Annotated in this window: 82 protein-coding genes; 58 read left to right on the top strand and 24 right to left on the bottom strand. The window is 53.3% G+C overall.

The genetic code is table 11. The features are described 5' to 3' along the window. The first annotated feature begins 86 nt into the window (after window positions 1-86). From VB780_RS28835 to VB780_RS28825, 3 genes are all read left to right on the top strand, one after another. The gene (locus VB780_RS28835; protein WP_323354641.1) at window positions 87-875 is read left to right on the top strand and encodes a permease; all 789 of its coding nucleotides are present in this window, start codon (window positions 87-89) and stop codon (window positions 873-875) included. A gap of 218 nt (window positions 876-1,093) precedes the next feature. Then, complete coding sequence (locus tag VB780_RS28830) at window positions 1,094-1,477, top strand: DUF302 domain-containing protein (protein WP_323354640.1); 384 nt, start codon at window positions 1,094-1,096, stop codon at window positions 1,475-1,477. Between the two features lie 132 nt (window positions 1,478-1,609). Further along, entirely contained in the window at window positions 1,610-4,579 is a 2,970-nt protein-coding gene (locus VB780_RS28825; protein ID WP_323354639.1) for a cation-transporting P-type ATPase, read from the top strand. Window positions 4,580-4,623: 44 nt separating this feature from the next. On the opposite strand, the gene VB780_RS28820 is transcribed toward VB780_RS28825, so the two are convergent. Next, the gene (locus VB780_RS28820) at window positions 4,624-6,600 is read right to left on the bottom strand and encodes a heavy metal translocating P-type ATPase (RefSeq protein ID WP_323354638.1); all 1,977 of its coding nucleotides are present in this window, start codon (window positions 6,598-6,600) and stop codon (window positions 4,624-4,626) included. A 220-nt stretch (window positions 6,601-6,820) separates the two neighbouring features. Here VB780_RS28820 and VB780_RS28815 point away from each other — a divergent pair, with 220 nt between their 5' ends. Continuing rightward, complete coding sequence (locus VB780_RS28815) at window positions 6,821-7,660, top strand: CPBP family intramembrane glutamic endopeptidase (protein ID WP_323354637.1); 840 nt, start codon at window positions 6,821-6,823, stop codon at window positions 7,658-7,660. A gap of 159 nt (window positions 7,661-7,819) precedes the next feature. Continuing rightward, window positions 7,820-8,719, top strand: a complete 900-nt coding sequence (locus VB780_RS28810) for a cation diffusion facilitator family transporter (protein WP_323354636.1) — start codon at window positions 7,820-7,822, stop codon at window positions 8,717-8,719. Between the two features lie 94 nt (window positions 8,720-8,813). On the opposite strand, the gene VB780_RS28805 is transcribed toward VB780_RS28810, so the two are convergent. The 7 genes from VB780_RS28805 to VB780_RS28775 all read right to left on the bottom strand — a co-directional run bounded on the left by VB780_RS28805 (window position 8,814) and on the right by VB780_RS28775 (window position 12,839). Continuing rightward, complete coding sequence (locus tag VB780_RS28805) at window positions 8,814-9,197, bottom strand: DUF302 domain-containing protein (protein WP_323354635.1); 384 nt, start codon at window positions 9,195-9,197, stop codon at window positions 8,814-8,816. A 91-nt stretch (window positions 9,198-9,288) separates the two neighbouring features. Further along, a complete protein-coding gene (locus tag VB780_RS28800) occupies window positions 9,289-9,681 on the bottom strand; it encodes a metalloregulator ArsR/SmtB family transcription factor (protein ID WP_323354634.1) in 393 nt (130 codons plus the stop codon). A gap of 83 nt (window positions 9,682-9,764) precedes the next feature. Continuing rightward, window positions 9,765-10,517 carry a tetratricopeptide repeat protein gene (locus VB780_RS28795; protein ID WP_416349275.1) on the bottom strand — a complete coding sequence of 251 codons (753 nt, stop codon included), beginning with the start codon at window positions 10,515-10,517 and terminating at the stop codon, window positions 9,765-9,767. 167 nt (window positions 10,518-10,684) lie between these two features. After that, entirely contained in the window at window positions 10,685-11,446 is a 762-nt protein-coding gene (locus VB780_RS28790) for a DUF305 domain-containing protein (RefSeq protein ID WP_323354632.1), read from the bottom strand. A gap of 451 nt (window positions 11,447-11,897) precedes the next feature. Further along, window positions 11,898-12,212, bottom strand: coding sequence for a hypothetical protein (locus VB780_RS28785; protein ID WP_323354631.1), 315 nt, complete (start codon window positions 12,210-12,212; stop codon window positions 11,898-11,900). Next, complete coding sequence (locus VB780_RS28780) at window positions 12,193-12,534, bottom strand: hypothetical protein (protein ID WP_323354630.1); 342 nt, start codon at window positions 12,532-12,534, stop codon at window positions 12,193-12,195. The genes VB780_RS28785 and VB780_RS28780 overlap by 20 nt, the downstream gene beginning before the upstream one ends. Before the next feature lie 5 nt (window positions 12,535-12,539). Continuing rightward, entirely contained in the window at window positions 12,540-12,839 is a 300-nt protein-coding gene (locus VB780_RS28775) for a hypothetical protein (protein WP_323354629.1), read from the bottom strand. A gap of 1,075 nt (window positions 12,840-13,914) precedes the next feature. Between VB780_RS28775 and VB780_RS28770 the strand changes: the two genes are divergently transcribed. From VB780_RS28770 to VB780_RS28730, 9 genes are all read left to right on the top strand, one after another. Next, window positions 13,915-14,499 (top strand): hypothetical protein, encoded by a 585-nt coding sequence (locus tag VB780_RS28770; RefSeq protein ID WP_323354628.1) that lies wholly within the window; start codon window positions 13,915-13,917, stop codon window positions 14,497-14,499. Between the two features lie 4 nt (window positions 14,500-14,503). Next, the gene (locus VB780_RS28765; protein WP_323354627.1) at window positions 14,504-16,906 is read left to right on the top strand and encodes a phosphoketolase family protein; all 2,403 of its coding nucleotides are present in this window, start codon (window positions 14,504-14,506) and stop codon (window positions 16,904-16,906) included. A gap of 251 nt (window positions 16,907-17,157) precedes the next feature. Then, window positions 17,158-17,640 (top strand): hypothetical protein, encoded by a 483-nt coding sequence (locus VB780_RS28760; protein ID WP_323354626.1) that lies wholly within the window; start codon window positions 17,158-17,160, stop codon window positions 17,638-17,640. Between the two features lie 71 nt (window positions 17,641-17,711). Further along, window positions 17,712-18,062 (top strand): cupin domain-containing protein, encoded by a 351-nt coding sequence (locus VB780_RS28755; RefSeq protein ID WP_323354625.1) that lies wholly within the window; start codon window positions 17,712-17,714, stop codon window positions 18,060-18,062. 34 nt (window positions 18,063-18,096) lie between these two features. Continuing rightward, the gene (locus VB780_RS28750) at window positions 18,097-18,843 is read left to right on the top strand and encodes an alternative oxidase (RefSeq protein ID WP_323354624.1); all 747 of its coding nucleotides are present in this window, start codon (window positions 18,097-18,099) and stop codon (window positions 18,841-18,843) included. Between the two features lie 18 nt (window positions 18,844-18,861). Continuing rightward, window positions 18,862-19,308 (top strand): pyridoxamine 5'-phosphate oxidase family protein, encoded by a 447-nt coding sequence (locus VB780_RS28745; protein WP_323354623.1) that lies wholly within the window; start codon window positions 18,862-18,864, stop codon window positions 19,306-19,308. 66 nt (window positions 19,309-19,374) lie between these two features. Beyond that, window positions 19,375-19,692, top strand: a complete 318-nt coding sequence (locus VB780_RS28740) for an HPF/RaiA family ribosome-associated protein (protein ID WP_323354622.1) — start codon at window positions 19,375-19,377, stop codon at window positions 19,690-19,692. A gap of 70 nt (window positions 19,693-19,762) precedes the next feature. Further along, on the top strand, window positions 19,763-21,850 hold the full coding sequence (locus tag VB780_RS28735) for a heavy metal translocating P-type ATPase (RefSeq protein ID WP_323354621.1): 2,088 nt from the start codon (window positions 19,763-19,765) through the stop codon (window positions 21,848-21,850). Between the two features lie 587 nt (window positions 21,851-22,437). Beyond that, the gene (locus VB780_RS28730) at window positions 22,438-22,635 is read left to right on the top strand and encodes a hypothetical protein (RefSeq protein ID WP_323354620.1); all 198 of its coding nucleotides are present in this window, start codon (window positions 22,438-22,440) and stop codon (window positions 22,633-22,635) included. A 40-nt stretch (window positions 22,636-22,675) separates the two neighbouring features. Here VB780_RS28730 and VB780_RS28725 read toward each other — a convergent pair whose 3' ends face one another. From VB780_RS28725 to VB780_RS28715, 3 genes are read right to left on the bottom strand one after another with little or no spacing between them, the layout of a single operon-like run. Further along, window positions 22,676-23,053, bottom strand: a complete 378-nt coding sequence (locus tag VB780_RS28725) for a hypothetical protein (protein ID WP_323354619.1) — start codon at window positions 23,051-23,053, stop codon at window positions 22,676-22,678. Then, entirely contained in the window at window positions 23,050-23,538 is a 489-nt protein-coding gene (locus VB780_RS28720; RefSeq protein ID WP_323354618.1) for a hypothetical protein, read from the bottom strand. The genes VB780_RS28725 and VB780_RS28720 overlap by 4 nt, the downstream gene beginning before the upstream one ends. A gap of 44 nt (window positions 23,539-23,582) precedes the next feature. Next, a complete protein-coding gene (locus VB780_RS28715) occupies window positions 23,583-24,716 on the bottom strand; it encodes a ParM/StbA family protein (protein ID WP_323354617.1) in 1,134 nt (377 codons plus the stop codon). Between the two features lie 605 nt (window positions 24,717-25,321). Here VB780_RS28715 and VB780_RS28710 point away from each other — a divergent pair. Beyond that, complete coding sequence (locus tag VB780_RS28710) at window positions 25,322-25,639, top strand: hypothetical protein (RefSeq protein ID WP_323354616.1); 318 nt, start codon at window positions 25,322-25,324, stop codon at window positions 25,637-25,639. Window positions 25,640-25,649: 10 nt separating this feature from the next. Next, window positions 25,650-28,343: a MobF family relaxase gene (mobF, locus tag VB780_RS28705; protein WP_323354615.1), complete on the top strand. Its 2,694-nt coding sequence runs from the start codon at window positions 25,650-25,652 to the stop codon at window positions 28,341-28,343. A gap of 670 nt (window positions 28,344-29,013) precedes the next feature. On the opposite strand, the gene VB780_RS28700 is transcribed toward mobF, so the two are convergent. After that, window positions 29,014-29,211, bottom strand: a complete 198-nt coding sequence (locus VB780_RS28700) for a ribbon-helix-helix domain-containing protein (protein ID WP_323354614.1) — start codon at window positions 29,209-29,211, stop codon at window positions 29,014-29,016. A 103-nt stretch (window positions 29,212-29,314) separates the two neighbouring features. Here VB780_RS28700 and map point away from each other — a divergent pair, with 103 nt between their 5' ends. The 35 genes from map (at window position 29,315) to blaOXA (ending at window position 59,035) form a co-directional block, all read left to right on the top strand. Then, on the top strand, window positions 29,315-30,139 hold the full coding sequence (gene map, locus VB780_RS28695; protein ID WP_323354613.1) for a type I methionyl aminopeptidase: 825 nt from the start codon (window positions 29,315-29,317) through the stop codon (window positions 30,137-30,139). Between the two features lie 669 nt (window positions 30,140-30,808). Beyond that, window positions 30,809-31,543 (top strand): SDR family oxidoreductase, encoded by a 735-nt coding sequence (locus tag VB780_RS28690; RefSeq protein ID WP_323354612.1) that lies wholly within the window; start codon window positions 30,809-30,811, stop codon window positions 31,541-31,543. A 55-nt stretch (window positions 31,544-31,598) separates the two neighbouring features. Further along, window positions 31,599-32,087, top strand: coding sequence for a ketosteroid isomerase (locus VB780_RS28685; protein WP_323354611.1), 489 nt, complete (start codon window positions 31,599-31,601; stop codon window positions 32,085-32,087). A gap of 492 nt (window positions 32,088-32,579) precedes the next feature. Then, window positions 32,580-33,458 carry an NmrA family NAD(P)-binding protein gene (locus tag VB780_RS28680; RefSeq protein ID WP_323354610.1) on the top strand — a complete coding sequence of 293 codons (879 nt, stop codon included), beginning with the start codon at window positions 32,580-32,582 and terminating at the stop codon, window positions 33,456-33,458. A gap of 31 nt (window positions 33,459-33,489) precedes the next feature. Beyond that, window positions 33,490-33,813 (top strand): SDR family oxidoreductase, encoded by a 324-nt coding sequence (locus tag VB780_RS28675; protein WP_323354609.1) that lies wholly within the window; start codon window positions 33,490-33,492, stop codon window positions 33,811-33,813. 47 nt (window positions 33,814-33,860) lie between these two features. Next, the gene (locus tag VB780_RS28670; RefSeq protein ID WP_323354608.1) at window positions 33,861-34,064 is read left to right on the top strand and encodes a hypothetical protein; all 204 of its coding nucleotides are present in this window, start codon (window positions 33,861-33,863) and stop codon (window positions 34,062-34,064) included. A 178-nt stretch (window positions 34,065-34,242) separates the two neighbouring features. Then, window positions 34,243-35,130, top strand: coding sequence for an AraC family transcriptional regulator (locus VB780_RS28665; RefSeq protein WP_323354607.1), 888 nt, complete (start codon window positions 34,243-34,245; stop codon window positions 35,128-35,130). Between the two features lie 181 nt (window positions 35,131-35,311). Then, window positions 35,312-36,073 (top strand): SDR family NAD(P)-dependent oxidoreductase, encoded by a 762-nt coding sequence (locus VB780_RS28660; protein ID WP_323354606.1) that lies wholly within the window; start codon window positions 35,312-35,314, stop codon window positions 36,071-36,073. A 126-nt stretch (window positions 36,074-36,199) separates the two neighbouring features. Beyond that, complete coding sequence (locus tag VB780_RS31535; RefSeq protein WP_416349274.1) at window positions 36,200-36,424, top strand: helix-turn-helix transcriptional regulator; 225 nt, start codon at window positions 36,200-36,202, stop codon at window positions 36,422-36,424. 199 nt (window positions 36,425-36,623) lie between these two features. Next, the gene (locus VB780_RS28655; protein ID WP_323354605.1) at window positions 36,624-37,076 is read left to right on the top strand and encodes a hypothetical protein; all 453 of its coding nucleotides are present in this window, start codon (window positions 36,624-36,626) and stop codon (window positions 37,074-37,076) included. Window positions 37,077-37,091: 15 nt separating this feature from the next. Continuing rightward, window positions 37,092-37,217 (top strand): SDR family NAD(P)-dependent oxidoreductase, encoded by a 126-nt coding sequence (locus tag VB780_RS28650; protein WP_416349273.1) that lies wholly within the window; start codon window positions 37,092-37,094, stop codon window positions 37,215-37,217. A 353-nt stretch (window positions 37,218-37,570) separates the two neighbouring features. Further along, the gene (locus VB780_RS28645) at window positions 37,571-38,188 is read left to right on the top strand and encodes a helix-turn-helix domain-containing protein (protein WP_323354604.1); all 618 of its coding nucleotides are present in this window, start codon (window positions 37,571-37,573) and stop codon (window positions 38,186-38,188) included. A gap of 134 nt (window positions 38,189-38,322) precedes the next feature. Further along, window positions 38,323-38,760 (top strand): RDD family protein, encoded by a 438-nt coding sequence (locus tag VB780_RS28640; protein WP_323354603.1) that lies wholly within the window; start codon window positions 38,323-38,325, stop codon window positions 38,758-38,760. 334 nt (window positions 38,761-39,094) lie between these two features. Further along, complete coding sequence (locus VB780_RS28635; protein ID WP_323354602.1) at window positions 39,095-40,000, top strand: CPBP family intramembrane glutamic endopeptidase; 906 nt, start codon at window positions 39,095-39,097, stop codon at window positions 39,998-40,000. Between the two features lie 77 nt (window positions 40,001-40,077). Then, window positions 40,078-40,965, top strand: coding sequence for an AraC family transcriptional regulator (locus VB780_RS28630; RefSeq protein WP_323354601.1), 888 nt, complete (start codon window positions 40,078-40,080; stop codon window positions 40,963-40,965). Window positions 40,966-41,270: 305 nt separating this feature from the next. Beyond that, window positions 41,271-42,269, top strand: a complete 999-nt coding sequence (locus VB780_RS28625; RefSeq protein WP_323354600.1) for a CPBP family intramembrane glutamic endopeptidase — start codon at window positions 41,271-41,273, stop codon at window positions 42,267-42,269. A gap of 183 nt (window positions 42,270-42,452) precedes the next feature. Then, entirely contained in the window at window positions 42,453-43,967 is a 1,515-nt protein-coding gene (locus tag VB780_RS28620) for an alpha/beta hydrolase (protein WP_323354599.1), read from the top strand. Window positions 43,968-44,022: 55 nt separating this feature from the next. Then, window positions 44,023-44,763, top strand: coding sequence for a CPBP family intramembrane glutamic endopeptidase (locus VB780_RS28615; protein ID WP_323354598.1), 741 nt, complete (start codon window positions 44,023-44,025; stop codon window positions 44,761-44,763). Between the two features lie 181 nt (window positions 44,764-44,944). Beyond that, window positions 44,945-46,687: a CocE/NonD family hydrolase gene (locus VB780_RS28610; protein ID WP_323354597.1), complete on the top strand. Its 1,743-nt coding sequence runs from the start codon at window positions 44,945-44,947 to the stop codon at window positions 46,685-46,687. A gap of 261 nt (window positions 46,688-46,948) precedes the next feature. Further along, window positions 46,949-47,620, top strand: coding sequence for a stage II sporulation protein M (locus VB780_RS28605; protein ID WP_323354596.1), 672 nt, complete (start codon window positions 46,949-46,951; stop codon window positions 47,618-47,620). Between the two features lie 72 nt (window positions 47,621-47,692). Beyond that, window positions 47,693-47,980 carry a hypothetical protein gene (locus VB780_RS28600; protein ID WP_323354595.1) on the top strand — a complete coding sequence of 96 codons (288 nt, stop codon included), beginning with the start codon at window positions 47,693-47,695 and terminating at the stop codon, window positions 47,978-47,980. 20 nt (window positions 47,981-48,000) lie between these two features. Continuing rightward, complete coding sequence (locus VB780_RS28595) at window positions 48,001-48,375, top strand: hypothetical protein (RefSeq protein ID WP_323354594.1); 375 nt, start codon at window positions 48,001-48,003, stop codon at window positions 48,373-48,375. 378 nt (window positions 48,376-48,753) lie between these two features. Further along, window positions 48,754-49,101 (top strand): hypothetical protein, encoded by a 348-nt coding sequence (locus tag VB780_RS28590; protein WP_323354593.1) that lies wholly within the window; start codon window positions 48,754-48,756, stop codon window positions 49,099-49,101. Between the two features lie 135 nt (window positions 49,102-49,236). After that, the gene (locus VB780_RS28585; RefSeq protein ID WP_323354592.1) at window positions 49,237-50,094 is read left to right on the top strand and encodes an SDR family oxidoreductase; all 858 of its coding nucleotides are present in this window, start codon (window positions 49,237-49,239) and stop codon (window positions 50,092-50,094) included. A 69-nt stretch (window positions 50,095-50,163) separates the two neighbouring features. Continuing rightward, window positions 50,164-50,763, top strand: coding sequence for a hypothetical protein (locus VB780_RS28580; protein ID WP_323354591.1), 600 nt, complete (start codon window positions 50,164-50,166; stop codon window positions 50,761-50,763). Window positions 50,764-51,148: 385 nt separating this feature from the next. Beyond that, a complete protein-coding gene (locus VB780_RS28575) occupies window positions 51,149-52,042 on the top strand; it encodes an AraC family transcriptional regulator (protein ID WP_323354590.1) in 894 nt (297 codons plus the stop codon). Window positions 52,043-52,158: 116 nt separating this feature from the next. Beyond that, a complete protein-coding gene (locus VB780_RS28570; RefSeq protein WP_323354589.1) occupies window positions 52,159-52,995 on the top strand; it encodes an alpha/beta hydrolase in 837 nt (278 codons plus the stop codon). A 128-nt stretch (window positions 52,996-53,123) separates the two neighbouring features. Next, window positions 53,124-54,020: an alpha/beta hydrolase gene (locus VB780_RS28565; protein ID WP_323354588.1), complete on the top strand. Its 897-nt coding sequence runs from the start codon at window positions 53,124-53,126 to the stop codon at window positions 54,018-54,020. Window positions 54,021-54,244: 224 nt separating this feature from the next. Beyond that, window positions 54,245-54,400, top strand: a complete 156-nt coding sequence (locus tag VB780_RS28560) for a nuclear transport factor 2 family protein (protein ID WP_323354587.1) — start codon at window positions 54,245-54,247, stop codon at window positions 54,398-54,400. Between the two features lie 19 nt (window positions 54,401-54,419). Continuing rightward, window positions 54,420-54,878, top strand: coding sequence for a nuclear transport factor 2 family protein (locus VB780_RS28555; RefSeq protein ID WP_323354586.1), 459 nt, complete (start codon window positions 54,420-54,422; stop codon window positions 54,876-54,878). Between the two features lie 4 nt (window positions 54,879-54,882). After that, the gene (locus VB780_RS28550; RefSeq protein WP_323354585.1) at window positions 54,883-55,779 is read left to right on the top strand and encodes an NmrA family NAD(P)-binding protein; all 897 of its coding nucleotides are present in this window, start codon (window positions 54,883-54,885) and stop codon (window positions 55,777-55,779) included. A 291-nt stretch (window positions 55,780-56,070) separates the two neighbouring features. Continuing rightward, complete coding sequence (locus tag VB780_RS28545) at window positions 56,071-56,664, top strand: ester cyclase (RefSeq protein WP_323354584.1); 594 nt, start codon at window positions 56,071-56,073, stop codon at window positions 56,662-56,664. A gap of 422 nt (window positions 56,665-57,086) precedes the next feature. Next, window positions 57,087-57,290: a hypothetical protein gene (locus VB780_RS28540; RefSeq protein WP_073608936.1), complete on the top strand. Its 204-nt coding sequence runs from the start codon at window positions 57,087-57,089 to the stop codon at window positions 57,288-57,290. Window positions 57,291-57,637: 347 nt separating this feature from the next. Further along, window positions 57,638-58,039 carry a RidA family protein gene (locus VB780_RS28535; protein WP_323354583.1) on the top strand — a complete coding sequence of 134 codons (402 nt, stop codon included), beginning with the start codon at window positions 57,638-57,640 and terminating at the stop codon, window positions 58,037-58,039. A gap of 81 nt (window positions 58,040-58,120) precedes the next feature. Further along, window positions 58,121-59,035: a class D beta-lactamase gene (gene blaOXA, locus VB780_RS28530; RefSeq protein ID WP_323354582.1), complete on the top strand. Its 915-nt coding sequence runs from the start codon at window positions 58,121-58,123 to the stop codon at window positions 59,033-59,035. An 88-nt stretch (window positions 59,036-59,123) separates the two neighbouring features. Here blaOXA and VB780_RS28525 read toward each other — a convergent pair whose 3' ends face one another. Then, the gene (locus tag VB780_RS28525) at window positions 59,124-60,200 is read right to left on the bottom strand and encodes an NAD(P)/FAD-dependent oxidoreductase (protein WP_323354581.1); all 1,077 of its coding nucleotides are present in this window, start codon (window positions 60,198-60,200) and stop codon (window positions 59,124-59,126) included. An 87-nt stretch (window positions 60,201-60,287) separates the two neighbouring features. Here VB780_RS28525 and VB780_RS28520 point away from each other — a divergent pair, with 87 nt between their 5' ends. Further along, the gene (locus VB780_RS28520) at window positions 60,288-61,175 is read left to right on the top strand and encodes a LysR family transcriptional regulator (RefSeq protein WP_323354580.1); all 888 of its coding nucleotides are present in this window, start codon (window positions 60,288-60,290) and stop codon (window positions 61,173-61,175) included. A gap of 493 nt (window positions 61,176-61,668) precedes the next feature. Here the strand turns inward: VB780_RS28520 and VB780_RS28515 are convergent, their stop codons facing one another. From VB780_RS28515 to VB780_RS28480, 8 genes are read right to left on the bottom strand one after another with little or no spacing between them, the layout of a single operon-like run. Beyond that, window positions 61,669-63,195: a bifunctional DNA primase/polymerase gene (locus VB780_RS28515; RefSeq protein ID WP_323354579.1), complete on the bottom strand. Its 1,527-nt coding sequence runs from the start codon at window positions 63,193-63,195 to the stop codon at window positions 61,669-61,671. After that, window positions 63,167-63,469 carry a hypothetical protein gene (locus VB780_RS28510; protein ID WP_323354578.1) on the bottom strand — a complete coding sequence of 101 codons (303 nt, stop codon included), beginning with the start codon at window positions 63,467-63,469 and terminating at the stop codon, window positions 63,167-63,169. The genes VB780_RS28515 and VB780_RS28510 overlap by 29 nt, the downstream gene beginning before the upstream one ends. Further along, on the bottom strand, window positions 63,466-70,149 hold the full coding sequence (locus VB780_RS28505; protein WP_323354577.1) for a strawberry notch C-terminal domain-containing protein: 6,684 nt from the start codon (window positions 70,147-70,149) through the stop codon (window positions 63,466-63,468). Before VB780_RS28505 ends, VB780_RS28510 begins: the two co-directional genes overlap by 4 nt. 2 nt (window positions 70,150-70,151) lie before the next feature. Then, window positions 70,152-71,714: a hypothetical protein gene (locus tag VB780_RS28500; RefSeq protein ID WP_323354576.1), complete on the bottom strand. Its 1,563-nt coding sequence runs from the start codon at window positions 71,712-71,714 to the stop codon at window positions 70,152-70,154. Then, window positions 71,702-72,109, bottom strand: coding sequence for a hypothetical protein (locus tag VB780_RS28495; protein ID WP_323354575.1), 408 nt, complete (start codon window positions 72,107-72,109; stop codon window positions 71,702-71,704). The genes VB780_RS28500 and VB780_RS28495 overlap by 13 nt, the downstream gene beginning before the upstream one ends. A 10-nt stretch (window positions 72,110-72,119) precedes the next feature. Further along, the gene (locus VB780_RS28490; protein WP_323354574.1) at window positions 72,120-73,850 is read right to left on the bottom strand and encodes a type IV secretory system conjugative DNA transfer family protein; all 1,731 of its coding nucleotides are present in this window, start codon (window positions 73,848-73,850) and stop codon (window positions 72,120-72,122) included. After that, on the bottom strand, window positions 73,850-74,368 hold the full coding sequence (locus VB780_RS28485; protein ID WP_323354573.1) for a hypothetical protein: 519 nt from the start codon (window positions 74,366-74,368) through the stop codon (window positions 73,850-73,852). Before VB780_RS28485 ends, VB780_RS28490 begins: the two co-directional genes overlap by 1 nt. A gap of 11 nt (window positions 74,369-74,379) precedes the next feature. Beyond that, window positions 74,380-75,021: a M23 family metallopeptidase gene (locus tag VB780_RS28480; protein ID WP_323354572.1), complete on the bottom strand. Its 642-nt coding sequence runs from the start codon at window positions 75,019-75,021 to the stop codon at window positions 74,380-74,382. Between the two features lie 418 nt (window positions 75,022-75,439). Between VB780_RS28480 and VB780_RS28475 the strand changes: the two genes are divergently transcribed. From VB780_RS28475 to VB780_RS28450, 6 genes are all read left to right on the top strand, one after another. Then, complete coding sequence (locus tag VB780_RS28475) at window positions 75,440-75,730, top strand: hypothetical protein (RefSeq protein ID WP_323354571.1); 291 nt, start codon at window positions 75,440-75,442, stop codon at window positions 75,728-75,730. A gap of 233 nt (window positions 75,731-75,963) precedes the next feature. Continuing rightward, window positions 75,964-77,013, top strand: a complete 1,050-nt coding sequence (locus VB780_RS28470) for an effector-associated domain EAD1-containing protein (protein WP_323354570.1) — start codon at window positions 75,964-75,966, stop codon at window positions 77,011-77,013. Window positions 77,014-77,110: 97 nt separating this feature from the next. After that, window positions 77,111-77,962, top strand: a complete 852-nt coding sequence (locus VB780_RS28465; protein WP_323354569.1) for a MoxR family ATPase — start codon at window positions 77,111-77,113, stop codon at window positions 77,960-77,962. A gap of 100 nt (window positions 77,963-78,062) precedes the next feature. Further along, a complete protein-coding gene (locus VB780_RS28460; RefSeq protein ID WP_323354568.1) occupies window positions 78,063-79,586 on the top strand; it encodes a VWA domain-containing protein in 1,524 nt (507 codons plus the stop codon). Then, a complete protein-coding gene (locus VB780_RS28455) occupies window positions 79,583-81,391 on the top strand; it encodes a TIR domain-containing protein (protein ID WP_323354567.1) in 1,809 nt (602 codons plus the stop codon). The genes VB780_RS28460 and VB780_RS28455 overlap by 4 nt, the downstream gene beginning before the upstream one ends. A gap of 176 nt (window positions 81,392-81,567) precedes the next feature. After that, the gene (locus VB780_RS28450) at window positions 81,568-82,128 is read left to right on the top strand and encodes an effector-associated domain EAD1-containing protein (protein WP_323354566.1); all 561 of its coding nucleotides are present in this window, start codon (window positions 81,568-81,570) and stop codon (window positions 82,126-82,128) included. Window positions 82,129-82,319: 191 nt separating this feature from the next. On the opposite strand, the gene VB780_RS28445 is transcribed toward VB780_RS28450, so the two are convergent. The 3 genes from VB780_RS28445 to VB780_RS28435 form a co-directional block, all read right to left on the bottom strand. Further along, on the bottom strand, window positions 82,320-83,753 hold the full coding sequence (locus tag VB780_RS28445) for a hypothetical protein (protein WP_323354565.1): 1,434 nt from the start codon (window positions 83,751-83,753) through the stop codon (window positions 82,320-82,322). Then, window positions 83,683-84,036 (bottom strand): hypothetical protein, encoded by a 354-nt coding sequence (locus tag VB780_RS28440; RefSeq protein WP_323354564.1) that lies wholly within the window; start codon window positions 84,034-84,036, stop codon window positions 83,683-83,685. The genes VB780_RS28445 and VB780_RS28440 overlap by 71 nt, the downstream gene beginning before the upstream one ends. Window positions 84,037-84,186: 150 nt before the next feature. Next, a partial coding sequence (locus VB780_RS28435) for a group II intron reverse transcriptase (RefSeq protein ID WP_323354563.1) occupies window positions 84,187-85,448 on the bottom strand: 1,262 nt, incomplete at its 5' end.

Below are 85,448 nucleotides of genomic sequence, written 5' to 3'. Positions count from 1 at the left end.
TGGAGATGTCGTGAGACCCACAGGTTGGACAGGTCATCTCGATTGTCATGGGACCTACTCCCTCAGAATCTAGCAATGCGACGACGATGCCTTGGTTTTTCTCTACCCTTTACGTTAGTCCACTACCCGGAATCGTAACTCCTTTCTGTTCTTGCTCTGCGGTTCCCCTATTCATCGGCTTTTTAGAAGCGGGTGTGCCCTTAGGTGTGACCTTTTCTTATCTTATGGCAGCACCTATGGTCAATGAGGTAGCGGTCATTCTCTTGTGGGGATTGTTTGGACTAAAGGTGACGCTGATCTATATCGGCTTTGGCGTAGGGTTAGCGATCGCCTCTGGATATATCATTGGGCTCCTCAAATTAGAGAAATGGGTGGAGCCATTTGTTTGGGAGCTACAACGCTCTGGTCGAGCAGGTGCCCTAGATGATAGCGGCATGTTAGAACCTCAAGCCCTGACCTGGAGTCAAAGGCTTGAGCAGGGCCGATTTCAGGCGGCTGAAATAGTGCGATCAGTATGGCTTTATGTGGTAATTGGGATTGCGATCGGTGCGGGGATCCATGGCTATGTGCCAACAGAATTCATCACCCGCTTCGCAGGCAAAGATAATCCTTTAGCCGTGCCGATTGCAGTGCTCTTGGGCGTACCTCTCTACGCAAACATTGCGGGTGTTATGCCCATTACTGAAGCACTAGTCAATAAAGGAATGGCGATGGGTACAGTTTTAGCCTTCACGATGGCTGTCACAGCACTATCGCTTCCTGAAATGGTGATTCTCAAGAAAGTTCTGCGACCTCAGCTACTGACAGTATTTATTAGTCTGATGACGGTTGGCATCATCAGTATCGGCTACATGTTCAATGCAATACTTAGTTGAATTGAATTTTTTGGTGTAAAAATTTACCGTAATCAAGAAAATAATCCAGTCCACACAGGAAGCCAGCGATGAATTAACTCCCAAAGATCTCCTTCTCTAAAAAATTTTGACGGTCTATTGGTTATTTCTTAGAGTGATTTAGTTGAGTTGGGTGACTTTGATGTCATACGTAAAAAGTTGCAAAACCGTATCAGATATTTCTCTGGTGAGGCCATTACATGTACTACATTGTCGAAACCCCCAAAACTTTTGACCAGGCAGTAAAAGACCTGGCGGCAGCGGTGACAAGCCATGGCTTCGGGCTGCTCCACATCCACGATTTAGGGGCTACTCTGCGCGGCAAAGGGATTGACTTCGCCGAAAGCTGTCAGGTGTTTGAAGTCTGCAATCCAGGACAGGCTGCCCAGGTATTAGCGGCTGATCTGCTTCTAAACATGGCGTTGCCCTGTCGTATCTCAGTGTTTACAGAGAAGGGCACCACCAAGATTGGCCTAATTAGACCAGGGCCAATGCTTGCCGCCCTGTCAAAAAATTCAGAACTGGCGCAGGTTGCCCAGGCGGTTGAGGAAAAGACCATTCAGATGGTTGATGCTGCAATCTGAGCGATCGCAAATCGTGCCCAGCCCTGTAGTGAAGAAAACGCGGCTGGGGTATTCGAAAAAGCTGGGCATTAACGCCATTCAAATTACGCCCATTTCTCATCAACATTCTGTTAGGGAAAAGGTATAGAGACCATGGCATCGCTGCACCAGCCGGTTTGGACGTTACCCGTTGAGGCGGTCTATGAATCGCTGGCCACTACGCCCCAAGGCATCTCTAGCCGGGAGGCGGCCCAGCGCCTAGAGCAATTTGGGGCCAATGAACTGCCCACCCCCACCCACCGACCCCTGTGGCTGAAGTTTACCGATCAGCTTACCCACTTCATGGCGCTGCTGTTGTGGGTAGCGGGCAGCTTGGCCTTTGTGGCCCGCACCCCTGCCCTAGGCTGGGCCGTTTGGGCCGTGATTTTAATCAACGCCATTTTTAGCTTTTGGCAAGAGTTTCAGGCTGAGCGGGCACTGGCGGCGCTGAAGCAGGTACTGCCCATGCAGGTCAAAGTCTACCGCGATCGCACTCTCCAGCAGCTGCCGGCACGGGAGCTGGTGCGGGGCGACGTGATCGAGCTGGAGGAGGGCGATCGCATTTCTGCCGATGCCCGCCTCGTGTCAGCAGAAAACTTTTCTGCCGATGTCTCGGTGCTCACCGGCGAATCGCTGCCCGTGGCCCGCAACGCTCACCCCGTGCGGCTGCGGCAGGTGGTAGCGGTGCGGGCGGGCAAACCCCTGGCCGGCCCTGGCGAGCACCCCCTGCAAGAGGCGGTTAACCCCGCCGAAATTGCCAACCTGGTGCTGGCAGGGGGCACCGTGGCGGCGGGGCGGGCGGTAGCCGTGGTCTACGCCACCGGAGCCCAGACCGAATTTGGCCAGGTGGCCCACCTCACCGCCGTGGTCAAACGAGAGCCCAGCACCCTTGAAATTCAGGTGGCGCGGATCGTGCGGATCATCACCGCGATCGCCATCACCATGGGCATTTTCGTGTTTTTGCTCAGCTACGTGCTAATCGGCATGGAGGTGACGGAGAGCTTTATCTTTGCGATCGGCATTATTGTCGCCAACGTGCCTGAGGGGCTGTTGCCCACCGTCACCCTGGCCCTGGCCCTGGGGGTGCAGCGCATGGCCAAGCAAAACGCCCTGGTGCGGCGGCTGTCTGCGGTCGAAACCCTGAGCGCCACCTCGGTGATCTGCACCGACAAAACCGGCACCCTGACCAAAAACGAAATGACGGTGCGCTACCTCTGGGTGCCTTGGCAACCCGAGACCGCTGGGGCCGAGGGCCATCCTCCGGTCGCTACCCCAGAGGTTTCGCCTTCCCTGATCGAGGTGACGGGGGTAGGCTACGACCCCACCAGTGGCACCGTGCACCTGCCCGCCGATCTCACCGCCGCCTGGCAGGTGCGCCTGCTGCTGATAGGGGCCTGCCTATGCTCCAATGCCCGGCTGGTGCACCCGTCACCGAGCCGCTGGCAAGAGATTGGCGACCCCACCGAAGCCGCCCTGCTAGTGGCCGCCGCCAAGGGCGAGCTCGACTTGGCCACGCTGCAACACCAGCTTCCCCGCCTCCGAGAAATGCCCTTCGACTCTCGCCGCCGGATGATGACCGTGGTGCTCGACTGGCGATCGGCCGACCTGTGGACCGATGCCCTGCCCCAGGTGGCGATCACCAAGGGTGCCCCCCTGGAGGTGCTGCGCCATTGCCAGTGGATTTTGCGCGACGGCAGAGTTCAGACCCTGACCAAGGCCGAGAGCGATGCGGTGATCGCCGCCAATGATGGTCTGGCCAGCCAGGGTTTTCGGGTGCTGGGGCTGGCGGCCCGGCGGGGCGATCAGGCATTTTTGACCCTGCCCACTCAAGATCTAGAGCAAGAGCTGATTTTCATCGGGCTGGTGGCCATGTTTGACCCGCCCCGAGATGGCATCGCTGAGGCAATCGCCCAATGCCACAGCGCTGGCATCAAAGTCACCATGGTGACCGGTGACTATGGGCTGACCGCCGAGGCGATCGCTCGCAAAATCGGCCTCGTGGGCAACGGCACCAGCGCTCCCCACGATCAGGTGCGGGTGGTGACGGGCGACGGCATGGGGCACCTGTCTGACGCCCAACTGCGCCAGGTGCTGACCTATCGCTCATCGCTGGTGTTTGCCCGCATGTCGCCCGAGCACAAGCTACGCCTGGTGCAGACCTATAAAGCCATGGGCGAAATCGTCGCTGTGACGGGGGATGGCGTCAACGATGCCCCGGCCCTGCGCGCCGCCCACGTGGGCATTGCCATGGGCCAAAACGGCACCGATGTGGCCCGAGAAGCCGCCGACATTGTGCTCACCGACGACAACTTTGCCACTATCGTCAGCGCCATTGAGCAGGGGCGCGCTATCTACCAAAATATCCGCAAGTTCATGACTTACATTCTGGCGTCTAACACTCCAGAGATCACGCCGTTTTTGGCCATGGCGGTGTTCAAAATTCCACCAGCGCTGACCATTTTGCAAATTTTGGCGGTGGACTTGGGCACGGACATGGTGCCTGCCCTGGCCCTCGGGGCAGAACCACCAGAAACCGGCCTGATGAGCCGCCCGCCCCGGCCTAAAAATGCGTTTCTGCTCGACCGATCACTGCTGTTCAGAGCCTACGGGTTTCTCGGAGTCATAGAAGCCGTGCTGTCAATGTTGGGGTTTGCCCTGGTTTGGTGGAGCCATGGCTATAATCTGGCCGACCTACAGGCGGTAACACCCATGATTTTGGCCCGCACTGCTGACCCTGCTATAACAGCGATCTATTGGCAGGCCACGACGATGGCCCTGGCGGCGATCGTGGCCTGCCAAATTGGCAACCTGTTTGCCTGCCGATCTGAATGGGTTTCGGCCTTTCGACTCCAATGGTTCAATAACCGCCTGCTGTGGATTGGCATCGGGGTCGAAGGCATTACGCTACTGGTTTTGATCTACGTCCCTTTTTTGAGGGATGTGTTTACCACCGCCCCCCTCACCCGCGGGCATTGGCTGCTGTTGCTCAGTTGCCCACCGCTCGTGCTGGGGGCCGAAGAGCTGCGAAAAGCTGTGTTTCGCAGATGGCCCTCGGCACTCCCGTTAAAACAGCTTAATCACTAGCCGCCTGACGGCTACAATAGCAGCTCAGTTTGTGCAACGATCCTTTAGGGGTTCCGAATAATTTGACCCGCATTTAAGATGGCGAGCAGAGCCACGCCCACATCGGCAAATACAGCTTCCCAAAGCGTCGCGATGCCTAACGTGCCAAGAACAATAAAAGCAGCCTTTGCCACCATGGCAAAAATGATGTTTTGCCAGACTACCCGCCGGGTTTTATGGGCGATTTGAATCGCTTCGGCCACCTTTGAGGGCGCATCGGTCATAATCACCACGTCAGCGGTTTCGATCGCCGCATCGGAGCCCAGTCCGCCCATGGCGATGCCCACATCGGCCCGAGCAATGACTGGGGCGTCGTTAATGCCGTCGCCGACAAAAGCGACTTTGCCTTTGATTTGCTTGGCTTGATGGAGGAACCCCTCCAATGCCTCTACTTTGTCTTCGGGCAGCAGTTCAGCTCGATACTGGTCGAGCCCGAGTTGCTTAGCAATACTGTCGGCCACCGACTGGCTATCGCCAGTTAGCATAGCGGTGGTAATGCCTTGGGCATGGAGCGCCCGGATGGCTTCGACCGCATCCTCTTTCAGCTCATCGGCAATGATGATGCGGCCACTATATTCGCCATCCACGGCCAGGTGAGCCACCGTACCGTCTACTACACAGACATCGTGGGGAATGGCTTCGCGGTGTAGCAGCCGATCATTGCCCGCCAAGACAGCGCGACCGTTCACCGTGGCGCGAATGCCATGACCGGCAATTTCTTCGTAGTCTTGCACGCCGGAGGTATCGACGGTCTGCCCGTAGGCTTGACGAATCGACTGCGCTACCGGATGGTTGGACTGCGACTCGACCTGAGCGGCTAACTTCAGTAGTTGGTGCTTCTTCAGGCCGTTGTGAGTCACCACATCCGTCACGCGAAAGTTGCCCTGGGTGAGGGTGCCGGTTTTGTCGAACACAACCGTTTTTACCTGGGCCAGGGTGTCTAAATAAGTTGAGCCTTTGACCAAAATGCCGCGTTTGGCGGCACCACCCACGCCGCCAAAGTAGCCTAGGGGAATGCTAATCACTAACCCGCAGGGGCAGGAAATCACCAGCAGCACCAGGGCGCGATAGGTCCACTGGGCCTGGGTTGCTCCCTCAATGAGCAAGGGCGGCAAAATCGCCACCGCTAGGGACAGAAACACCACCACTGGGGTGTAATACCGCGCAAAGCGGGTAATGAATTTTTCAGTGTCGGCTTTTTTGCTGCTAGCGTTTTCGACCAGTTCTAAAATTCTGGCAATCGACGACTCGCCAAAGGGCTTGGTGACCTGCACTGTGAGCAGCCCAGATTGGTTGATCATCCCGGCCAGCACGGTTTCGCCAGGGGCAACGGTGCGGGGCACCGATTCGCCCGTCAAGGCGGAGGTATCGACCAGGGATTTGCCCTCCAGAATGTTGCCATCCAGGGGCACCTTTTCGCCGGGGCGCACCACAATGACATCCCCAACCCCCACGGTCTGGGGGGCAACTGCGCAAATGTTGCCGTCGATGCTGAGGTTAGCGGTGTCGGGCCGTATCTCTAGCAGGGCTTTGATCGAGCGGCGCGATCGCCCCACCGAGTAACCCTGAAACAGTTCTCCCACCTGGAAGAACAGCATTACCGCCACGGCTTCGGGAATTTCGTGGATGGCGATTGCTCCCAGGGTTGCGATCGTCATCAGAAAGTTTTCGTCAAAGATGCGCCCCCGCAAGATGTTGCGCCCCGCCGTGGTCAACACGCTCCAGCCGCTGATTAGGTAAGCCGGAATCAACACCGCATATTCGGCGATGGCGTAGGGGGTGTTGTGCAGCCGCTGATTGAAAATTAGCCCGGTGAGGAAGAGAACGGCAGCGATCGCAATCGGCGTCAACTCTTGCCGTAGGTTGAAGTCATTTGAATCATGGCTGCGGTCAGACCCACAGCAGTCGTCATGGGCGGCCACCTCAGCCTTGGGGATTGGGGCGGGGCTGTCGCAACAAGTATGAGAGTGAGAGTCTGCCACAGGGATACCTGGCAAGTGCCTACTGAACATCTGAATTATTATTCAGATAATACACGATGTGCTCTGTTAAATTACGCTTGTTGTTTGCAGCAATCGAAGGGTCTAAGACACTGTCTCTCACCTCCGCTGGATGCTGAAACGACGGCAACTGGGTTGACCCTGGGTTGGTCTAAAAGCCATGTATGACGCCCAGCGCGCGGGTTAAACTGGCACCTTTGGCATGATTCAACTGCATAAGCTGGTTCGCTATCCTGCTCCAGTAAGAATTTTCTGCTTTCTGCTATTGCTAGCGCTGATTTGGGTGCCCATCGCCCTGCCGCTCTACGCATGGCTGGGCACCGATGGCTCTCTTAGCGTTATTCCCTTAGTTTTGCTCTACGTCTTGTTCATGGTTTGGCTGGTGCCATGGGGTCGCCGCGTGCATAGACAAGCTCAACCGCTGCGCACCCACGGGCTGGGGGCATCGGCCCGCCATGGGCGAGAGCTGGTAATTGGGGTAGTCGTGGGTTTGGTGAGCTTGGCGCTGCTGTTTACCCTGGAGGGCGGGTTGGTTTGGCTCACCTGGCAACCGGCACCGCCAAACCTAGGGCGAATTGTCCTGGAAGGGTTGCTGTTAGGCCTAGGTGTTGGTCTGGCTGAAGAACTGCTCTTTCGCGGCTGGCTACTGGATGAACTGCGCTACGACTGGGGCTTTACCCCGGCCCTGTGGGCCAGCGGCACGATCTATGGGGCGCTGCACTTTATCAAACCCTGGGAGGCCATTGTAAAAGAGCTGCCTAGCTTTCCGGGCCTGTTGCTGCTGGGGCTAACTCTGGGTTGGGCACGTCAGCGCACTGCCGGACGCCTAGGACTGGCTATTGGGCTGCATGGGGGGCTGGTGGCGGGCTATTACCTGATCGATGTAGGCGATTTGGCGATCTACACCGAGCGAGTGCCGGAATGGGTGACGGGTCTGAACCAAAACCCTCTAGCCGGAGCTATGGGAGTCCTGTTTCTTGCCCTGATTAGTGCAGGTATTAGGTACGTCCCAGGCACTTCCCCATGGCGAGATGTTAGTTAACTATTGTTAGAAGCCGTTTGAGAAGTCCTACGGTTGGTAGCGAATGGCTGAGTCCCCGCACTAGCCTATTGCGAGTCAAACACGGCCAACTTTACTAGCGTTTAACTGCTGTAGGCTACTCGGTAGGGTTTGGCATTTCTGCTGCATTAAAGACTCACCATGGAAAACCGCTCGGCTCGATTTTACACGCTGCTTTCTATTGGGGCAGCTGTTTTAACGATTTTGCTGAAAACCACAGCCTATCGGTTGACGGGCTCGGTGGGATTACTGTCTGATGCTGCTGAATCGGTGGTGAACCTGGTGGCTGCGATCGTCGCGACCTGGGCCGTGACGTTTGCGGCTAAACCGCCCGATGACGAGCATGCCTTTGGGCATTTCAAGGCGGAATATTTTTCTAGCGGTGTCGAGGCGGTGTTGATTTTGGTGGCGGCGGGCAGCATTGCCTTTGCGGCCTGGGGTCGTCTGTTTGACCCCCAACCCCTAGAACAGGTGGGCATTGGCTTAGCCTTATCGCTGGTGGCAACGGCGATCAATGGGGCACTGGCTTTCGTTATGCTGCGGGCCAGTCGGCGGCTGCGCTCTATTACCCTGCGGGCAGATGCACACCACTTACTGACCGATGTCTGGACATCGGTGGGGGTAGGCGTGGGGGTCATTCTAATTCCCATTACTGGTTGGCTAATTCTTGACCCGATTATTGCCTTGGTTGTCGCGGCCAATATTATTTGGGCGGGGCTGAGATTACTGCGCGAAACGGGGATGGGCCTGTTAGATACCGCCTTACCGGCTGAGGAGCGCCAAATTGTTGCCGATGCGTTGGAGCCTTTTGAGGCTGAGGGAATTCAATTTCACGCGTTAAGAACTCGGGTGGCCGGTGCCCGGCGGTTTGTCTCGCTACATGTGTTGGTACCAGGTAATTGGACAGTTAAGCAGGGGCATGACCTCTGTGAAGCAATTGAGCTGGCGATCGCCCAATCGCTACCCGGCACGTTTGTGTTTACCCATTTGGAGCCTTTAGAAGACCCTGTGTCGTGGGCAGACCAAGCCCTGGAACGTTAGCCTGCTTGAGTTTTGACTGGCCTCGCTAGTCTGCCTAAAACTGTTTTCATCACCTCTCTTCCGCATTCAAACAACTGTGGAAGAGTGCTTTCATTTATTTTGCTTCATCAACCATCTGAATAGTTTTTTCTTCAACCTCTTCAGCAATTCGAGCTAACTCCGGATCCTGGGCCAGGGCTGCAAGCATCTGAGCAGGCTTAATCAAGCCAATCTTCGTTGTACCTTTTTCGGTAAAGACCGAGATCCGACAGGGTAATGCCATGTTCAGCCGCATATCCGTTGCCATGACGGCTGCTGCCTGCTGCGGATTACAAACCTCAAACACCTTGCACTGCTCTTCAAACTCAAGGCCTTTGCTACGCAGTGTTGCCCCAAGGTCATGAATATGGAGAACGCCAAAGCCATAATGCTTAACGGCCAATTCAAGGTCGGTGGCGGCCTGCTCAAAGGGCTTTGCCGTTTTGACTATGTAGTACATAAATATTTACCTGAGAGCGAGGGTGAGCCTTTTTATCTGTAGATCATAGTGAAGTCACCGTGACTCGATAACCTTCAAAAGAGAGATTACGTCACTCATCCAGATGTTCGGCCACTTCCCGGTAAAGGGACATGATGTGATCGTCGGCCAGGCCATAGTAGACATTGCGGCCTTGGCGACGGTAGGTGACTAGACGCTGCGATCGCAACACCCGAAGCTGATGGGACACCGCCGATTCACCCATCTTCACCGCAGCGGCCAGATCGCACACACAAAGTTCTTGCTGGGCTAGGGCCGACAGTAGCTTGAGCCGATGGGGATCGGAAAGCGCGCTAAAAAACTCTGCCATCCTCTGAGCTTGTGCAGTGCTTAGCACCTCGGGTTGCACCTGGCGCACATTGTCTAAATGCACCAGCGATGCGTCACAGCTAAGAGCGTCAGCCACTTCAATGGTGGAGGTCTCTGTAGAACGAGAATTAGCCATCGATTGGGTTCCCTGGCTTTTTCTCTATGATACTGAGAATCGTTACCACTGAACATCTGCTCAGAGGATTGAAGGCATTGGTCTTATGGGGCTTGCTCGCTTCCCTGCTGCACCTGCTGTATGAAGTACAGGGTTTGCTGATAGCCTTGGCTGTCGCCCTCGGCCTGAAACAGCGCCGCCGCCTGGCGCAAATCGGCCATGGCGGCTTGAGAGTCGCCGAGCTGGTACTGCAAAATACCGCGATTGCCATAGGCTTCAGCCAGCTCAGGATTGAGGCGGAGCGCAGTATTGAAGTCTGAGAGGGCAGCTTCGCCATTGCCCAGTTCGGTATAGATTTTGCCCCGGTTGTAGTGGGCATCGGCGTTGTCTGAAGCCAGGGCAATCGCGGAGTCTAGGTCGCTCAGGGCCTGGGGTAAATTGCCGGTGGCGGCCAAGACAAGGCCGCGATCTAGGTAAGGCTGGACAACATCAGGGGCTAGCTCAATGGCTTGGGTCAGATCGGCGATCGCCGCCTCGGCATTGGTCATGTGAGCGTGGGCCTCTCCCCGGTTGTACAAGGTTTCTGGGTGGTCGGGGCGAAGCTGAAGCGCTCTGGAAAAGTCAGCGATGGCAAGTTGATAATCGCCCAGGTCGTGGTAGGCAATGCCGCGATGGAAATAGGCCTCAGCACTTGTGGTATCGGCTTGAATCGCCTGGCTGTAGGTTGCGATCGCTGCCTCTAGCTCCCCTTGCTCCGCCTGCTGTCGGCCTTGATTTAGGAGGTTGACGGCAGCTTGCTCCACCGCATAGGCAGACCGCATCCCCACGGCACTTCCATGAGCGACCACAAGGGCCATTCCTAGAGCTACCGCTAACATTCTCTGGATCTGCATGGCTTCTCTCCTAACCGCACTACTGAGCTATGGGTCTTAACCGTGAGTCTGTACCGTAAGGCCTATGCACGGCTCCAAACCGGAGCCTTATGAAGCTTTACAAGCTGAGCTAGCCCCATGAATCCGAGCATTTAGTGGGGCATTCCACAAGGCATCATGCCGTTACCCATTGGCATCCCTGCGACTCCATACCAGTCCTGCAACCAAGCTTGCATCTGCCAGATCTCTTGCCGCTGGGTATCGGCAATATTTTGAGCAAAAGGCTGGACTGCCTGGTGCTCGACCAGACCGAGGTCTACCAGGCGTTGCGACATCATCACAGCCCCCATGTGGTGCATGATCATGTCTTCTAAAAACGCCTGATCGAGGGCATCTCCTTCGAGCTGGCTAAGGTCACGCATCATGGGAGCGTAGGTACGATTGGTGTCCTGACCAGGATACCAATCGCCTAGCCAGGCTTCCATCTGCTCGATTTCGGCTGTTTGCACGTCGATGATATTTTGAGCAAACTCTCGCATCTCAGGGCGATCGCTGTACTCCAGCACCCGTTGAGCGGTGGCAATGACTTCCTCATGGTGAGGAATCATCAGGCCTAAGAATTCAAACTCGTTATTGGCCTGCATCATGTGCATCATTTGCCCGTGATGCCCCTGCACCCCGTTCTGGTTCATAGGCATTTGCCCCCGACCGCCTGGGTGCCCCGGCCCATGTCCTGGTTCGCCTCGGTGCATGGTCATTTGGCCCAAATTCATCGGCATTTGCCAACTGGAATGTCCAGGCTGCTGTAGTGGGTTGGCACTGGAAGGTAAGGAAATAAAAGGAATCGCCGCAACACCTGCGATCGCAGCGCTGAGACCTGCGATCGCAGCAAAAGATTTAGTGGACTGTCGCATAGTAGGATTACCTCCTTGAAGCGCGTACTTTCAGTGTAGGCCTTTTAGTTAGGTGGCTTCTCTGCTTAAAGTGATAAAAAAGGGGCATATAGCAGTTTTCATAAATATAGAGTACGCCAAAAGCCCTAAAACCTTTATCCAGCAAGGGTTAGATGTGATAATTATGAATTCTGCCATACATCTCTTCTTAAACCAAATGCCCGCTATAACCTCCAAAAATTCAACCGATTAGGATGTCCCAATAAAGCCCCCTTTCCTCAAGGGGGCAGCTTAAAAAAAGGGGAATTAAATGCCCTTTTTTTAAGGGGGGTTAGGGGATTGAACGAGAGCAATTCAGTCGAGACAGATTTGTGTATACACAAGAAAGTTAGATTGAGAGGACAAGGGGCCAGTACCCAGAAAAGCATAATTGTAAGTTTGTTTAAAAAACGCGAGAAGTTTGAGGGCGGAGTCACAAGAGTATCTGCGTCACCAGTGCCATAATCGGCAGATCTAGCAGCGGGCCGATGACCAGGGTTAGGGCAATCAGGGGGCGATCGTTAAAGACCGCTGCTGCCACCGCCAGCGCCAGCGCCACCAGAGAGTTTCGCGCCAGGGTCGTGCAAGTCAGGCAGACTACCTCGGGATATGCCAGCCGCAACCGCTGCCCCAGCCACTGAGCCAGCACAAAATTAATCACAAAAAACGAACCAATGGTCAACAGCAACCACAGCAGCAGATCTAGACGCTGAAGTAACGCCTTGCCCTCAGCAGCAAAGATAGCCACAATCGCCCAGGTTCAAACAGAGGAGTTGGGCGATCGCCACCTGCGGCAGCTTTTGATGGAGCCAGGTTAGCTCCTTGAGCCAGCCCATGCCGTATCGAGACAGCAGCACCAACGCCAGCGGAATAAGCAGAACGGTAGCTATTTTGCCTACCAACACTCCCAGATCGAGGGAGACCAGCGCCTGGGCAAACAGGGCCAGATAGACGGGCAGTAGCACCATCTGCAAGACAAAATTCAGCGGTAGTAGCGCCGTTGCAAGGCTGACATTGCCCTTGGCAATGCCGGTAAACACCAGATACCAGTCAGTACAGGGGGTCACCATCAGCATCAGCAGGCCCACCCGCAAATCGGGCGCATCTCGCAGAAACAGCGCCCAACCCCCCAGGCCAGCAGGGGCATCCAGACAAAGTTCACCGCCAGACTCGCCAGGGCGACGCGGTAGTTGCCAAAGGCTTTGCCCAGGTGCCGCAGCGGAATCGGTAAAAACGCCGTGTACAGCATCCCCATCAACAGCGATGTAATGAGCTGGCTTGCTAGGGCACCAACATCGCCAATCAGCGCCAGACCTAGCCCCAGCAGCACCGAAAGCAGAATTAGCAGCGGCTGCGATCGTTCAAACCAGGTCATGGTTAGGATATCTGTCTACAGAAGGGCTGCACTATACATTCAGCCTAGGGCCTCGCCCAACTCTTGAATGAGATTGCACACTTTAACGCCGGATAGATTGTCTAAGGGGCAGGCGGCCCAACTCGTGCGGTAGGTTTCTAGCATGGTTTACGGGCAGTAGCCTGCCGAATTTCTTGCTCCAGGGTTGCCCCTTTGCAGTCGATCAGCGGTTATGCCGCAGTAACTCTTGCATTTCTCCCGTGGAGTCATCGCATTTGACGCCTGGCAAACCAAATGGTAAGCGGAGGCACTAGAATCCACATCAATAATGGTACTAACCCAGTGCCTAAAATCGGAATTGTTGGCATGGACTCAGTATAGGACCACCGATTGAGGGGGCCAGTGGCCAAGGCTTCGATGACAACGGTGATGACCACTCCCACAAGGATAAAAACACTCATTTGGCTACGGCTTGGGTAACGTAACCATTGACGAGACTTTGATAGAGTTGCGACGACCCAAAATGCAATCAACATAATTACGACATCTCCGACTGTAGCGAGGGTGCAATTTCGGACTATATCAAAGTGGGAGTATCCTGCCGGAATTTGATAAAACCACATTTGCTGAATTTCCCAAAAGAAAGACAGAAAAAACGAAAATATAAGTATATTAAACTCAGGCGATTTTAGCCAATTCAATGGTCTATGGCGGTTCACGGTTTTAGCCTTATTTAGAATAAGTCAGACTTGATCGGATAGTTCTTCGAATAGCATCTATAGCGGTTCCTGAACACATGAGGTACACCTGCCAGTTCAATGCGAATCCACTGAGAAAATGATTAGAGGCCATCGTTAGATTACAGCTTCTCTCATTATCAACCAATTCACTCAGTAAATAAAACAGCCGTGGCTCAGATTTAAAATAGCTAAATTGACCTCTATCGCTAGCAGAAATGTAAAGATTATTTCGCGGCACTAATGAATCTTCCTCTTGACGGATACGCCCGACACTAGCAATAAATTAAGTTGAAAGTATAATTTTGTTCCTAACTCCTCTCCCCCATGGCGTAGTTAGCTTCTCGCAGAATGGAGGGATGAACTTTGCAGTCTTTTTCGGCTCTCCATCCTGCGAGAAGCACAACCGCCATAGTAGAAGAATTTTGGGTGAGCAAAACCTCAGGCTTCTAAGCCAGGTGGGATTTGGGCATGATCAAAACCTAGATAGTTCAGCCATATCCAAGAAGGAGCCGATCATGAGCGCTGCAATTGATAACTTTACCAACCAGCTGCACGACCGTTTAGAGGCGATTGAAGAGCGAGCAAAAGCTCTGCGAAAAAGCATTCAATCTATTCCTAAGGAAACGCAGGCTGAAATTCAATCAAAACTGGACGGAGTAAAGAGTAATTTAGACGCCAAGAAGCAGGAGTTCGAGGAGTATCGGGCCAAGCTCAAAACTCAGTTTGACGCGAAAGAAGCCGAGGTGAAATCGCAGGTTGAAGACTGGAAGACCCGCCGCGAGGTCACAAAACTTGAGCAGCGGGCCGACCAAGCGGAAAGCTATGCCAATACCGCCATTTTCTTAGCCATGGCGACGATGGAAGAAGCTGAAAAGGCCACTCTAGAGGCGATCGCAGCCAGACAAGATGCCAAAACGGCTGCGGACACCCCAGAGCTATAACCCTATGGTTTCTCCAGACCTTCTCCAAAAAATAGATGCCTACTGGCGCGCCGCTAACTACCTGTCGGTGGGGCAAATCTATCTGTTCGATAACCCGTTGCTCAAGCGCCCGCTCACGCTGGCCGACATAAAACCCATGCTGCTGGGGCACTGGGGCACCACCCCTGGGCAGAACTTCATCTACGCTCATCTCAACCGGGTGATTAAACAATACGATCTCGACATGATCTACGTCTCCGGCCCCGGCCACGGTGGTCCGGCGGTCGTGGCCAATACCTACCTAGAGGGCACCTACAGCGAGGTCTATCCCGACATTAGTCAGGATGAGGCCGGGCTACAAAAGCTTTTTCTGCAGTTTTCGTTTCCCGGCGGCATCCCCAGCCATGCCTCACCGGAGTGCCCCGGTTCGATCCACGAAGGCGGCGAGTTGGGCTATTCTCTCAGCCATGCCTTTGGGGCAGTGTTCGACAACCCCGATCTGATCGTGGCCTGTGTCGTAGGCGATGGTGAAGCAGAAACCGGCCCGCTGGCGACGGCGTGGCACTCTAACAAGTTTCTCAACCCCGCCACCGATGGCACAGTGCTGCCCATTCTTCACCTCAACGGCTATAAGATTGCCAACCCCACCATCCTGGCTCGCATTGAGCCGGAAGAGTTAGATCAATTGCTGCGGGGCAACGGCTGGACACCGTATTACGTCGAAGGCCATGAGCCAGCATTGATGCATGAAGCCATGGCAGCGACCCTTGATCGGGCAGTGGAAGACATTCAGCGCATTCAGTATGAAGCCCGCGCTCTAGGTCACACGACCCGCCCCCGCTGGCCAATGATCGTGCTTCGATCCCCCAAAGGCTGGACGGGGCCAAAATGGGTCGATGGTTTGCAGATCGAAGGCACATTTCGTGCCCACCAGGTACCGCTCTCCGACCCAGCCACCTATCCCGAACACCTGAGGCTGATAGAAGACTGGCTCAGAAGCTATCGCCCCGACGAACTCTTCGACGAGTCAGGCCGACTGAACCCGGAGCTGGCGGAATTAGCGCCCAAAGGCGATCGCCGTATGGGGGCCAATCCCCACGCTAATGGCGGGCTGCTGCTGCGCGATTTGGTTATGCCTAACTTTCGCGACTATGCAGTGACGGTACCTTCTCCCGGAGCGGTGCAGGCTGCCGATGCCCACGAACTCGGTGTGTTTTTGCGGGATGTAGTCAGCCTCAATCAGGAGCAGCGCAATTTCAGAATTTTTGGCCCCGATGAAACCCTCTCTAACCGTTTGAATGCCGTGTTTAAGGTGACCGATCGCCAGTGGGATGCCCAAACCCAGGCCAATGATGAATTTCTCGCCGCCGATGGTCGGGTGATGGAGATGTTGAGCGAGCACCAGTGTGAGGGCTGGCTAGAAGGCTATCTGCTCACCGGGCGGCACGGCCTCTTTAACTGCTACGAGGCCTTCATCCATATCATCGACTCGATGTTTAACCAGCACGCCAAGTGGCTAAAGGTGACGGCAGAGCTACCGTGGCGGCGACCGATTGCATCTTTAAACTACCTGCTGGCTTCCCACGTCTGGCAGCAAATGCACAACGGCTTTACCCATCAAGACCCAGGGTTTATCGATCACGTTGTCAACAAAAAAGCCTCCGTCGTGCGCGTCTACCTGCCGCCCGATGCCAACTGCCTGCTGTCGGTTTGGGATCACTGTTTGCGCAGCCGCCACTACGTCAATGTGGTAATTGCGGGCAAATATCAAGCCCCGCAATGGCTCACGATGGACGAAGCCGTCAGCCATTGCGCCGCAGGCATTGGTATTTGGGACTGGGCCAGCAGCGACGGTGGCACCGAACCTGACGTGGTCATGGCCTGCTGTGGCGATGTGCCTACCCTAGAGACCCTAGCCGCTGTCTCTATCCTGTGGGAGCATCTGCCTGACTTAAACATCCGCGTGGTCAACGTCGTTGACCTGATGCGCCTGCAACCGGAAAGCGAGCATCCTCACGGACTCAGCGATGAGGCGTTTGATGACCTCTTTACCCAAGACAAGCCGGTGATTTTCGCCTTCCACGCCTACCCGTGGTTGATCCATCGGCTCACCTACCGCCGCACCAATCACCCCAACATCCACGTGCGGGGCTACAAAGAAGCGGGCACAATCACCACGCCCTTTGACATGACCGTACTGAACGACCTCGATCGCTTTCATTTGGTCATGGATGCGATTGATCGTCTGCCCTCTCTGGGCGCTCAGGGGGCCGACCTAAATCAAGCGATGCAGGCCAAGCTAATTGAGCACAAACAATACATCCACCAGCACGGTCAAGACTTGCCAGAAATCCGCCACTGGACATGGAGTTCGGGGTTGACGCGGCAAGCAACACTAGCGGCGGAAAAAATGCCTGTACCGACCTGAAACAAGGGAAGGGAAGCCCAAATCCCCATTCACCTGAAGGAAGAAAACGGCGGTGAGATTCTGATCTTTCAGGTTAAGTAGGGGAACGTAATTAAGCAATTTCATTCCGGCTAAAGAGACGAATCTCAGACTCTGCCAACGACCAAGTTGAGCTAAATCTAATCCACTTACAATCAGAAACCACTATACAAGTCCTAATCCAGGCCGATCGCAATATCGAAGATAAGAAGGCTCTAGAGGAAATAGATAATATGCCCCCTATTCAAGAAGTGACAACGATTTCTAAGGTCGAAACATTGGCCAAATTATACCTAGAAAGCGACCCTGCCGAAATTTCTGATGAAACACTCGCAGAATTGTGTGATTGGCTCTGGGGGGAGTTTCAGAATACCCCACTCAACCTAGAGTTTTCATGGTACGAGCGCTATGACAATGCCGCAGAGATGTTTGCTGATATCAAGCAAAGTCATCTCTGGGTATCTGCCGAAAATTACGACACAACCATGGGACTTAACCCCATCTATGGTTTTATCTTTCAGGGACTGCATGACAATGACCACTACCAAACCCAAAGCGATTTCAGCCTAAAAGGGGAAATCGCTACCTACAACGCCACCGCCAAACGTGCGCCCAGTCTAGCCATTCAAAAGATTGTCTATTCTGAAAGCGTACTCAGACCGGCTGCCTATATTTTCTTGGGCCATGCGCCGATTTCAAAAATTGTTTTTCCATAGCTAATAGAAAAGCTCGTCCATGAGCATTTTCACCGTTTACGTCCATCTCCCTACCATAAAAGGCCAACGCTATGAGCACAGCTATACTGTCATTAAAAACAACCAAAACTAATTGGTCTGATGTAATTGAGTATCCTCAATCTGGAGCCAAGAGCAAGATTCTGCTAGAAGATAAAAACTGTCGCTATACGCTGATGTCTCTGGCGGCAGAATCGACCATTGCAGAACATACTAATCCTCGCAATGCGACGGTGAATGTAATTGAGGGACAAGGCGTGCTGATGCTGGAAGATGAAGAGATTGTTCTGGAATCTGGAGTCTTTGCTTTTATACCCGCCAACGCACGCCACGCGCTCAAAGCAGCAATTAACCTCGCCTTTTTATTGACGCTCTCTGAACCGGTTACTGGCTCCAATCATTGACCTTAACGTTCCAAAAAATCAGGAAACTATCATCATGATTCGACTCCTCGTTAATTTTTTGGAAGCCTTGTTGAATACCTTTTACCAGGGTCGCGATCGCGTCTTCGCCCGATTTTTTGTATTGGAAACTGTTGCCCGCGTACCCTATTTTGCTTTCACCTCCGTTTTACACCTCTATGAAACAATGGGGTGGTGGCGCAAATCTGACTGGCTAAAAGTTCATTTTGCAGAGTCCTGGAATGAACTACACCATCTGCTGATTGCCGAATCCCTCGGTGGCAATGATCGCTGGTATGATCGCTACCTTGCCCGGTTCGGAGGATTGATTTACTACTGGATCATTGTTTTAGTCTATATGCTAAACGCCTCTGCTGCCTACAACTTCATGCAGCAGGTTGAAGAGCACGCCTATCACACCTATGATCTATTTCTAAAAGAACACGGTGAAGAACTCAAACAGATGCCTGCACCAAAAGTAGCAATTAACTACTATCTAGATGGCGACTTGTATATGTTCGATGAATTTCAAACAACGCATCCAGAAGCCTTTCGCCGTCCTCAGATTGAGAATCTCTACGATGTCTTTGTTGCCGTTCGCGAAGATGAATTAGAGCACGTCAAGACGATGATTGCGTGCCAACAGCCTGAAGCCAAAGAGACATTCCAAAGCCCCCACGCAGAAAATCGTCCTGCACTTCCAGAATCGGTAAGAGCCGCGATTGAGTTGCAAACCGCGCAAATCATACGGGAAGCAGAAAAAGAACCTGTCCAAATAGCGTAATTTCCAAGGAGATAGGCCATGTTAGATATCGATGAGATGAGCACAATAGAGATCCATAAACTGCTGCGAAAAGTAGGGCATGGACATCTGGGCTGCGCCCTTGACGGGCATCCTTACGTTGTGCCAATGCACTATTATTTTGACGATCCAGCAATTTATATCTTCACCACAGTGGGGATGAAAACTAAGTATATGGATGTCAATCCAGAGGTCTGCCTACAGGTTGAAGATGTCAACACTCTCAATCACTGGCGCAGCGTTACGGTGATGGGGCGAGCCGAGCACATCACTAAACAGGCCGATATTGATCGCGTGATGGAATTTGTCAAAACACACAACCCAGCCCTGTCGCCTGCCATTAACCGCACCTGGATTGACGCTTGGGGGCGGGCAGAAGAAATGGCGCTTTACCAGATTCACCATAGCGAAATGGCTGGACGAACGACTGAGGGCGTCAGCAGCTAGCAGCTATCGAATTGAGTACTACGGCTCCATTAGTGAGGACTATCAATATTACCAAAGGATAAAGACATGCAGGTTCAAATCAACACCGATAGTAATATCGAAGGTAACCAGGTGATCGCGGAACAGGTTGGATATGCCATCAGAGACACCCTAGACCGCTTCAGTCAGCATATTACCCGAGTGGAAGTTCACCTCAGCGATGAGAACAGTGATGAGAAGTTTGGTGCCCATGATAAACGCTGTTTAATCGAAGCTCGTCTTGCCAACCATCAGCCGATTTCGGTGAGCGATCAGGCGGCGACCGTAGAGCAGTCTCTCAGTGGTGCGGCGGAGAAAATGAAACATTTGCTGGATACTACCCTGGGACGATTGAGCGATCGCTAACAGCCAACCCCAAAACTCAAATCATTAAGGAATTTTCCTGAGCCATTCCATTCATTCACAGGATCTAGAGATGGACCACAAGCGCCAGCAGACTGGGCAAACATACCCTGCCTCAGAGGCTCAAGATAGCCACCAATCCCACCATGAGCCGAACCAAGCTCAGGTGAAGGGGCACGGCAAGGGGCACGATAAACATGCTGGCCACAGCCCCGCCATGTTTAAGCGGCGCTTCTTAATTTGCCTGGGGCTCACCCTGCCCGTGCTCTATTTTTCACCCTCGTTTCAGCAGTGGTTTAGCTATCAGGCTATTCAGTTTCCTGGTTCAAATTGGGTGACGCCTATTCTCTCCACCGTGATTTATTTTTACGGCGGCTGGGTATTTCTCAAGGGCGCTTGGCATGAGCTGCAAAACAAAATTGGCATGATGACTCTGGTGGCACTGGCCATCACCGTAGCCTTTGTCTACAGCGTAGCAGTGTCCCTGGGCTTAGAAGGCAATTCGTTCTACTGGGAGCTGGCCACCCTGGTGGTGATTATGCTGCTCGGCCACTGGATAGAAATGGCCTCTGTACAGGGGGCCAGCCGCGCCCTAGAACACTTGGCCAACCTGGTGCCGTCCGTCGCTCACCAGCAGGTCAATGGGCAGATCGAAGATGTGTCGGTGAGTGCCCTGGCGGAGGACGATCTGATTCTGATTCGCCCCGGTGAACAGGTGCCCATCGATGGCACAGTGCTCGACGGCAACTCCAGCGTCAACGAAGCCTTTTTAACCGGAGAGTCGCGCCCAGTGGTGAAACAGGTCGGCGATGAAATCGTCGCTGGAGCTGTGAATGGAGAGGGGGCGTTGACCATCCAGGTGACACGCACTGGCGACCAAACCACTCTGAGCCAGATTATGCGCCTGGTTAAGGAAGCGCAGGCCTCTAAAAGTCAGTATCAAACTCTGGCCGATCAGCTGGCTGGGTGGCTGACCTATGGGGCAATCTCAGTGGCCACCCTGACCTTTATCCTGTGGGTGTCGCTGGGCAACAGCGGGCTGACCTTTGCGATCAATCGAGCGGTGACGGTGTTGGTCATTACCTGCCCCCATGCCCTGGGGCTAGCCATTCCCCTCGTGATTATCAACGCCACCTCTATGGCGGCCAAAAACGGCATTTTGGTGCGCAACCGCGATGCCTTTGAGCGGGCGCGGGGCATTAAAACCATTGCCTTTGACAAGACCGGCACTCTGACCCAGGGTAAGTTTGGCGTGCAGCGCATTTACGCCGACGGCATTGATGAGCTAAAAGCCCTGGTAATCGCCGCCTCGCTAGAATCTCTCTCGGAGCATCCCCTCGGAGCTGCCATTGTGGCAGAGGCCGAGAGCCGCGATCGCCAGTTATCCCTAGCCAGCGACTTCAAGGCCACACCCGGACAGGGGGTAGAAGGCGTGGTCAACCAACAGCGATACCGCGTGGGTCGGCCTGAGTGGGCCGAATTGTTGCAGTTGCAGTTCTCGTCATCTCTGCAAGCGGGGCTGCACGAAGCTGAAGCCCGAGGTGAAAGCGCGATCGCCCTGATGGACGACCAGCAGGTGCTGGCGGTTTTTGGGCTAGCCGATCAGGTGCGCGCCTCAGCCCGAGAAGCGGTGAAAAATCTACAGACCATGGGCGTGCAAGTGGTGATGATTACCGGCGATGCCGAAGCCGTCGCTAAAACCGTGGCTGAGGAGTTGCACATTGATCGCTACTACGCCCGCGTGCTACCCCAAGACAAAGCTGCTTTGATTCGTAAACTCAAGGCCGAGCAGCCCACCGCCTTTGTGGGTGATGGCATCAACGACGCCCCAGCCTTAGCTGAGGCAGATTTAGGATTGGCGATCGGTGCAGGCACTAATGTGGCGATCGAGTCAGCGGATTTAGTCTTGGTCAAAAGTGACCCGCTCGATGCCACCTACGCCCTCAAACTCGCCAAAGCCACCTACAACAAAATGATTCAAAATTTGTTTTGGGCCACTGGGTACAACGTCATTGGCATTCCCTTAGCCGCCGGAGTGGCCGCCCCCTTTGGCTTCCTCCTATCGCCAGCGGTGGGGGCCGGGTTGATGAGCGTTTCGACTGTGGTGGTGTCAATCAATGCCATGCTGCTCCGCCGCGTTCGTTTACACGATGCATCATGACCTGTCGTACGAATGACCGGTTAACGCGGCTTTGTTGCCTGAATAGTTTAAGCGTCAGCAATTCCCTCACAAGGCCATTGAACTAAGGCTCAACCGCATAGCTATCGGGCTTTGCCAGTTAGACCATACGATTGAGCGCTGCACACTGTAAGAAGATCTCGACGGCCTGATTATCGAAGGTTCGAAATCGAACTCGACCGAGCGGCCTCATACTCAGCCAGTTCACCATCAATCATGACTGGAACTTGCCCAAAACCATTCCAGCTAAGCCTTTTTTGGCGGACTCGACTGATCAGCGTCTTCTCCTCGGGAAGGGTCATTTTTGCTGAGGATAACCAATGCTCTGTCGATATCTCGGACTTTTATGCCCCTCAGAGCTGTCAAAATCGCTCTAATTAGGACAACTTCGTCGGTGGTTAGGGTAATCATGATGTTCTCCGCTAGCAGCACGCCTCCCCTGGGTTCGCCAGAGCGTGCATGACAATCATGGCTTCATCATAAGGCAATTGCCTTTACAAGGCAATATCCCTAGATTTGTGTTGAGTAAACTATCAACATAGGGAAGCAGCCTTAAAGACAGAGCACCAGTGCCTAAGCCAGCTAAGCCACAGATCAGGGTCTATATCACCGAGGATAAGGATCGTCTGCTGAAGGCGATCGCAGGTATTAAAGACTCCTCAGTGAATGCGATCGCCAATGAAGCCATAGATCATTGGCTGGCTGAGACAGAGCAACAAGAGATCATCCAAAAGTTCAACCTCGATCAGTTGGAGGAGTTGAGTTAATCGCCTCAAGGCTGAAGCAGGTACAGATGGGCCAGATAGCTCATACTTCATTTAGCTCCTTGCCCTTACTCAGGTTGAAGTGTTGCTGGTCTTGCTGTAGCTCCTGTCGAATCAGGGCAAACCGCTGCACATCTGCCTGAGTCAACCAAGACTCAATTTCGTAAAACGTCTGCCTACCCTGCCGGTGTGTCCGCAACGTGAGAATTGTCTCCGGCAGGTGGTAGGCATCGCCCCTAAACTCGATATTCAGATCGCGCCCCCGCTCCACAATCGTGTAGAACTGCTTGCCCTCAAACACCCGCTGCCCCCGATGCTGCCCCTGGCAAAACCGCTCCAGCAGCAGCACCGCTGTCCCCGCGATCTGCTCCTGGGTCTGGCGGTCAACAGGGATCGGTGTTCTGGGGCGCGGCGGAGTCACGTCAGGTCATTGATGAAGGGATTGAGCCCCGCCATGATGGCGGCATCGTCGCCCAAGAACTCCCGCAGCGGCTGATCCACCAGCCCTTGGTCGGGCAGGGTTTTGATGGGTTCTGCTGAGATGGATGCCGTGGAGCTATCGGCTGATGGTAGATGTCGTGAGGATGGCTTAACCAGTGGGAGAGCGGTCTTGGGTGGCCTTATCGAATCATCTAAGGCTTCCAGTTCTGGGAGAAACCGCTCCTTGATTTCTAGAATCTGAGTCGTCAATTGCTGAATTGATCGCACGGCCTGCCGCCGGATCTCATCTTTGGGGGCTTGAACCGCTGCCATCGCAAACGGGCCATAGCAGCCATTCAGGGCCGATCGCATACGGGCATGGAGGTCATGGCGCGATCGCCCCCGGCAGTATCCGATCACTGCAATATCCAGCTCATCTCGGCTGGAGTACTGAATTCGAGCCTTTGTTTCTGAGGTTTGGGTCATGCTTCTGAGTCCTTATCTTTGCTGCGATTAAAGAGAGTGTGGCGCTAGCGAGTTTGGGTTGGATTGGCGCTGTACATAAACGTTTTGAACAACCCATAGACATCGGCCCAGCGGACGCTGGTGATCAAGTCGGGTTCAGCCGTACCCTCCTGGCCTCGCAGCACGTCGGTCATCTCCTGTCGTAGGGCTTCAGCCCAGGTGATCTGCTGGGTAAGCCCGCGCTGGTCAAAAAACTGTTCCAGTTCTGGCCGAATAAAGTAGGCGGCACCCCCGCCGACAATCACCTCCACCTCAGCGGAGGGCAGCCACTCCACCAGAAACTGATTCACCCGATCCAGATAGAACTCACGGGCATAGCTACAAGCCTTAGCCAGGTCGAGGGCTTCCTTGCGGCCTGGGACGTGAAAGGTGGGATGCCCCTGCAAAACCGCTTCCAGCAGAGCCGGATCATCGGGGGCAACTCCCGGCAGCTCGGTGGCACACTGCTTTAGGTATTCCACGAACCCTGGGCCCTGGGAGGTGCTGTTAGTTTCCTGGGGCGTGCTGCCCTTCTCAAAGGTGAGGATAGAGAGATTGCGGTGGCCAAACATGAGGACAACGACGGTAGAATCGCGAATCCCTACCCCCGCGCGAGCCAGCTGCAAACCCTTGGCCAGGTAAAGCCCGGCCCCCTCCGGCTGCATCTCGATGCGCTCTAGCTGCCCAAACAAAGCTCGGCCTCGAAAGCTGAAGTCTGAAATGGCCCCCAGAATCTGAGCCTTCAGTTCCTTGCGGTCTTGCCAATATTCTTCCAGCGGAAGCAGCAGACCCAGTTGAGCGGTGAACTTACACCCTGTGCTGTCGGAGTCCTGAGCTGCCAGAGTTTTCTCAGCGATGACGCCAAGAGTGGCGAGAATTTTGTAGACGGCGCGATCGCGCTTGGGCAGAGCGAGACCCGAGTCACCTTTTTGGGCGATCGCTAACGCCCCAATGGCATAGGCACTATTGCCCACCATCACATAGGCACTGTCCTCGGGTTCTTGGCTGGTCAGCCCACCCAGCATCAGCCGGTCGAGGCGAGCGGGGTTTAACCGAGCTACCTGGGGGGCGAGGTGCAGCAGGTAGGGCTGGCCCTGCCAGTAGAGACACTTGGTGGCAGAGCTGCCCATGTCGATATAGGTCTGGATGATTTGGGTCATAGTTTGAATGCCAATGACAGCGTTTAATCAACATCCTGAAGAGCAAAGAGGGCCTTCAATTCTGTTAATGGATATCTGTATTCTGAGTTGTCGTTTTTATTCACGACTTAATAACGACTGAATTGTTATTTTCAGCAAAATCCATCATCGTTTTGATGACTGGTGAATTCTAATCACGACTTATTCACGACTTGATAACGACTTGCCTGCCCTGAATTCGGGGCAAACCTGGAATTACCCAATCATTCACGACTTGATAACGACTTAATCACGACTTCTCCTTTTATAGAGTGCAGATTCCAATCAATAGATTGATGAATAAAAACAAACTTTGCGGCTCTCTGAACTGAACAGAACTGACATTTTCTGTGGGCTAAAACAGAGAGTATTGCCCCTTGTATTCTCCCCAGGGAATGCCCCGGCAAAAGCCTGATGGGCTGCCCTGGGGGCTACGCCACTCCACTGCGTTTCGTAGCTCCGCGTTTCACACACCACGCCCAGCCCTGGGCCAGGGGGTTGCTGAAACCCAGCATTAGCAGGGGTTCCAGTCATGGGAGCCAATGGCCGGTCGTTTACGAATCACTGACGAATTCACGGAAAAGCTCATGGGTAAAGGATTTAGCGTCTCGCTGCCCCTTGAAGAGGCAGCGATTGTCGAAAAAGAGGCTAATCGGCTGGGCCTACCCGCCGCCAGCATCATTCGCCTGATGATGCGCGATGGTCAGCAGCGCCGCGAACTGGAGCGACAGGTGGATGACCTCAAGGCCCGAATGGAGCTGCTGCAAGTGCAGTTTCAGGGGCTTCAGATTTTGATGGAGACCATCGCCCTGGAGCAGGCCAATGCCCGAGGGCCGCAAGCACTGGAAAATCGCAAGGCGCTGATTCAGGAAATCCGCAAGCGCCAGGGATTGGTAGAGGACTAGGAGGTCAGCCATGCTCAGCCTGACGGTGATCAGCGCCAACCAGGGCGAGACCTACTACACCGCCGAGAACTACTACACCAGCGAAGAGAACCAGGCCCACTCCGGTTGGTGGGGCCAGGGGGCTAAGAGCCTGGGGCTAGCGAGCCAGGTGCAGGGGGGCGACTTCAAGAATCTGCTCCATGGCTCCCATCCCCAGGGGCACCAAACCCTATCGGGTCGAAAGATCGACCCGGAGCGTCATCGGGCCGGGCTGGATTTAACCTTCAGTGCGCCGAAGAGCATTAGCCTGGCGGCCTTGGTGGGCGGCAATGACGCGATAGAACAGGCCCATCGCACAGCGGTGGTGCGCACTCTGTCCATCATCGAGGAGCGCTATGCCCAAACACGGGTGCGGACTCCAGAGGGCAGGCAGGCCATTAGCACCGGCAACCTGATCGTCGCCCAGTTCCACCACGACACCTCCCGCGAGAAAGATCCGCAGCTGCACACCCATTGCGTGGTGATCAATGCCACTCAGCTAGACAATGGCCGCTGGCAGTCGCTCCACAATGACATCCTCTTCAAGCAGCAAAAGCTGTTGGGGATGATTTATCAGAACGAGTTGGCAGTGGAGGTGCAGCGCCTGGGCTACGGCATTGAGCCCAGAGCCAATGGTCAGTTTGAACTCAAGGGGTATCAACCCGACGACCTCCAGACCTTTTCCAAGCGGCGGGAGCAGATTCTGGCGGCGGTGGAGGAGAACGCGACGGCCCAGGAGCGAGAGCTAGCAACGTTGATGACCCGAGCCCCTAAGGGCAAAGAAATTCCCAGAGAAGAGCTGCGCACCTACTGGCAGCAGCAGGCCCAGGCGCTGAAGCTGGAGCACCCCCAACCCCAGCTGATGGATTGGCAAAGCCACCCAAAGCGAGCCACCCAAGCCGGACTCACCCACTGCGCTGAGCGGGAGGCAGTGTTCCATCGCGAGCAAGTGGAGCGGTTTGCCCTGGAAAACCATCTAGGACAGCAGCGCTTTGATGAGGTGCAGCAGACATTGGATACCGATCCGGAGGTGATTCACACCCATGACCAGCGACTGACCACTCAGACGGCGGTGCTGCGGGAGTTAGAAACCATTCGCACGGTATTGGATGGTCGGGGGGATGTGGGGAGTATTGCCACTCCGACACTGGTAGAAGCACATCTGCGCGATCAGGGGCTGACCGAGGGGCAGGTGCAGGGCGTGATGTTGGCGGCTACCACCCGCGATCGCGTCATCGCCTGGCAGGGGGTCGCCGGGGCGGGGAAGAGCTACGCCCTAAATCAGTTTCGTCAGATTGCGGAGTTCCAGGGCTACACCGTGCGGGGCTTTGCCCCCAGTGCAGAGGCGGCGAAGTCGTTGGGCGACTCGGCCCAGATTCAGCCGGTGGAAACGGTGGCGGCGTGGCTGTGTGCTCAACCGGTGGAACCCAACCCGGCTCAGCCCGAGGTTTGGGTGGTAGACGAGGCCGGGCTCTTGAGTGCTAAGGATGCGCTGGCCCTAGTGACTAAGGCCCAGGCGCAGCAGGCCCGAGTGGTTTTGGTGGGAGATACCCGGCAGCTGTCGGCGGTGGAGGCGGGGAACCCGTTCAAGAGTTTGCAGCAGGCGGGGATGGCAACGGCCTACCTCACCCAGTCGCTGCGACAAAAGAATCAGCAGATTAAGGCGGGGGTTGACTTGATTGCCGCTGGGGAGATTGCGGCGGGGGTGCGGCAGTTGAAGCCCTACATTCAGCAGGTGAGTAGTCAGGAGGCGAGGGCGGCAGCGATCGCCCGCGACTATCTTGCCCTGGCCCCAGAGGAGCGAAATAAGACCTTGCTCTTGGCAGGCACCAACCAGGAACGGCTGGCAATCACCCAGTTAGTGCGAGAGGGCCTGAAGGCAGAAGGAACCTTGGGCCAGAGTTTGACGGTGAAGCGGCTGAAAGCGAGGGATTTGACGGAGACCCAGGCGGGCTATGCCCACCATTTTCAGCCGGGGAATGTACTGATTCCCCAGGCCAGCTATAAGCGGCTGGGGATAGAAAAGGGGCAGCGCTACGAGGTGCTGACGACGGATAACTACAGCAATGGGCTGATGCTGCGAGGGCAATCCGGGGCAGCGTTGCAGGTGGATCCAGCTCAGATTGGGCGGAAGTCGGTCTATGAGGTGGAGGAGATGGAGATTGCGGTGGGCGATCGCCTGCGGTGGACGCGCAATGACTATACTCTGGGGCGGCGCAATGGCCAGGAGTTTGAGGTGGTGGGCTTGGAAGATGGGCAGGTAATGATTCGCTGGGGCCGGGGGGCGGTGGGATGCTTCGAGAGTTCGGAGCTGGCGCATCTGGATTATGCGCTGGTGAGCACCACCTATGCCGCTCAGGGCAAGTCGGCGGAGCGGGTGATTGGGGCGTTGGATCGCTATGTGGCGCGGGAGAGCTTTTATGTAGCGGTAAGCCGGGTGAAACGGGAGCTGCGGCTGTATGCCTCGGAAGATTTGGATCGGCTGATTGAGCGGGTGGAGCGATCTCGGACGAAGGAAAACCCTGGGGAAGTTACAGGTGTCAGTAGTGGCAGATTTCAACTCGCTGATCGGGCACTACCAAAGAATTGGGGCGATTTAGTTACCATAGTCAATCGACAGGTAAACTCGGCTCACGCAAGTCATAGCGGCAGTTCTGTCAGACAGGATAGAAGCTTTGAACGATAAGGGATTGGCCCAAGCCAAGGTACAGGAACAAAAACGGAGTAAGGGGAGCAGAAAGCTTTACCAGCTGGGGATTTGATAAGGTGAGTGGTGAGGAGGCGATCTGGAATTACCATGTCCTTCGGGCAACTCTTTCCTAACACCCAAATTCATTGCTTTACAGGCGACCGAGAGTTTGTAGGTCGGAAGTGGTATGGCTTCTTGCTGTTACTCAAGGCCATTCCCTTTTGTCTCAGGCTGCGCCATAGCGACTGGATCAGCTCTCGCTCGGGCAAACGTCGTCAGACAGGTGAACGGGGCTTTGCTAATTTGGAAGTGAGCGAGCATTGCTTCCTCTAGGGCAAGCGTTGGGTGCGGGGTCACCGCGTCTATGTCATAGCGACCGGGAGCATCCCACTTTTGTGAAAACCGTATTGATGGGGAGAGTGGAAGGGTAGCCCCAGGAATGACTCACTATGACAACTGAAGACCAAAAGCACTTGGAAGCCCATACAGCAATAGTGACCGAGAGGGGCTCGATAGCCATAAGACGTCGAGTACACTGTGCGACGGCAGATGCTGAAGGAGGTCAGCCCTCGAGTGGCCTTTTTTGTCAATCAGCAGGCCTGCCCCGCTTGAGAGCTAAGTCAATGTAAGTACAATGCGAGCAGCCTACTCTACAAGAACTCTAATTTCAGCGCATATTAACTACTTCCGAAGCGCTTCGCTGTTTTCGGCGTTCTTGCAAAGACTTATCAATTAATTTTGCAACCAACCAAGAGACAGATCGTTCATCTGCCTGTGCCCACTCCTCCAGTTCTTGCTTTAACTCTGGAGAAACGTAAGCAACCACTCGCTCCAAATCTGTTTTGCCGCCCATTTTGAGTTTCACTTCTGGTTTCCTTGCTTCCAAGATACCAGTAATAGCCCAGCGCGTGTCATGCTATGCCGTGCTGTGCTAGCGTGGCATAGCATGAGTAATCAAGGCTTTAACTATGAACCGTCAGAATTTGCTCTCGATCGCCGGAGATTTTGTCCAACCCCAGGGCACTCCAGGCCTCGTCTTGCTCTCGAGTAGAGAATTAGGCAAGATGCGGCGGGTTGGACAGCTTGCTGCGAACCTCCTCAAGCATCTGGAATCAATGGTGCAACCTGGGGTGAGTACGCAAGCTTTAAACGATGAGGCAGCGCATTGGATGCAAGCCCATGGGGCAACCAGTGCCACCCTTGGCTACGCACCCCCTGGTCATTCCCCCTTTACCGGCTCAATTTGCACCAGCATTAATGAAGTGGTTTGTCACGGAATTCCGAATCCAAAGCAGATTCTCAAAGACGGAGATATCATCAACATCGATGTAACGCCACGCCTAGACGGTTATCATGGCGACACGTCTAAAACATTCCTGGTTGGCAATGTATCCGCAAAAGCCCGAAAACTTGTTGAAGCCACTCAAGCATCGATGATGCAAGGCATTGCTGAAATCAAGCCGGGGGCAAGAATTGGTGATATTGGCGCTGCAATTCAAGCCTATGCCGAGGCAAAGGGGTTCTCAATCGTTCGAGATATGGTTGGGCATGGCATAGGCAAACAAATGCATACAGAGCTGCAAATTCCTCACTATGGCAAACGAGGCAGCGGGTTGAAACTGCGTCCAGGAATGGTTTTTACGGTTGAACCGATGCTAAACGAAGGGACTCATGAGCTTAAATTCCTCGCGGATGGTTGGACTGCGATTACGAAAGACAAAAAACTCTCTGCTCAGTTTGAGCATACCGTTGCTGTGACTGTGGAAGGAGTAGAAATTCTGACTCTGCCTTGAATTTCAAGACACCACTCCTTATTTATTCTTTGCGAGAGAAGCACAATACTGCTCTAAAAATAAACCGCTGCTCAGGAATCCGGTCCTTATGGGGATAGCCGACTTTTAACATCATCGTCAAGGGACCAGGTCCCTTGGCCTATCTAGCCCTTTCCCTAAGCTTTTATCATTGGGGGTGGCGCGACAGCATCATGGACGATTGGCATGAACAGCCATTACAGCGGACTTTTGAGAGCAAACTTACCAGCTCTGGTTGAGTCTCGAAAGCCTTTGCCAATGGTCGGTTGAAGCCGTAAAAGAAGCCAACAGACACTTTCCAATAAAATCGCGCCTGATGAGCGGCTACCTGTATTTGAAAGTTTTCGAAGACTTTTGAAAATATCATAAGAATCTGATAAATCACAAGAAGAATCTGAAAGAACTTGAATATTTGAACTCATTACACTCAAGTTAGTTACACTTTCATCGATTCGAAAACTGCGTCAGGTTGCGTGGGTCTTCCCGATGATATTAGCAGGGCGTTAGCGAAGCTTACCGAAGGTATCGCATCTTTACTTTCCGGAGATAACCGCTGGGTAAATGCTCAGAGGATTGAAGTCTCTGGCGGCATGTTCCTTTAATTCACACTGACTAAAACACAAGGAAACTCAAAAAAAAGGAAACCTTACCATGTTGAATGTAGAAGACAAAGTAATCGTCATTACTGGAGCCAGTAGCGGTATCGGTGAAGCCACCGCGAAGCTGCTTGCCCAAAATGGCGCAAAAGTCGTTTTGGGAGCACGGCGGACAAATAAGCTAGAAAAGCTAGTCGAGGAGATTCATGCATCCGGTGGCACAGCAGAGTTCAAAGCGGTCGATGTCACCGATCGCGACGATGTAAAAGCATTTGTGGAGTTTGCCAAAGCCAAATTTGGTCGCGTCGATGTCATTTTTAACAATGCAGGCGTAATGCCCCTATCACCGATGAATGCCCTGAAAATCGAGGAATGGGACAACATGATCAATGTGAATATCCGGGGCGTATTGAATGGTATCGCAGCGGGGCTACCGATTATGGAAGCGCAAGGTGGCGGGCAGTTCATCAATACCGCATCGATTGGGGCTCATGTGGTAGTACCTAATGCGGCAGTTTACTGTGCAACCAAGTATGCGGTTTGGGCAATTTCTGAAGGGCTGCGACAGGAATCACAAAACATTCGTGTTACCACCATCTCTCCGGGTGTCGTTGAGACGGAGCTGGGCTCTGATATTACAGACGAGTCGGCGAAAGGTGCTTTGCAGGAATTTCGCAAAATTTCGCTCAGCCCAGAGGCGATCGCGAGAGCGGTGCTGTACGCCGTATCCCAACCCGATGATGTTGACATGAATGAAATCATAGTCCGCCCGACGGCCAGTGCGTTCTGAAGGGAGTCGGTCAAAGCATAGGAGCGTTATCACCAACACAAAAGACATTGTCGTAATGAAACCATTTCATTTTTTAGCTGTTATGGCGCTTATTCTCACGGTAGGCTGTAACGCTGTCGGACAAGCTTCTGTTCACAATGAAACATCGGCACCAAGTAAAAAGGCCGTTGTCGAGGCGAGTTTTCAGCAATGGCAAGATGGTACCGGCTCTCCTTTCGAGCTTTTATCAGAGGATATGCGCTGGACGATTAGTGGCTTTAATACATATGCCGGCACTTACACACGCGAGACTTTTGAAGAAGAGCTGATTGCGCCTTTTAATGAGCGCTTAGAGGAGCCTTTAAGGCCAACACAGTGGCAAGTTTATGAAGATGGTGACGTTGTTATCATTCATTTTGATGCTGAAACAGCCTTGATTAATGGAGAACAGCATAGGAACAGCTATGCCTGGTTTTTCACTTTCGAGGATGAAGAAGTGATTGAAGTTACCGCATTCTTGGACATGCCAGCTTTTGAAAAAGTTTTGGAAATAGAAGCTAGGTAACCAATGAATTAAATTGTGGAATTACACCTGAGGAGCTAGAAGAGGTACTCATCGTCCCAACGCAATAGACTCGCAGGGGCTTCCTGGGAAGCCAAGCGGGTGCCACAAGTTTTGGCTCATCGCTGGGCCTACCTAGGCTAGATTATTCATGACAGTTGATGTTAATGAAGTGATTGTCCACTCGGTCTGCCAGATGATGTAGACATCGGATGACATCACTCTGTCTCGTCACTGACTTATTCAAGTCTTCAGTCCACCATATCGACTCGCTTTAGTACGGTGCTCAGTTCAGCCATAAACATCAGCAAAACGCGAACTTTAGCCGAGAGATGACGGTTTTGCGGGTACAACCCGGCGATCACACCCACCCCATCTCTCCCAACCGCTCTGTTCGCCTGATCGAAATGACCGTAATCCTCATCTTGCCAAACGTGAGAGGTGAAAAGAGACGCTCCAATGACGCGGATAATCATGAGTTAAGAGGAAAATCTTGTGAATGTAGTTTTCGGTGCGACTGGACAGACGGGTTCTGCGGTTGCTGATGCTTTGCTTGAGAAAAATCGGTTGGTGCGTGTCGTTTTGCGATCGGACAAAACCGCCGCTGGTTGGCGGGCGAGAGGCGCAGACGTTACTTTTGCAGACCTAAGCGATTTAGCAGCGATGACCCATGCGATGCGGAACGCAGACGCTGTTTATGTGATGAATCCGCCTGCATACAACGTCGCCGATATGTTCGCGGTGGCGAAAGGAATCGGTGAACGTTACGTTACCGCCATCAAAAATTCTGGCGTGCAGAAAGTCGTATTGCTGTCTTCGATCGGCTCACAACACGCCTCGGGCACGGAAAACATTTTTACGACGCATATTTTAGAGACAATTTTTGGCGATTTGAAAATCCCTGTTGCTTTTTTGCGAGCATCAGCATTTTTGGGAAACTGGGGCAGCGTGGTGAAGGTTGCCGCTGAGCAAGGCATTTTGCCGAGCTTCTATACGCCGCTTGAGCGCAAGATTCCGATGGTGTGCGCTGCCGATATCGGACGTGCCGTTGCCCAAGCGATGACCGCAGACTGGACGGGCAAACGCATCATCGAACTGCACGGCGCAGCAGATTATTCGCCAAACGATGTCGCCGCCGCTTTTGCCGCCGTTCTCGGACGCGACGTACAGGCTGTCGCTGTCCCCGAAAGCGAGTGGCAGGCAACAATGTCCGGATTCGGCTTTTCGCCTGAAGCCGTCAACAGTTACAGCGAGATGATGCGCGGCTTTAATTCTGGTCACATTGTTTTTGAAGGGGGAAGCCATATTCAAACAGTCAGGGGGCAAACACTGCTTTCAGATGTCGTCAGCAAACTGATCGAAGCACAAGCTTGAGTCAACAATTTCACACCCAAAGGAGTCCATCTTGACGACAACACTTGCAGGCAAAGTTGCCCTGGTTACGGGCGGTTCACGCGGTTTAGGCGCGGCGATCGCTAGTTTTACCCGTGGCCTCGCCCGCGATTTGGGGACTCGCGGCATCACGGTCAACAATATTCAACCGGGTCCGATCGATACCGATATGAATCCCGCAGATGGGGACTCTGCTAAAGAAATCACTAACATGATTGCTCTTGGTCGCTATGGACAGGACAACGAGGTGGCTGGCATGGTTTCTTATCTCACCGGCCCTGAAGCCGCTTTTGTCACGGGTGCGAGCCTCAAAATTGATGGCGGCATAGCTGCTTGAACAAGACGTAAGCAGTTACAAATCAGCATTTCATCGAGAATGATCCCATGAAGCGTTCAGTATCACAATGCAAGAATGATTCTGAGTATAAGATTACACCTCAACCTGATTATCTCTGTGACTCTCAAGTGAATGATGCCCTGATTGCGATCGCGCAAGAAGTTGCTGAATTGCTGAAACAATCCTATCTAGTACAAGCTAATGAAAGCGATGACATAGAACTAGCAGATGGGAACAGTTCTGCTGAATGATCGACCCCTGGATGAGTTGGCAAAGTCTACCTAAGGAGAGAGGCATTGATCGCTGGCCTGTGGTTCTATGCTTCAGTCACTCTTTTGTGTCTCTGACTGATGAACGCTTTTACTGCGCCATAACCGGGCTGGAAAGTGTTGATTTCGTAGTTCCAAGCAATCAGTGAGAGCAAGCTCTATGGCTAGCCACCAGCTCAACTCGTTTGAACTCAGCCAACGGTTCAAGAAACCACTGATGATCTCCAGTCGTCAAATGAACTGGAGTGGCATTTTGGTGGAGCAGTGTCAAAGTCCTGCTTCAACCTATGAGGTAGAACTCCCAGCCCTTTCAGACCACTGGCTCAGCTTACACCTAGGGAATCCTACTCATATAATTCAAAAACGGGACGATCGACAGCATGAATCGATCCTTCAGGAAGGGGACAATCTCTTTATTCCAGCTGGACAGCCAAGCTACTGGTGTCAAGATAAAAGTGGTATCACCTGCTCTCCACTATTCATTTGCTTAAAACCAGAACTGATTCAACAGGTTGCTGAAGCCTCTGATATAGATTCAAGCCGGTTCGAGTTTATACATTGTTTTGGTCAGCAAGATCTTCAACTTCACCAGATTGGCATGCTGATATTGGCTGAGTTGCGATCGCATGGGATGATGGGGAAACTTTATGTCGAATCACTCACTCAAATTTTAGTGATTCATTTACTGCGGAACTATTCAAACCTAACGAAACCGATCGCATCCCAAAATAACAGCTTTACTCGTATCCAGTTGCAGCAGGCGATCGATTATATTCACACCTCCCTAGATCGAGATTTATCCCTGGCTGAACTGGCTGGTGTTGTTAACATTAGCCCAACTTACTTTGCGAGTTTGTTTAAGCAGGAAATGGGAATTTCGCCCCACAAGTATGTGATTCGACAGCGCGTGGAACAGGCGAAATTGATGCTGTTAAAAACGGATCTGGCGATCGCAGATATTGCTTTACAAGTCGGTTTCTCTAGCCAAAGCCATTTGACACAACAGTTTAAGCGATTTACTGGCATGACACCGAAGCAGGTACGCTAACAGGAAGAATCTGACAAATTAGGCTAAGAATCTGACAAATTAGGCTAAGAATCTGAAAGAAGTCAAGCACAAAAACTCAGTACATTTAAAACACTCGGAATAGATAGAACGGCAGAATTAATATCTCCATTAATTCTACCTACGAGTGCGCTTGATCGTCTTTGATTGGAGAAATAAGGTAATGACACAAGATAAACCCAGAATTGCTCTAGTGACAGGAGCGAGTCGAGGACTGGGGAAAAATACTGCTTTGGCAGTGGCAAAGAAAGGAGTGGGCGTAATTGTGACCTATCTCAACGGTGAGGCGGAAGCAAAATCCGTTGTTTCTGAAATTGAGGCAATGGGTAATAAAGCCGTGGCCTTGCAGCTCGATATCGGCAGCGTCGAAACCCTTGATGCGTTTGTGATACAAGTCAAGCAAGCCCTGCAAAACACTTGGGGCATCGAGCAATTCGATTTCCTCATCAATAACGCTGGAATTAGTGGCGGTTCACTGTTTGCAGAAACAACAGAGGAAGAATTTGATCGAATATTCAACGTTAACTTTAAAGGTGTATTCTTTCTCACTCAGAAGTTGCTGCCATTGCTCAAAGATGGTGGACGAATTGTGAATTTTTCATCGTTTCTGACCCGCACCATCAGCCCAGGACGAGCGATCTATGCCAGCACAAAGGGTGCGATCGAGGTTCTGACTCGCTCCTTAGCGAAGGAACTAGGACAGCGGCAAATCACAGTGAATGTAGTCGCTCCAGGAGCGATCGCCACCGAGGACAGCGTTGTGCGGGACAATCCAGAGATTAATAAGTACATCGCGTCCCAAACTGCTTTAGGTCGGGTGGGTGAACCCGATGATATTGGAGGGGCGATCGCGCTGTTGCTGTCGGAAGAGAATCGATGGATTACTGGGCAGAGAATCGAAGTCTCCGGGGGGCAGTCCCTATAGCTCAAATCAACTTCGATCGGTAGACAAATCATGTTAGCCAATTAACTGATGCTCTGAATCAGTTTCAGATTGAACTGCTTATAGAGCCTCAAAGCGCGAAGTTTACACAGGTCTACTTGTGCTCTACTGCGGCAAAACATAGATACGAAGATCAGGCAAGGGTTTGAGGAGATGAATCAGTCCTGCCATCAGTACGTGATTCAGCAGCGCGTAGAACAAACAAAATTAATGCTGTCGAAAACAGATTTAGCGATCTCCGACATCGCTCTACAAGTTGGCTTCTCCAGTCAAAATCATCTGACGCAACAGTTCAAGCGATTCACTGGAATGACGCCAAAACAGGTTCACTAACACCTTAAGAATCTTACAAGCCGCCATAAGAATCTGAAAGAAATCAAGCGTTGAACCTCAGTATACTTCAGATGAAACAACACAATTGACTTTCCTTTCAAACGATTGCACGAATAATCGATTGAGTCCTTTGACCTAGCTTTACTGCGACTGAAGTGAACGATCGCACATTAAGACCTTTCAACACAGAGGAATGAATATGAAGACTTGGATTTCGATGCTGCTAATTTTAGCAAGCGTGAGCTTGTTCGGGTGCGATGATCAACGAGCGAAAGAACAACTGGATAGCACAATGAACAGTTGGATTGGTCGGGATATCAATGAGTTTGTTCGCAGATATGGTACACCCACGACAACACTTACGTTACCCAACGGGAACACAATCTATTCCTACAGAACGGATCGAGAACGGGAGTTTAATCAGCCAACCTCTGTGAATGAGTTTCAGAACGATCAGGGCGAGACAACTACGATAATTAGCGGAGGCAACACGATTGTCGATCGTGATTTCTGTGAGATCAATGTCGAGTTTGATCGCTCTAGTGAAATTCAGTCCTGGCGCTATGAGGGTAGTTCTCCAAGACATTGCAACATTAAGAGCCTGCCGAAAACGCTTCAGAAGCAATTACAAAAAGACGGCATTCTTCCGTAGGTCAAGAACAAAGTTATTGCGATTACTGGAGCCAGCAGCGGTATTGGTGAAGCAACTGTTAGATTGCTGGCTCATCAGGGTTTACGGGTTTTGTTAGGGGCGCGACTCCCAGACAGATTCGTTAGCCCCAGAAGAATCTGATAACTAACCGTAAGAATCTGAAAGAAGTTGAGCATTGGAACGCACTACACCCAAGTGAGCCAAGACAAAGACAATCTGTCCAGAAAGCAGTCCCGAATGTAGTGGCATTCGGCAGGAGCACCTTCACCCCTGCCGACTATAACGGGGGCTTTCAAATGTCATTCCCTTATCGGTAGTTCCAAAGCCTGAATGGCTATTTGCCTAAATGAGATGTGCTAGTTGGCAAAGCATCCGCTTGTCACTCAGTGTCATTTAGCGCTACTGTGTCACTTAGTGACAGACTTTGAAAGAAGACTGTCGTGGGGAGTGACGGTACCAACGGTATGACGAAGAACAGGCGCAAATCAGGGAGGATGAGTGAGCAGCGGCAGCAGCGGATACGTCTGGAGATTTCGCGGGAGGCGGCGCGGTTGTTCTGGGAGCAGGGCGTCGCTGCCACGACTGGCGAGCAGATCGCAGAAGCGGTAGGTCTCTCGGTGCGTACCCTCTGGCGGTACTTCCGCAACAAGGAGAGCTGTGTAGAGCCGGTCTTGGCGCAGGATGGCGAGGAGTTTGTGGCGCTATTGCGCTGCTGGCCTCGGGATGTCTCCCTTGAAGATCACCTCATGGAGTGGGCGAAGAATCGGACTAAAGATCCCGATCAGCAGTCCTTTGATCAGGCTGTGATCAAGATGACTGTGCTGGCCGAAAAAGAGCCGGATCTGCGCACGGCCTGGCTGATGACCAACGACCGAATAGAGCACGCTCTGGTCGAAATCTTCGCAGATCGCCTGCGGCGATCGCCTGACGATATTGAGGTGCGGCTGCACGCCGCAGCAGCCACCGCAGTCGTGCGCGTTATCAGTGAAGACATCAGTGCGGCTCTGATAGCAGGAGTCGATCCCACCTCGCTTGGCAACACGCTTGCGCAGATGGCCCGCGCCGTGCATACAGCTACAGGTGGGGCGGTCGGCGATCCTGTCGATCCTTAAATCAAATAACAACTGAAATCAGCAACAAGAGTAAAGGAGTTGATCCTCATGTCTCAAGTTCCTTCCAGCCATCCGCAAAGGCTGTTCAAAGTATTTTGCTTAGAGAATTGTGGAAAACATTTGAGGACATAAAGATGAATAAGGCGACCTTCTTACAGCGGGCTGCTGCATGGTTGATTGATCAAGCCATTCTCTCAATCATCTATTCACTAGCAGCGGTTGCCATTGGAGTGATCATCAGAGCTTACGCTGATAGCGGAATACCTGTACCAAATTTAATTGTGGCTCCGAGTGTGATTGTATTTTCCCTTGCTCCTACAGTTGGGCATTTTTTGTACTTTGGTTACCTTTGGAGTCAGCGAGAGCGATCAATTGGCATGGGAATGATGAACATCAGGGTAGTTAAATCCGATGGACATTCATTGTCTTTTGTGATGGCTGGTCTACGCGGCTCGTTGGGGTATTTCCTAAGTGGGCTAATCTTTGGGTTAGGCTATCTCTGGTTTTTTGTGGATAAAGAACAGGAGACATGGCACGACAAAATTTTTAATACTGCAGTGCTGAAACAATAGATCAAAAAAATTTTAAGGGCGAGAATCGACAAGAAGACTAGCGCTCCATTGAGGCAATGGTCTAAATAGTTTTCTGAGCAAATGTTTAAACCCTTAATTTCTCGACAGATTAACGTCTGATCACTTGCCGAACGTTCAAGCGTGAGGACTCAACCCGGTTACCAGAGCCACCGAAAAATCATCAGTAATCTTCTCAGTTTGTAAAACCAAAAGCAAACGTACCGAAGGAGTGATCCTCATGTCTAAATTTTCTTCTAACTATTCGCGGGAGTCAGGAAAGATCCCCACTACGCCCTCGGGGCGGCCCGCGAGACCGGCACCAGTCCCGACCGGTGTGGAATACCATCGCGTACTCGCTGGCGAGAAACACCGCATCGGGCGCGGCATCTTCGCTATCGTGCTCCTGCTGGCTGGGGCCGTCGTCTTCATCAACGTCATCGCCAGGGGCGCTGCGGTCATCGACCTGCAAATGGGCAACACCACTCCGATCCTCGGTGGCAGCGACTACACGCCGCTCTACCACGCCAGCACCATGTTCTCGCTCGCCCTGCTCATTCCGTGGAGCATGGTCATCCAGCGATGGCTCTATGGTGTGCCCGGTCCCTCGCTGCACTCGGTAGTGTCGCGGTTTCGGTTCGACGTTTTTGGCTGGGCGCTCCTGCTCTTCAGCCCCGTCTGGATCGTCGTCAACATGCTCGGCGCGTTACTCACACCCGATGCGCAGGGTTCCTGGTCGCATACCGATCTGATCGGTGTCTTCATCGGAACGCTCCTGCTGACGCCGCTGCAGGCGGCGGGCGAGGAGTATGGCTTGCGCGGACTGGTCTTCCGGGTCGCCGGGAGCTGGGCCCGTGGGTCGCAGGCGGGGCTGGTTATCGGTGTTCTGGTCTCGAGCGTGGTGTTCACGGCCATCCATGCTTCAACCGACCCGTACATCAACGTGTGGTACTTCGTTTTAGCAGCCGGGTTGGCGCTGATCACATGGCGCAGTGGTGGCATCGAGATCGCGGTCGTGCTCCACGCCGTGCTCAACACGGTCAGTCTCATCGGGGCCACCCTCTTGCGTGTCGACCTTGGCACCGTGATCCAGGACCGATCGGCAGGTGTGGGTTCGCCCTACCAGCTCGTGCCCACGCTTACGGTTGTCGTGATCACCGCAGTGGTGTGGTGGCGCACGCGACGAACCGGCCCCGCTCTGACCCCCGCGCGCACCCCGTTCCGCCCTGACGTGCGGCTCTGACTCGATCGATCCCGTAGTCTATCGGCACTTACAATCCCTGGAGTCTTACATAAGAGCAATCGGTGAGAGCAAACTTCATGACTAGCAATCGGCTTAACTCGCTCGAACTCAGCCAACAGTTTAATAAAACGCTGATGTTCTCCAGTCAGCAAATGAACTGGAATGGCGTTTTCGTTGAGCAGTGCCAAAGCCCTGTTTCAGCATTTGAGGTGGAACTCTCAGCCCTCTCAGACCATTGGCTGAACTTACACATCGGAAATCCTGCCCCTTTAATTCAGAAACGGGACGATCGCCTGCATGAATCAATCCTTCATGAAGGGGACAATCTTTTTGTCCCGGCTGGACAACCGAGCTATTGGTGTCGAGATGAGAGTGGTGTTATCTGTACTCCGCTGCACATTTGCCTCAAGCCAGAATTGGTTCAACACGTTGCTGAAGCGTCTGACATTGATGCCACACGGTTCGAGCTTGTGCATGGTTTCGGTCAGCAGGATGTGCAACTGCATCAGATTGGTATGCTGATGCTCGCTGAGTTGCAATCGGGCGGGATGATGGGGCAACTCTATGTCGAATCACTCACTCAAGCCCTAGTGATTCATCTACTCCGACACTATTCGACCCTAACGCAATCGATCGCATCACCCAACAGCAGCTTTACTCGTACCCAGTTACAGCAGGCGATCGATTACATCCACGCCCACCTGAATCGAGATTTATCATTGGCAGAACTGGCAAGTGTAGTGAACATTAGCCCGACATACTTTGCCAGTTTGTTTAAACAAACCATGGGAATTTCGCCCCATCAATACGTGATTCAACAGCGGGTAGAACGAGCGAAAATGATGTTAATGAAAACGGATTTAGCGATTGCAGACATTGCTCTACAAGTCGGTTTCTCTAGCCAAAGCCATTTAACGCAACAGTTTAAGCGTCTCACTGGCATGACACCGAAACAGATTCGCTAGCTCCATAGGAATCTAATAAATCACCGTAAGAATCTGAAAGAACTTGAGTCTTAAAACTCACATACTCAAGTTAGGTAAGACAAAGACAATCTGTACATCAAGTATATAAATACAGCCCAGAAATTCCGTTGATAGGGGTCGTCGACACTCGGATTGTGGTTCGACTAGGGGCAACGCATGTCCAACGATGCCGGATTTGGTGACACCAGATCTATCGAAGTCATCGTTAAATCCTGAAACTATCGACAACTGTGATTAGCAACCCGATCCAAGCACTACAGAATTTACCCATAAAGGGAACGGAGATGAAGATGCAAAATACCGAAAGAAAAAAGGGAATCACGGCAGAAGCGAAAAAAGTTACCTACGTGGAGGCTGCCGGGTGGGGTAAGTATCGGTGGTGGCGGTATGTTCTGGGATTAGTCGTCATCTTTTTTGTAGGGCTGGTGGTCGGCGGCATCGCCACCCCCCGCATCGCGTTCTTGCTCGGTGGTCAGGAGGCGCTTGTGGCGGTCAATCGGCTGGATTACGCTGCGCTCGGCCTCGTGGGGGGTTTCGTTGCGTTCAGGGCAGTTTTTGCGTTCTTCCTCGCGGGAATCCTGATCGCCGTCACCCTCATTCACCAGCGTCATCCCCGGACGCTGATCACAGCGCGGGAAAAGATTAGCTGGCGGCGTATCGGTCATGGGTTTGTGGCGTGGTTCGTGCCAGTCTGGCTGATCGCTGGGCTGGGACAGTACTTCTTCTATCCCGACACCTTCTCTTTTACCTTTGACCTCACAACGTTCGCGCTCTTCGTGCCGATCGCACTGATTGTCGTTGCGATCCAGACCACCACAGAAGAGCTTTTCTTTCGCGGATACGTTGTGCAGGGCGCGAGTATTGTTTGGTCTAACCGCGTCTTTCTGGCGCTGGTGCCAGCCGTGATCTTCGCCCTGGCGCACCTGCTCAACCCGGAGGCGAGCGCTGGCGGCTGGCTCACGGTCTTCTTCAACTACTTCCTCGTTCCGGGTCTAGTGTGGACTGTGGTTTCGTTGATTGACGGAACCACTGAACTCGCCATCGGCGTACACTTCGCGAACAACATCGGCGGCAATCTCTTGATGGGCGTAGCCGGAAGCGCCGTGACCGGAAGCGCCGTGACCGCGCCGACTCTATTCACAGTCAGCGAGTTCCACGCGACCTACACGGCTCTATCAATGCTGGTTGTCGTACCCGTGTTTCTGGCGATCGCCTACAAGGTGTTCAAACGCGACGAGGCATCCGAACCCGTTTTCCAGAGCGATCGAAAGGGTCGTCGATGATCTCGTCAGGCCTTAAAACCATCAGCAAATGTGCCAAAAGACTTCATTACCATGTCTCAATTCTCTTCTAACAGCTCACGCGATCGCACCCTACCCCCACATGACTCAGAGCCAACGGCTGCCGCGAGGAAAACTCTGCTCACTCGCAAAACCTACGTCTGCAGCTTGCTAATGACTGGGGCAATGGGGCTGGCCCTCAGTGCCTGCGGCCAACCGATATCTGGGCAGCCGCCACAGCCGGGGGAGATTCCCGCAGGGCTGGAACGCTTTTACAACCAAGAGCTAACGTTCGGCCCCTGCGCGGACTACGCCACCACGGATGCCGACGCTAAAACCTTCGCCAACGACACCTACGAATGCGCCCGCTTGGAGGTTCCGCTCGACTACGAGAACCCCTATGGACGAACCGCGCAGATCGCCCTGCTACGCGTCCCGGCGCGGGGTGAGCCGGGCAGCCGCATCGGCTCGATTCTGACCAACCCCGGCGGCCCCGGCTTGCCTGGGATGGCTCACGCGATCACAGTGGCCGATGCCGCAGCCGACAGCCCAGTCACCGAGCGGTTTGACCTGATCGGCTTTGACCCACGTGGGGTTGGGGCCTCGACCCCAACGTTAGACTGCTTCACTGATGCCGAACTCGAGCCTGGCGTAACGAATACCGGGCTCTGGGGCCAAAACTACACCAAGGAACAGACCCGCCAGTTATACGAGCAGTGTGCCGAGCGGTCCGGCGGGGCGGACGTGCTGGCGCATGTGGGTACTCGTGACGTTGTGCGCGATGTGGACGTGCTCCGTGCGGTGCTCGGCGACGAGAAACTGACCTTCGTCGGTCACAGCTACGGTACCCGGCTCGGGGCCATCTACGCCGAGACCTTCCCGCAAAACGTGCGGGCCTTGGTGCTCGACGGACCAGTAGACCCCACCACCGGCACCGCAGAGCGTCGCCTCGTCCAGTTCGAAAGCTTCCAGGAGTCCTTCGAGAATTTCGCGGCTTTCTGTGCACAGAGCCCGGACTGTCCGCTAGGAACCGACCCCGCCCAGGCCACCCTAGTCTTCCAGCAACTCGTGCAACCCCTGTTTGACAAACCGATCATCACCGCCGACGGACGCAAGCTGAGCGACCTCGAAGCCGTGACCGGTGTGATGTTCGCGCTTAACATCGAGGAAATCTGGCCGACGCTCATCCAGGCCATCGCCGAGTTGGAAGCTGGCAAGGGTGACACCCTGATGGCTTTGCGCGACGTTTCTTCCGGTCGTAACCCCGATGGCAGCTACAGCAACTTTGGTGCTGCCCTGACCGCCATTGACTGCCTCGATGAGGAACGCTACACGCCCGAGCAGCAGACCGCGATGATGCGCAGCATCTACGATGCGGCACCGTTTATGGACACGGGCAGGCCCGTCACGGCCCGCAACTTGTGCGAGCACTGGCCGGTGCAGCCCACCCTCGGCTACCCCTACGCCCAGAAAATCGACGGACTCCCGCAGACCCTGATCGTTGCGGCCACCCGTGATTCGGCCACCCCGTACTCAGGCGGCATCAGCCTTGCCGAGACGCTCGGTGCCAGCCTGCTCACGGTTGAGGGCAAGCAGCATGGCGTGGTCTTCGCCGCCGGGAACGCCTGCATCGACGACATCGTTGCCGACTACCTCATCGACCTCGAACTGCCCGAGGAAGGGGCGACCTGCACCCTATAACCACACGATCTCGAAGGCTTGAAAACAATTCTGGAATGACGTTGAGGGTAAAGTCATGGTTAAACATAGAAACGCTAGGCTGCGACTGTTTGGGCTGCTGTGGTTGGCAGGTATGGCTGGGGTAATGTCCCTGGCGTTGCTGCCGTTGCCCTTGCTCCCAGAGGGTGCCCCACCTGCCGCCGTGGTCAGACTACTGGTGCTGGTGCAGCCCACGATTTTGCTGTCGGTGGCGGTGCTGATAGGCGTGCTCTTGGCCCACCGGCTAGGGCTAATGGCACCGGGGGCAGAGGCGCTGGCTATGGGGCGATCGTGGCGGCAGGCTATGATTCCTCAACTGCTGCCCGGTGTGGTGGGTGGGTTGATTAGCGGCGCACTACTGAGCGCGATCGCCCTGCTGTCTCGCCCGCTGCTGCCCCCAGCCTATGGAGCGGCTGAGCCCACCCCGCTGCTAGCGCGATTTCTCTACGGCGGTATCACCGAAGAAATTTTGATCCGCTGGGGACTGATGACGCTGCTGCTCTGGCTGGGTTGGCGCTTTGGGCAGCAGCGCCAGGGTAAACCCCAGACCCAATGGGTGGTAGTCGCCATTGCCGTCTCCTCCCTAGGGTTTGCTATGGCCCACTTGCCCGCTGCGATCGCCCTAGGACTGCCGTTAACCCCAGCCCTAGTGGGGTTCTTGCTGATCCAAAATTCTTTGTTTGCAGTAGTTGCGGGGTATTTATTCTGGCGCTACGGGCTAGAGACTGCCATGATCGCCCACCTGACAGTTCATGCCGTGCTGGCCCTCGTCGGCTGAGGCATTGGTTGTGTGTACCACAACAGCCAGTGGGCGCTGGGTAGTCGCCACAGGCATGCTGCCGCATGGGCTGGACGGCAAGGAGTTCACCATCATGTCTCAACTTTCTTCTAACAATCCACGAAATCGTGACCGACTCACGCACGACTCAAGACCAACAGCTTCCATTAGGAGGAGAATTATGCGCGTTCCCAAGACCTACGTCAGGCGCTTATTAACAGGCACAGCGGTGATGTTGCTTGTCCTCGCTGGGGCACCTGCCGCATTGACACAGTCAGAGGCGACCGCGACTGCTGCGGTTGCCACCGCCGACAAAGCGGTCACGCACGCCGAGAACAACCGCGTTCCCCAAGGCGCGGCCTGGACACAGCACTACTTTCCGTCCTCGGACGGCTCCGACGTTGAACTGCACGCCGACGTTCTGTTGCCCGAAGGGCTGGCCGCAGGCGAGCAGGTGCCGGTGATCCTGTCGGTCGGAGCGTACTTCGGGCACTCCGGCCAACAGGCACTGGAAAACCACGCGCACACCGGCCCCTCGAACCGCTTCAACGACCTGATCGAAGGCACCGATCTATTCAACCGCGGCTATGCCCTGGTGATGGTCGACCTGCGCGGCTTCGGCGGCTCCACCGGATGTCTAGACTTCATGGGTCCCGGTGAGCAGGCCGACGTGAAGGCCGCGATCGACTGGGCCGCGAGCCAGCCCTGGTCTACTGGTGCCGTTGGCATGTATGGCAAGTCCTATGATGCCATCACCGGTTTAGTTGGCAACAACCTCGACCAGGACGCGCTCAAAGCCGTCGTCGCCCAGGAGCCGATCTGGGATCTGCACCGCAGCGCCTGGTCGAATGGCGTCCCCCGCTCGACCATCGTGGATGTGTCGCGCACCTATAACGAGATTGCTATCTTGCCGCAGCTGCCCGACGATGACGAGCGCTACCGGACCAATGCCGCCTACGAGCAGATGAACCCGCTGTGCTTGCCGTTGAACTCGCTCGGCTACCAGGACGCTGACCCAAACTCGGAGTTCTGGCAGTTCCGTAACCTAGCCGAGCGCGCCAAGGGCACCGACACTCCGCTATTGTTCACGCAGGGTTTCCTTGAGTGGAAGGCCGAAGCCGAGGCGGTGGAGGAGTTTCTCGCCAATCACCAGGGGCCGCAGCGCGGCTGGCTCGGTCCTTGGGAGCATTACCGGGGCAACGATCGCACTGCCGATGGGAAACTGGAAATGGGCCGCGAGGGCTGGTTCGACGAGGTGATGTCCTTCTATGACCAGCACCTCAAGGGCATCGAACCGACCGTGTCCTACCCAGCCTACGTCGTGCAGGACAGTACCGGTGCCTGGCGCGCCCAGGATACCTGGCCCATCGTGGAGTACGCCGCCACCATCGCGCTCGGCGGCGGATCGTACCTGGACGACGGCCTCCTCGCCGACCCTGCAACCGAGGCTCCCAACCGCTTCTTCGTCTGGTCTGAGCCCCTTGGGCAGCCGGTTCGGATCACTGGCACGCCGCAAGTATCCCTGAGTGTCGAGGGCTACGGCAACATCATGGTTGAGCTGTACGACGTCGCCCCAGACGGCAGCGCCGTCATGTTCAACCGGCAGGTAGCGGTGGTGAAACCCGGCACGATCAGCTTCGACCTCAGATCAACCGATTGGACGCTGCAGGCTGGTCACGCGTTGGCCGTCGAGATTGGCACCATTCAGCCCTCTCTGGCCCCCGACAATGACTGGATTGATACACCGTCGCTTGAAACAATCACCGTCAGCGACGCCCGGCTCGAGCTTGCCCTGGACGACCCAGCCAACGACACTGTCATCCCTGGCGATCGCGCGCCGTGGCTGGACATCTACCGGCAGGCGTATGCGGAGCAGTTGTCTCCCAGTACCCCGAGCTTCACGCTGCCAACGGAAGACCGCTGACCCACATCCTCTGTTGGGGCTTGCTGTATGCACGCGGAGGATAACGATGCAGTGGTCAGGCTATGTCTCCACTACATGCCCAACCACGCCCCAATTTGGACACAGATGGAGTCGCGGCGCTTGGACTGCCAACGATGCAGATTGAAATCTGCGTGACTGCCATTGTCCCATGAGTTTTGCATCAACAACAACGCTGCTCTACGCGGCGGTTCTCACTCTTAAACATCACTACATCCATCACCAAACATAGGAGCTAAAAACATGTCACGCAAAGCGATCGCCACAAAGCACCCTATTCATGAAGCAAGACACATCCGCTTGCTTCGCAAACCCCTCCAGATCATTCGCGCCAATGTTCGCGCCTACCTCATCATCAACGCCATAGTGTATGGCTTAGTCATCACTGGGATGGTAGCGGCGATGGTCTTCCCCGACCTAGGTGCAGCTCAGGTGGCCACCCTGGAAGACAACGGAACGGCAGATCTTGTCCGATCCCTATTCAATAACCCTTGGCTGTTCTCACTGACTATCCTGGGAGTCAACATCATGACCGGCGCGCTGTGGATCGTGATCCCTTCACTGATCGTTCCCTTCACTGGCATCGCCCTATTTGCGTATAAAGCATTCACGTTAGGTCTAGCCATGGCCCCGTCTACCGAGATTATGGCGGTGGCACTGATCCCGCACTCGCTGACGGTACTCATCGAACTCCAAGCTTACGCCCTCTTGATGTTTGGCGCATACATCCTGGGTCGGTCTTGGGTTCGCCCCGCCACCATCGGTGCTCGGAGCCATCGTCAGGGTTACGTCCGTGGGCTACAACAGCTCGGTTGGCTGAGCCTGGCCACGCTCCCACTGTTTATCATCGGCGCGATCTGGGAGGCGTTCTCGCTCCGCTACCTGGTTCCTCTGCTAACCCAATGGTTGTTGTAGCGCTAAACAAACCAAATCATGATGGTTTCTTAAATCGATTGGCAGCTCTGTAATTTTAGAATGGTGAATCAAATGATTAAGTACAAAGATTTTGCGCCTCGAATTACTGAACGGGGACCCTTCGGCGGACCTTCCGAGTATGAATCTTTCTCAGAGGTTGTTAGTACTGCAAATCAGTGGATTGAAAATACAACAATACAGGTGATCAATGTTGAAACTGTTGTTTTACCCGATCGGATTGAAGGCACAGGCGATGGTGAACACGGCGTGAAGACCAGTAATGCTTTCTACCCAGTGATGATCAGTCAGGGTCTTGCAATCAATTACTTTCAATGTGTGCGTGTTTGGTACCGAGAATAAGCTTCACCGGAGAAGAAATAATGCAACGATCTACCTTGTTCACTTTCCTGTATCTTGCGCTGGGAGTTTGCCTAACGGCGATCGCGTTTGGATACCCAAACCTGCCTTCAGGTCTTCAAACCAGCTTGTTGATCAGTGCAGGAGTGTCCTACATCGCTTGTATTTTCAATCCATTTTGGCGGGAGAGGACAATCCGCTTCTATCGCCGCCGCCGCAATTCATCGGTCATCCTATCCTCGTTAGTGATTGGACTCACTATTATTGGGATAATTTGGGAGGTTCTGAGTCAGAACTGGGCAATGGAAGCTTTTTTAGGAGCGTTTTCGCAGCTAATCATTGTTTTAGGATTTGCTGAAAACATTGTTATTATAAGGCAAGTGAATTCTGAAAATTAGAAACTGTTTGCAAACGCTTGTTAAGTGGTTTCTACCTTCCACCTTCGCTTGTTTTTGGCGATTCTTCGTAGCATCAATCACATAAATCATGCCTTCATGATTCTCTGGCAATCGCTCATAGTCTCGATTCAATATTCGTGCATTTTCTAGCCAAGTCCATGTCTGCTCCACCATCCATCTTTATGGTTCTACCTGAACCTCAGGACATTATTTCAGGGGAGCTATTTGCTGCGACGAGCCAACAATATTCTCGACTCAACTTCAAAGGAGCGAACATAGCACATCCAATCAGCAAACTTGGCTCCTGTTCGTTAATTTTTGCTCCGAGGGGAACTGCATCCATATTTAAATCCAACAGTACAAAGAGTGAAATCAACCATGTTCGAGCGATTCTCTAAAGTTTCTATCCTGTTAGTCACAGTTACAGCATTGGTGATGGTTTGTTTACAATCTTTTGGGGCAAAGCCTGCCCTATCTGAGATACCAAATTTAGGCTCCTCAATTCAGTCAACGCTGGTTGCAACAGCCGCTCTTCCCCCTAATCTTGTCCCGGCTGTTTTAGGCGGTAGACCCGTTTATGTACTGTATGTGACCAGAGCTGAAGATACGGTTCTCATCCGTTGTTATCCCGGTTATGAACCTACGATCACCGTTCGAGCGATGGGAAGTAATCCCAATGCCAACACTCAAAAAGAAGGTGTTATGACGTGCCGCCCTTCTGCTTAGAACTGATGCGGCAAATTTGCTCTGGTATCGCTACAGGCACATGGACAGAAGCTGCTTAAGATCGCAGCCAATATGGTGAGCACTGCCCACAAAACTTTAAAGCTTAACTACAACACACTCATCAGGAAGTTTCCAATGAACCGGAAGATTTTAATCACTGGCGCAACTGGCAGTAACGGTACAGAGATTGTCAAGCGACTCGCAGCACAGAACGTGCCAGTCCGCGCCATGGTTCGTAACTATGATCAAGCAAAGAAGATTGCACTCCCGAATGTTGAAGTGGTGGAGGGGAACTTTGATCACCCTGAGACACTGTTGGAAGCGCTGACTGAAGTGGACCGCGCCTTTCTCTTAACAAACTCTACAGAACGCGCAGAAGCCCAGCAACTCGCGTTTGTTGAAGCGGCTCGTCAGAGTGGTGTCAAGCATATCGTCAAACTATCGCAATTTGCAGCCGATGCCCATTCACCCGTGCGCTTTTTGCGCTACCACGCCGTAGTCGAAGCGGCAATTCAAGCCTCAGGAATGACGTACACGTTTCTGCGTCCCAACCTCTTTATGCAGGGCTTATTAAGCTTTAAATCGACAATCACGAGCCAAAACGCCTTTTATGCAGCGATCGGCGATGCAAAGGTCAGCGTGGTAGACGTGCGTGATATTGCAGACGTTGCAGTAGTTGCTCTAACAGAAACAGGGCATGAGGGAAAGATTTATAACCTCACCGGACCACAGGCATTGACTCATGCTGAGATGGCAGAACAACTCTCGGCTGCACTCAATCGTCAGATTGCATTCGTCGATATTCCATCTGAAGCAATGCGCGATCAACTACTCAACATGCCAGCTTGGCAAGCAGACGGGCTGATTGAGGATTACGCGCACTACCGACGCAATGAGGCAGCAGCGGTTTCGTCTGATATACAGGACGCAATTGGTAAAGAGCCGCGCAGTTTTAAGACATTCGCCTGTGACTACGCAGCAATGTTTGGCTAGACGCAGCCCAATCAGCCTAGGCCAAATAGTACAGATATAGAGTTGAAGTGCAACTCTAGAGTGAGCATTATGATGCAGAATGAAACACAACAGTTGGCGATCGCACCTCGTCTGTGGCTCTGGTGGGCATTGGCTACTACAATTGCGGGGGCGATCGTTGGAGCACTAGAAGCATCAGGATTTCAGTTTATAGCAACCATATTTTTTACAGGTCTGTTTATTGGCATAGCCCAATGGCTCGTTTTGCGCCAGTACATTCCTAAAGCCTTTTGGTGGATAGTGGTTAGCACACTGGGATGGACTTTTGGGCTAGTGCTGGTGACTCTTAACGAAACCTTTGATCCGCTTATTCAATTCCTAAGTACGCTTGGCCTATGGTATGTTTTTTGGATGAATTTGGTCAAGCAGTCGATTGTACTGGCTATTTTTGGTGCGGCTCAATTTCCGATTTTGAGACGATTTGTCCGTAAAGCGCATTGGTGGATTTTGGTCAGCGCTTTAGGAGGTGCATTAGATGGAGCAATCGGCTCAACTGTCGCCTACATTTTGCAGCCGGGGCTACTACCAGCACCGCTCCCGACAGCATTTTACTATGGGGCAGGTTGGCTAAGCTACAGCATCGTTACCGGAATTTGCCTGCAATGGCTGCTGCGCCATCAACCCCGGTAGGGCCAAGTATTTCATCGGGTATGCACAGGAGAGATTCAGATGTCAGAGAACAATAAAGCTATCCCCGGATAAGCGCAAGAAAATTGTACCTAAGGTGTGCATTAGCTTTCAGGCGATGCGGACGTGGCTAGAAGCCTCATTTACAAGTACAAGCTGATAAAATTGATAGGTAGAGGTATATAGACGGGAATAATTTTGCTGAATTATCGGCTCCTGACTGAGTTGAAACAGTCTGTCTAAGGAGAGAAGTATTGATCGCTGGCTTATGATCTAACACTTTTGTTGTTATCTTGGCTTCCTGACTGACAAGCGCTTTTCCGTATCATGGTTGACTCGGAAAAACTTTAACTTTTGTAACTGCAAGAAATCGGTGAGAGCAAGCTCTATGGCCAGCAACCAGCTCAACTCGCTCGAACTCAGCCACCAGTGGAACAAAACGCTGATGTTCTCCAGTCGTCAAATGGACTGGAATGGCATTTTGGTAGAGCAGTGTCAAAGCCCTGCTTCAGCGTTTGAAATGGAACTCCCTGCTTTATCCGATCACTGGCTCTACTTTCACACGGGAGATCCTGCCCCTTTAGTTCAAAAACGCGACGATCGCCTGCATGAATCAACCCTCCACCAGGGGGACAGCCTTTTGGTTCCAGCTGGACAACCGAGCTATTGGTGTCAAGCACCAGATATGAGTGATGTCATTTGTGCGCCGCTGCACATTTGCTTAAAACCGGAATTGATTCAACAAGTTGCTGAAGTCTCTCAAGTTGATTCAAAACGGTTTGAACTCGTGCCCTGTTTTGGTCAGCAAGATTTGCAACTTCATCAGATTGGCATGCTAATGTTCGCTGAGTTGAAATCGGGCGGGATGATGGGGCAGTTATATATCGAATCACTCACTCAGGCTTTAGTGATTCATTTACTACGACGCTATTCGACCCTAGCGAAACCGATTGCATCACCGAATAACCGCTTAACTCATACCCAGTTACAGCAGGCAATCGATTACATCCACGCTCATTTAAATCGAGATTTATCCTTAACTGAACTGGCAAGCGTCGTTAATGTCAGCCCGACTTACTTTGCCAGCTTGTTTAAGAAAGTAATAGGGATCTCGCCGCATCAGTATGTGATTAAACAGCGAGTGGAACGGGCAGAAGTAATGTTGAAGGGAACAGATTTGGCGATCGCCGACATCGCTCTACAAGTCGGCTTCTCCAGTCAAAGCCATCTGACACAACAGTTTAAGCGACTCACCGGAGTAACACCGAAACAGGTTCGCTAACACCTTAAGAATCTGACAATTCACCCTAAGAATCTGAAAGAAACCGAGCATTAGAACTCACTATACTTCGGTTAAATCAGATAAGAACATTTTGCGATGTTCATTAGGAGGTCAATATGCCTTATGTGACTGTTGGTCAAGAAAACTCTGCAACCATTGATATCTATTACGAAGATCTTGGGGCTGGTCAGCCCATTGTTCTCATTCATGGATTTCCCCTCAACGGCCATTCCTGGGAAAAGCAGGTCTTGGTGCTGCTAAATGCGGGGTATCGAGTGATTACCTACGATCGCCGAGGATTTGGTGCGTCTAGCCAACCCTCGTTGGGCTATGACTACGATACCTTTTCAGCCGATTTGAACACGCTGATGACCAAACTTGACTTGCATGATGCTGTGCTGGTCGGCTTCTCTATGGGAACCGGCGAAGTCACGCGCTATCTTAGCAACTATGGCTCAAAGCGGGTGCAAAAAGCCGTGCTGATGGCTCCAGTGCCGCCCTTCCTGCTGAAGACCGCTGATAATCCCGAAGGCGTTGACCAGAGCGTTTTTGATGGCATTATGAAAGCGATCGTTAAAGACCGTCCCGCTTACTTTTCTGATTTTTTCAGAGAATTTTTTAATGTGGATGTGCTGCTGGGCGAACGCATCAGCAACTATGCCATTCAAGCCTGCTGGAATGTAGCAGCTGGGGCTTCTGCTAAAGGAACGTTGGATTGTGTCCCGTCCTGGCTCACCGATTTCCGCGATGATCTGCCCCGGATTGATATACCTACTCTAATCATTCATGGCGATGCCGATCGCATTTTGCCGCTTGAATCTACCGCCGCCAGACTCCCAAAACTGATTAAAAATAGTCAGCTTGAAATTATCCCTGGCGGGCCGCACGCCATCAACTGGACTCACGCTGATCAGGTCAATCCCATATTGCTGAACTTTCTTCAGCAGAAATAGTCAGTGGTCTGCCGCATTTCTGAATCGCTATAAATTGGCGATCACAAGGTATGCGAAGGGTGGCCTGTGATCGCCAATTTTGAACGTCGAAGTTCAGTTGGAAGAAAATCAAAAAAGAGAATTGTACGATGAAAATACGCTATGGGTTTCGACAGGTCGGTGATGTCGAAGTGTTTTACCGCGAGGCGGGGGCAAGCGACGCGCCCGTGATACTGCTGTTGCACGGCTTTCCAACCGCTAGCCACATGTTCCGCAACCTGATCCCTCTCCTTGCCGATCGCTTTCGGCTCGTTGCGCCAGATCTGCCTGGTTTCGGACAGACCAAGGTACCGCCACGTGGGGCCTTCGACTACAGCTTTGACCGCCTTGCCGACGTGATTGAGGGCTTCGTCAATGCTTTGTCGCTCGATCGATACGTGCTCTACATTTTCGACTACGGTGCGCCAGTGGGTCTGCGTCTGGCAATACGCCATCCTGAAAGGATATCCGCAATCGTCTCGCAGAACGGCAATGCCTATCTTGAAGGTTTTAGTGATGAATGGGGTTCGTGGGAGACCTATTGGCGCGAACCGAGCGCAGCAAACCGGGAAGCCTGCCGACCCTCGCTCGCGCCGGACACAATCCGGAATTGGCAGTATGGGACCGGAGCCGATCCAACCCTGTTGTCACCCGACGGCTACGAACTCGACATCGCATACATGGGGCGAGAAGGCGCGGAGGAGATCCAGCTCGATCTGATCCTCGATTACCGCAGCAACGTCACGCTCTATCCAGCCTTCCAGTCCTATTTTCGTGAGCACCGTCCGCCGTTTCTCGCCGTCTGGGGTCGTCATGATCCGGCATTTCTGCCCGCTGGTGCTGCTGCTTATCAACGCGATCTCCCGGATTCAGAGATTCATCTGCTCGATGCCGGACATTTCGCGCTGGAGACCCATGCGGAAGAGGTGGCAGCGTTGATCCGCACGTTCCTCGACAACGCGATCGGTTCCACGCTGCGTCTTGAAGGTGATTGCACAAGAATCTGACAATTCACCCTAAGAATCTGAAAGAAGCCGAGCATTAGGAGTCATTACACCCAAATCATGAAAATAGCAGGGTGGATGCTTGCCCCATCTTGAAGTCTGCTTCACGCAGCATTGTTAAGACGGTGCTCGATCGCTGCATAACAAGTGTGATGCAACAGACAAAAACACATCATCAATACACTTCAAATTGATGAGTTGAAATTTCGTTGAATCGGAGCAAACACATGAATTTGAGTCATCTTCATGCTTTTACAGATGCAATGCAGCGCAAAGACCTGGATGCCATGCTCACTCACATGGCTGACGATGTGATCCTTAAGACTCTGCTCGTCGCCGAGCCGTTCAAAGGGAAAGCAGCAAGAGAAAATGCACCTCAATGATGAGACTAAGGAGAACCCAATGCAGTCAACACCGGATCAAGAGCAACAGACGGCTACTCAAGTATTGACCGCTCTTTTATCGGTTGTGGGCAAGGATGTTCAAGCTTGGCTAGACCTGTTTGTCGAAAATGCAGTGATTGAATTCCCGTATGCTTCCACGACACCAGGACGACTAGAAGGCAAAGAAGCCCTCTACAACTACATGAAAGACGTACCAGCACAAATGCAAAACTTGGTGTTTAGCAACATTCAGGTTTACCCAACATCAAACCCGAATGTTGTATTGGCTGAGGTTCATGGAGAAGCCGACATTGTTTCCACGGGTCGTCACTATCAACAAGATTACGTGATGCGACTGGAAATTAGGGAAGGCAGGATCATTCACTATCGCGAATATTGGAATCCAATGCCCGCGCTTGAGGCATGGGGTAGCACAGAAAATTTGAGCCAATCTTTTAATGTCGATCGTACGGAGTAAAGATATGAAGATTGTGATTGCTGCCGCTTCCGGCAACATTGGACGACGCACCGCAGAGAAAGTCATCCAGGCTGGAGCTGAAACCATTCTGCTCACACGACAGCCAGAGAAGTTAGCCGATTTGATCGTTCAAGGTGCGATCGCTAAGCCTATCAGCAGCGATGATACCCAAGGATTGATCGAGGCGACGCAGAATGCAGATGCTTTGTTTTGGCTGACTCCACCCAAAATGGACGCAATTAGCTTAGGCGACTGGTACATTCAGACGGCAATGAGCGGGGCTAAAGCCGTGCGCGAAAACCGCATTGAACGAGTGGTCAACATTTCTAGCCTAGGTGCAGGTGCAGGACCAGATTTAGGAACAGTTACATTCATTGGAAGCGTTGAATCGATCTTCAACCAAGCTTGCTCAAATGTGCTGCACCTACGTCCTGGCTATTTCATGGAGAATTTTCTAGAGCAAGTCCAGTTTATTCAGCGAGACCACACTGTTTACTTTCCCTATGCCAGTGACCATGATATTCCTTGGATTAGTACAGACGACATCGGGGATGAAGCTGCAAAATATTTGCTTGACACGCACTGGGCAGGACAATGGACACACAATTTGATGGGACCAGAAAATTTAACGCTGTCTGAAATCATTGCGGTTCTCTCACGGGTACTTGATCGTCCAATCAAGTATGTTCAAGTAACCATTGAATCAATTCAGCAGCAACTTGCATTAACTGGGGCAGCTCCTGATGTACAACGAGAGCTAGGAAATTTGTTCAATGCTCTTGGCAATCCTGACGGCATCTATGCGACAGTCCGAACACCTGAAGCTGCTACATCAACCACATTCGAGCAGTTTGCAACACATAAGCTACTCTCGCACATTCTACAATCTTCAAGACAGTGAGGAGTTACATCTCAGAGGGAGAACATCTCAATATTGGTGCGATTATTTTCCCAGGTCTCGATCAGACGGACTTTACCGCGCCGTTTGAAGTCCTTTCGCGGCTCCCGAATTCTACTTTCCATATTCTTTGGACTGAACGGTGTTCCTTCGGCGAAACTTCCGAGTATGAATCAGGGCAAACTCATTATGAAGGCTTCAGAAGAGTAGGAACCAAGAAAATTATAAGAATCTGAAAGAATTTAAGCATTGGCATCAATACAGTTGGGATAGAACGAATTAGGAGAATCTAACATGGTCAAAGAGCAAATCGCAGACAAACAAGCAAATGTACAGGCAACCCCCAATCTGACACCTGCTCAGGAAGCCTTTCAAGCACTCTGGGATGAGCATCTGCGGCTTGAGTTTGACACTCACAACACCGAAGACACTCTCGCCACAATGGTTGAGGATGCTTATGTGAATGGCATTCCGGTCATGACTGGGGGAGTAGGGAAATCGGCACTGCGTGAGTTTTATTCCAAGTACTTCATTCCACAGATACCGCCGGACATAGAGTTGGTTCCGGTCTCGCGCACAATCGGGACCAATCAGCTCGTCGATGAAATGCTAATTAAGTTCACTCATTCTATCCAGATGGACTGGATACTACCTGGCATTGCTCCGACAGGGAAACGGGTTGAAGTAGCACTAGTCGTGATTGTTCAGTTCCGTGATGGCAAACTAGCCCATGAACACCTCTATTGGGATCAGGCGAGTGTATTGGTTCAACTTGGCATGCTTGATCCGGCTACACTGCCCGTTGTAGGGGCTGACAGTGCGCGCAAGGTACTGGATCCGAGCTTGCCCTCAAACGCACTGATCGATCGTGCCAGCGATCGCAACTAAAGGTTAGAACAAGCTTTTCATCAATGCTTAGACCTGCGATTAACCTGAGTTCGGGATAAACCCAGGACTGCAATCGTTAGAAACCGTCTCCTGGCTTGCTCTGGAGCCCTCACCCTAAATCCCGGCGTTGCTGATTCCAGGTATGAACCGATCTCTGTAGGTATTGGAACCTCGTCCAATTTTTTGCAGAATCATACCGCTATTCAGCAACGCCTAAATCCCTCCCCGTGGGAGAGGGACTTTGAACCCCTCTAGCTCCCCTCTCCTGCTGGGAGAGGGGTTGGGGGTGAGGGCTTAAGGGGATAGGGCCACTGAGCTTAACCCGAACTGAGGTTGCGATTAGGTCTAAATGTTTCTCAGCGATTGACTGGAATGACATTGAAACAGGTTTACGATCTCGTTCGGGGCGGCGGGTACAAAATATGACGCATTCAATATCACAGCGCAAGAATGATTCTGAGCATGAAATTGCATCTCGGACTGATTCTCTCAGTGACTCTAAAGTTAATGATGCCTTGATTGCGATCGCGCAAGAAGTCGCTGAGTTACTGAAAAAATCCTATCTAGCACAAACTGATGAAATCGACAGCATAGAGTTAATAGTCGGGAGCAATTTTGCTGAATGATGATCAGCGGCTGAGGTGGAAAAGGCTGTCTAAGGAGAGGTAATTTTTTAGGGGTTGATGAAAGAGTAAGGGTTTTAAGCGAATACCACCGAAATAGGTTCGTTAGCCCCATAAAAATCTGATAAATCACTGTAAAAATCTGAAAGAAGCTGAGTGTTAAAACCTACTACACTCAAGTTAGCTAAGACAAGGAAAATCTAGAAGTTAGTCACCATGTCTGAAGTGCCTTCTAACTTTCCGCAGCAGTCGGACAAGACCCTCGTCGCGTCTTCATTCCGAGACGCCCCAGCGTCAAACCTAAGGATTTAGAAATCCCTATCGACAATTGTACTGAACGGAGAAACACCATGAATAAGCCCGAGTTTTTTGTCACCCCCGGCTATGGGGAATACATGCTGAATAACTTGCATTACTCGCAAGCGCTAAAAATTGGCGATCGCGTGGAGACATCAGGACAAGGCGGCTGGGATGACAATCTGCAAATTCCCGAACCACTGGCGGATGAGATTGCCCAGGCGTTTCGGAACGTAGAGCGAACCCTGGCGGTTGCCGGGGCGGGTTGGGAGCATGTTGTCCATGTCAATTCTTACCATGCTGGCGGGTTGCCCCCAGAGGTGAACGAGGTGATGGTCAGGCTATATCGCCATTACATGCCCAACCATGCCCCAATTTGGACACAGGTAGGAGTTGCGGCTCTTGGATTGCCAACGATGCGGATTGAAATCCGCGTGACTGCAATTGTTCCGTGAGTTTTGCATAGGCGGCAGCAGTGTCGTTAGCGCTGCCGCCCATGCGTAGAACAAAAACTTTTATCGCAGCAAGACGGCATTATGAATCATCGTTTCCTTTTCCTTGTTTCTTTGGTCATAGGTAGTGCAGGGATACTGCTTACTTCACCGATCTCAGCAGCGCTAAGTAATAGACTACATACTCCGCAGATTGCGCAGCGACCGAAGATAAGTAGTTCGACCACCGTAGATGATAGGTCTTTGGGCAGTGTAGACAGGCAAGAGCGACCGGATTGGGCCAGTTTCTTCAACAGCGCTGAGGCTCAAGGAACTATCGTGGTATTAGATCAGCGCGGAGATGCTCATCAGTTGTGGGTCTACGACCAGGAACGTGCTGACAGAGCTTATTCCCCAGCATCAACATTTAAGATTCCGCACTCTCTCTTTGCGCTCGATGCAGGCGTTATTCGGGATGAATTTCAAGTTTTCGAGTGGGATGGAGTGGAGAGGGACTTCGCTCCACACAATCAGGATCAAACGTTGCGCTCAGCTATGCGAAACTCAGCCGTTTGGGTTTACGAAATTTTTGCTGACGAAATCGGAGAAGCGAAAGCAAGAGAGTATCTGACGCAAATTGATTACGGAAACGCAGACCCAAGCACTAGCGAAGGTGCTTATTGGATTAATGGAGCGCTAGCAATCTCGGCACAAGAGCAAGTTTATTTTCTGCAAAAGCTGTACCAGAACGAACTACCTTTTAGGGTTGAGCACCAACGATTAGTCAAGGATATTATGATCGTTGAAGCAGAGCAGGACTGGATTCTACGGGCTAAAACTGGCTGGGAAGGGCGCTGGGGCTGGTGGGTAGGGTGGGTCGAGTGGCCAACAGGCCCTGTGTTCTTCGCTCTCAATATCGATACGCCAAACCGATTGGACGACCTCTATAAAAGAGAGGAAATTACACGCGCTATCTTGCAATCCATTGATGCATTGCCTGCGGAAGAAAATCCTAAATAGCGTTAGCTTATCAGTACATCTTTACCCAATGTGATCTAAGTCACTTTCTGCTGGCATAGCTGATGAACTATACACAAGGAGTTTTTTATCAATGATGGGGGGTGCCGCTCACGACTAAAGATTGATTAGCAGATATACCTGCTAATACTCCATCAGCAGCAGATAAGGTCGCGTTTGCAAAGGGACGAGCAATATCACCAGCCGCAAAGACACCTGGTGTAGTTGTTTCCTTCAAATCACTGGTCTTTATCATCGGGCCAAATGCCCCGTCCTCTAGCTCACAGCCAAGTTGTGAAACCAATGGGCTAGCAATGGAAGATCGGGTAATGACAAATAAAACTTTAATAAGTATGGTGCGCTGGTCTTTGAGTTTAATACCACTGAGACTTTCTCCCTCACCAACTAAAGATTCAATCGGCGTGTCTTCTACAGTGATTCCACCATTTGAAGTCAGGTCAGCCCGAACGTCATCACTGAGTTGATCAGAACCATTTGCGAAGAGAACAACGTTATCACTCCAATCCAGCATTAGCTTGACCTGATGCAGTGAAGCCTCTCCTGTACAAAGCACACCCCAGGTTCCACCAGCAAGTTCGTAACCATGACAGTACGGACACGAATTCACTGTTCTTCCCCATCGCTCAGCTAATCCTGGGATTTCTGGCAAATGATCGATAACTCCCATTGCTAAGACAATCCGCTTGCTTTGATAGGTTGTACCTGACTCTAGCTCCACAGAGAAGAAACCTGTTTGATGACGTTCTGCGCGGATTGCTTTACCTTCAACAAAATGGGCAGTCGGATACTTGAGCAATTGCTCGCGGCCAATTTGTGCAATTTGTGCAGGCGATCGCCCATCATGTCCTAGAAAACCGTGGGACGCTTCAGCAAAGCGATTTCTAGGCTTACCCGCGTCAATTACTAATACTTGACGACGGGTACGAGCAATCTGGAGTGCTGCGGATAGCCCAGCAAAGTTACCTCCAATCACAATTACATCAAACTGTCTTTGTTCACTTTTCTGAACGCTTGGCTCAATAGATGAGCTATCAGCTTGTAAGTCGTTATTCATGATAAGTTCAAGTCCTTTCTGGGAAGTGATCATGATTGTTGAAGCGGCACCTGACAGCATCAAAAAGGTACGACGAGCCAGTGCCCAACTCATGACTATGATTGATAAGAAACTACGATCTAAAGCTAACCTAGTTTGGTGAAAATATTGATTCTCGTTTGGCTAAAATATTGATACCTCATGAGTATCAATACGATGGACATAAAAGACCTCCGCTGTTTTATCGTGCTGGCTGAAGAGTTGAACTTCCGACGGGCAGCAGAGAAGTTACATATGTCACAGCCGCCCTTAACACGATTAATTGGGCGATTAGAACGAGAACTAGGCATTACCTTGTTTGAGCGCACGACTCGCAGGGTAGAGTTGACTGAGGCAGGTCAGAGTCTTTTGAGGGAAGCGAGAGGATTAATACTCTGTGCAGATGAAACAGCAAGACGAATTCGTCATGCAACATCAGAAGCCTCAAACCGTTTGAGAGTAGGTTATGTGCCTTTAGCTCTTTACACAGTGCTGCCGCAGTTCCTTGACCAATGCCGCAAAGACTTTCCAGAACTTGAGTTAGATTTGCGTGAACGCACGACTGATATGCAATTGAGCGAGTTGTGCAGTGCAGAGATCGATATCGGTTTTATCCACATGCCTATCTACTCAAATCTGCTGACTGTCAAGCCTGTGTATCGAGAACCAATGAAGTTAGCAGTTCCTAACAGTCATCCAATGGCTAATCACTCAGGAGCGAAGCTGACAGATTTTGCCAGTGATGTTCTTATCATGCATTCACGTGCTGAAAATCCAGCGATGTATGATGATATTTTGCGATGCTGCACAGTGGCAGGATTTTCACCGCGAATTTTGCAGAAGGCTGACGATCAAAGCTGTATGGCTCTGCTGATGGCAGGGCAAGGCGTTCACTTTATTGCTTCAGGTATGGAATGCCTTGAACCAAATGGTCTAAAGCATCTCGCAATTAGTGGCATTGCACCTACCTTGGAGCTTGCGATCGCTTGGCGACAAGAAGATCCTTCCTCTGCTACAAAATCATTAGTGAGTCAAATTCCAGGTGTTTGATGGAGATTAGTAATGTTGCTACTGATGCACCGTTAGCTCAGCAGCATAATCGGGATAGGGAGAATCCTCACGAATTCCCCCTCCCACACCACCCATCATGCGGCTCCGCAATGGGCGGTTCTCAACCTAACTGCTGACGAATTGGCAGGCTTCTCATCGTAGCCCTGGGCTTTCATCCAAAGGTCATGAATCGAGAGCAATCCCTGCTGTGCTAACCAATCATTGGTCATCCCCGTCTGCGTCGCTAACGTCCGCGACAACCGCCAGTAGCCCTTCCGACTTAAGCCAGTCGAGAAGGCATGTTGTCTCGGGGTTCCCAGTTTAAGCAGGTTGTACACCGCCGCCTGCTATATCAATCCTTTCATCGTCAACCCCCGGTCAATCGGGCGAAAGAGACCCAAGAGGGCGAGGCCTTAATCAAGTACTTTTGGCTTAGCCCAGACCCAACCATGCCAAACTTTCATGGCACACCCAAATCGTAGCCGCGTCAAAATTATCGCTCTTGACAGGAGGACGAGGTGGCCTTTATTACTCCAAGCAACCGATGGCCATATTGAAGCCGCGAAACCTCAGCGTGAAAACGACTCAGATCATCCCTAGTCAAGCATTCCAAAGTGACCCTATCCCCCTGAGCCTGCAAAATAGTGCCCCGGCCACGGGCCTGTACAGTCAGATGCTGCCCCTCAGCGTCTATTCGATAGATTTGCCCCTGCACCCGCAATTTGGGCTCTACTGCCGAGCCATCTCCAGTCACTTTTCTTTGTCCTAGATGGTGGGCATGAGCCAGAATTTCTCGGGTCTGGCGCACAAACGTTTGGATCTGAGCCGCTGAGATTGCAGGCTGATGGACTGCTGAGGCCTGGATGCCAGTACTTTGCCGCTTTTGAGGTTTGCCCACAGTCAGAACGTGATGGTTCTCCCTGGCAGTAGCCTGGATAGACTGCTGGATACTGTCAGGGCACAGCTCTTGATAGACTCCTCGGTCTAGCTTCCACACGCGCTTCCAGGCGCTGGTCTCGCCTCCCGCAAAAACCGCCGCCGGGGTGCAACTGGCTGGATCAGCAACACTCTTCATAATTCGCTCAACCCGCTCCGCGTCAATTCCCAAAGCAGCCCCCGCCGCTCGTGCCAACTCCTCGGCATTGCCGCTCATTAGCACCCGGTTCTGGGCAGCCCAGTTCTCCCAGCCATAGAACTCTCGCAGGGCATAGGTCAGCGAGTGCGATCGCGATTCCAACGGACTATCCCCATGCAGCACTGCCTGAGCCTTCGCCGTAGCCAGATCCTCCAACCGCAAAACTCCTGGTTGAGGAGGCTGAGACTGGATTCGAAGTCGAGACTGGCGCGATGGGCTCTGCTCTCTTCGACCACTCACCGGGTACAGCCCGATCGCACCCAACCGCTCTACCCAAACCGGCGGCACCCGCTGCACGTTGATATAGGCGTTCCCACTTGGGCCAACTGTCGGCGAGAGCACCGTGAAGCGCCCTTGCCCCAGAGCCTCCCCCATGTGGTGGCCGCCCACCCCATCCAACGAGAAATTGGTAAAGCTCTTTTCGTGGACTCGCACTGCTAGCCGCCAACCGCCGCTGTGGGTGCGTTCACTAAAGGTCTGCTGTAAGAGCGGGTGTTGGCTCAGCCAATCAGCGATCCGCTGGTCGCAGGCCTGCTGCGATTCAAACTGCTTCACATCCACATCGACCCAAACGATATTGTGCCAGCCGCCCAGGGTGCCAATGCCGTTATCGGGGTTGGCGAACCAAGTCTGAATCTCTATCTGAGCAGGTATCCGATTCTGATACTGGGTATGCCGAATCAGATGAGGAATTCCACGGTCATCCAAATAGCTGGGGTTCTTGCCGGTGAAGGCGGGCACCAGAGCCCCCTCTTTGTCGCGTCTCAGGCTGCCGCCGCGATCGCGGGCCGGGTAGCGCATCGGGTTTTGGGCTGGGGCAACGGGCAGCGGTGGCAGCTCCTGCGATCTCAGCCAATCAAACGTGGCGCAAAGGGCTGGGTTCATCGGCTTGACCCGCTGGGGTTTGAAAGATCCATTCCATGGGGTGGACAGTGCCAGTGACCAGTTCCAGACGGTTGACTGTGAGCTGCTGGTTCACCAGGGCATAGACCAACACCCCATCCCAAAACATTTCCAGGCGCTCGGGTTCGCGCTCCGCCGTCCACTCCACATCGAGCTGCATTTCGTTGCCCTCCACATGCACGGCCTTTTGCCCATCGCACAAAATCACGATGGACTGGGGGCGGTAATCGGCGGGTAAGGGGGCCAGGGTCATCATCGCTCAAGTCCTGCTGAGGTCGGGGTGGGCACACGGTCTGATTCTAGGCGCTGCACAAATCGCTGAAACCGCTGGCAGTCTTCAGCCGTCACCACCGTGCGCTGAATTTTCCCCTGGGCCATTTCCAAAATGGTCTGGGGTTGAGGCGTCACCCGGCGGACGGTCAGCCGGTCAGCGGTCTGCTTTAGTTCGTAGACTTTGCCGCGAAACTGGGTATGGGGGCCTCGGGTCTGCCCGATTACCGACAAGATTTTTTTAGAAGCTTGGGCCACGTATTCTCCCCGCTGCTGCAACGCCTGATATTGGGCCAGATCTTGAGCCATCGTCTGCTGTAGGTTTGGCGCGAGGCCGAAACCGTTGCCATTGGCTTGTTTGGCTGAGAGGCCTAACTGCTTGATCTGTTCTAGGTGCAGCGGGTCGTGGCCCAAATCGCGGGCAGCGCGGTACCAGTCCCGCAAAGTCTCTAAAGCTGGCCCTGGCAAGGGTTTTGCTGCCTCGGTCGCTGCATCGTTGGCCTGTTGCCCCTGGTCAGCTACTGCTTGAACCGTGGAGCTAGACAACGGGGGTATCGGCGGATCTACGGTCACCTCTGACAATGGCGCAGTTGGTTGAAGGTCTTCCACTGGAGCAGTCCAGGCTGGATCGGCAGCATGGCTCTCCCGATGGCCATTTTGGTGCGCCCCGTTGAACGGGGCGAGGTCAAATAGGCTTTGTACCTGGAATTCAGGTTCTTCAACCGCTGCTGCTGAAGCCTGGGGCAGGGGAATGGGTTCAACAGGAATTGGGGCAGATTCTTCTAGGGTTGGTTCGGGCGGCTGGTGGGGGTGAAGGGCGATCGCCCCCTCCCCCTCCGCAATCACCACCTCCCCCTGCCGGGTCAACCTGTCCAAGTACTTGTGCAAACTCCGCACCGGGAACCCTGCCACTCGTACCCGCCCGAGTTCCTTCACCCCAGACTCCATGCTGGTGCCAATCATCTCCAGATGCTCGATCAAGGGCCGAGCGCCTTCAAAAAAGGCCTCAAAAAACCGCTGATCCGGCGACTTCACCAGCACGATCGCATCAGGATACTGGTCTTTCACCTCCAAATATTGCCGCATATCACTGGGCATCTGCGATCGCTCATCCTCCGGTTCTTGCGGGGACACCACCTCTACTTCGGGCTCTGCCTGCACCTGAATCTGGGCCTTAGCCGCTTCCGCAAACCCCTGCTGCACAATATTCTTGGAGAAAATCTGAGCGAAGGCGCGATCGGGTAGCCGCGACTCCCCACCCCGCAGACTCTGCACCGCCGTTTCCTTAAACTCGATGTGCTCCTCCCCCCGTACCTGAAACACCATCTCCGAGTCGATGAACATATCCCCGTTCTGAGTCAAGTAGTGGGTCAGGTACAGCTCATCCCCCTGTCGCTCCACCACCAAGGGAATAAACGGCTCATTCTCGATCCGCAGGTGAAACTCTTGGGAGGTCATTACGTCCTGCTCAATCCCTGCATTCCTCAAAAAGCGTAGAATCCGCTTCTCCAGTTGGCCCATCGGGGGCTGATTGGGTGCGGGTGGGGACACCGGAGTTTCGACCGCAGGCCTTTCCACGGCTGGCTCTGGGCTGGGCTGATTTGTGATCGCAGGCACAACCGGCTGAGAAACAACCGGGGGCTTCACCGCTTCCACCTCCACCTTCTCCAGCGTCGGCAACTTTACCCCCATCAATTGCCGCGCCACTTCCTTGAATTCAAAGGCTGCCAGGGTGTAGTTCCGCTGGTGCATCACGACTCCTAGCACCCGCTCCAGCCGTTCTGGAGGAATGACGACTTCCATACGGTCTGCTACTGAATAAAAATCTGACCCCGCCGCCGCAATCAGCTCCTCATCCAGGTAATAGCGCCCACCCGACTCCTTCGATTTCGGCGCTTGCAGGATGAACCCCTCCCCCGCCTGCTGGGGCTTCAGCAGCAACAACTCATCGAGGGTCTTCACCGTCCCCTGCCGGTTGGTCAAATCTGTGAGAAACCGAAACACTTGCTGCGGTTCTTTGAACGCCACCGGCTCCTTGGTCAGCTCCGACTCAATATCGAAGCCCTTGGGCATGATCAGCCCCTGGCACACTTCGCCCCGGTAGTCGGTGTAGTTCACCAGCTTGCCGTTGGAATATTTCTCAAAGGCCTTGATCAGGTTGCCGGTGAAAATCTGCCGGTTGACCCGCCCTGCCTCCTGCTGCATGTCGAATAGCGAGTACACGCTATTGCCGAACCAGTCCTCGGTTTGCACCGTGGCATCGAGTGATCCGCTTCTCCCCGTGTTGAACTTGGAAAGAGGCACCGTAATCTGTCGCGCCGAATCCGCCACCAGAATTCTGAGTTTCCAACGGTTCGGTGCCGCTGGACTTCCGGCTCGCTTCTTGGCATCGGCCCCGGCAACCACGCCATAGAGAATCGTCTTACTGGCCGGAGTCACCAACCGCAGTGGTGTCCCTGGTACAAAGGTTTCTAGCACACTGGAGACATGCGTGAACTGCTGCTCAATGCGGTCATTCAGCTTCTCAATCGCCTTGCTGTCTTGCTTTTGGGCCACTGCCGCCTGCCGATACTGGTTCGTCTGCGTTTCCAACTCGGTAATGGTCACCGCCACCTGCTGCCTCGCCTGGGTGGCCAGAGTATCTGAGTCGTGGGCTTCTACCGAATTCACCTCTGCCAACCCCACCGACTCCCGCACCACATTGATCGCTTGAAGCTGGGTCAGCGGCTTGCTCTCACTCTTGGCCTCCACCAGCTCCAGATACACTGGCCCCGTGAACTCGCTCGCGGTCTCACTGTCATCGGCCATCACTTCCATCCGCGCCAAGGGCCGAGCGTCCAAATCTAGCTGATCTGCCTCCAGAATGTTCTCCCCCATCGCCCTGGCCTGATCCACCAGGTCGCAGTACTCCGACTCGATCAGGCTGTAGACCGCCTCTTGTTCAGCAATGGGCAACAGCGGAATCCGACCCGTCACCCTCTTGATTAGGGCAATATCCGAGGCATCGTTTTCGGCCTTGGCAGCAGGAAAATCTAGCTTGGCATTCAGTTCGGGGTCATCCGCCAATAGCTCCGTCACCACCTGCTCGCCGTAGGGATTCATAAAATCCACCACGGTGTTGAGGGAAATATCCGTCTCTCTCGCTGCCGTGGTGTTGGCATTCAGACTCGCCATCTTGCGACAGAGAATTGCCCCCGGTCGTTTTTCCGCTGGCAAATCCCCCATCAGCAGCGTGTAAGCCGGTAGCGCCACCTGCCCCGTGCGATGCACCCGTCCCAGCATCTGCATAAATACGTTGATGTCCCGCTCGGCCTGGGCCACAATCATGTGTCGAGGCCGCTGGTCAGCAAACTTCTCCGAGGCGTGCAGCGAGATGCCGGTCGAGCCCGAGCAGTTGAGCAGAATGACGTCCGCATCCCCGGCGTTGAAGCGGGCCACCGCATCGATCCTGCCCTTGGCTGTGGTTTCCTCCCCCAGCCGCACCTTGTAGGCCATGGATCCATCGGCCCCATACTCAATGCCCGCCGTTCGCCCAGTGACTTCGGTAACCTGGTAGCCAGAGCGCTCTAACTGCTGCTCAATGTAGTCAATCGGGCTAATGGGAATGCCGCTGAAGTCGGACTCGCGAATACAGTCCAAGGCTTCCTCGTAGGCCAGAACGGCATCGGCTCCGAGTTGATCATCGCTGAGGCGTAGCCGAGTGGAGTGGCCCCGGTAGTCTGTCACCACCACGTCCCTGGATCGCTCCAAATACCGTTCCAGTAGATCCCCAAAGGAGAGGCTCATCACATCCCCCGGCGACAAGTCCTGAGACTCGGCATAGGCCTCAATGAAGCTGCCCATGGTGTTAGCCACCGTAATTACGGGCTTTTCACCTCGGTTCAGCGCCGCAATGGCTTCCTCCACCGTCGCATCCGCCTTTTGGGCCAGCAATCCCTGCTCAATGCAGTTATGCATCAGCGAGGTGAAGTTGGTACTCCTGGCTCCTACCTCGCCAATCGCCCCATCCTGCTTCAGGGCCTTCGCTTCCGCCTTGGCCTCATTACTGATCGCCTTGACCGCCTTCTGCTTGGCCCGGTCAAAATCCTTAATGGCCCGCATCGCTGCCGAGAAGTCGTCCGCTACCTCCCGATCCACCGGCACGGTCTTAGCCTGAAACGAAATCCCCTCATAGGAGCGCTCCCGCCGCAGCATCTGCCCCGAGGCGACAAACTTACTGGCGACAATCTGCTGAAGTGGCACCCCACCCCGCGTCAGGATGTTCTCCAGCGCCGTCATGCTACTCACCCCCAGCCTCAGGTCGGTGCGCCGGGCGTAGAGATCCATCACATCGGCACGTTTGGCGTAAGTGGCCGAGGAATAAAACACCCCGGACGACAGGTCGATCAACTCCCGCACAAAATCCGCCCGATCCGGTGGCCCTGCCTCTTTCCACCCTCCCTTGCTACCCCCCGCCTGGTGGGCCTCATCGAGAATCAAGATGGCATTGGGAGCCATCCGCCTCAGGAAGGTGCGGCGCAGAGGTTCTTTCTTTCCCACCGTCTGAAGCTGGCTGTAGGTGGTAAACACGGCACTGTAGCGGCCCAGATTGCCCTGCTGAATCATCCCCTGCATTTCCGCCTGCTGCTTGGCGGCCCCAGCGGTCTTCAATGCCGCGCCATTGGCCAAGGGAATCTCGGTGCCGCTATCGGTAATGAAGGGCGTAAACCGCCGCATCCCGATATCCCCCACATCCCGCATCATGTCGGCGTAGAGCGGTTTGTCCTTGGTGACGAACAGCGCAATCTTGCCCTGCTGCTGGGCGTAACGCATGATGCTGGCACAGATGCGGCCCTTGCCGATGCCGGTCTGGTCGCCCGTGATGAACCCCGCCCCCCGCTCAATGTTGCTGATCGCCAGGGCCGAAGCGTCCACCTGTTCAGCGCTGAAGTAGCCGTGCAGTTCAGAAACAGACCCATAGCCCAGGCGGGTAGCCAGGTACTCGTCGATGTCGCCGTGCTGCTGCTGGAATCGCTCCAATGCCTGCTGGGCCGCACTGGCCATGTTGAAGGGAATTAGAGTCTGAGTTGAAAAGCCCTTGCTCTTGGGCACATAGGCCACCTGCCGGGGCTGGACATCGTAAGTGTCTGCCAGCGGAGCCACAGCCTCGCCGGTTGAAAGAGGAGTATTCATGGTGATTTCCGAGTGAGGTTCTATAGGCTCAGTTCGGTCAGCCACGCCTCTAGCGTGGTCTCGTCGTGCAGGCTGATCCAATCCAGATAGTCCGGATAGCTGGGGGTGACGGGCGTTACCGGAAAGATCCCCCCGTAATAGCCGAGTCGTTCCTGAAACCGCCAGTTGCTCCGAATCAAGGTCTCTGCCCACTGCTGCCGCCAATACTCTAGAGCGAAGTCTGGGTCGTCGTCCGGCTCCAGTATCGGAATCTCCTGAGCCCAGTCCAATTCGCTGAGGGTGGTGGCCAGCCCTTGTTGCGTCTCGATTTGGGAGGTTTCCGAGACGGAGGTCTGAATCATTCTGTCCAACCGAGTTTGAATCAGCTGTAGGTAAGTCGATTTGCTCAGCTGCTCTATCGCTGGTGGCACTTTGACGATGAATAGCGTTCCCAGGCCCTCCAGCGTCCAGAGGTTGGGAAAGCTGGGATACTGGCTGCTCATGAACGGGTACGTCCAGGGTGAAACGGGCGTGGTGGGTAGGTTCATGGGGAATCAACTCCTTAAGTTCAGCAAACGACTTGTAGATAACCGGGACATCAGCGGCAGGTAACGGGCGTTCAGACCGTCCCCGACCTTCAATCACAATCAGATCAATCGGAAAACCCGCGCCTTGCTTGCGGTACAGGTCACCCCAAATGGAAATGTGCTGGGTAACGGTGTACTGCTGATACAGGGCATAAAAGAAGCCTCGACTTTCCAGGGTGTTGTAGCGCTCAGACCGTAGCTCTTCATCCACTCCCAGCTTGCCGCCCAGGATCAGAACGGCGCGACCATCGTCCTTCATCGCTCCTAGAGATTGAAACGAGATCGCCTGATCAATCTGAGTCGTCCCCCGCAAGTTACCTGGTAACTTGAACCGTTTACGCTGCCCCTGCACGTCCCGCACCGCCCCAAAGGGAGGGTTAGCAATCACCACGTCATGCAGGCGTTCCGGCTGATACTCCGCTGCGTCATGCTCCGTGACGCGGTACCCCTGAGCCCGCAGGTCAGCGGCACGGTCTGGATTGAGTTCATTGACGGTGACCTGGGTGGGGTCAGTTCCCACCAGCAATGCGCCATGGCCAGCCGAGGGTTCGTAGACGGTGGCCTCGGGGGTAATGCCCGCCAAGGTAGAGGCCAGAAACGCGAGGGGAATCGGCGTACTGTAGGCTTGCTGCAACACGCTGGTGGAGGAGCGGACATTCAGGGCTGGCTGGCGATCATGTAAATCGACCAGCCGATCATAGGTGTCGTGAGTTGTCGCCGAGGCTTTAAGAATCCCCTGGGCCGCTCGCACCACCGCCCCCTCCACCGCTTCATCCACTTGCTTCGCCAGCGCTGTGCCGGGGTTGACCGGTGTGCCCAACACCAGCGCCGCCTGTTGTCGGGCAGCGGTAATTGTCGTAAACCCTTCACCCCCCAGAAAGTGGGCGGTGAAGTGGTTTACCATCTGCTGTTGGGCCTCATTTGCCATTCCTACTCACCCATGGCCATGCCCACGGCCCGGCTGCGTTGTCGGCTGTTCAGGGGCGTCACTGTCGCCGGTTGGTGCATCTGCAAGTCCTGGCTGAGTTCCCGGTCAATGAACCGGAAATAGGCCACATCCTTAGACGTGAGATCAGACCTGATTTTGCCGTTGTCAATGCTGAGAATCTGACCCCGCTCTCCCGCCTGAATTTTCAGGCTGTTGGGGGTCTCCTCAATGCGGTACTGGCTGCCCCCTTGGAAGACTCGCTTGCCCTGTACGTTGGGGCGGCTGCCAGTGACATCGAGCAGTTTGCGAGCGGTTTTCGCCAGAGCCAGGGCAGTGAGATCGCGGGTGATGCCCATGTCGCCCGCTGGCGCAAGATTGCCCAACTGCCGCACCCGCATAGGAGGCTCTGGTGACAACCCATCAATCCCCTGAATCTGGATCTGCTGGCGGGCTTTCATAAAGTCGGCCTCTTGGGACGCCACCATATCGTTTTTGAGGATGTCTAGACCCCAACGGGTTTTGCGGGCCGTCATCAACTCGATGCCTTCGCGGTCTGAGACGGTGACCATGCGACCCTTAGAGCTGACCACGTAGTTCTCAGCCACATAGAAGCCTCGACCAGGGCTGTAGGCGGTACCGTACTTTTGGAGCAAGTCTACCGCTGTGGAGGCAACCTGCCGACTACGGATATTCGCCGCCAGGGCCACTACCCGTTCGGTTAACTGCTGGGACGAGCGCTGCATCACCCGAGTGGTCTGCTGCATCCATTTCTGGGTGGCTTTTTCCACCACCTGCTGATTCTGGCGCTCCATCACGTCGAGGATGGAGACCACCTTGGGTGAGGCCATAGCCAGAGGCTGAGCTGCAACTCGGGTGGGCGCAGGCTGACTTGCAGATGTTTGCCGCTCTGCTTCCACAGTCCTTACAAGTGCCGGAGTTTCCTTAGGTGGGGAAACCTCGAGTTCCGTCGCTGCCTTTATGGGGGAGGCAGGCAAAGGGATAGAGGCCACAGCCTCATCAACCAGTTGAGGAACTTCCTCTGTTGCCTCCTCCTGTACGACCCCAGGGGAAGACACTTCCGCCTGATTAGTCGAATCAGGCTCTAGCCGGTTGGTCTCAACCGCCCCCTTACTCATCCGGTAGACCAGCTCATCTCCGGCCTTGATGTTGATTGTCCCTTTGGCCCCGGTGGTTGCCTCAGCCCCTGCCTGCGGAGGCGCATCTACCGCAGCCTGGAGCAGCTTCAGTGTATTTGCATTGAGCTTGTTGACAGGGTCTTTATCGGCATAGCCTTCTCGGTAAACTATCTCGCGACCCATCTTGATCTCAATGGGCTCAGCGACAGCTGGAGGCAGATCCACAACATCCTCGGGCTGAGCATCCTGGGGATCTTGTTCCTTTTGTCGAGCCGCCTGTAGCCGCTCGCGCAGCATTTGGATAAATGCCTGTACAGCCTCGGCGGTTGATTGAGCCGTGGCCGCTGCCATTTCGCTAGAGGCCAGGGTAGTGTGAGCATAGTCCTGCTCGATTTGTTTCGCTTCTCCGGGATTCACTACGGCTTGCATGGTTCCTCCTTTAGGGGGTCTAGTCCTTCTAACTCCATCAGGGGCATGATGGTGATGCGGTTAATCACCTCCAGCCCTTGAACCGAAAAGTAGGCGGTGTCGCCATCGATCAGCCACTCCACCAGGGTTGGCGTGTAGTCGATATCCACATCGGCGCACTGGGCATGAATCCGGCCATCCCGCCAATGAAACACCGTCACATCGTCGTACAGCACCTCAATCTCACGGGGCACATAGTCAGCACCCAGGGGCGGCTGATCGAGCACCAACGCCAGATCAGCGGCGACGTTGGGGTAAGCCAATAGTGCGGTGACCGTATCCACCGGCAGCTTTGCCCGCAGAGTTTGGGCCAGCATGAGATCGGGAGATTGCATTGATTGAATCGTTGCTGTCATGGGTTTTCTCCTAGAGCAAACTGCTGTATTTATCGATCAGGCCAGCGGGGTCGGGGTAGGCCGAGTTGACCGGGGCTTGAGGCTCTGGCAGCATCGCTTCCACCATCTGTCGTCGTTTTTCTAAATCGGCAGCAGTAGGCATCCGCTGCGGGCTGCGACGCACTAGGCGAGCATGGATCTTGGCCCACAGGGCTTCGCTCCCCTCACTGGCCTGAATATCGGCCTTGGGAATCTTGATCGCCTGCTGGATGGGAATCGCCGCTTCCCCACGGGAGGTAAAGCCGGGGTTGATCAAAATGCATTTCCCCGGCGGCAAGCGCAGAAACTGACTGGGTTCAAAGAGCTTGCGGGTGCGCTCCTGGTCGGAGATGGTGGTACTGGATTTGCCCCCGCCACGATTGCGCGACTTTTGCTTGTGCTGAATTTCTTCATCCCCCAGAAAGTCTGAGAACATGCGGGCGGCTTCGTATTCTTGGGGGTTGAAGACCGCTTTGGTGGCACAGGCTCCCAAGATGGCGCGGGCTAGTTCACGACCGTAGGTTTTCTCCAGCTGCACCAGGTTTTGGAAACCGAGAATGACCGCCAGCCCGTCCTCCCGGTTTTCGTTGAGCCACTGCACCAGGGTGGGTAAGTAAAGAGTAGGCAATTCGTCAATGGCGACAATCAGCGGATCGTGCCGACGCTGGGCCACATTGCGGGTGACCAGCATGTGCAGCACCGTGGCTACCAGCGGCCCCACCACGTCCCGTCGCTCCCGATCCATCCCCAGAATCAGCAGCTGCTTACCAGTTAAATCGAGGGGGATAGAGGTTTGACCACAGAAGGCCCCCAGCACCCCTTCTTTCATAAAGCGGGTAAAGGTCTCGCTGGCGCTGCCCACAATGCCGCTAGCGGTTTTCTCAGCATCTTTCACCCCAATGAGCTGGTTGAAAGACACTCGAATCCAGCTGTTCATGCCTTGAGCGGCAGCCACCCGGTTGCCCAGGTTAGTCAGCCCGAGCACCGCCTGGGCGGTCATGATGTCGGGATACTGGGTGGACTTGGCCAGCATCAACAGCGCCTCTGTCAGCTGATCGCCAGCGGCAGCAAAAAAGCCATCCTCGCTGCTCTGGGTCATCAGCCGAAAGTTTTTGTTCAGCACCGTGGCAATTTGCCGAGCCATCTCGGCATCGGACTCGCTGCGAAGGAAGTCGATGGGGTTGCACACTTCGGACTCGGGAAAGCCGGGGGCCAGCACTCGCACGTCGTAACCCAGCTTGGCGGCGTAGGCGGCATGGCGAGCACTTTGGGTCGGATACTTAAAGTCGTACAGGGCTACCGGTAGACCCTGGTCTAGAGCCGAGCGAATCAGCGGGTCGATGACGCTGAAGGTTTTGCCAGAGCCTGGCCCACCACAGACGGCGATGCCCCGCTGAAGGTCGGGCAGATAGAGGGACTTAACGTCTTTCTTGCGAGTAGGCTTACCGATATAGAGGGAAACCGCATTGCGTTTATGCTCCTGAATCTGCCGTACCGCACGCTTGCGGGCGGCGGATTTCTCTAGGCTGCCACCAAAGCGGCTGGTGGCGAGCTTTCCCTTCTTGCCTTGGCTCATCAGCGAGAATGCGGCAATCAGCACCACACAGCCGAGCAGGGTGAGCCCTTGGCGAGACTGGAGTGAGGTCACCAGCTGAGAGAGTGACTGAGTTGAGGTGGAATCCACCTGACCCAGAATTGAGGGGTGTTCGGTGTAGTAACGCATCAGCGCAGCACCTCATAGCTATTGGGTGGCAGCTCAATGCCCAGTTGCTCTAGCGCCCAGAGGTATTCTTCAGGAAACTGGCTGCGGGTGCCGTCGGGTGCCGCCGTCAGATACTCGGTCAACTGCTGCTGGTAGGCGTCGCGCCCACCCTGTTCTTGCAGCACCTGGGTATAGCGCTGAAGGGCTAACTCACGGGCCAGGTTCAGGGGAATGTAGTGACTCATCACCGGGTCATCCTCCGGTAGCAGCGACCGGCAGGCGGCTTGAGCGTCCAGGTAAATCAGCACTTCTTGGTAGGTCTCGCCTTCCCCGGCCCCGATTAGGAGATAGCTGCCGGAGGCGGTCTCCACCAGACCCCAGAGTTTGGTGGCTTGGGTCTGGGGGGGCAGGCAGTCGTAGACCGCCTCTGGAATGGGGTCTGACGCCCGAGCCAAATTGAGGCCCACGATAGAGATTAGACCGACAAGCAGGAGACAGAGGACTGCTAAACCAGCGAAGATAGTACGGTTAAGTCTCATCGCTAAACTCCTTAACTGAGATAGTTCATGGGGTTCTGGGGTTGGCCGTTCTGGCGCACCTCAAAATGCAAATGCGGCCCTGTTGACCAGCCGCTGCTGTTGGCGCGACCAACCGGATCGCCTTGAGCGATGATGTCGCCCGCTTGCACAAAAAAGCCTTGCAGATGGCCGTAGTAGGTCTCTAATCCGTTGCCGTGGTTGATGATGACGAGCCTGCCGTAGCCGCTGGTGAGGGAACCACTGATACCCGCGAAGGTGACTTGTCCGCCATCAGTCGCTCGAATGATGGTGCCGGTGGGAGTGCCGAAATCGGTACCGCTGTGAAGACGGCGATCGCCATGAATTGGATGGGTGCGATAGCCAAAACTACTGGTGACGCCATAGCCCGGTGCGGGGTGAATAAAGCGTCCAGTAGCGGTGCCAGGAGATCCTGAAGCCCTGGTCGCTGGGGCTGGGGCTGTCGTGGGTTTGGGTTCGCCGGTCTGCGGGTCAATCCCTTTCGCCGCCGCAACGTCGGCTGAATCGGTGGTCGAAAGACCTTCCTTGATTTGACCCAAGAAGACCATGCCTTCTTCCTGCACCGGCAGCCAGGGAATAGGGCCGACGAAGTAGGGAGTGCAACCCAAGTCCACAAATAGGTTGCGATCGCACATGCGGAAATACAGCCCGGTTTCAGCGGTGCCGGAGGCCTCATCGGTGTCTAATACCGCTACCTTGAACGCATTGCCGAAGGGATGGCGACCGGTAGGTTCAACCCCGCCGTTGGCGGCGGCTAATGCTCCCCCGCCACGTTTTGAGCAACGGTAACAATTCTTACTTGCGCCCGGTGCGCGATTGGACTAAATTACTGAGCTAAGGCTGTGTGCGTGCAGTCTGAACTTCCCAAAAATTTGGTCGAGCGCCACTGGAAGGAGATTAGGCCCTCCAACCAGTGGCTGACCCCCAAGCCTGATCTAGCCAGTCTCGGAGGCTGAGTATTATGTTACTCGTGGCCGCCCTGAACGGTATATGTTTGGGAGCGGCCAAGTTTTTGGGATTCCTACCCATCGTTTCATCGAAGGAATCCCGATTATGTTGTGTTTGCCATATTTGGTGTCGTTGGCCCGACGGGGCGAGGCGACCAGTCCGCTACCGCTGGCGAATCCTGAGGCCCAGCCGGGGCGTGAGCGATTGCGCCATTTGGTTATTGGCTCGCCGGAAGGGGTGCGGGCGACAATTAACCTGCTTCATGTGTTGACCTATGCGGAACAGGCGGCCTGGAGCCAGTTGATTACGATCCCACCGTCAGGAATTTTGATTACCCCGGAGCAGGGAGAGGTGTTTAGTCTGCTGAGGCGCGATGGTCAAAGGCCGGCCCTTTAGAGCCACCACAGTTGGGGTGATTACTGAGGTGATTCTCCTCTAGCTCTATAGGGGAGAATTGCCTCATGTGTAGTTTGCATGAGCAGACTCATGGAAGCAGTTAAACTATAATTTAATTTTGATAAATGTAAATCAGCATGACAAGCCTCACTTACAAGGCTGTTTAACGAAAGAAAATTTGCTATCAAGGGTATGAGACTCTCAGAAACCTGCATAGAGCCTGTTGAACGTGAATGACACTAGATAATCCCCTACGCAAGCTGCTCTTTCAAGCTTTGCTCAGCGCCTTCCCGCAAGTCGATGACTTAGTGATACTTGTGGATTTTGAGTTGGGGGAGAACCTCTGGCAGATCGTAGGGGAAGCCACTGGCCAGAGCATTGTCTATAAGTTGATTGTCTGGTGTGAGGCATACGGACGCCTTAAAGACCTGATAGAAGCCGCCTCAAGAGAAAGACCGAAGAATCCTGAGCTATGTCATTTCGTCGCCCGCTACCAGCAGCTTACTGTAACAAACCGTCCTCAGGAAGACTTTGAAGTTCAGGCCCCTCTCCCTACAACTCCTGCGGAACCTAAACGTCAGTCATTTCCAGAGGCATGTCATTTTGACATGGATGTGCTGATGGAGGAATGCCGAGAAGCTATTTATGGCAAGAAGGGTTTGGTTGGCTTAATTGTTCCTTGTTCAGAAACAGTGTTTCAAGAATATTTCTGTGAGCGACTGAGGCAAAATTTGGGACGAAAAGCTACCAAAAAGCGCCAGCCCTTGGCTATTGATGTCAATATTTCAGCAGAGCAAGTGGTCTCCAGAATTCGAGGCTTTAAGAGCGATTTATTGAAGGACTATGACGTTATCTGCCCTCTACCAATTCATATTTCTCAGCCAGGCTCTACGCTACCTGATTCAGTTTGGCAAGCTCTATCTGAAGAGTTTAAGAATACAGAAATTAACCGACGCCTTATAGTCGTAATGTTTGGGGGAAAGACCACAATTTTTCCCAAAGGTCCTATCTATATTCAGCCTCCTCTCTTTAAGGAGATGCACATTGAGGACTGGGTTATCAGAGTCTCGAAGGTTCTAGAATGGCCCGAACATGCATGGGAACATTGGAAAATCCGAATGGTTTTAGACTGTTTCAGCGATCCAACCTGTCAATCGCTAGATATTTGGAAGGTATACGAGCGCCTTGAGTTATCTTTGAAACTACTCCAAAACCACCGAGTAGCTGACGATTTTTTACAAGAATTAGTTAACGAGCTTCAGCTCAGGGGGTACCATGTCTAGGCGATTAGTTGATACATCACAGCGATTTTCTGACATTGACTACGACAATCTCCCGCCCTCTAAGGAGATTGAAGATTCATCCGTAGAACCAGTCCCAATGTCTAATCCACCTATTAAAGCGCTTAGCAAAGAGTTTTACCTGGCAGACCCAAACCTAAAAGAAGCCGTTGACCTTGCTATTGCTCTAGGACGGCCTCTGCTACTGCAAGGTGAGCCAGGCTGTGGTAAAACTTGCTTGGCCTATGCCGTTGCCTATGCTTTGGGTCTTCCGTTAGAGGAAAGCTATATCAAGTCAACCAGTCGAGCCCAAGATTTGCTCTATACCTATGACGCGGTGAACCGGCTTTATGATGCTCAACTTGGAGAAGCGGGTAGAGATAGTCGTGACATCAAAAAATATATACGCTTAGGCCCATTGGGTCGCGCGATCGCCCGCGCCCAATATGGGCGACGCTCAGTCGTGCTCATAGATGAGATTGATAAAGCAGATATTGACTTTCCCAACGATCTTCTCTGGGAACTAGATCGACTGGAGTTTCGAGTTACCGAGGCACCAGAGATACATTATGCAGTTGGTAGCGACCCAGCTTTACGGCCAATCGTTTTTGTAACACACAATGAAGAAAAGGCATTGCCAACGGCTTTCCTGCGACGATGCATTTTCCACTACATCCACTTCCCAGATTCAGAAACCCGGTTACAACAGATTTTAGCAACACAGCAAATCAAGAACGAAAAGCTTAGTCACAAGGCCATTGAAGTTATTCTAAAACTCCGAGGTCTAGATTTGAGCAAGCGCCCTGGTCTTAGTGAACTTCTAGATTGGGTTGGATATCTGGAAGCAGTGAATACTCCTGCTGACAAATTAGATAAGCTACCGCAATTAGGCGCTTTGCTAAAGCAAGAAAGTGATCGTAAACGAGCAATAGAATCTTTACCTAAAATCTAGCACTTTACTTGCCTTAATTTTCCTGCATTTTTAGCAATACAATGTGAGTCGGACAACCTGATTTCCTACTAGAACCGCACTTGTAACAGAAAATATCTTCATGGATTCTAATTCTAAGATTGAGTTTTTTGCGCCATCAGAAAAGCATGGGCCATCGCGAGGAATTGTCATTGAAAAGGAAGAAAACGGTATTTGTTTGATTAAATACGCAGCCACTTACTGGCGCGCACGTCCATTGGATAGCATGGAAAAAGCTGAGTCGTTATCGCCTGGAGATTTAGTATGTGTAGTTGGACGTCAAGGCATTACTTTACTTTTCCAGACAGAGGCTGAATATTATAATGAAAATTCAACTTTGACGCCTAAGAAAAATAGTACTAAAGATATAAGCAAGCTGCGATTAAACACTGATCGAACAGAATTAACCATCTTAAATGAAAGTATTAACACAGGTTATAATCAGCTACCTCAAGCATCTATTCCTTCTTTTCTTTGGATGTTGTTCGAGCGCCTAAGGCGTCGAGGTTTTCCTTTAGGTCTGGGAGACTACGAAGCTCTAAAACTTGCCCTCCAAGCTGGTTTTGGTTGGTCATCGCAAGCGGCACTGGGAGAACTATGTGCTTCTCTATGGGCTAAATCTCTACGAGAGCAAGAAACGTTGTTAGCCCTCTTCAATCAATTAGCTCCACTAGAAGAGGCTTGGCAACTTGATGAGAAAGACCAGAAGACAATCGCGTTTTTAGAAGATATAAACACAAAGACAAATAAACGGCCTGAAACCGAAGAGTCTGAAGACACTCCTAAAGTCAGCGCCCAGCAGGGGCTACCGCCTATCTTTCTGGGCGATGTCACAATTACTGAACGTCCTTTCTTGTTTGAACCTCAGTTTCCATTGAGCTATCGAGAAGTTGCCCAAGCTTGGCGACGATTACGACGACCCGTGCGAACTGGGCCACTCATTGAACTAGATCTAGAAAGAACAATTGAGCAACGTTGCAAAGCAGGTGTAGCGACATCAGTAGTACTGCGCCCTCGGCGCAGTAATGTGGCTCGCCTGTTGCTTTTGGTTGATCGTCAGGGGTCTATGACTCCCTTTCATCGTTTTTGTGACGAGGTCTGTACTGCTATTCGACAAGCAGGGCGTTTTGAGGAAACTGCTCTTTACTATTTCCACAATGTACCCGCAGAAGGAGCAGAGGAAGATGTATTGGGCTTGTTGGAAGATACCTTATATCCGTCTTTAGACCCTATTTTGCCGCAGATTACGCCTTTAATTGAAGGAAATCTTTATATTGATTCTAGTTTGCTCCGCCTCAAACCGTTACTAGAAGTGCTTGATCAACAAGCAAGAGGGGCATCGGTTGTAATTATCAGTGATGCTGGAGCTGGACGAGGGCAATATCGCATATCTCGATTACTTGACACTTTAGCTTTCCTAAAAGGTCTAAAGCGGTATACACCCCATTTTGTATGGATAAACCCTCTTGCTCAACGATACTGGCCAAATAGTACTGCTGCATATCTATCCCGCCATATTCCCATGTTTTCGCTAGACCGTGATGGAATGTATCAGTCTGTCAACGTGCTAAGGGGACAGCAATTCACAACTGAGAAACCGATATGACCATTGTTGCTATGTCTAACGAATGGAGAGCGCACCAAATAGAAGATTTCAAGAGGCAGTTTAGTGCGTATGGAGATTCAGCGCTGCATTTAGCCTATCACGCAGCTGTGCCTGTAGTTCTTAATTCAGAACTACTTCACCTAATTCGCATCAACTTTTTTCTAGATCCACCTGAGTCATTACCCTATGATATTGAGTTTGACTTTTTGCTGTCATCTATCTGTTATCAAATAGATGAAGAAAATTTTGAAATTGAACCTAAAGCTAGATGCTATTTACTTGAAAAACTATTCGACAAATACGGATCGAAACGCATTAGTGAGATTGCTAGCCTATTATGGGAGTATGTTGCTTATTGTTCTCCTTGGGAAAGCAGATTAACGCTCAAAAGAGCGCAGCAGATAACCGCTTTAAGTATTCTTTCTCCATCGAAAGCAATAGAATGGTTGAATGAGGCTGAAAAAGATCGTTCGGTTCAGCATGGAGTAGATAGATCCTGGTATGTTGTAATGCGACAAGGTTTGCAAGAATCAGCTAAATTGGTCGCTAAAGCCAGAAGTAAGTCGTCACCAAGACATCAGAGTAGTAACGTCAGAAAAGACTTTTTTATCAGCCATACCACTCCCGACGGGGCATGGGCTGAGTGGATCGCTTGGATTTTGGAGGCGAACGGCTACACAGTTCATCTCCAGGCGTGGGATTTTGTGCCGGGCAAGAGCTTTGTCAGGGAGATGAATCAGGGGGTGACTGAGTGCGATCACACCATCGCCATCCTCTCTGACAACTACCTCAAGGCCAACTTCACCCAGGCTGAGTGGGCTGCCGCCTTTCGCCAAGACCCGCAATCCCAAGTCAGTCGGCTAATCCCCATTCGGGTAGGGGAGTGCAAGCCCACAGGGCTGCTGAGCCAGATTATCTATATCGACATTGTGGGCCGAACCGAGGTCGAGGCTGAGCGGGTGATTTTAGAAGGCATTGCCGCTGCACTGAAGCAAGACGGCAGACCCAGCAAGCGACCTGCTTTCCCCAATCGCGATCTGGCTCAGGTTGCCGATGACGTCCCCACAAGCAAAAAGCGCTTTCCGGGCCGGGTACAGACCCAGAACCCGTTTTTGCCACTGACCGGGGCGGTGGATGAGGCCGAGCAGTTTTTTAACGGCGATCGCACCCTTGATCGCATCTTTAAAGTGCTCAATAGCGACAGCAATGTGGCGCTGATCGGCGATCGCAGCCTGGGCAAGTCGTCTCTGCTGCGGGAAGTGGCTCGCCAGGCCCAAGGGCGGCTGACCCCGCCGCGAGAGCCAATTTTCATCAACCTGGTGATGCTGTTTAGCGAAGACGAGTTTTACGAAGAACTCTGCGCCAAGGTGGGCATTGCCGAAGACACTCGCGGCAACAAGCTCAACCGAGCCCTGAGAAACAAGCACCTGCTGCTAATTTTGGATGAGGTGGAGCGTATGGTGCAGGATGGGTTCTCGCGTCGTGTGCGCGACCAACTGCGCGGCCTCTCAGAAGGCAAAGACGCTCCCTTGCGCCTGGTGCTAGCCGCCCGTCGCCCCCTTGACCAACTGTTCCCCGACGGCTACGACGATGGTATGGTGTCGCCCCTCCACGGCATCTGTGTGGAGGAAACGATTCAGCCCTGGTCGGCGGAAAGCGTGCGCCAGTTTATCACTACCCGACTGTCCACCACGGCTGTGCGTTTCAGCGAAAATGAGATTGCCGACCTGATCGCCACCAGCGGCGGCAGCCCCAAAGTCCTGATGCAACTCTGCAACCAACTTTTCCGCAGCAAGGCTTTTTAAGATGAAATTGAGCATCTTAGGAGAATGAATATGCTTTGACCATCTGTGAATGAGCTATGTTGGGTTGCATTACTATGGGGTACACTCAAGAGCCTGAAATCTCTACAAGGCAAGGTTTTAACTAGCACTGCATGCTCTCATAATTATGAATCCCGCTATATTAAGTTTCATCCACTATGAAATTAGCTCAGGCACAACGAAAGCAATTTCACCAAGCGCTCCTTGACGCTTTCATTAACGAATCTGAGCTATCACAGATGGTGAGCTTTGAGCTTGACGAAAATTTAGAGGCAATTACAGTCAAGGGAAATCTTTCTGGCATCATTTTTAGCCTGATTCGCTGGGCTGAAGCCCAAGGTCGTACAGAAGAGCTTATTAAGGGCGCAATAGCGCAAAACCCCAGAAATCCCTCACTTCAGAAGTTTGCGCAGCAATTTAGTCTCTCAGATAGTCAAAGCCCAAGCGAGTACCAAAGCGGAGAATTACAAGATCCGCTGGCAGACGTTAAATCACGAATCCAGCTTAGTAAGCTGCTATCTGCTCTTCCATCTCCACAATTTAACGAGTTACTTTTTGGCCTCACAGCCCTCAATCTCCCCCAGAGCAATCTGCCATCCATCTCAGCCGCTCAAGCAGATCGTGTCACCGCCCTACTCAACTGGGCTGATAGCCCTATTGGCTGTGGCCTTGATCAACTTCAAGCCGTTCTTCAATCCGTGATCGACAGTCATTGCTAGATGACATAAGAAATGGTGCTTGCAAGAGCACGGATTGAACCCGCTTGCCCAACTGGTTATCGGTCTCGGTGCCCATCACCATGGTGTCGAGGGCTGCACTGACTTGCCGCTGCGGATCTCGCCGAACACCAACGTCCCCCAGTGCTGGTTGACTAAATCTGGGTAGACGGTTATTTAACTGTTACGGGTGATCAGCTCGATGCCCCGGTGTCGATGGTGCGAGGGCAGGCCACCGGCATCAGCCCCGGTGCTTCCCCGGTCAGGTAAAGCTGCCGCCGCCCAAAGGGAGTCGCCATCAGCGCTTCCCAAACAATCGGCAGGGTCTGGAGCCACACTTTCCAGGCGTAGTCTTGCTCGCGCTCCACCCAGGCCGGGCGGCGAAAGCAGCTCTGAATATAGCGACAGGCTTCGTCCAGCTGCTCCAGTTCGGGGCGATGCACCAAGAACACCACGGCAGTGTGGATCGGCAGAGCCCCCTCGAAGAGTTCTTCCTGGGCCTCAATCGAGCGCTTCATCTTCAGCTCAGCGGCCACATCCACCGAGTGGCTGTCTTCAGCCAAAGTAGCTGTCAGGTTTGACTGCTTCAGCATCCGCTGCACGGTGGTTTTCACCAGGGTTTCGTTAGCCCGAGTTAGCTGGCAGAAGATTTCGGTATCGGCCACTGTCTCGCGGGAGAGGATCTCCCACAGGCAGCGGAGTTGGGCCGATTCACTGGCCCAGCCACCGGGCTTTTCTAAGAAGGTGAGGGGAGCAGCATACTGCCCTTTGACCTTGACCCAGTTTTTTCCGGCGGTGGGCACCCCGGCCCGAGTCAGCAGCGTGGTGCTGTGAATGTCCGAGTTTACCTGCTCGTGCAGGCCATCGGCATTCAGGATGATCAGCTGGGGGATGTCGATGGGGTCACTGGTGTTAAAGCGGTTCCACAGCAGCGCCCATAGATCCGATTCACCTAGGGGTTTGACCGAAAGCCCCATCTTGGTCGAAAGCACCTGCTCCCAAAGCAGAAAGCCGTCGGTAAAGGCCTTGGTGATCACCGTTTGCAGCCGCTGGTTCTTGGCCTGGCGCAGCTCCCCCGTGAACGACTTCCACAGGGTTTCGCCCCGGCTGATCACCTTCTCGATGATGTCTTGGGCTCCTTCAGCGCCCGTTTGGACGGTGTAGGTGACGTACAGCCGCAGAAACTTGGGTTTGCGTAAGCCCTGCTGGGTGAGTTGTTGGACTCGGGCGCGTTCAGCGGTGAGTAAGAACTTGAGAGCCTGGTTGGGGGCGATCTGGGTGAGCTGGGCTAGATCCTGCTGTCGCTTACAATCCGCCGAAAATGACCCCAGGTGAATCGTTAGCCGCTCACCGTTGGGTAAATCCTTCAGTCCCGATTCCAGCTGGTCAAAGACCGTCTTGACCTGTTCATCGGTCAATGTGTTGTGGATGCCCCGGCAGTCGAAGCCAAACACAAAGCAGAGGTGCTCGCGGTTCTTGCCCTTCGTGAGGACGTAGGCTCCTAACTGACGCCCCCGCATCTCAATTCGCACCATGGCGGCGAGATTGAGCGCATCTTCAAAGGGCGTCAATGTGCTGACGAATTGGCTGCCGAGCTTGAGTCGGTGTTTGCCGATGGTCTGTTTCATCGTGAATAAACCTCAGATATCGGGCATAGCCGCGACTCCAGGTGGGAGTCGGCACAAATTTTGCGGTGAACTTCCAGCTCTGTCCCCCGGTGAGAATCCACCAGGTAGACATGCCCCAGGCAGCAATGAATCCAATCGAAATCCAGCTGAGACTGAACCCTCGGCCCAGCAGGTAGGACACCCCCGTGATGCAGAACCAGGGAATGATCTGATCTGCCGGGATGGGGCCTAACCGGGGTTGCGCCCCCAGGATGGAGTTAACGGGACGAAATTTAGATGCCATAAGCAGCCCAGTAATGCTGAAAGGACGGTAAGAGCTGCACCCTCGATCAAATGGCCGCATAGCGACAACTAGCCGGTGATTAGCGTCGTCAGCACATCGCCAGCGGTGACGGCAATGATGATAATCAGCGGTGTGCGGGCAATAGTTTGGTTAGAGTCGAACATCGGATCGCTCCAATGAACTCTCTTTCAAAACCGGACGTGAGAGTTTCCCCTCATCCGGCTCCTCAATGAACTGACTCGGCCCAAGGAAAGCTGAGCACGACCCGTCCGTTGCCGTTTTGAGATCATGGCAGTGGCCATGAAGCAACTGGAGATTGTCAAAGGTCTCTTGACCGCCTAGCGATAACGGCTGGATGTGGTCAACCTCGACCAGGTCATGGAACGTGATGTGAAGTCCGCAGAACGCACATTTACCCCCTTGCTTCTGGAGCAGCCGGGCAACCCGAGGGGAGATGCCGGGATAGCGCCCCATTCGCTGTGACCAATAAGCCCAATCCCCGTCATAGGGAGATTTCTGGTTCTTCAGAGTCGTGTAGACGGCGGTGCGATGCCGGATATGACGGGTTAGCTCCACGTCCTTGGCGGCAAACGTCCATCGTCCTTCGGTTCTGATTTGCCAGTACTTTTCGGCCACTTTTCGGGCTCCTCGTCCGGTGCAGCGGTTCACGGCCCAGGCGCGGAGCTTTTGGTAAGTGAGGAAGTCGGCTTTCGCCAGTTGGGAGCGAGCATTGAAGTAGCCAAAGTAGGTCGCCCATCCCCGAATCACAGGATTCAGGGCATGGATTAAGGCCGCTTGCGGCGCGTGGCTATACTGCTTGATGATCTCTCCCACGGCGGCCATGTGCCGTTTGAGGCTGTCCTGACTGGGGGTGACAAAGAGCTTGAATCCTAGGGAGCGACTAACGGCACCACTCCGGTAGTTCCCTTGCATCACGCGGGAAGCGCGATGCTGGCCCACCGAATGTTGTTGAAAGTGGTACCCCAGGAAATCGAATCCCACATTCCCCTCAACCGGAGTCAAGGTGTGGGTGATTCGCGTCTTCTCCGGATGAATAACCAGCCCCATGTCTTGCAGCCAGATCGTTATTGCCTCAAGGCAACCCTGAATGACGCTCAGGTCTTCATGCAGAACGACAAAGTCATCGGCATATCGAACCAGTTTGGGGGACAGAATATCGCGGCGTTTCCCGTCAATGATGCGGGAATGCCGGGGATATTGCTGCTTGAGATAAGCCTCCATGCCATGCAACGCAATGTTGGCTAGCAAGGGAGAAATGACACCGCCTTGAGGCGTTCCGCGTTCCGTGGGGAACCAGTTTGCCCCTTCAATTACCCCCGCTGAGAGCCAGGCTTTAATCTGACGCCTCAGGCTGGGAAAGGTGTCGAGCTTATCCAACAACTTGCTCTGAT

This window comes from Leptolyngbya sp. CCNP1308 (genome assembly GCF_034932455.1).
Classification (GTDB): domain Bacteria; phylum Cyanobacteriota; class Cyanobacteriia; order Phormidesmidales; family Phormidesmidaceae; genus Nodosilinea.
Note: the sequence above shows the minus strand (reverse complement) of the source record. Positions and strands in the feature narration are given on the sequence as shown.

Bases quoted from the DNA above. Each gene is read 5' to 3' on its own strand.
- VB780_RS28775 (WP_323354629.1), bottom strand. From the start codon at position 12,839: ATGACCTGGTTTGAACGATCGCAGCCGCTGCTAATTCTGCTTTCGGTG.
- VB780_RS28560 (WP_323354587.1), top strand. From the start codon at position 54,245: ATGAATTTGAGTCATCTTCATGCTTTTACAGATGCAATGCAGCGCAAA.
- VB780_RS28595 (WP_323354594.1), top strand. From the start codon at position 48,001: ATGCAACGATCTACCTTGTTCACTTTCCTGTATCTTGCGCTGGGAGTT.
- VB780_RS28475 (WP_323354571.1), top strand. From the start codon at position 75,440: ATGTTGTGTTTGCCATATTTGGTGTCGTTGGCCCGACGGGGCGAGGCG.
- VB780_RS28515 (WP_323354579.1), bottom strand. From the start codon at position 63,195: ATGAACCCAGCCCTTTGCGCCACGTTTGATTGGCTGAGATCGCAGGAG.
- VB780_RS28610 (WP_323354597.1), top strand. From the start codon at position 44,945: ATGCGCGTTCCCAAGACCTACGTCAGGCGCTTATTAACAGGCACAGCG.
- VB780_RS28490 (WP_323354574.1), bottom strand. From the start codon at position 73,850: ATGCGTTACTACACCGAACACCCCTCAATTCTGGGTCAGGTGGATTCC.
- VB780_RS28805 (WP_323354635.1), bottom strand. From the start codon at position 9,197: ATGTACTACATAGTCAAAACGGCAAAGCCCTTTGAGCAGGCCGCCACC.
- VB780_RS28535 (WP_323354583.1), top strand. From the start codon at position 57,638: ATGAATAAGCCCGAGTTTTTTGTCACCCCCGGCTATGGGGAATACATG.
- VB780_RS28685 (WP_323354611.1), top strand. From the start codon at position 31,599: ATGAAACCATTTCATTTTTTAGCTGTTATGGCGCTTATTCTCACGGTA.
- VB780_RS28825 (WP_323354639.1), top strand. From the start codon at position 1,610: ATGGCATCGCTGCACCAGCCGGTTTGGACGTTACCCGTTGAGGCGGTC.
- VB780_RS28630 (WP_323354601.1), top strand. From the start codon at position 40,078: ATGACTAGCAATCGGCTTAACTCGCTCGAACTCAGCCAACAGTTTAAT.
- VB780_RS28580 (WP_323354591.1), top strand. From the start codon at position 50,164: ATGATGCAGAATGAAACACAACAGTTGGCGATCGCACCTCGTCTGTGG.
- VB780_RS28600 (WP_323354595.1), top strand. From the start codon at position 47,693: ATGATTAAGTACAAAGATTTTGCGCCTCGAATTACTGAACGGGGACCC.
- VB780_RS28835 (WP_323354641.1), top strand. From the start codon at position 87: ATGCCTTGGTTTTTCTCTACCCTTTACGTTAGTCCACTACCCGGAATC.
- VB780_RS28770 (WP_323354628.1), top strand. From the start codon at position 13,915: ATGAACTTTGCAGTCTTTTTCGGCTCTCCATCCTGCGAGAAGCACAAC.
- VB780_RS28470 (WP_323354570.1), top strand. From the start codon at position 75,964: ATGACACTAGATAATCCCCTACGCAAGCTGCTCTTTCAAGCTTTGCTC.
- VB780_RS28795 (WP_416349275.1), bottom strand. From the start codon at position 10,517: ATGGCCCTTGTGGTCGCTCATGGAAGTGCCGTGGGGATGCGGTCTGCC.
- VB780_RS28625 (WP_323354600.1), top strand. From the start codon at position 41,271: ATGAAGATGCAAAATACCGAAAGAAAAAAGGGAATCACGGCAGAAGCG.
- map (WP_323354613.1), top strand. From the start codon at position 29,315: ATGAACCGTCAGAATTTGCTCTCGATCGCCGGAGATTTTGTCCAACCC.
- VB780_RS28670 (WP_323354608.1), top strand. From the start codon at position 33,861: ATGAAGCGTTCAGTATCACAATGCAAGAATGATTCTGAGTATAAGATT.
- VB780_RS28715 (WP_323354617.1), bottom strand. From the start codon at position 24,716: ATGACCCAAATCATCCAGACCTATATCGACATGGGCAGCTCTGCCACC.
- VB780_RS28605 (WP_323354596.1), top strand. From the start codon at position 46,949: ATGTCACGCAAAGCGATCGCCACAAAGCACCCTATTCATGAAGCAAGA.
- mobF (WP_323354615.1), top strand. From the start codon at position 25,650: ATGCTCAGCCTGACGGTGATCAGCGCCAACCAGGGCGAGACCTACTAC.
- VB780_RS28765 (WP_323354627.1), top strand. From the start codon at position 14,504: ATGGTTTCTCCAGACCTTCTCCAAAAAATAGATGCCTACTGGCGCGCC.
- VB780_RS28480 (WP_323354572.1), bottom strand. From the start codon at position 75,021: ATGTGCGATCGCAACCTATTTGTGGACTTGGGTTGCACTCCCTACTTC.
- VB780_RS28815 (WP_323354637.1), top strand. From the start codon at position 6,821: ATGATTCAACTGCATAAGCTGGTTCGCTATCCTGCTCCAGTAAGAATT.
- VB780_RS28800 (WP_323354634.1), bottom strand. From the start codon at position 9,681: ATGGCTAATTCTCGTTCTACAGAGACCTCCACCATTGAAGTGGCTGAC.
- VB780_RS28665 (WP_323354607.1), top strand. From the start codon at position 34,243: ATGGCTAGCCACCAGCTCAACTCGTTTGAACTCAGCCAACGGTTCAAG.
- VB780_RS28500 (WP_323354576.1), bottom strand. From the start codon at position 71,714: ATGCAAGCCGTAGTGAATCCCGGAGAAGCGAAACAAATCGAGCAGGAC.
- VB780_RS28655 (WP_323354605.1), top strand. From the start codon at position 36,624: ATGAAGACTTGGATTTCGATGCTGCTAATTTTAGCAAGCGTGAGCTTG.
- VB780_RS28710 (WP_323354616.1), top strand. From the start codon at position 25,322: ATGGGTAAAGGATTTAGCGTCTCGCTGCCCCTTGAAGAGGCAGCGATT.
- VB780_RS28505 (WP_323354577.1), bottom strand. From the start codon at position 70,149: ATGGCAAATGAGGCCCAACAGCAGATGGTAAACCACTTCACCGCCCAC.
- VB780_RS28735 (WP_323354621.1), top strand. From the start codon at position 19,763: ATGGACCACAAGCGCCAGCAGACTGGGCAAACATACCCTGCCTCAGAG.
- VB780_RS28485 (WP_323354573.1), bottom strand. From the start codon at position 74,368: ATGAGACTTAACCGTACTATCTTCGCTGGTTTAGCAGTCCTCTGTCTC.
- VB780_RS28830 (WP_323354640.1), top strand. From the start codon at position 1,094: ATGTACTACATTGTCGAAACCCCCAAAACTTTTGACCAGGCAGTAAAA.
- VB780_RS28440 (WP_323354564.1), bottom strand. From the start codon at position 84,036: ATGGCATCTAAATTTCGTCCCGTTAACTCCATCCTGGGGGCGCAACCC.
- VB780_RS28760 (WP_323354626.1), top strand. From the start codon at position 17,158: ATGCCCCCTATTCAAGAAGTGACAACGATTTCTAAGGTCGAAACATTG.
- blaOXA (WP_323354582.1), top strand. From the start codon at position 58,121: ATGAATCATCGTTTCCTTTTCCTTGTTTCTTTGGTCATAGGTAGTGCA.
- VB780_RS28660 (WP_323354606.1), top strand. From the start codon at position 35,312: ATGACACAAGATAAACCCAGAATTGCTCTAGTGACAGGAGCGAGTCGA.
- VB780_RS28790 (WP_323354632.1), bottom strand. From the start codon at position 11,446: ATGCGACAGTCCACTAAATCTTTTGCTGCGATCGCAGGTCTCAGCGCT.
- VB780_RS28755 (WP_323354625.1), top strand. From the start codon at position 17,712: ATGAGCACAGCTATACTGTCATTAAAAACAACCAAAACTAATTGGTCT.
- VB780_RS28720 (WP_323354618.1), bottom strand. From the start codon at position 23,538: ATGACCCAAACCTCAGAAACAAAGGCTCGAATTCAGTACTCCAGCCGA.
- VB780_RS28750 (WP_323354624.1), top strand. From the start codon at position 18,097: ATGATTCGACTCCTCGTTAATTTTTTGGAAGCCTTGTTGAATACCTTT.
- VB780_RS28445 (WP_323354565.1), bottom strand. From the start codon at position 83,753: ATGAAACAGACCATCGGCAAACACCGACTCAAGCTCGGCAGCCAATTC.
- VB780_RS28745 (WP_323354623.1), top strand. From the start codon at position 18,862: ATGTTAGATATCGATGAGATGAGCACAATAGAGATCCATAAACTGCTG.
- VB780_RS28690 (WP_323354612.1), top strand. From the start codon at position 30,809: ATGTTGAATGTAGAAGACAAAGTAATCGTCATTACTGGAGCCAGTAGC.
- VB780_RS28575 (WP_323354590.1), top strand. From the start codon at position 51,149: ATGGCCAGCAACCAGCTCAACTCGCTCGAACTCAGCCACCAGTGGAAC.
- VB780_RS28645 (WP_323354604.1), top strand. From the start codon at position 37,571: ATGAGTGAGCAGCGGCAGCAGCGGATACGTCTGGAGATTTCGCGGGAG.
- VB780_RS28555 (WP_323354586.1), top strand. From the start codon at position 54,420: ATGCAGTCAACACCGGATCAAGAGCAACAGACGGCTACTCAAGTATTG.
- VB780_RS28780 (WP_323354630.1), bottom strand. From the start codon at position 12,534: ATGGTGACCCCCTGTACTGACTGGTATCTGGTGTTTACCGGCATTGCC.
- VB780_RS28465 (WP_323354569.1), top strand. From the start codon at position 77,111: ATGTCTAATCCACCTATTAAAGCGCTTAGCAAAGAGTTTTACCTGGCA.
- VB780_RS28510 (WP_323354578.1), bottom strand. From the start codon at position 63,469: ATGATGACCCTGGCCCCCTTACCCGCCGATTACCGCCCCCAGTCCATC.
- VB780_RS28460 (WP_323354568.1), top strand. From the start codon at position 78,063: ATGGATTCTAATTCTAAGATTGAGTTTTTTGCGCCATCAGAAAAGCAT.
- VB780_RS28810 (WP_323354636.1), top strand. From the start codon at position 7,820: ATGGAAAACCGCTCGGCTCGATTTTACACGCTGCTTTCTATTGGGGCA.
- VB780_RS28540 (WP_073608936.1), top strand. From the start codon at position 57,087: ATGACGCATTCAATATCACAGCGCAAGAATGATTCTGAGCATGAAATT.
- VB780_RS28585 (WP_323354592.1), top strand. From the start codon at position 49,237: ATGAACCGGAAGATTTTAATCACTGGCGCAACTGGCAGTAACGGTACA.
- VB780_RS28640 (WP_323354603.1), top strand. From the start codon at position 38,323: ATGAATAAGGCGACCTTCTTACAGCGGGCTGCTGCATGGTTGATTGAT.
- VB780_RS28550 (WP_323354585.1), top strand. From the start codon at position 54,883: ATGAAGATTGTGATTGCTGCCGCTTCCGGCAACATTGGACGACGCACC.
- VB780_RS28520 (WP_323354580.1), top strand. From the start codon at position 60,288: ATGAGTATCAATACGATGGACATAAAAGACCTCCGCTGTTTTATCGTG.
- VB780_RS28590 (WP_323354593.1), top strand. From the start codon at position 48,754: ATGTTCGAGCGATTCTCTAAAGTTTCTATCCTGTTAGTCACAGTTACA.
- VB780_RS28545 (WP_323354584.1), top strand. From the start codon at position 56,071: ATGGTCAAAGAGCAAATCGCAGACAAACAAGCAAATGTACAGGCAACC.
- VB780_RS28615 (WP_323354598.1), top strand. From the start codon at position 44,023: ATGGTTAAACATAGAAACGCTAGGCTGCGACTGTTTGGGCTGCTGTGG.
- VB780_RS28620 (WP_323354599.1), top strand. From the start codon at position 42,453: ATGGGGCTGGCCCTCAGTGCCTGCGGCCAACCGATATCTGGGCAGCCG.
- VB780_RS28495 (WP_323354575.1), bottom strand. From the start codon at position 72,109: ATGACAGCAACGATTCAATCAATGCAATCTCCCGATCTCATGCTGGCC.
- VB780_RS28525 (WP_323354581.1), bottom strand. From the start codon at position 60,200: ATGAGTTGGGCACTGGCTCGTCGTACCTTTTTGATGCTGTCAGGTGCC.
- VB780_RS28455 (WP_323354567.1), top strand. From the start codon at position 79,583: ATGACCATTGTTGCTATGTCTAACGAATGGAGAGCGCACCAAATAGAA.
- VB780_RS28450 (WP_323354566.1), top strand. From the start codon at position 81,568: ATGAAATTAGCTCAGGCACAACGAAAGCAATTTCACCAAGCGCTCCTT.
- VB780_RS28565 (WP_323354588.1), top strand. From the start codon at position 53,124: ATGAAAATACGCTATGGGTTTCGACAGGTCGGTGATGTCGAAGTGTTT.
- VB780_RS28570 (WP_323354589.1), top strand. From the start codon at position 52,159: ATGCCTTATGTGACTGTTGGTCAAGAAAACTCTGCAACCATTGATATC.
- VB780_RS28740 (WP_323354622.1), top strand. From the start codon at position 19,375: ATGCAGGTTCAAATCAACACCGATAGTAATATCGAAGGTAACCAGGTG.